This window comes from Glutamicibacter endophyticus (assembly GCF_048457885.1).
Classification (GTDB): domain Bacteria; phylum Actinomycetota; class Actinomycetes; order Actinomycetales; family Micrococcaceae; genus Glutamicibacter; species Glutamicibacter endophyticus.
Genome location: NZ_CP174200.1, coordinates 1,142,909 through 1,258,251 on the forward strand (window position 1 = coordinate 1,142,909; position 115,343 = coordinate 1,258,251).

The following is a 115,343-nucleotide window of genomic DNA, read 5'->3' on the forward strand; positions in this document are numbered from 1 at the left end:
CGGATTGCTGGAAGACGCCGGCCTGAGCCGCAAAGACGATGCGGATACCGAGGTGGCCGACGTCGTGGTGTTCAACACCTGCGCCGTACGTGAAAACGCAGACAACAAGCTCTACGGAAACCTAGGGCAGTTGGCGCCGCTGAAGCGTGAACGTCCGAACATGCAGATTGCTGTCGGCGGTTGCCTCGCGCAAAAGGACCGCGACACCATCTTGAAGAAGGCCCCATGGGTAGACGTGGTCTTTGGTACGCACAACATCGGCTCACTCCCGACGCTTCTGTCGCGCTCCCGGCACAACAAGCAGGCAGAGCTGGAGATTCTCGAGTCTCTTGACGTCTTTCCCTCCACGCTACCGACCCGACGCGAGTCCGTATACGCCGGGTGGGTGTCCATTTCTGTGGGCTGCAACAATACTTGTACTTTCTGCATCGTTCCCTCGCTGCGCGGTAAGGAACGAGACCGCCGCCCGGGCGAAATCCTCGCTGAAATTCAAGCGCTGGTCGAGGACGGCGCCATCGAGGTGACATTGCTGGGGCAGAACGTGAACTCCTATGGAGTCGAATTCGGTGATCGTCTCGCCTTCGGCAAGCTCCTGCGCGCATGCGGTGAAATCGAAGGGCTAGAACGTGTGCGCTTTACTAGTCCGCACCCGGCGGCCTTTACCGACGACGTCATCGAAGCCATGGCCGAAACCCCGAATGTCATGCCGCAGCTGCATATGCCCCTGCAGTCAGGCTCGGACAAGGTGCTCAAGGACATGCGCCGTTCGTACCGTTCGAAGAAATTCCTCGGCATTCTGGACAAGGTGCGCGAACGTATCCCACACGCGGCCATCACAACCGACATTATCGTCGGATTCCCCGGAGAAACCGAAGAAGACTTCCAAGCTACTCTCGACGTGGTCGAGGCGTCGCGTTTCTCGTCGGCATTTACCTTCCAGTACTCGCAGCGTCCGGGTACTCCGGCCGCAACCATGGACGATCAACTGCCGAAGGCCGTGGTACAGGAACGTTATGAACGACTCACTGCACTGCAGGACCGGATTGCAAAGGAAGAGAACGCTAAGCAGGTAGGACGCACCGTTGAAGTCATGGTCACGGAGCAAGCTGGCCGTAAGGCTGAGGAAACTCATCGGCTCTCCGGCCGTGCGCAAGACCAGCGCCTCGTGCACTTCTCGGTGCCAGAGGGGGCCGAGGTCCCACGCCCAGGTGATCTGGTGACCGTACCGATCACAGAGGCAGCGGCATTCCACCTGATCTCGGATCCGACTAAGGATCAGTATTCGGTGCGCCGATCCCGTGCGGGCGATGCTTGGGACCGTGCACAGGCCGATTCTTGTGGCGTTCCGACGACAGGGACCGGCGGCGGCAAGGGTAAAACTAGCCTAGGTATGCCGACCTTGATGGTGCGTAAATAACGCGATGACTTCCTCGCTTCCGATCCTTGCGATCGTGGGTCCTACCGGAACAGGGAAGTCGGATTTGGCGATCGCGCTTGCTCAGGAGCTGGGCGGCGAAATCGTCAATGCCGATGCATTGCAGTTCTATCGTGGCATGGACATTGGAACTGCCAAGCTGGCCCCGAACGAACGCGGTGGGATCGACCACCACCTGCTGGACATCATGGATATTCGAGAAGAAGCGTCTGTGGCCCAGTTTCAAGCGCAGGCCCGCGAACGATTCGAGGTCATCCGCGCCCACGGTAAGGTACCAATTCTGGTGGGTGGATCTGGATTGTACGTTCGTGCTGCATTGGACGTGATTGACTTTCCGCCGACGAACCCAGAGGTCCGCAACCAGATCGAGGCGCAAATGGCTGCTGCGGGGGAGAGCGACTTACGGCGCGAACTGACAGAGGTCGATCCAATATCCGCAGCGCGGAACTTGGATGTTCGACGTGTTATTCGAGCGCTAGAGGTCTACCGCATTTCGGGACGCGCCTTCAGCTCGTACATGCCAGACCGAGAGTACATGCAGCCGACCATACAATTGGGGCTGAACTTTGAGCGGGCGGCATTGCACGAACGTCTAGCCTCTCGCGTCAAGCGGATGGACGGTATGGGACTCGCCGAGGAAGTCGCTGGCCTGCTCGAACGAGGTCTACGTGAAGGTAAGACGGCGTCACGTGCTATCGGATATCAGCAGTACACTGATTATCTTGATGGCAAGATCGACAGGGCTCAAGCCATTGAGCAAACTGTCGTGGCCACCAGAAAGTTTGCGCGGCGACAAATCACCTGGTTCACCGCAGACCCACGAGTGACATGGTTTGATCCGACCCGGGCGGGAATGCTCGGCGATGTCCTCGCACATATCGACAACACCCACAGCCAACCTGAGGCGGAGTAATGACAATCAGTGCACTGAACGAATTGGAGGGCCTGTCCTTTGCCAAGGGGCATGCCACCGGCAACGACTTTGTGCTGATCTCTGACCCGCAGGGCAACCATGACCTTAATGCTCAGCAGGTGGCGGCATTGTGCCATCGCCGATTCGGCCTCGGCGGAGACGGGCTCATCCGCGCCGTGCCGACCTCGATGGTCTCTGGATACGAAAGCCAGGTGGCGGAGAATCCGGAGGCCCAGTGGTTCATGGACTACCGCAATTCCGACGGTTCGATAGCTGAAATGTGCGGCAACGGTGTGCGCGCCTTCGTTCATTTCCTCGTGGCCGAGGGGCTGGTGGATCTCGAGGTCGGTCAAACATTGAGCATCGGTAGCCGAGCCGGCGTCAAGAAGGTGCAACGTACAGCTAACGGCTACGCGGCAAATCTGGGGCCTTGGGGGCTGATTCATGAAGACAAGGCAACCGCTGAATCGGTAGATTCACTGGTTTTGGCTTCTGGATGGAATCAGCACCGTCCGGCTCTCAGCATTACGATGGGCAACCCCCACACCGTGGTTGCGCTCTCAGACCCGCAGGAGCTCGAGGCGCTGGATCTTTTTCATGTGCCGGAAGTGGAGCCTGTGCCCGTGAACGGGACGAACGTCGAGTTTGTCGTTCCCGCGGAACCATTGCTAAGCAACGGGGTGGCCACGGTGCGTATGCGCGTGCATGAGCGCGGCGTGGGTGAAACGCTGTCGTGCGGTACCGGAGCCTGCGCTGCCGCGGCTGCCATGCGGTATTGGGCGCGCAGCCAAGCCACCATTGACCATTGGATCGTGCAGATCCCCGGTGGGGAAGTGGGCGTCGACTTCGTGCCCGTTGCCTCCGGGCGTGAGGAAGTGGTGCTTTCTGGTCCGGCCATGTTGGTGGCCCGTGGGGTATTGGGCTCCGACTAACTGAGATCGGCTAGTCGTCTGACGGCCGATTCACTTGCAGGATGCGGAAGCCCTTGGAAGTTGCCGCACGTGTCACGCTCCAGTGATTTGGTAGCTGTTCGGCCAACCACTTTTGCAGCGAGTCACTTCCAAGGTTCTTCTGCACGACGAGTAGGGCCTCCCCACCCGGGGCAAGCCGCGGCAGCCAACGTAGGAGCAACTCATGTAGGGCTTCTTTACCGATACGAATCGGAGGGTTGGACCAGATAGTGTCGAATTCGAGGTCCTCGGCAATGTCATCCGGCGTACCTACCTGAACGCGGTCAAGGTTCAACGCCTTGGCATTGCGCCGCGCCAAATCAATAGAGCGCTCATTGACATCTACGGCAAAGACCTCGCTGTCGGGGGCGAGCAGTGCCGCAGTAAGCGTAATGGGTCCCCAGCCACAACCGATATCCAATACGCGTCCACGTGGTGGAGCCACATATTCCAGCAATACCGCAGTACCTTTGTCGAGACCACCGGGGGAAAAGATCCCTGGGGCAGTCATCACTTCGCGTTCGGCGCCGGCGAGGGTGACGCGTAGCGTCCGTCGTTCATCGTTTGAAGCCGGCGACGCGCTGAAATAGTGATCCGAGGTCATGATGGAAGATTATCGGTTGGCACGGTGGTGGCCAAACATAGTGAGCCACACAATATAGATCGACGGCGACTCAAGTGATAGAGTTTTCTCTATGACTCTGATCTACAGCTAATTAAGCCGCCGATAACGGTAGCCGCTCCGCCAGTTTTTGGTGCACCTCTCTTTGGTGCGCGCTGGTACTTGATGAGTGCGCGTGGACAGAGTCATTAGCTATAGGTCGTCACCGAACGTGGCACCTAGGCATCTTGTGTACTTGGACACTGCACCCCTTCCGGCAGCCGTTGGCATATCTCTGCAACTCCTCACCATTGTGCTGAACAACCGGAGGCTCATAACCATGACCGAACATCTCGATGCCACAACTGCCACCTCGCAAAATCAGGGGCAAGCACACTATTCTGTAAAGCGACAAACTTCTAAGGGGACCATGACTAACTCTCAGTCGCACGATCACGAATCCGCGCCGATGGATGACGCGCAGATTCAGGCGGCCATTGATCGTATTCTTGCCGCCGATAGCGCCGATGCGCCGCAGGTGCACCACTTCGGGCAAGACGAATCGAAAGATGTGCTCGGCGGTCGTGCCACTGCGCTGAACCGATTCTCGGTATCGCGCTCGACCTTCGACGGCGAACAGGACGACCTTGCCGATCGCCATGCTCTGCGACGCGTGGCCGGATTGTCCACCGAACTCGAAGACGTGACCGAGGTCGAATACCGCCAGCTACGCCTGGAACGGGTTGTTCTGGCGGGGATCTGGACCGAAGGGTCGGTTCAAGAAGCGGAAAATTCCCTACGCGAATTGGCCGCGCTGGCTGAGACCGCGGGCTCCGAGGTGCTCGACGGAATCGTGCAACGTCGAAGCAAGCCCGATCCCAGTACTTTCTTGGGCTCCGGCAAGGCTGCCGAACTGCGCGACATTGTCGCCTCTACCGGGGCAGATACCGTGATTGTCGACTCCGAGCTGGCACCCTCGCAGCGCCGCGCACTCGAAGACATCGTCAAGGTGAAGGTCATCGACCGGACCGGACTGATTCTTGATATCTTCGCGCAACATGCCAAGAGCCGCGAAGGTAAAGCGCAGGTCGAACTTGCGCAGCTTGAGTACCTTTTGCCGCGCCTGCGTGGTTGGGGCGATTCCATGTCTCGGCAGGCCGGTGGCCGTGTCGGTGCTGCGGGTGGCGGCATCGGTTCACGCGGTCCTGGTGAAACCAAGATTGAACTTGATCGTCGTCGCATTCGTGACCGCATGGCGAAGCTGCGGCGTGAAATCAAGGCGATGAAGCCCGCACGTGAAGCCAAGCGCGCAAGCCGTAAACGTAATGAAGTGCCGGCCGTCTCTATCGCCGGTTACACCAACGCGGGCAAATCTTCCTTGCTCAACCGCCTGACGAACGCTGGGGTCCTGGTTGAAAACGCGCTGTTTGCGACCCTGGATCCCACTGTGCGCCAGGCCCAAACCGCCGACGGGATGGGCTATACGCTCGCCGACACGGTGGGCTTCGTCTCCAACCTGCCGACTCAGTTGGTCGAAGCATTCCGTTCAACGCTCGAGGAAATCGGCGACTCGGATCTGATCCTGCACGTGGTGGATGCCTCGCACCCGGACCCCGAAGCGCAGATCCGTGCCGTACGCACCGTGCTTTCCGAGATTGACGCGTTGAATATCCCGGAAATCATCGTGCTGAACAAGGCTGACGTCGCCGATCCGTTTGTGATCGAACGGGTACGCAATCGCGAATCGAATTCGATTGCGGTTTCGGCCCACACTGGCGAAGGCATTGATGCGCTTCTCGAGTTGATTAGTGCCTCGATTCCGCGGCCCAGTGTGCAGCTTGAAGTCCTGATCCCCTATGACCGTGGTGATTTGGTCTCGAAACTGCACCGCGACCAGTCGGAAATTTTGGAAAGCGAGCATCGTGAAGACGGCACTCGCATGATCGTCAAGGTTCGCGAATCCCTCGCGGCGGAATTGGAGCCGTACAACCTTCATGGATAAGCAAGAGCAGGCCCTTGGGCTGCTGCAAGCCGCCGTGGAATCCATGGGTGGGCAGGTTCGCCCCGGTCAGCAGGAGATGGTCAAACACGTCGTTGAGGCGTTGGACGAAGAACGTCATCTGCTGGTGCAGGCGGGTACCGGAACGGGTAAGTCGATGGGCTACCTGATTCCGGCGCTGGCTTATGCACAAACCTCGCCAAAACCCGTGATCGTCTCCACCGCCACGTTGGCGTTGCAGTCTCAGATCGTCGGACGTGATGTGCCGCGTCTGCTCGAATCGCTCAAGGGCAAGCTCTCGCGCCCCATGGATGTGTCCTTGCTCAAGGGACGCTCGAACTATTTGTGCCAATATAAGCTCGGCGGCGGCTACCCGGATGAAGACGAGGGCGCGCTGTTTTCCATGGATGAGAAACCCGCGGCCTCTGGCACGGTGTACTCGCCGCTGGCTAATGAAGTCATGAAACTTCGTGAATGGGCCGAACGCACGGAAACCGGGGATCGCGATGAGTTGGTTCCCGGGGTCAGCGATAAGGCCTGGCGGCAGGTCTCCGTCTCCGCCATGGAGTGCCTAGGATCGCAAAAATGCCCGATGGCAGACGAATGTTTCTCGGAAATGGCGCGCGCCCGTGCTTCGGAAGCGGATGTGGTGATTACCAACCACGCCCTGCTCGCCGTCTCGGCCTTCGAGGGGCTGAACGTGCTTCCGGATTTCGACGTGGCCATCATTGATGAGGCACATGAGCTTCAGGACCGCGTGACTTCTTCGGTCGCTGGCGCGCTTTCTGCTCGCATGGTGCTGACCGCCGCTGGCGGGGCGAAGCGTCACTGCGCGGTGAACGTCGATGAACTCACCAAGGCGGCCCACAAACTTGAAAAGTCGTTGACTGGCATCCCCACCGGCCTGATGGATAAGGGATTGCCGGAGGAGATGGGCATCGCGCTGAACGACATCGTCGAGCAGTCCCGCTTGGTTCTCGCCTTGACTAAACCCGAGGCTAACGCCCCGGCCGACGGCGGGCGACAGACGGCTCGTTCCCAGCTGCAGGCCATTATGGATGATGCGATTCGCATGTTGGAGACCGAAGAGCGACGCGAAGTGCTCTATACGACCCGTCCCCGTGAGTTCGTGGATGGTCGCGGCTACGTAGAATCTGACCCGGGCACCCCGGCCACCCTCAATGTCGCGCCGTTGTCGGTGGCTGGCAAGCTCCGTGAAGGGTTGTTCGACGGACGCACCGTGGTTTTGACGAGCGCCACCCTAGCCATTGGTGCGCAGTTCGATTCCGTTGCCGGATCATTGGGGTTGATGGGTGCCGGTGCCCCGAGCTGGGAGGGCGTGGACGTCGGCAGTCCTTTCGATTATCCCAAACAGGGCATTCTCTACGTGGCGAAACACCTGCCCAAGCCTGGTCGCCAGCTCTCGGCCGAAACCCTCGACGAGATCGAGGACCTCATCGCCGCCTCGGGCGGTGGGGCATTGGTGCTCTTTACTTCTAAACGGTCCGCCGAGGAAGCAGCCGAGATCCTACGCCCTCGTTTGGACACTGAGATCCTCTGCCAGGGTGAAGGCAGCATGAAGTCGCTCGTGGAGCAATTTGCCGCCGACCGCGATAGTTGCCTGTTCGGCACGATGACTCTCTGGCAGGGCGTCGACGTCCCGGGCGACTCCTGTCGACTGGTGATTATCGACAAGATTCCTTTCCCACGCCCCGACGACCCCATCTCCAAGGCGCGTACCGAGGATATTGCCCGGCATGGCGGGAATGGGTTCATGCAAGTCTCGGCCACCCACGCGGCCATTCGTCTCGCACAGGGTGCCGGACGTTTGATCCGTTCGGTTAACGACAAGGGTGTTGTGGCAGTGCTCGACTCCCGTATGGCCACCGCACGCTACGGAACCTTCCTGAAGGGCTCGTTACCGCCGATGTGGCCTACCGTCGATAAGAAGACGATCCTCGGTGTGCTGAAGCGCCTCAAGCCCTAGAGAAACGGTGAGGTTCCAGTGGAGTCCTTTCGATCACTTGCCGCCGGCGCGGCCCGCGATACACACGCGCGCTTTGGACGTCACCTCGCCGGACTACCCGGTACATTCATTGGACGAAGCCACGATAGGCAAGACGATACCCGGCACATTCGCGACTTAGGGCCCTGGAACTACTGGTGGCAGGCGCACTATTTGGATGCGATCGTTGACGATGCCGAGCTGTGGCTTGCATCAGGGGAGCGGCTCCGGGCGATGCAGGAAATCCGGCGGGCTAAGGCGTTGCTACGCGGAATCTTCTTGCGTAATCTCGGCAAATTCCCGAATGCCTTCTACGACGACATGGCGTGGCTTGCGTTGGCGGCGCGTCGTCTGGAACGCCTCACCGCAGCTCTTCCGGGGCAACGGGCCCCGTTGGCTTCCCTGGCGGTCCATCAGCTGGGTCGGGTTCTAGCAGCGGCCGGAGATGACCGTTTGGGTGGCGGAATTTACTGGAATCGCTCAAGAGACTTCAAAAATACGCCGGCCAACGGCCCGGCCGCGCTTTTGTTTGTTCGTACCGGACGCTATACGGCGGCCCGCGCGCTGATGCAGTGGCTCAATGAGCATCTGTTCGACACGGCTCGCGGCCTCTACTTCGATGGTCTGCGTCTGAAGGATGACGCCGTAGATCTCGAACCGGCTATTTACACCTACAACCAGGGCACAACTCTGGCCACGCTGTGTGCCTTGGGTATGCCCGAGGATCTGACGCGTGCGGCCGACTTGATTCACGCGATTCGTCGTGAATTGGCTGACGAGCACGGCTCCTTGCCGATCTCGGCGGCCGGCGACGGTGCACTATTTACCGGCATCCTGTGCCGCTACTTGGCACTGTCCGCAGGTGACCGGCGACTTCCCTCCGAGGTGCGCGATAAGGCGGCGCAGATGGTGCGCAGCACCGCGCAAACGCTGGTGGAACGGCAGGAGATTGAACTATCTGCGGTCGTGCAGCGCTGGATGATTTTCAACGCCGCGTGCCGGTTGAGCCCGGCGACCTCGATACCGAACGCCTAGAGCGAGCGCATCACCGAAACAACGCGGCCCATAATGGCGGCACTGTCGCCCAGAATTGGCTCGTAACGGGAATTCTGCGGCAACAGCCACGTATGCCCATCGCGCTGCCGGAAGGTTTTGACCGTTGCTTCCTCGTCGAGCAACGCCGCCACAATGTCACCGTTTTCGGCGGTCTGCTGCCGACGCACGACAACCCAGTCGCCATCGCAGATGGCAGCATCAACCATTGAATCGCCCGAGACTCGCAACATAAAGAGTTCGCCATGACCGACCAACTGCCGAGGGAGCGAGAAGACGTCTTCTACGGTCTGCTCGGCCAGGATCGGGCCACCGGCGGCGATACGCCCTACTAGCGGAACCATCGTGGTATCAGCCGAGGTACTGAGCTCGATGACTTTGGACTCTTCTGCCGGGCTGGGTTCCTCGGCTGCCGGTGCAGGTGCCGATCCATCTTCGCTTAGCTGCAATGGAAGGAGGATCTCCATGGCTCGCGGACGACGCGGATCACGTCTGATGTAGCCCAACTTTTCCAACTGCCCCAGCTGATGCGTCACGCTTGAGAGGCTTGCCAGTCCGACCGAGTCGCCAATCTCACGCATTGATGGCGGGTAGCCATTCTTCCCGATAGCGCGCTGAATTGTTTCGAGAATCTTCTTCTGACGAATAGTCAGGGATCGAGCGTTGGATCGCGGAGTGCGTTGCGATGCTGACATGAGTTTCTGCCTTCCCTAAGCCTTCTGATCCCGCCGGTGAAAGACAAACTGTCGGGGCCGAATGCTGTGATGTTTCCATTGCTCGATTACTTCGAAATCTTAGTAGAAGATGACTCCTCTTTCAAAGATTTGTTCGAAGGTGTCTGGACAACGTCGATCGAGCGGTGTTAGAACAGATGTACTACTTCCGAATACATGTTCGAACTAGTTGTTCGAATTCGAACTCGGATCACTCGTAGCCACACATGAGGAGAAAACATCATGGGTACTCTTGCGTTGGACGCCACCACCAAGGCCGCTCCCTTGAAGATCAAGATCAATCGTCGCGGTTGGGCCGTGCTGGTAGGAATCCCCGTATTTGCGCTGACCGTCGCCGCGGCTTTCTCCGTGGCCATGTTCTTCAATTCCGCACAGGCCAGTTCCGCCGCGCCGCAAGGGCAAGAGTTCGTTGAAGTGACCGTGATTCCTGGAGACACGCTGTGGGATCTGGCTCGTGAACACGCCGGAGAGCACGATATCTACTCCGCTATGCAGTACATCAGTGAGATCAACTCCATCGAGTACGGCGCGATTCAGGCGGGCGACACCCTGCAGATCCCGGTTCTCGACTAGCCTGTTGAAGTGCGGTTTATTACCTAGTAGCGACCTCGATTGAAGCGGGAGGTCACTACGCGACTAGAATTAAACCGTGAATGACCGCAGTGAACTTTTGAGTCAGCTGCCCTTACGCGAGAATCTCCGAGGGCTTTCTCCCTATGGCGCGCCACAGATCGACGTGCCCATTCAGCTGAACGTCAACGAGAACACCCATCCATTGCCCGAGGCAGTAGTTCGGGCCATTAGCGATGAGGTAGTGGCAGCGGCAACCACACTGAACCGATATCCAGACCGGGAATTTACCGAACTCCGCGAACGTCTCGCCGACTATCTGGGTCACGAGTTAGCCGCCGACAATATCTGGGCGGCCAATGGGTCCAACGAGATCCTTCAGCAGATTCTGCAAGCATTCGGTGGTCCAGGACGTAGCGTAATGAGCTTCGTTCCGACCTATTCGATGTATCCGCTGCTTGCCAGTGGCACCGACACCACCTTCATCGCCGGGACCCGTGATGAAGATTTCGAACTAACCGCCGCATCGGCAGCAGCCCAGGTGCGCGAGCACCGACCCAATATTGTCATCCTTTGCTCGCCGAATAATCCAACCGGTACGGCGTTGGGGCTAGATGTCATCGAGGCCGTATATGAGGCGTGCTCCGAAACCAACGCCATCGTCGTTGTCGACGAAGCCTATGCCGAGTTCTCCTTGGCTGGAACGCGTTCGGCGCTGACCCTGCTTGCCGATCGCCAACGGCTGATCGTAACGCGTACCATGTCGAAGGCTTTCGCCCTTGCTGGTGCTCGACTGGGCTATCTTGCGGCCGCGCCCGAGGTCACCGATGCCATCCGTCTGGTACGTCTGCCGTACCACCTTTCCGCGGTCACCCAAGCTACTGCCATTGCTGCGCTGAAGAACGTGGATCTACTTTTGGCGGAAGTCGAAGCCATCAAGGTGCAGCGTGACCGGATCGTGGAACGACTCAAAGAACTTGGGCTCAAGCCATCGGTGAGCGATTCGAATTTTGTGTTTTTCGGCGGGCTCGACGATCCAGAGGCCATCTGGCAGGGACTTCTGGAAGCAGGCATTATCGTGCGAAACAACGGGATCCCCGGAACTTTGCGCGTGACGGCCGGTACCGAAGCCGAGACGACGGCCTTCCTCGACCGACTGGCCGAGCTGTTGGACGCAGCGAACTAGCGAGAACGAACTACCGCAAAGGAAATAATGACTGCCGAACTGATTGGCGCACGTCGGGCACGCATGGAACGCGTGACTAGTGAATCCTCCGTGTTTGTGGAACTGGACCTCGATGGGACCGGCACCAGCGAGATCTCCACCAGCGTTCCGTTCTATGACCATATGCTCACCGCGCTGTCCAAGCACTCGCTGATCGACCTGACAGTCCGCGCGACCGGGGACACGCATATCGACGTGCACCACACCGTCGAGGACGTTGCGATCACCATCGGCGAAGTTTTGCGCGTGGCCTTAGACAACAAGGCCGGTATCCGTCGCTTCGGTACCGCCTATGCGCCCTTGGACGAGGCGCTGGCACGTGCCGTTGTAGATGTCTCCGGGCGCCCTTACCTCGTCCACGGGGGCGAGCCGGCCGGTCAGGAGTACCACCTCATCGGCGGGCACTTCACTGGTTCCATGACGCGCCATGCCTTTGAAGCGATTACCTTCCACGCCCAGATTTGCGCGCATATCGAGGTACTTTCAGGTCGCGACCCGCACCATATTGTCGAGGCACAGTTCAAGGCCTTTGCCCGGGCGCTACGCGAGGCAACTGAACCCGATGCCCGCATGGGTGACCAAATCCCGTCGACGAAGGGTGCACTGTAAGCATGACTGCAAAGAAGGTCGTCGTACTCGAGTACGGTTCTGGCAACGTTCGCTCCGCGGTCCGTGCATTGGAGGCCGCCGGGGCCGACGTCGAACTAACCGCTGACCCGAAGGCGATTCAGGACGCCGACGGTGTGGTGGTGCCCGGGGTGGGAGCCTTTGCCGCCGTGATGGACGCACTGAAGGCCAGCGGGTCATGGCGTTGGATCGGTCGGCGCATTGCCGGCGGTAAGCCGGTACTTGGCATCTGCGTGGGACACCAGGTGTTCTTCGAACGGGGCGTCGAGCATGGGGTGAAAACCGAGGGCCTCGGTGAATGGCCTGGCGTGGTCGAGCGTCTGAAGGCCGATGTCATCCCGCACATGGGCTGGAACACCGTGAAGGCTGCCGAAGGGAGCAACCTTTTCAAGGGCATCGAAAACGAGCGTTTCTATTTCGTTCACTCCTATGCGGTGCTGGACTGGGCGTTTGACGTAACGCAGCCGGCGATGACTCCGCCGAAGGTGACCTGGTCAAACCACGGGAGCGATTTCGTGGCCGCGGTAGAAAACGGCCCGCTCTCGGCTGTGCAGTTTCACCCGGAGAAGTCCGGAGAGGCCGGCCAGAAGCTACTGCGCAACTGGTTGGCGAGCCTCTAATATGTGGTCCGTAGTACTTCTCGGACTCGCCGGATTCCTCGGCGGTGGAGCGCTATCGCTACGTAAGCAGAGCGCACATATTTCTTGGCAGATTGCCCTTTGGGTGCTGGCCGTGACCGCAGTTGTCGCCGCCTGGGCCCTGACGTACTAAGAACTTCAAGGAGAAGACAAGCAATGAGCGAGCTACCCATTCTTGAGCTGTTGCCCGCCGTAGACATCGCCGGGGGACAGGCGGTGCGTCTGGTGCAGGGTGAAGCCGGCTCCGAAACCGGCTACGGCGACCCACTCGAGGCCGCATTAGCTTGGCAGAACGACGGGGCACAGTGGCTGCATCTGGTGGACTTGGATGCCGCTTTCGACCGAGGGCATAACACCCAGATCGTGCAGCGTATTGCCGAAGAGCTGAAGATCAACGTCGAACTATCCGGCGGCATCCGCGACGATGCCTCGCTGGAGCGCGCCCTGGATTTTGGGGCTACCCGCGTCAATCTGGGTACCGCAGCGTTGGAAAACCCGGAATGGACCGCCCGCGCCATCGAGCGCTTCGGTGACAAGATCGCCGTGGGGATGGACGTGCGCGGCACGACCTTGGCCGGACGTGGCTGGACCAAAGAAGGCGGAGACCTCTGGGAGGTGCTGGCGCGTTTGGAGGATGCCGGATGCGCGCGGTACGTAGTCACCGACGTGACCAAGGACGGCACCCTGCGCGGACCGAACGTCGAGCTGTTGCGTGAACTCTGCGCCAAGACCGATAAGCCTATCGTCGCCTCCGGCGGTATTTCCTCGCTGGAAGATCTGCGCGTGCTACGCGAACTCGTTCCTGCCGGTGTTGAAGGCGCGATTATGGGTAAGGCCCTCTATTCGGGGCAGTTCACCTTGCCCCAGGCGCTCGACGTCGCCGGACGACCTTAGCCTCAGAGGGGAATTCCCCAGCATTTCGGCTCAGGCCGGCAGCGCATGACAGGTGCGCTGTCGGCCTGAGCCGTTCTTAGGACCGTGCGTGGCGCAGCGCACTATGAGTTCAGCCGCAAGGACAACCTCGCCGCTTGCCCCGACCGATAGCATGGAGCCATGAGCAGTCACAACCCAGAGCAAACCCCGCAGCGCCACCTGCCCGGACATATCGCGGCGGCCCTGGCCAGAGCCGGTGAACCGAGCGATTCTGCGGGACAAAGCTGGGAAGGTCGAGACCTCAGCGGCGAGGGAAACCCGCTGCACAATTTCGATCAGGATGACGGACTCGCGAACCCGGACGTGGTGGCCGCAATACAGGCGCTTCGTGCCGGAACCGGTGATGAAGCGGGCGTGCATGCGGCGCTGGCCAACGCACGCGTATTTGTTGCCGTGGTGGCTCAGCTCGGCGAGGAAGCGATGACCGAACACGGATTCGCGTCCGATAAGGAAGCCGATATGGCGCTGGTGAAAATCAAGGCGCCCGACGGACGTATGGCACTGCCGATCTTTACCACGGTGGACGATCTGCAGGCATGGCACCCGCAGGCGCGTCCGGTCGCAGTTTACGCACCTCGGGCGGCGCTCTCCGCGGTCAGCGAGGAAGCTCAGCTCTTGGTGATGAACCCCGGTAGTGAATTCACGTTCGTGCTGCGCCGTCCGGGTGTGTGGACGCTGGCGAAACAGGTGCCCTGGGTGCCAAGTTATCGCGACGAATCCCTGGCGGAGGTCATCGGCCAGGTGGTTGCCGAGCATCAGACGATTGATTCGGTACGCCTGGGCCCAGGCCGAGGTGTGGCCAGCCGCGACCGTGATGGCGCGGTTGTCGGCGGCGGGGGAGTTGGCCCCGAACTGAACGTACAACTGGTTTTCCGACATGGAACACCGAAGGAACTGGCCGAAGCTACGGCCCGCCAGATCCATACGGAACTTGCTCAAGATGTTCACTTCGCCGAAGCAGTGGACTCGATGGAACTGAGTTTGATGAGCACGGCACACTAAGAAAGGACAAAGATAGTGTGGGCATGAAACGGTACTGGCAGATCCTAAGCCAGCCTAAGATCGCGACCCTACTAGTTATCGGAATGGTCGCTCGCCTACCTCATTCCGCGCTCAGCATGCTGCTGTTGCTGCATCTGGTGCTCAACCTCGATCAAGACTGGACGACCGCAGGTCTCGCCACCGCGCTGATGACCATCGGTATTGCGATCGGTGCTCCGTGGCGTGGTAGCCGGGTAGATACCTGGGGCTTACGCAGAGCCCTCTTGCCCTCGGTCATTGTCGAAACCGCAGTGTGGTGCACCGTGCCACATGTGTCGCTGCCCTTCGTTTATCTCCTAGCCTTCATCGGCGGCCTGTTCGCGCTGCCGGTTTTCTCTGTGGTCCGTACCGCCTTGGGCATTATGACCACCGGTGAAACGCGCCGTTCGGCCTTTGCCCTAGATGCGATGGCTACCGAACTGGTATTCATCGTCGGACCAGCATCCGCCGGACTGATCGCCACCCAGATCAGTACGACCATCGGCCTGAGCGTGATCGGCATCAGCACCTCGCTGGCCGGGCTCGGTCTCATGTGGCTCAACCCGCCCACCCGGAGCGAGAGCACAGAAGGTGAAACTACGGCCAGTGCCCACGAGGAACGCCTCGGCGCCGAGGCGAGCCTGCTAGCCTCGGCTCCGGCCGGTGTGCACGAAGTGGAAGGCGAACTGATTTTCGCCGGTGCGAAGTCCACCAAGGCACGGATCAAGGCGCGCGGACGGGCCTTTAAGAGCCGCTTTAGCTGGATGAGTGCCACCGTGCTGGCCGTCTTTATTGCCGCCGGCGGGGCCGGGGCGTTGCTGACCGGAACCGAAGTGGGGATCGTGGCCGATCTGGAACACCGCGGTGTTCCCGCAGATCTCGGGATCGTCTTCTTCTTCTGGTGTGCTGCCTCGCTGGTCGGTGGGTTGTTCTACGGCATGATTGAACGGCAGATCTCCCCACTGTTCCTCCTTTTGGCCATGGGCGTGCTGACCATCCCGATGTACTTCGCCACCGATACCTGGTCACTGGCGCTGCTGTCGATTGCCCCCGGCTTGCTCTGTGCACCGACCCTTTCGGCAGCCTCCGAGTGGCTTACCGACCTTGTGGCCGAAAAGCGACGCGGTGAGGCGATGGGTTGGTACGGCACGGCGATGACCACCGGCACCGCCTTGGGTTCGCCGCTGACCGGTGCCATGGTCGATGGCTACGGGTCCGGACCGGCCTTCGCTGGCATCGGCATTCTCGCGGTGTTCGTCGTGCTCGTGGCCCTTGTCGCACAGCAGATTAGGCGGCGCATTCGGGGGCGTCGACGTTCGGCGTTGAATCAAGTCCACTAGGTTGCTTATGGCGCCATAACTTACCGGCTGGGTCGCTTTGGCGGCCCAGCCCTCCTACTTAAGTACAATGGCGCGGCCGGTCACCGGCTGATAGGTTCGACGTGATCGGCGATCATGACGACGACGGCGCCGATAGACGACTAGTAGGCGAACCGATGGAAGTGATATCCGCATGTTGATCGATCCAGTCCGCGGGTGGAGATTCGCTCTCCTTGCGGTGATCTATGCGGGCTTCTTGCTGGTGGTTGGTGAACTGGGCGTGCCCCTGATCTGGTGGGCCATAGCGGTCGTTGGCCTGCTAGGGGCCGCGACGGGTATTTGGGTGTATCGCCGAGAGCATTGGAACTTTAGAGCCCGTGGGAGCAGCCTGTATTGGGGCGGCATCCTGATCTATACAGCCCTGGTGTTCTACACCCGAACGTTGGGAGGAATCGCAGGACTCATTCCTGCAATCGCGGTAGTGTGCGGCGGATTCGTCTGGCTGTATCTGGCTAAGGTCTGCGTATCAGACGACGAGCTCGTCGACAGCCCGATCTGATGTCCGCAAGAACAAAGGGCCCGCATGCGTAGACGCATCCGGACCCCATGACTTTAATCTCTTAAATTTGTACCTAAATGCCGCTTAGTTCACCGGGCCGGTGAACTTTTCGCCCGGACCCTTCCCCGGCTCGTCCGGAATGATGGACGCTTCGCGGAAAGCTAGCTGGAGGCTGCGCAAACCGTCGCGCAGTGGAGCGGCGTGCTGTGAACCGATCTCCGGTGCACCGGCGGTGACTAGGCCTGCTAGTGCAGTGATGAGCTTACGGGCCTCGTCGAGATCCTTGAGCTCATTGGCGTCGTCGCCCTCGGCGAGACCGCATTTAACTGCGGCGGCGCTCATCAGGTGCACGGCGGCGGTGGTAATGATTTCAACGGCCGCGACCTCGGCGATGTCGCGAACCTCCTGGGCCACGTTGTGCTCGTGCGAGTTGGTGTCTTCGGTACTCATACTGCTAAGCTTGTCACAGACCGACTCGATGCAGGTACTTGAGAGTGTCCGGAATCCTCCGGATGTGATCAACGGACCAGCTTTGAGCCCAGCAAGTGGAGGCCATCTCCCACCCGCTGTCGCCGACTTCAGGCTTCCGGGTTTTTCGGCAGGATGTCAATGCATCCCTTAAGAGATCCTTTGGGTTCTCACGCCGATGTCGTTATGGCCTTCACCTGCGAACTCGCAGATGGAGGCCTTCTTTATTTGCGGGACACGGACTTTCGAACATCAGGAGTAACACATCAGCGATCCACGCATTAACGAGCGCATTCGCGTACCAGAGGTACGTCTCGTTGGCCCTAACGGTGAGCAGGTCGGCATCGTCCGCATCGAGGACGCATTGCGACTGGCTCATGAGTCCGATCTGGACTTGGTCGAGGTGGCGCCTAACGCCAAGCCTCCGGTGTGCAAACTGATGGACTTCGGCAAGTACAAGTACGAAGCCGCGGTCAAGGCTCGTGAAGCTCGTAAGAACCAGACCAATACGGTGCTGAAGGAAGTTCGCTTCCGTTTGAAGATCGACACCCACGACTACGAGACCAAGGTTGGCCACGCGCTACGCTTCCTGGCCGCTGGTGACAAGGTCAAGGCCATGATCCAGTTCCGTGGGCGTGAACAGCAGCGTCCGGAGATGGGCATTCGCCTGCTCGAGAAGTTTGCTGACGATGTCGCCGAAGTCGGTGCAGTGGAGTCCGCTCCGCGTATCGATGGCCGCAACATGGTCATGGTGGTTGGCCCATTGAAGAATAAGGCTGAGGCTCGTCGCGAGCAGCAGGCGAAGTCCGGTGGCCGTAGCCGCCGCGGTGCTAGCAAGGTGAACACCGAAGCGCCGCAGGAGACCGAAGGTCAGTCCGTTGCTTCCGCCATGGACGATGAGGCTCGAGCCAAGCTGGAGCAGGCCCGCGAAGCAGCCGAGGGCGACGCCTAGCCACGCCTGTTGGGTTCACAGCAGCCTGTCACCGTCCAACGGTGGGAGATCTTCTTCGCGAAGATCTAACTATAAGAGAACAACAGCGATCCTCTCCCATGGGAGGGCCGCTTCGGATGATCCCTCGGTGGTTTACCGACCGCCGAGAGCACGTAAGGAGAACGGCAGCTATGCCGAAGTTCAAGACTCACAGTGGCGCCAAGAAGCGCTTCAAGCTGACCGGTAGCGGCAAGCTCAAGCGCCAGCAGGCTAACCGCCGCCACTACCTGGAGCACAAGTCCTCGCGTCTGACCCGTCGCCTGGCTTCCGACCAGATCGTGGCCAAGGCCGATGTGAAGACCATCAAGCGGATGCTGGGTCTCTAAGCCTCCCTTTTGCAATTCGGGGAAGCATAACCCCAACAACCATAGTTTTCCCTTCACCCCACCGGGCGAAGGAAACCGACTTGAAGGAGTACACACGTGGCACGTGTGAAGCGGGCAGTCAACGCCCACAAGAAGCGTCGCGTCGTAATGGAACGCGCAAAGGGTTACCGCGGTCAGCGCTCGCGCCTGTACCGTAAGGCCAAGGAGCAGCTGCTCCACTCGTTCGTATACAGCTACAACGACCGCCGCAAGCGCAAGGGTGACTTCCGCCGCCTGTGGATCCAGCGCATCAACGCTGCATCCCGCGCCAACGGCATGACCTACAACCGCCTGATCCAGGGCCTGAAGGCCGCTGAGGTCGAGGTTGACCGTCGTATGCTGGCCGAACTGGCCGTCTCGGACGCCAACGCTTTCGCCGCGCTGGTCCAGGTTGCAAAGGGTGCCTTGCCGGCTGATGTCAACGCCCCAAAAGCGCCTGAGGCAGTAGCCGCCGCACCAAAGGCAGCAACCAAGAAGGTTGAAGCCAAGGCTACTGTCGCTGCTGAGTCGACCCCGGCTGAAAAGGCCGAGGCCGTCGGTGCATACAAGGCTGTTGACGGCGCCGATGTCCCGGAAGGGTTCATCATCAAGGGCAACGCCGGCTCCAACAAGTACCACGTACCGGGCTCGACCTGGTACGAGCAGACTGTTGCTGAGTACTGGTTCAACTCGGTTGAGTCCGCCAAGGCCGCAGGCTTCGAGCCTGCCGGTGGCGAAGCTCGCCAGAAGATGAAGTAGATCTGACCGTATAGGACAGATCACAGCTAACAGGCGGTGTTCACGAACGCGTGAACACCGCCTGTTTGCATGTCAGCTAGTATCCTCGAATCATGACCAGCTACGCCGATGAGCTCCTGAGCAACCCCAAAGCCGACCGGGTCAAGACCGTCGCACGACTCGCCAGCCGGCAGGGACGCAAGAGCACCGGCAACTTTCTGGTCGAGGGTCCGCAGGCGGTGCGCGAAGCCCTCAAGGCTTCCCAGCACAATCCTTCATTGGTCACTCAGGTCTATGCGGCCGAAGGATTCCTCGAGGCCAACCCCGAGTTCGTAGAGATGCTTTCCGGTACACGGGTATTCACCCGTACGGTCACCGGGCAAGTTCTGCTGGCCATGGCCGACACCATGACCCCGCAGGGCATCATCGCGGTTGCCAGAATCACCGAGCCCACGCTCGAGGAGATCTTTGCGCAGCAGCCAAAGCTCATCGCCGTTCTCTGCCAAGTGCAGGACCCTGGCAACGCCGGAACGATTCTTCGGGCGGCCGACGCCGCTGGGGCCGACGCTGTGGTGCTCTCCAAGGGAAGCGTCGATATTTACAACCCCAAGGCGGTGCGATCCACCGTCGGCTCGCTGTTCCATTTGCCGGTGCTCAGCGCGGTGGACTTTGCCGAGCTTGCCCAGTTGGCTCGTGCGAACGGGGTGCAACTGCTGGCCGCCGACGGCTACGGAGCCCATGACCTGGATGCACTACAGGATGCCAGCGTGCTGCGAAGGCATGACTCCGGCGCCGGTGCAACGCAGGACGAACCGGCTCTTGAACAGCCCAGCGCGTGGCTCTTCGGCAATGAGGGGCAGGGGCTAAGCGATGAGGAAAAGCACGCCAGTGACTATGGTGTCGCCGTTCCGCTCTATGGTGCCGCCGAGTCGCTGAACGTGGGCACCGCGGCCACGGTGTGCCTGTACGCTTCGGCTCGCGCCCAGAACCGGATGGGAGCTGGAGCGTGAAACAGATCGTAGCTGTCGCCATACTTGATTCGCTGACCGCTCCGACCCGCCTTTTGGCCGCACGCCGCACCTACCCGGAGCATCTGGCCGGACAGTGGGAATTTCCCGGCGGAAAAGTTGAGCCGGGGGAGGAGCTTGTCCAGGCGGTCCACCGTGAAGTGCGCGAAGAACTGGGGGTGAGCGTAAGCCTTGGCGAGGAGCTGGTCGGGCCGACCGCCATGGGCTGGCCACTGCATGAAACCGCCGCGATGCGCGTGTGGTTTGCCGTAGTCAACGACGGAGTCCCGGAACCTATCGAAGGACACGATGAGCTGCGTTGGTTGCCGCTCGACGCGGATCTGGCGGAGCAGGTACCGTGGATCCCAGCCGATGCGCCGATCGTGGCAGCCCTCCTGGAACGCGTCGCAGGCCGTCTGCCTGACTAAATACCCCGTGCAGGATAATCTCGCTCACCGAAATGTGAGGTGAAAGGCGAGTTACCAGCGCGTAAGATATAACGGTGCCCGCGGGCAGGGCACCTCGCAATGGCTTCGGCCGCCTCATAAGAACGTTGTTTGGGAGACTACTCCGTGAAGAAAATTCTCGGCACCATTATGCTTGCCGTGCTTGCAGCGCTAACGATGGTCGGCTGCGCAAATGTAGATGCGCAGATCAACATCAAGAATGCAGACTCGGCCAGCGCACAGGTCAAGGTGACCGCCGACAAGTCGTTGGTCGACGGGGCCAGCTTCGACGAGCTCACGACCCCCAGCGGCGTGCCGCTCTCGCAGATCCTCACCGTCGAAGACGATGAGTGGAGCATCGCCAAGGTCGACACCGCAGATGAGGTTGGTCTGGAATTCAGCACCATCGGCACGCTGAACCTGGTGCAGTTGCAGGACGCCCTGTCGAACCTGCTCGGCGTCGATGCCCAGTTGGTCAGTGAGGGCGAGGACATCAAGTTCTCGATGCCGGGTATTGCCGACGCTCTTGGTGGCGGCGTGCTCAGCTCCGGTCACCTGTCGGTTACCTACTCCGGGCACGTGGTGAGCCACTCCGCCACCGGTGTGCAGGAACATAACACCGTGACCTTCGACCTGCTGCAGCCCACGGCCGAGTATCAGGTCACCGGCACCGCCTCACACGCGCTGTTTTACTCGGTGGTCTTTGGCGGGGCCCTGCTGGTTCTGACCTTTATCTTTGCCCTGGCCTTCGCGCCCAAAGGTGTCAAGGAGCACACGCACTAAGCTGCTGCGGCAGCCGTGAGCACATCAGCACAGCTTTGGGGCCCGTCATCGTTCAAACGATGGCGGGCCTTAGCTAATAGAATGGGACTTAAGAATCCCGCGAGAGAAGAGAAGGATCGATCGATCCCATGTCTGATCAGACAATCCAGGAGGAACACACGTTGCAGCCTCCCGTGCCCCATCCCACCGATGAAGCGGCCGTAACCGCCGCCGTCGAGGCAGCCCTAGCGGCCATCGAAAGCGCCTCCGACCTAGCCCAGCTGAAGGAGGCCCGGCTGGCGCACACCGGCGAGAAGTCCCCACTCTCGTTGGCCAACCGCCAGATCGGCTCGCTGGACAAGTCCGAGAAGGCCGTGGCCGGCAAGCTCGTGGGTGCCGCCCGCGGCCGGGTCAACAAGGCTCTTGCCGCCCGCACCGTCGTGCTGGAAGAGGAAGAGGCCGCCCGCATCCTCGTCGAGGAGACCGTCGACGTCACCGCTGCACCACGCCGTCGTCGTGCCGGTGCCCGGCACCCGCTGTCGGTGCTGCAGGACCGAGTCTCGGACATCTTCGTCGGCATGGGGTGGGAAATTGCCGAGGGGCCCGAGGTGGAATCCGAGTGGTTCAACTTCGACGCGTTGAACTTCAAGCCGGATCACCCGGCCCGCGAAATGCAGGACACCTTCTTCATCGAGCCTGCCGACGCGCACCTGGTGCTGCGCACGCACACCTCCCCGGTACAGGTCCGTTCGATGCTCGAGCGCGAGGTGCCCGTCTATGTGCTCTGCCCGGGACGCACCTTCCGCACCGATGAACTGGACGCCACCCATACCCCGGTCTTCCATCAGTTCGAGGGCCTGGCCGTGGACAAGAACCTGACCATGGCCGACCTGCGCGGTACGCTGGAGCACTTCGCCCGGCAAATGTTCGGCGAGGAAGCGAAAATTCGTCTGCGTCCGGCCTACTTCCCGTTCACCGAACCCAGCGCGGAGCTGGATTTGTGGCACCCGACCTTCAAGGGCGGGGCACGCTGGATCGAATGGGGTGGCTGTGGCATGGTCAACCCGAATGTGCTGCGCGCCGCGGGCATCGACCCGGAGGTTTACTCCGGCTTTGCCTTCGGCATGGGCATTGAGCGCACGCTCATGTTCCGTAACGATGTCCCGGACATGCACGACATGATCGAGGGCGACATCCGTTTCAGCCAGCACTTCGGGATGGAGATCTAAGCAATGCGTATTCCACTGTCTTGGCTGCGCGAGTACGCGCAGGTACCGGCCGATGCCACGGCCGAAGACGTCATGGCCGACCTGGTCAAGGTTGGTCTCGAAGAAGAGGACGTGCACCGTCCCTCCGACGAGCTCTCCGGCCCGATCGTCGTCGGTCAGGTGCTCTCGCTCGTCAAGGAGGAAGCCTCCAACGGCAAAACCATTAACTGGTGCCAGGTGCGCGTGGTGCCCGAGGGTGCCGAGCAAACCCTGACCGGCAAGGGGATCGACCCCAGCGGTGTGCAGGGGATCGTGTGCGGTGCGCACAACTTCGTCGAGGGCGATAAGGTCGTGGTGACCCTGCCCGGCGCGGTGCTGCCCGGTAACTTCAAGATCAGCCCCCGCAAAACCTATGGTCACGTATCGGCCGGCATGATCGCCTCGAGCCGTGAGCTGGGTATTGGCGAGGACCACGACGGCATCATGGTGCTCTCCACGCTGGGCCTCGACCCGGAACTGGGCACCGACGTGATGGAACTGTTCGGACTGAACGACCAGGCCGCGGAAATCAACGTCACCCCGGATCGCGGCTACTGCTTCTCGATCCGTGGGGTGGCTCGCGAATACGCGCTGGCCACCGGCACCGAGTTCGTCGATCCGGCCTCGAAGGTCACCGTCGCCGAGGCGCAGGCCCTGGGCTTGGACATTACCCTGGCCGACGAGGCGCCGATCTATGGCGTGCCCGGTTGCGACCGTTTTGTCACCCGCGAGGTGACCGGCATCGACGCCACCGCGCCGACTCCGCGCTGGATGGCTTCGCGGCTGCAGCTGGCCGGCATGCGCTCGATTTCGTTGCCGGTGGACATCTCGAACTACGTGATGCTTGAACTCGGCCAGCCGCTGCACTTCTACGATGCCGATAAGCTCAGCGGCGGCATCACCGTGCGCCGCGCGACGGCGGGGGAGAAGCTGGTCACCCTCGACGAGAAGGAACGCGAGCTGTCTCTCGAGGACCTGCTGATTACCGATGACTCCGGGCCTATCGGTATCGCCGGTGTGATGGGCGGGGCCTCCACCGAGGTTTCGGACACCACTACCCGCGTGCTGATCGAAGCGGCACATTTCGATGCGGTGTCCATCGCCCGCTCGCGCCGTCGCCACAAGCTGCCTTCCGAAGCGTCGAAGCGTTTCGAACGTGGCGTCGACCCGCAGGTGACCGCCGTCGCCGCACAGCGCGCCGTCGACTTGCTCGTCGAGCTGGCCGGTGGCACCGAAACCCGCAACATCACCGATGTGCAGGATTTGGCCCCAGCGGCACAGGTACTGCTGCCCGAGGGCTTCGCCCAGCGTCTGATTGGCGTGGACTACAGCGACGCGCAGATCACCGAGGCGTTGACCGGTATCGGTGCCAGCGTGACGCGCACCGCCGAGGGCTTCGCCGTGCAGGTGCCAAGCTGGCGTCCGGATCTGGCGATTAAGGAAGACCTTGTCGAAGAGGTCGCTCGTATCGTGGGTTACGACCAGATTCCGGCGACCCTGCCGGTGGCCCCTCCCGGCCGCGGGCTGACCCGAAGCCAGTCGCAACGCCGCCGCGTGCTGCAGGCGCTGGCCGACGCCGGTTTGACCGAGGTGCTGTGCTACCCCTTCGTGTCCACCGCGCAGAACAACACCTTCGGTACCGCGAACGCGGGCACCGAGGTGCCCTCGGTGGCGCTGGCCAACCCGATCTCCAAGGAGTTCGGCTTCCTGCGCACCAGCCTGTTGCCGCAGCTGCTGGAAACCGCACGTCGCAATAACGGCCGCGGCTTCCGCGACCTGGCCCTCTACGAGGGTGGCCTGGTGTTCCTGCCCAAGGAACAGATGGGTTCGTCGGTACTGCCTCCGCTGGGTGCTAAGCCCAGCGAGGACGTGCTCGCGAACCTCTTCGACGGGGTACCGCACCAGCCATGGCATGTGGCCGCCGTGTTCACCGGACATGAAGCTGCTGCCGGGGTGGACTTCACCCCGCGCGCCTGGGACTGGGCCGACGCGATCGACGCGGCACGCACCGTGGCCGATGTGCTCGGCGCCCCGCTGCAGGTTGCCCAGGGCAGCCACCAGGCCTTCCACCCGGGCCGCGTGGCGGCACTGAGCGTGAACGGCACCGTGATCGGTTACGCCGGTGAACTGCACCCGCAGTTGCTCAAGGACGCCGATTTGCCGGCCCGCACCTGCGCCATGGAGCTGGACGCCGAGGCCCTGATGGCTGCGGCACCCGCCGTGGTTGTGGCCCAGGCGCTGTCCACCCAGCCGCTGGCTACCCAGGACGTTGCCTTGGTCGTGGATCAGGAAGTTGTGGCCGGTGACGTGCTGGCCGCACTGCGCGAAGGCGCCGGGGAGCTGCTCGAAGACATCGCGCTCTTCGATGTGTACACCGGGACCGGCATCCCCGAGGGGAAGAAGTCGCTGGCCTTCGGTCTGCGCTTCCGCGCCGCGGACCGCACGCTGACCGCCGATGAGGCCTCCGAGGCGCGCGCCGCTGCGGTCTCCCTGGCCGCGGAGCGCTTCGGGGCCACCCAGCGCTAGACCGCGTAAGCGCACCTAACTGCAACGGGTCGGTAGTTCAGCACGAACTACCGGCCCGTTGTGTGTATCCAGCGGTTCATCGCCCACAGCGTACGCCGTCAAAGCCGTGCAGGCCCAGCGTTATACGATGGGCTCTATGACCCGGAACCATGTACAGGTAACGCCGTGAGCCAGGAGCTGATCGACCTCAGCCATCCCATCCACACCGGCATGCAGGTCTACCCCGGTGACCCGCAGGTGACGCTGCGACGGGCCGCGGAACTGGAAACCGACGGCTTCGAGGTTGCCGAGCTACACCTCGGCTCACATAGCGGCACGCATATGGATGCACCGTTACATCTGATCGCCGACGGGTCGCCGATCGATCGGATCCCGCTGGAGCACTGCACCGGCCCGGCACGTATCGTGCACCTTGATACGCCACCCGCGCAGTCGGTAATCAGCCTTGCCACGGTGCGAAGTCAGCTCAGTGGGCTCCGTCCCGGAACCGTCGTCCTCTTTCACACCGGATACTCTCGCCACTTCGGCACCGACGAGTATTTACGCCACCCGAGCCTCGCGGTAGAGATCGCCGAGTTTCTGCTCGAACACGGCGTGCGTCTGCTCGGTGTCGATACGCTCAGCCCAGATCCGACATCGGATTCCGAACAGTCCGAACCGGTACAGCTGCCGGTGCATGAGGTTTTCCTCGGCGCCGGTGGGCTGATCGTCGAAAATCTTACCCAGTTGCATCGGGCCTCGGGAACAGGCTGGTGCTTCAGCGCGTTTCCCCTAAAGCTACGCGGGGTCGATGGGTCGCCCGTGCGCGCGGTATTAACGCGACAGGGTGCAGCGGCCGACAATTAAACGCGCGTCGCAGAGAGGAGCATCAGTGGGTACGGACGCTAAGACCCCACAGAATCCGGCAATCGCCGCGGTGCAGGCCGCGGGCATCGAGTATTCGGTGGCGCGCCATGGGCCGGTCGCCAGCTTGCAGGAAGCGGCGCAGGCTCGCGGCGTCAGCGCCGCAGATCTACTCAAAACCCTCGTGGTGCGTCGCGCCGCCGAGGACTACGTGTTGGTTCTGGTGCCGGGGGATCGCCGCTTCTCCTGGACCAAACTGCGGGCCTTGTTGGGCACCAACCGACTGTCTATGCCGGATGCGGCCGAAGCCCAACGAGTTACTGGCTATGAGCGTGGCACGATCACTCCCTTCGGCACCCGTACGGTCCTTCCGGTGATTGCCGATGCACATATTGTCGGGCGGCACATTTCGCTTGGAGGCGGTGAACACGGGGTGGGGTTGAACGTGGCGGCCGATGATGTGATCCGCCTCTTCGACGTCACCGTGGCCGATATTTCGGATCAGGCACCGGGCTCGGCTTCATAGTTCGCCTGCCGCTCATGGGAGCGCCGCTACGGGCATTAGCATTGACCGGTGGGTCGGCATAGCGGCGGCACATGACAGGTGGAAGGTAATTGTAGAATGAAACGACAAGGGCCCGGGGCGGGCGTGCATCCGAAGCGTGGACCGCGCCCGCGGGAGACCGGAGCCCTGGCCGCACTGCACAGTCGGCCCTTTCGCATCTATGCCGCCGGTCAACTGGCGGCGACGATTTCCTTGTGGATTCAGCGCATTGTGCAGGATTGGCTGGTGTTCGAACTGACCGGCAGCCCGGCGATGGTCGGGGCCCTGGTGCTGATCCAGTTCGGTCCCACCCTCCTGTTGGGCATGTGGGGTGGGGTGATCGCCGACCGTTATGCCACCGGACGGCTGCTGTTATTCACCCAATCCGGGGCCGCGGTGGTGGCCCTGCTTATGGCGGTACTCGGTTTGACCGGTGGGCTAGGGGTCGCCACCATCTTCATCGCTGTGGCGGTGCTGGGCGTACTCTCCGTGGTCGAACGTCCGGCCCAGCAGGTTTTCGTTGGCGAGCTGGTGGATGCCGCACGCTTGCCCAACGCGATCAGCATGAATTCCACGATCTTTCAGACCGGCAGCATGCTGGGGCCGGCGGTCGGCGGGCTGATGATTCCCCTCGGTCCGGGATGGGCCTTCGGGACGGCGGCCCTGCTCAGTGCCGGCAATGTGCTGGCGCTGAAGCAGATTGCCGCCCGTGCGGAGGCGCGGCACGCGGCGCCCAAGGCAAAGGGGCAGATTGCCGAGGCACTGCGATACTGTGTGCAGCGCCCGCCGATCTTTTGGACGCTGTTGCTGCTGTGCTTCGTATCGTTGATCGGGCTGAACTGGCCGGTGCTGCTGACCAGCATGGCCGAGGCGGCGGGGGCCGGCGGTGTGGGATACGGGCTTTATACCTCGGCCCTTGGAGCCGGTGCCCTGATCGGGGCCCTGCTTGCGCTACGCCGTAGTGTGGTTCGGCTACGCAGCGTCTACTTGGCGACCGTGGGATTCATGATCTTCAAACTGATCGCCGCCTTCGTGGGAAACCAATGGATCTTCGTGTCGCTGATCGCCGCGGCCGCCGCCTGCAGCATCCTGATGTGGACGGCAGCGAACACCACCTTGCAACAAAGTTCCGAACGCTATATTCGCGGGAGGGTGATGTCCCTTTACATTCTCATCGCGATCGGTGGCCAAGCCTTGGGTGGTCCGCTACTTGGCTGGGTGATTGAATTGACCGGCCCACAGGGGGCGATGGCTCTTTCCGCAGGTATTCCCTTGGCCGCGGCGCTGTCCATTGGTTCGCTGGCGCTACTGTGGCAGCGGCGCGCGCGGCACCAAGCAAGTGCCGAGGCCCAGGGTAAGGGTATTTAACGAGAGATGGTGGCGGTGCCCGCGGGCACCGCCACCATCTGCTGCGGGGCTAGAAACGATTAGGCTTCGGTGGCTGCGGTCACCGGCGGCAGTGCCGACCACGGGAAGGTGATCCACTTGTCGGTCCGACGCCACTCGAAATCCGGGGCCAGGATGGTCCGCGGCTTGGTGTAGAGGCAGACGGTCTTAACTTCGGCGCCCCAGTTGCCGATGAGGTCAACGACCTTGGCGAGGGTGCGACCCGAGTCGGAGACGTCGTCGACCAAAAGGACCTTCTTATCGCGCAGGTGTCCCTCGTCGAGCATCGGAGGCAAGACCACCGGCTCGGGCAACACGGTGCCGATGCCGGTGTAGAACTCGACGTTCAAGGCACCGCAGGCCTTGACGCCCAGTGCGTAGGAGATGGAACCGGCCAGCAGCAATCCACCACGGGCGATGGCCACCACGACGTCGGGTTCGAAGCCACTGTCAACAACGGTCTGCGCAAGTTCACGGGATGCTTCGCCGAAGGTGTCCCAGGTGAGCACCTCGCGCTCTGGCTCTGGAAGGACGTCGATACCGGAATCGTCAATGCTAGTCATTCTCCCAATAATACCGTGAGCCGCACAGGGCGGTGTATCGATGTTGTGCAGCTAACGGTGCTAGAGAACCTTCGTGGCGATCAGCTGTGCCAAGGCACGAACGTCCACCTTTCCCTTGAACTCGAAGCGCACCATTCCCAGCCCGCTAAACCACAGGTCGAGCTCCGAATCCAGGTCGAAGGTTCCGGCGGTTTCGACACTAAAGGACTGGATCTTGGAGTACGGCAGCGAGGTGTAGTCGCGTTTCTTGCCGGTCAAGCCCTGCACATTAATGGCGATAATGCGCTTGTCGGTGAACGCCACCGAGTCGCGCACGCCCTTGAAAGCGGCCAGTACTTCCTCGCCGGGCACGAGCAGGGACGCGACCTCTTCGGCTAGATCGGCTGGGTTAGTCGGACCGAGCTTCAGCAAAGACGCATTCGAAAAGTCAATCATTGACTCAGCATAGCCCGGCTGCCAGCGGCTAGGATGACAACTAAGCTAACGTCCGGATTTATTCGACGTGCTTCGGCACGCAGAAGGGGCCCCGATGAACCGTCTGTCAAAGATCGCCCGGCTTGGCTCGGCCGCTGCGCTCCTGGTGTTCAGCTCCTTGGCGGTGATACCTTCCGCCTCGGCTCAAGGCACCTCGGCGCAGTCGGGCGCCAATAACCTCGTTTCGGTCTCCATCGATGATGAGGCCCTGGTACTCAACGACGAGAAGCTGCGCGACGCGCTCGCCGAAATCAGCTTCTATGAACCGACCAAGGTCGCCATCTATACCCGTGAAGGGGAGTATTCCGACGACATCAACACCGAAACGCTTTCCTACGCCAAGAGTGCGCACCCGGAGTGGATTTCGGCCGACCCGGAGGACTACGGCGATTACTGGGCCGATGGGTATTTCATTATTACCCTCTCGGTCGAAGGCCCCGGTGATGGGCAGATTGGCACGTACTTCGGTGAGGACCGTAAGGTTGGCGATGGCCAAATGCAGTCGATTCACGAGGCGGGCTACGAGGATTTCAATCAGGCGTGGTGGACCGACGGGGTGATTGCGGTCGCCGACAAGGGGGCGGCGGTGATGAACCGCCCGTGGTATAAATCCCCGGCGTTGTGGATCACCACCGGTGTACTTGGCGGTGGCGCGGGCGTGACCGCCGGGGCGGTGCTCCTGGTGCGGGCACACCGACGGCAGAGCTTCGCCGCCGAACTGTCGGCTGGCAGTGAGCACCTAACGCGCGTCACGATGGATTTGGAAGTCACCGAATTATCGGCCCGGACGTTGCCTACTGGCTCGCGGCATGCAGCCGATTTGGAGCGTCGTTTCGCCGACTTCACCGAGAAGTACCGCACGAGTTTCGATGAGCAGCAAGACCTGCAAGCCATGGATAAGAAGGCTCGATCTTCTAGCGCCGCGGTGCAGCGCGCCAAGAAGTTCCGCGAGACAGCTGAAGAATTGGATGCCACGGATGATGCGATCACCGCCGCCGCGGCACTGTATACCCGCTCGGCTACTTGGGAAGACGCGTGGCGTGCCCAAACGGCGCCGATCCTGGAGGATCTTGACGAACTCGGCAACCTGTCTTCCGAGGGGGAAGAGAAATTGCAAAGCGCGTTCGCGGCCCTGCAATCCTTTGGTGAAGAAGCGCGTGCGGTCGTTGCACGGACCGGCACCGAACTGAAAGCCGAGCGTATCGACGTGGACACGGCGTTGGACCGGCTGCGGGAGTTGCGTGAGCGACTGACTGCGCGGCTCGACGAATACGCCAAGGTGCAGATCGAAAGCTATGCCGAAACGGAATCCGAGCGCGAGCAAATGCGCGACAAGCTACGTGAGGCACGCAGTGCAAATAACCGGTCACGAACGCGTGGCGGCGGATCCATTCTTGATGTCATTTCACCGGCCGATCTGTTCTGGCGGGTTCAGGCTTACAACGTTGGGTACAGTTCCGGAGTCAGTGCGGTGGAGAGCTCGCGGCAGTCGGCCAGTTCCTCCAGCGGGGGTATTTCCCATGGCTACTCCGGGGGAGGCAGCTTCTCGGGATCGGGCGGATCGTCGCGGTTCTAGGAGGCATTATCTCGTCGGCCATCGTGGATGAACGGTGAAATCTATTGATTAACGATAGGTTCATGCTGATAATCGATGTATGAGAAAGTTTCTTCATGCCCTGATGTGGCCGTTGATTGCTTCGCTGTGGATCCTACTGGGCGCCATGGAAGTACTGCTTCCGGGCTTGGCGCGGCAGATGTCCGCGGGGTTGTGGGAGGTCGAGCATCTCGCCGTGCCGTACAGCGTTGCAGGGGTGATCGCGCTGGCCGCGTTGCAGGTCATGATTTTGGCCCTAGGCGTACTAGCTAGGAAGCGGTTGCAGGGCCGGGTCGTGGTCCCCGCTGATCGACTCTGGGCGCGACTGGCCTTGACTTGCGCGGTCCTAGCCACCACTCTTCCAGTGGCCACCATCGGGCACCTGTTGTTCGTGGTGTCGGTTGGTGGCCCGGGATTCTTGTTGCTTGCCGCCGCAGATCTTGCCGTCGGAGGGGCGGTGTGTGGAATGTTGTGGCGGCTATGCGCGAGGTTGCGCCGCTCGGTGCAGGGTCATGATGCGTTGATCATCGGTGTGCCCACGCCGAAACCCGCGACGTTCGAGTAGCTTCAGTGAGGCGGTGTTCTGTTCGTGCACCCGCGCCAGCAAGTCCGTATCGGGGAAGCGGTCTGCGACGAGCGGCAGCCCGGCATCCAGCATGCGTCCGGCCACTCCTTGCCCCCAGTTCTCGGGGCGGACCCAATAGCCGACTTCCACTCCGCTACCGGTGTCACTTGCGACGAAAAGCCCAACAGGGATCCGATTGACGAGGGCCAGTAGCCAACAGATGTGCTCATCCTGAACCGCCTGGTTCAGGCGCTTCATCGTGAATTCTTCGCTCCACGGTTGCCCGTCGCCCACGAAGGCGGTCACCCGAGCATCGGAGGCTAGCGAGTAAATGAAGTCAGCATCCGAAGGCGTAATCTCGCGCAGGGTCAGTTCGCTCTGGGACATGTCACCTAGCCTACGGGGCTTCGTTGCGCTTTTCTCACGCTTGGCCCCATATGTCGATCAGCCATGGTGCGCGACGCTTCGCATAACACTGTTGAGCGCATCGGTTGTAGTTGAACCCGGCTGGAATGGCGAGCGGCGGATGCATGGACAACGCAAGGGTTCTTCTAGCGGGACTCTTTTGCCCAGACTTCCTTAGTCTCCTTCAACCTCGAAAACGGACACGGCGAGCTCAACGTGGCCCAGCGACCCTAGGGTGTCCGGCCATTCGGTCGGGCTCAATGCTCTGGTGGTGAACATTTCAACTGAGTTTTCTGTGCAAGCTTCCGACTGGATGCCTGAGCGCAAGGGTTCAGAATCGATGCTGAAGTCAACGCCCCAGGTGGTCCCCGGTTCACCTGACGAGCGGCATATGTACGAGACAAGCAGCGATTTTCCGTCCGCTCCCTGAGTCTTCGGGATGCTCAATGCTCTATCAGGCCCGAGCAAACCTTGGGCAACGAAGACCAAATTCGCGGCAGAAGATTCTTCGTTGCGTTTCTCGGTGAATTCGGTGAGTCGGGCGGGGTCAAAGGCTTCGTATACTGCTTGGGCCTCAGAAAAGCCATCAGAGCTTCCCGGTGTTCCGTTGCTGGTCGAACTGTTAACTGACGGATCGGCTGGGGTGGCCGTGCATGCGACGAGGAACAATGGTAGGGCGCACGCCAGCGCCGTATACACGGCCTTCGTGCCGACCAGTAGTGAAAGCCTTGATTCCATGACTCATCTCTGCCTCAAATTTACAAAATATGAGTAAGAGACTACACAAGAGCACTGCGCATTGACGTTAACTCAGGGGAGCGTCGCAGGATGCGGGGAGGGTCCCCACGGTACTTCAATGCCCGCGTGATCGAGTCTGCTAAATAGGTCTCCGATAGCTCGCCGACCGGGCATTCTCCCCCTGTCTGGAACACATCGGACTGCGTGGCCGGATAACCGCGTTGGATTGATCCGGCCAGCAGCCAGCTAGGGTGGCGTCCCGCGACGGCCAGCGGGTAGACCGTCAGCAGTATTAGCAGTATTAGGGGAGTAATAGTACCTTGCCGGTGGTGGCCCGGGATTCCAGAGCTGTATGTGCGGCGCCGACCTCGGCCAGATCAAAGCTGGCCCCGATGCGTACGTCGAGGGTGCCGCTGGCCGCCCAGCCGAAAATATCGCCGAAACGCCACGCGTGCTCGTGCGGGTCCTCAATGAAGTGGTTCAGCGAGGGGCGGGTGACCTTCAGCGAGCCGCCGGTGTTTAGGCGTTGCAGGTCGAAGGGCGGTACCTGACCGCTAGCTCCGCCGAAGAGCACCAGGGTGCCGCGGGTGCGCAGTGCCGCTAGGGAGGTTTCGAAGGTGTCCTTGCCGATGCCGTCATACACGGCATGCACTCCGCGCCCGTCGGTGACTTCGGCGACGGTGTCGGCGACCTGATCGTAATCCACCACGTAGTCGGCTCCGGCGGCCTTGGCCAGGTCCTTCTTCTCTTGCGTGGAGGCGGTGGTGATTACCGTGGCGCCCTTGAGTTTGAGCATCTGGGTGAGAAGCAGTCCCACGCCGCCGGCCCCGGCATAGCTCAGTATCACGTCGTCCTGACGCACCAAGTAGCTCGAGTGCACCAGGTAGTGTGCGGTCATTCCCTGCAGCGGTAGGGCGGCGGCCAACTGCAAGTCCATGCCTTGCGGGACCTTGCCAACATGTTCGGCCTTGACCACTGCATATTCGGCATAACCGGCCACAGCTCGCGAGGTGGCCACGGCCTCGCCGATGCTGAGTCCCTGCACGCCTTCGCCGAGGGCGGCGACGGTGCCGGAGATTTCCGATCCTGGGGTGAAGGGGTAGTCCACCGGGTAGACGCCGGAGCGCTGGTAGGTTTCGATGAAATTAACCCCGATAGCCGCGACCTTGACGAGAATCTCGCCGGGCCCCGGGGTCGGCGCCTGCTTGCGGGTTACCTTCAGCACCTCTGCTCCGCCGGGGACGCTGACGACAATGGCGTTTTGCTGCATGCTCACTCCTGAATCCATCTCGAGGCTGCCGGGCAGGCTTCCGACTCGAAGCCGGTGGCCCGTCACCGCTACAACGTTACTCTTCGGGGGCCCGCATCCGTGGTGCGCAAGGCACCGCCGTGTCATAGTGAATATTTATTAGGTTTCATGAATATGCAGCGGTAGAGTGAGGTCATGACGATTTCAGTAGCAGTCTCCGGCGCCAGTGGATACGCCGGTTCAGAGGTGTTGCGCCTGTTGGCCAACCACCCAGAGGTCAGCATCGGCACCATCACCGCGCATTCGCAGGCCGGGCAGCGACTCGGGGCCGTGGCCCCGCACCTGCATTCACTGGCCGACCGCGAACTGGTCGAAACCACGGCGGAGAATCTGGCCGGGCACGATGTCGTCTTCCTGGCGTTGCCGCACGGAGCCAGCGCTCAGCTGGCCGCCGAACTGCCTGCCGAAACCCTGATTATCGACGCGGGCGCCGATCATCGGCTAGAGTCCGCGGCCGCGTGGGAAAAGTTCTACGGCAGCGCGCACGCCGGGCACTGGCCCTATGGCCTGCCCGAATTGCCCGGCGGACGCCAGGCGCTGCGCGGCACCACCCGTGTGGCGGTTCCCGGCTGCTATCCCACGGGAGCCCAGCTCGCGTTGGTGCCCGGCTTTGCCGCGGGCCTGCTGGCCCCCGAAGATGTTGTGATCGTCTCGGCCTCCGGCACCTCCGGCGCCGGTAAGGCGGCCAAGGCTCACTTGCTTGGCGCCGAGGTGATGGGTTCGATGAGCCCCTACGGCGTAGGCGGCGTGCACCGGCACATCCCCGAAATGGAACAGGGCTTCTCCAAGGCCGCCGGCGAGGCAGTGACCGTCTCCTTCACCCCGACGCTGGCCCCCATGCCGCGCGGCATCCTCACCACCGCGACCGCCCGGGTGCGCCCCGGGGTCAGCGCCTCGCAGCTACGCGAGGCGTGGGCCGCCGCCTACGCCGAGGAACCCTTCATTCATTTGCTTCCCGAGGGCCAGTGGCCCACGACCGGCGCGGTGCTGGGCAGCAACCATGTGCAGTTGCAGTTGGCGCTGGATGAACACGCCGGACGCGTGATCGTCAGCGCGGCACTGGACAACCTGACCAAGGGCACCGCCGGTGCCGCCGTGCAATCGATGAATATCGCCCTCGGGTTGCCCGAAACCCTAGGCCTGAGCCAGCAAGGAGTGGCCCCGTGAGCCAGCCGACCGAGAATTCCCCCGCCCCCGAAGGCATCACCACTCCGGCCGGATTCAGTGCCGCTGGTGTTGCCGCGGGACTGAAGTCCACCGGTGCCAACGATGTGGTGGTGGTGCGTAACCAGGGCCCACAGTTCGCCGCCGCCGCGGTGTTCACCTCGAACCGCGTGGCCGCCGCCCCGGTGCACTGGTCGCGTCAGGTGATCGCCGACGGGCGCGCCGATGCGGTGGTGCTCAACTCCGGTGGAGCCAACGCATGCACCGGCCCGGAAGGTTTCGCCAACACCCACCGCACCGCCGAACATGCCGCCGAAGCGCTGGGCGTTTCGGCCGGCGACGTGCTGGTCTGCTCCACCGGCCTGATCGGCGAGCAGCTCCCCATGGACAAGCTGCTGCCCGGGGTGAGCGCCGCCGTGGAGGCGCTGGCCGCAACCCCCGAGGCGGGTATGGCTGCCGCCACCGGCATCATGACCACCGACACCGTCCCGAAGCACGGGGCACGTCACGGATCCGGCTACGCCATCGGCGGGATCGCCAAGGGCGCGGGCATGCTGGCCCCGGCGCTAGCCACCATGCTCGTGGTGCTCACCACCGACGCGGAACTAGACGCCGCGGAACTGGACGGTGCCCTACGCGCCGCCACCGCGTTGAGCTTTGACCGCGCCGACTCCGATGGATGCATGTCCACCAACGACACCGTGGTGCTGCTGGCCTCCGGGGCCAGCGGCGTGCGCCCGGATCTTCAGGAGTTCACCGCGGAACTGACCGGGCTGTGCCAGGAGCTGGCCAAGGGGCTGATCGACGACGCCGAGGGCGCGCAACACACCATCACGGTGCGCACCTTCAACGCGGCCAGCGAGGCCGACGCACTTGAGGTCTCCCGTGCGGTCTCCCGCTCCAACCTGGTGAAAACCGCCATCTTCGGACGCGACCCGAACTGGGGCCGCGTGCTGTCCGAGGTGGGCACCACCGCCGCAGCCTTCGAACCCGAGCAGCTGAACGTGTCCATCAACGGGGTGCAGGTTTGCCGCAACGGCGGGGTCGGCGAGGACCGCTCGCTGGTCCAGTTCAGTGGCCGCGAGGTCGCCATCGACATCGACCTGAACGCCGGGTCGGCCGAGGCAAGCATCCTCACCAACGACCTGACCCACGATTACGTGCATGAAAATTCCGCCTACTCCAGTTAGGTCGGCCAGAGCAGAACAGGCAGAGACGATGAGCGAGAGAAACCCCACCGACACCGCACTGGCCCAACGCAAGGCCGAGGCACTAATCGAGGCGCTGCCCTGGATCCAACGCTTCACCGGAACCACCATGGTGATCAAATACGGCGGCAATGCCATGGTGAACGACGATCTGCGTCGCGCCTTCGCCGAAGACATCGTCTTCCTGCGCCACGCCGGAATCAAACCGGTCGTCGTGCACGGCGGGGGACCGCAGATCAATAAGATGCTGCAGACCCTGGGCATCGAATCCGAGTTCCGTGGCGGCCTGCGGGTAACCACCCCCGAGGCCATGGATGTGGTGCGCATGGTGCTCACCGGTCAGGTGCAACGCGACCTGATCGGGCTGATCAACTCGCACGGCCCCTACGCGGTGGGCCTCTCCGGGGAGGACGGGGCCACGTTGCAGGCAGTCCGCACCGGAACCATCGTCGACGGATTGCCGGTGGACCTGGGACTGGTCGGCGAGGTCACGCGGGTACGCACCGATCAGGTCGATTCGCTCGTGGCGGCCGGAATGATCCCGGTGATCTCCACCGTCGCCCCGGAGTTCGACGAACGCGGCGAACCCACCGGCGCGGTGCTGAACGTCAACGCCGACACCGCCGCGGCCGAACTGGCCGTGGCCCTGGGCGCCTCCAAACTCGTCATCCTCACCGACGTCGAGGGTCTCTACGCCGCGTGGCCGGATAAGTCCTCGCTGATCACCTCGCTGAGCAACGAGGAGCTGCGCGCGCTGCTACCGTCGCTGGAATCTGGCATGATCCCGAAGATGGGCGCCTGCCTGAAGGCCGTGGATGCCGGGGTGCCGCGCGCCCACATCGTCGACGGACGCCAACCACATTCGATGCTGCTCGAGGTGTTCACCACCGCCGGTGTGGGCACCCAGGTGCGGCCCGAGGGGGAGAACCAATGAACCAGCCAGCACCACAGCCTTCCGATGCGCTCGCCGCGCTCGGGGCACTGCCGTCCACCGCGCTGACCGAACGCTACACCGGTAGCCTGCTGGGAGTGTTCGGTACCCCGCAGCGGGTGCTCGTGCGCGGTTCCGGCGCCCACGTGTGGGACGCGGATGGCAAACAGTACCTGGATCTGCTCGGCGGGATCGCGGTCAACACCCTGGGCCACGGCCACCCGCTGCATACCAGCGTGATCTCTTCGCAGCTGGCCACCTTGGGACATGTGTCGAACTTCTTCACCTCGCCCGGGCAGATCGCCCTGGCCGAGTCGCTGCTGAAGATCGCTAGCGCCCCGGGCGGTTCGAAGGTGTTCTTCACCAACTCCGGCACCGAGGCCAATGAGGCGGCGCTGAAGCTCGCCCGGCGCAACAGCGGTAGTGCCGAGAGCCCGCGCACCAAGGTGATCGCCCTAGAGAACGCCTTCCACGGCAGGTCCCTAGGGGCCCTGTCGCTGACCTGGAAGAAGGCCTACCGCGAGCCCTTCGAACCGCTGCCCGGTGAGGTGCAGTGGGTGCCGGCCGGTGATGTCGAGGCCCTGCGCGAGGCCGTCGATGAGCACACCCAGGCGGTCTTTATCGAACCGATTCAGGGTGAGGCCGGGGTGCATGAGCTGAGCACGGAGTACCTGCGTGCGGCCCGCGCCATCACCCACGAAGCCGGAGCACTACTGATTTTCGACGAGGTGCAAACCGGTATGGGACGCACCGGAAGCTACCTGGCTAGCGCCCCGGTGCTACCCGATGCCATCACCTTGGCCAAGGGGCTGGGCGCCGGGTTCCCCATTGGCGCGTTGATCACCCTGGGCCACGAGATCTCGGACCTGTTGAAGCCGGGGGATCACGGCACCACCTTCGGCGGGAACCCGGTGGCCACCGCCGCCGGCTTGGCCACCTTGCACGTGCTGGAAAAGGAGAACCTACTCGAGCACGCCGCGAGTACCGGTAGCTGGCTGCGCGAGCAGTTGGCCGAACTATCGGGGGTCACCGAGGTGCGCGGCCGCGGTCTGCTCATCGGCTTCGACCTGGCCGGCGACTACGCCCCCGAGGTGGTCAAGGCCGCGCTCGAGGTCGGCTTCATCATCAATACCACCGGCCCACGCACACTGCGTTTGGCCCCTCCGTTGATCATCACCCGCGAGCAACTGAGTACATTTATCGACGCCCTGCCCGGCCTCATCGGCCAGGCGATGGCACACCGCAAGGAGCATTAAATGGCCACCACCCGTCACTTTTTGACCGACCTCGACCTGAGCCCCGGCGAACAGCGCGAGGTGCTAGACCTGGCCCTTGCCATGAAGGCCGACCGCTTCGGCTACCGTCCCTACGCGGGCCCGCAAACGGTTGCGGTGTTCTTCGATAAGACCTCAACCCGCACCCGGGTGTCCTTCCACGCCGGCATCGCCGAACTGGGAGGCAGCCCGCTGATCGTGAACTCCGCCGAATCCCAGCTCGGACATAAGGAGTCCATCGCCGACTCGGCCCGCGTGCTCGAGCGCATGGTCTCCACCATCGTGTGGCGCACCTACGCCCAGTCGGGCTTGGAAGAAATGGCACAGCATTCAAAGGTGCCGGTGATCAATGCGCTCTCCGATGACTACCATCCCTGCCAACTACTGGCCGACCTGCTCACCATCCGTGAACACAAGGGCGAGCTAAAGGGGCTGAAGCTGGCCTACCTGGGCGATGCGGCGAACAATATGGCCAACTCCTACCTGCTGGCCGCGGTCAACGCAGGAATGCACGTGGCCATCGCCGGACCGGAGGGCTACCACCCCGAGCAACGCATCATTGCCGCCGCCCAGCTGCGCGCCAATGAGACCGGCGCGAAAATCACCATCACCTCCAACCCCGCCGAGGCGCTGGCCGACGCCGACGTGGTGGCCACCGACACCTGGGTGTCGATGGGACAGGAGGAGGAAAAGGCCGAGCGGCTCAAGCTCTTCACCGACTACCAGGTCAACGCGCAGGCCATGGCGGCGGCCAAGTCCGACGCCATCGTGTTGCATTGCCTGCCGGCCTACCGCGACTATGAGATCACCGCCGAGGTGATCGATGGGCCACAGTCGGTCGTGCTCGACGAGGCGGAAAACCGTGTGCACGCGCAGAAGGCCCTGATGGCCTGGCTGATGGCGGCCTCGGGGTTGAGCGCCGGCCCGGCCGGTGCTCACCGAGAAAGCGGGGACTAAATGGTCGGCCAGCCCAGCACCAAAACCGCCCGTCAGGCACGCATCCGTAGCTTCCTTGCCGCGCATTCGGTTCGGTCACAGGCGGAGTTGCTCGCGTTGCTGAAGGACGATGGGCTCGAGGTCACCCAGGCCACGCTCTCCCGGGATCTGGTGGAGATCGGTGCGGTGCGGGTCCGCGACACCACCGGTCAACTGATCTACGCGATTCGCTCCGAGGGTGGGGACCGCAGCCCGCAAACCGTGCTCACCCAAGAGGTGCTCGACGCGCGACTGGCGAAGATCTGCCAAGATCACTTGGTCACCGCCGAAGCCTCGGCCAACATTGTGGTGTTGCGGACCCCGCCCGGGGCGGCCAACCTGCTGGCGCTGTCCATCGACCACTCTCAGTTGCCCTCGGTGCTGGGTTGTATCGCCGGCGACGACACCGTCATGGTGATCACCCGCGATCCGGCCGGTGGCGCCGAGGTGGCCTCCCGCTTCCTGCGGTTGGCCGAAAGCAGCTAACCGGAGGTCCGGCGGCACCGGGTCACCGAACGCGCACCGAGCGTTCGCGGCCTCGCGTGTTCGGGGGAGTCTTAACAGTACGGCGGGCCGATGCTTGAGCATCGGCCCGCCGTTGTCATCTATCGTCTCCTAGGCGGCAACCTCCTGCGTTGAGGGGAGCCCGAATGCCTGCTCAAAGGCCCGTTGCACCTGATCGGTGTGCGAAACCATGATGATTTTGTGAATCGGCGAAATATGCAGGTTTGTCTGCACCCAGCCCCCAATGGCTTCGGTGGCGATTTCGGCCACCTGCTGCGGATCCCATCCGAAGGCGCCCGCGCCGATGGCGGGGAACGCGATGGAATGCGCGTCATGGCGCGCGGCCACGTAGAGCGAATTGCTGAAGCAGTCGGCCAGAATCTTCGGGTTCGGCTTCGCGCCGGGCAGGCTCAGGTTGGGTGCCGCGGTGTGCACAACCCACTTCGCATGCAGATTCCCGGCCTTGGTGGCCACGGCAATGCCGGAGGAGATTCCGTCGGGATAGTTCCCGGCTCGTAGTTCGCGACAGGCGGCCAGGAGCTCGGGTCCCGCTGCGGCGTGAATGGCGCCATCTACACCACCGCCACCAAGCAGTGAGGGGTTGGCTGCGTTGACAATTGCGTCGACGTGCAGCGTGGTGATATCGCCACGGTATAACTGGATTTCCATGGGTGAACCTCCAATGAAGCATCCGCTTTCTACTGTTGCCCTTTACCTTACGACTACGTGCGACGTGGGGGAAGAGCTTCATCATTGTATATTTATGAGTAACAATGAATATTCCTCTGTTACAGTGGAGGCAACGCAAAAGCGCGACGACTACCGATCAAATATCAAGCCACGCACACGCGGGTTCGAAAGGATGAAGCCATGTCCTCAGTAGAGCAGGGATCGACCAACCAGGGTTCGCTGTGGGGCGGTCGCTTCTCCGGCGGACCGGCCGATGCCATGGCGGCACTGAGCAAATCAACGCATTTCGACTGGCGACTGGCCAGCTACGATATCGCCGGTTCGCGGGCTCACGCCAAGGTGCTGCACCGCGCCTCGCTGCTGAGCGACGAAGAACTCGACGGCATGCTCGCGGCCCTCGACCAGCTCGATGCCGACGTGGCAAACCAGGTGTACGTCGCCGCCGACTCCGACGAGGACGTGCACGGCTCCCTCGAGCGGGGACTGCTTGAACGCGCCGGAGCGCAACTCGGCGGCAAGCTTCGCGCCGGCCGCTCCCGCAACGACCAGATCGCCACCATGGGACGCATGTTCCTGCGCGATCACGCGCGGATCATTTGCGCCGGTGTGCTCGACGTGGCCGAGGCCCTGCTCGCCCAGGCCAAGGCCCACCCCTATGCGCCGATGCCCGGCCGCACCCACCTGCAGCACGCGCAGCCGATCCTGCTCTCACACCTGCTTCTGGCCTACGCCTGGCCGCTGGTCCGCAACGTGCAACGCTTCATGGACTGGGATAAGCGCGCGGCCATCTCGCCCTACGGCTCCGGGGCGCTCGCCGGGCAGACGCTGGGCCTGGACCCTAACTTCGTCGCCGCCGAACTAGGCTTCGAATCGGCCGTGCACAACTCCATCGATGGCACAGCGGCCCGCGATGTGTTCGCCGAGTTCGGCTGGGTGGCCGCCATGACCGGTGTAGACCTCTCGCGCATCAGCGAGGAAGTGATCCTCTGGGCCACCAAGGAGTTCTCCTTCGTGACTCTGCACGACGCCTACTCCACCGGTTCCTCGATCATGCCGCAGAAGAAGAACCCGGATATCGCCGAACTGGCTCGCGGTAAGGCCGGCCGCCTCATCGGCGACCTGACCGGCCTGCTCGCCACACTCAAGGCGCTGCCGCTGGCCTACAACCGCGACCTGCAAGAGGATAAGGAGCCGGTCTTCGACGCGGCCGACACCCTGGAACTGCTGCTTCCGGCCGTGGCCGGCATGATCGCCACGCTGAGCTTCAACACCGAGCGGATGGCCGAGCTGGCCCCACAGGGGTTCGCCTTGGCCACCGACATCGCCGAATGGCTGGTCCGTCAGGGGGTGCCGTTCCGCGAGGCGCACGAGCTGTCGGGTGCGGCGGTGAAACTTGCCGAGTCCCGTGGCGTCGAACTGTGGGATTTGAGCGACGAAGACTACGCCGGGATCTCCGAGCACCTGACCCCCGGGGTGCGCGAGGTGCTCTCCACCGAGGGTTCGCTCAACGCCCGCAACGGCCAGGGCGGTACGGCCCCAAGCGCCGTGGCCGCGCAGATCGAGGCCTTCGAAGAGCAGCTGAACGCCGCACGTCAGTGGCTTAGCTAAACCGGCGCGCGCACCGCGCCACGGCAACCCGTGGCGCGGTGCAGCAATGGCCCATCCGCGGTATTAGAGTATGAGGCATGACACGTCTACTGCCGCCAAGTGAGCTACTGGCCCTGGTCGAAACCTCGATCGACGAGCTGGTTTCGCAACTGCGCGCCACCGACCTTGCCCGCTATCCGCAGCCCAGCTCGCTGCCCGGATGGAGCACCGCCCAGCTGGTGGCCCACCTGCATTCCCTGGCACGGGCCGCCGTGCGCCAATTTGAGCACGCCGGTAGCGAGAACCCGCCGGAAATGTACGACGGTGGCATGGCCGGCCGCGTTGAGGCGATCAACATGACGGCGCTGATGCGTCCCGAAAAACTTGCCGAGTTGACCATTGAGTCCCTTGGCGCACTCCGGGAGAGCCTGCCCGGCCTCGAAGAGCGGTGGGAGCAGCCCGTGGGCTACCGGCCGTCAGCCACCGTGGCCGACATGGTGTATGCGGTATGGCGCGAAATGCTGATTCACGCCACCGATCTCGATGCGTCGGTACGCCCGGCCGCCAGCTGGCCGCAAGCCTTCACCGATCACCTGTTGCGGGCCCTGAAGGCTCGCGTTGCCCCCGGTGATCGGATCGTGTTGCAGCCTCACGGAAAGCAGCCGATCGTACTCGGTGGTGGCGATCGCTCGTGGGTGCTGACCGGCACCGACTACGATTTAGCCGCGTGGCTGGCCGGTCGCCCCAGCACCGGAGTGGTGCAGGCCACCGCCGCGGCAGACTCTGCGGACTTCCCGAACCTCGACCCGTGGCCGTCCACGGTACTGATGGATCGCTAGGAGCAGGTCCGCGCGTAGGTTACGGCCGTAGTAAACGGTAGACTTGAGCCTCGTGGCTGAGAATGAAAGCATCATCGACCTGTTAGATCGTCTCTGTGCAGTTGTGCCGGACTACCCGTCGCCGGGCATCTCCTTTAAGGACCTGACGCCGGTTTTTGCCGACCCAACCGGGCTACGGCGGATCGTCGACGAACTGATCGCCCCCTTCGCCGGCACCTTTGACCTGGTGGCCGGGCTCGAAGCTCGGGGCTTTGTCTTGGCCGCCGCCGCGGCCTACGCATCAGGTACCGGAATGCTCACCATCCGCAAGGCCGGTAAATTGCCACGCGAAACCTTCCGCGACGACTACAGCCTGGAATATGGCTCCGGGTCTCTGGAGATCCATCGCGATGAGTTCAAACCGGGCACCCGGGTGCTGGTGCTCGATGATGTCTTGGCCACCGGTGGCACGGTTGGCTCGGCGCTGCGTCTGCTGGAACTGGCCGGCGCGCAGGTGGCCGGCATTGGCGTGGTCCTCGAGCTGGAAGAGCTCAACGGACGGGCGCAACTGCCGGAAACTAAGTTGGTGTCCTTGCAAAAGGTCTAGTGAGTACGTCGTTCGCTAGGGGCGATTACCCACCGGTACCGCAGAGGGCGTAGGATGATCTGTCCGGAATTAACGGCAGGTCAGTGCGGGAGGGAGCCTAGATGGCGGGGTCGATCGAGAAGGATTTGCGGTCCGAATCGGAATATGTCGGCAAGTTATACGCGCGGTTAGATGAGCTGCGTGCCGAGAAAGTTGAACAGCTCGAACGCACACGCGCCACCGGCGCCGTTGGTAGCTTCCAGAACCAATCAGAGCGTGACTCCTTTGCCACGCTCTACGAGGATCGCATTGCCCAGCTCGACGCCGTGGAAGATCGTTTGGTTTTCGGCCGCTTGGACCTCGACGCAAAGGCCGCGCAGAACGGTGGCACCCCACGGTATATCGGTCGTATCGGCCTGACCGATGAGGAGCTGAACCGGTTGCTGGTCGACTGGCGCGCCGCCGAAGCAGCCCCGTTTTATCAGGCCACCGCGCTCAACCCGCGCGGGGTACGCCGGCGCCGTCACCTCATCTTGAAATCGCGCGCCGTGGCCGGGATCGAAGATGACGTTCTGGACGCCACCTGGCTGGATGAGGGTCACACCTTCCACGGCGAGGGTGCCCTGCTCTCGGCGCTGCGCGAGAAGCGCACCGGGCGCATGGGAGATATTGTCGGCACGATTCAGGCCGAACAGGATGCCATCATCCGCCGTGAGCTCGCCGGAGCGGTCGTCGTTCAAGGCGGGCCGGGTACCGGCAAAACCGCCGTGGCGCTGCACCGTGCGGCCTATCTGCTCTATGAATACCGCGAGCGTCTGCGCAATGCCGGCGTGCTCATCGTCGGCCCCTCGCATTCGTTTATGCGCTACATCGAACGCGTGCTGCCCTCGCTGGGTGAAACCGGCGTGGTAATGTCCTCGCTCGCGGATCTGTTCCCCGGCGTTCAGGCGATCCCGGAAACCGACCGGAACGTCGCCCGCATCAAGGGCCGCCTCGAGATGCGTAAGGTGATCGCCGCCGCGGTGCGCAATCGACAGCGTCTACTGCACGAAGATCGACTGCTCAACGTCGAAGGCACGCTCTTGACCCTCACCCCGCGGATGGTGCGGCACGCCCGCGAGCGGGCACGGCATAGCCGCAAGCCACATAACCAGGCCCGTGAGATCTTCGTGAAAACCCTGGTGGGGGAGCTGGTCGAGCAACTGCAAACGAAACTCGAGGAGTCCTCGGGCAACGGCAACACCGCCGACCGTTCCTACCTGCCACAGGAGGTGCGCGAGTCCGCCGACGTGCGGGTGGCGCTGAACCTCTGCTGGATGCCGCTGAGCCCGCAACGACTGGTCTCCGAGCTGTGGGCGCAACCGCATCTGTTGGCTGCCGCCGCACCGCATTTGACCGAAGCCGAACGCGACGCGCTGTTCCGCCCGGTCGGTGAACCCTTTACCGAAGCCGACGTGCCCTTGCTCGACGAGGCCGCCGAGCTGTTGGGCGACTACATCGATCCCAGCAGTCTGCCGGACGAAGAGCAGTACGGTCGCGACGTCGAGAACGCCAAGGCGGCACTGCAGAATATGGACACGATGCTGGCCAATGCCGGTATTGATGGAATCGTCGATGCCGAGATGCTCGCCGGGATTAATCAGGAGACGGCGGCTCACCTTTCGGCCGCCGACCGGGCGCTCTCGGACCGGACGTGGGCCTACGGCCATATTGTGGTGGACGAAGCGCAGGAGCTCTCGCCGATGCAGTGGCATCTGCTGATGCGTCGTTGCCCCATGAAATCGCTGACCATTGTGGGGGATATTGCGCAGACCTCGGCCGCCTCTGGTGCGCAATCGTGGGCGCAGGCCCTTGAGCCATTCCTGCAGGACCGGTTCCACCTCGAAGAGCTCACGGTCAACTACCGCACACCGGCGCAGATCGCGCGGGCCGCGGAGTCGATGGCGCGTGCCGCTGGCCTGCAAATCACCAAAACCAGTTCCGTGCGTGAAGGCGACTTCAGCCCGGTGTTCACCAGCGTGGACAGCGAAGATGAGATCGCGCCGACCAAGACCCTTGCCGACGCGGTCCTAGGTGCTCTGCCCGGCGAACTTGAGCACACGGCGGGCGGGTTGCAGGCGGTTATTGTCCCGGCGCATCGATTGGTCGAGTTCCGTCAACGGATCGCCCAGGAGTATGGCTCGCGCGTAGGCACCGGCTCTGGTGGGCTCACGCAGGATCTTGTGGTGATTTCGGCCCGTGAATCCAAGGGCTTGGAATTCGATGGCGTGCTGGTGGTCGAACCGTCCGAACTGGTAGCCGAGGTGGATGGGACCGTCGGTGACCTGTATGTGGCGATGACTCGAGCCACCACCCGGCTGCACGTGCTGCACTCGCAACCATTGCCTGCCGGGCTGCAGCCGGTGCGTAGTTAGCATCCCGCCACCGCTTGTTGTCCCACCGTCGTCATGCTGCCTAGTGGTGGCGTTGGCGTCGGTGGGATTTTGCTACTCTTGAAGGGTGTCTGAGCTGAAGCAGAATCCCGTTCTTGCGGGACAAAGTAATGATCCGTCGTTCGAGAATATCTGGCAGGAATTGAAATGGCGTGGACTGGTCCACGTTTCCACCGATGAAACCGCGCTGGAGAAAACCCTTGCCGAGGATTCGATCACTTACTATTGCGGCTTTGACCCCACTGCGCCGTCGTTGCACCTGGGCAACCTCGTACAGCTTTTGAATATGCGCCGACTGCAGCTGGCCGGTCACAAGCCATTGGCCCTCGTCGGCGGTTCGACCGGTCTGATCGGCGACCCGCGGCAGACTGCTGAGCGTACCCTGAATACCAAGGAGACCGTCGCCGAATGGGTGGCGAAGCTTCAGGATCAGGTCTCGCGCTTCCTGTCGGCCGAGGGGGATAACGCCGTACGTCTGGTCAATAACCTCGACTGGACCGCAAACGTGAGCGCCCTGGACTTCCTGCGCGATATTGGAAAGTACTTCCGTGTTGGCACGATGATCAAGAAAGAGATCGTCGCCGCGCGCCTGAACTCCGAAGAGGGAATTAGCTACACCGAGTTCAGCTACCAGGTGCTGCAGGGCTACGACTACTTGCAGCTAAACCGACTCTACGACTGCACCTTGCAGACCGGTGGTTCGGATCAGTGGGGCAACCTCACCAGCGGCACCGAGCTGATTCGCAAGGTGGACGCCAAGCATGTGCATGCCTACGGCACACCGCTGATTACCAACTCGGATGGCACCAAGTTTGGTAAGTCCGAAGGTAACGCGATCTGGCTGGACGCGGAGATGTGCAGCCCGTACACCTTCTACCAGTTCTGGCTGAACACCGCCGACGCCGATGTGATCGATCGTCTGAAGGTCTTTACCTTCATGACGCGCGAAGAGATCGAGACCTTGGCCGTTGAGGTTGCCGAGCGTCCGCACCAGCGCAAGGCGCAGCGCGAATTGGCGTGGGCTGTTACTTCGCTGGTACATGGCGAGGAAGCAACGCAGAAGGTTATTGATGCTTCGGCAGCTGTTTTTGGCAATGGCGAATTGCAGAGTATTGATCTGGAAACCTTGCAGTCGGTAATTGCTGAATTGCCACGGGCCACCGTGGAAGCCGAAAGCCTGAATATTCTTTCGGTGCTCACGACCTCGGGTTTGAGCAAGTCGCAGTCCGAGGCACGGCGAACCGTGTCCGAAGGCGGTGCCTACGTTAACAACCAGAAGGTTGAGGGCATTGACAGTGAACTGTCGGCCGATGATTTCTTGCACGGTCGGTATGCACTGGTTCGGCGCGGTAAGAAGAACATGGCCGTCGTTGAACTGGCCGGCTAGAGCGCCCGAGTAGCAACAAAAACCCGCTAGATTTTGTGAAGCAGCACACAAAATCTAGCGGGTTTTATGTCTCATCGGATAAACGCCTAGTCAGATCGGATTTATCTAGCTCATCGGCGGGAGTTGCCCGGTTTTGCGTTGCTCTGGAATCCGTGTATAGTTTTTCTCTGTCGCCGGAACGGCCACCACGGATTTCACGAGGTGTTCACCGGTTGATGAGCTTCCAGTCAGGAACTGCTCACCGGTTCGGATTTGCGTCCGACTCGGGGTGGTGGTAGGCTGGGGAAGTTGCTCCGAAGCGAAGCAGTCACCCGTGATAGTGGGTGGGTGTGGTGTCGAGAGTGTTTGTTGTTTGAGAACTCAATAGTGTGCCAAGTTTGTTGATACCGAATGTTTATTTATTTGGTGAATACATAACATTTTGCTTGGAATGATGCACCCCCGTGTGTTGTTCCGAGTGTTTTTTATTCGCCAGGATGTACGCTGGTTCGCCTTTATTTTCCGAAGGGTTCTAGCGGCTTTTTATTTTTTTATGGAGAGTTTGATCCTGGCTCAGGATGAACGCTGGCGGCGTGCTTAACACATGCAAGTCGAACGATGAACCAGGTGCTTGCACTTGGGGATTAGTGGCGAACGGGTGAGTAACACGTGAGTAACCTGCCCCTGACTCTGGGATAAGCCCGGGAAACTGGGTCTAATACCGGATATGACTGTTCACCGCATGGTGGGTGGTTGAAAGATTTATCGGTGAGGGATGGACTCGCGGCCTATCAGCTTGTTGGTGAGGTAATGGCTCACCAAGGCGACGACGGGTAGCCGGCCTGAGAGGGTGACCGGCCACACTGGGACTGAGACACGGCCCAGACTCCTACGGGAGGCAGCAGTGGGGAATATTGCACAATGGGCGAAAGCCTGATGCAGCGACGCCGCGTGAGGGATGACGGCCTTCGGGTTGTAAACCTCTTTCAGTAGGGAAGAAGCGAAAGTGACGGTACCTGCAGAAGAAGCGCCGGCTAACTACGTGCCAGCAGCCGCGGTAATACGTAGGGCGCAAGCGTTATCCGGATTTATTGGGCGTAAAGAGCTCGTAGGCGGTTTGTCGCGTCTGCCGTGAAAGTCCAAGGCTCAACCTTGGATCTGCGGTGGGTACGGGCAGACTAGAGTGATGTAGGGGAGACTGGAATTCCTGGTGTAGCGGTGAAATGCGCAGATATCAGGAGGAACACCGATGGCGAAGGCAGGTCTCTGGGCATTTACTGACGCTGAGGAGCGAAAGCATGGGGAGCGAACAGGATTAGATACCCTGGTAGTCCATGCCGTAAACGTTGGGCACTAGGTGTGGGGGACATTCCACGTTTTCCGCGCCGTAGCTAACGCATTAAGTGCCCCGCCTGGGGAGTACGGCCGCAAGGCTAAAACTCAAAGGAATTGACGGGGGCCCGCACAAGCGGCGGAGCATGCGGATTAATTCGATGCAACGCGAAGAACCTTACCAAGGCTTGACATGTGCCAGACCGCCTCAGAGATGGGGTTTCCCTTCGGGGCTGGTTCACAGGTGGTGCATGGTTGTCGTCAGCTCGTGTCGTGAGATGTTGGGTTAAGTCCCGCAACGAGCGCAACCCTCGTTCCATGTTGCCAGCACGTAATGGTGGGGACTCATGGGAGACTGCCGGGGTCAACTCGGAGGAAGGTGGGGATGACGTCAAATCATCATGCCCCTTATGTCTTGGGCTTCACGCATGCTACAATGGCCGGTACAATGGGTTGCGATACTGTGAGGTGGAGCTAATCCCTAAAAGCCGGTCTCAGTTCGGATTGGGGTCTGCAACTCGACCCCATGAAGTCGGAGTCGCTAGTAATCGCAGATCAGCAACGCTGCGGTGAATACGTTCCCGGGCCTTGTACACACCGCCCGTCAAGTCACGAAAGTTGGTAACACCCGAAGCCGATGGCCTAACCACCTTGTGTGGGGGGAGTCGTCGAAGGTGGGACTGGCGATTGGGACTAAGTCGTAACAAGGTAGCCGTACCGGAAGGTGCGGCTGGATCACCTCCTTTCTAAGGAGCTAAACCATTATGGTTGCCTGTTTCTGTCACGAGTGTTGGCAGGCGGGTTGCTCATGGGTGGAATATCAATGAATCGCGGCATCCTGTGGCGCCCCGTTGGTGGGGTGGTGTGGGGTGTTGGCTGTGCTTGGTGCTGTTGGTTGATGCGTGCGTAGTACGCCGTGCCGTTGCTTCGCTCCACTGTGGTGGGGTGTGGTGTTGGTGTGGTTGGAATCGTGGTGTTGGCCGGTGGTGCTGGTGTGGTTTGGCATGCTGTTGGGTTTTGAAGCAACAAGCCTTTGGGTTTGGTGTTTCGGTGTTTCCTGTGTCTGTTGGACGCGTACCCCTTGGTGGGTGTGTGGTCGGTGGGTGTGGGGTTGTTGTTTGGGAACTGTATAGTGAACGCGAGCATCTTATAAGATGACCCTTTTTCCTGCCCCCTTTGTGTGGGTGGGTTGCTGATGGCACTGTTGTCCTGATGGTGTTGTTGGTGGGTTGTTTTGTGATTTTGTTGATTGTTTTTGTTGCTCATTTTTGAGGACTTTGATTTGTGTTGAAGTTTTTAAGGGCGCACGGTGGATGCCTTGGCATCAGGAGCCGATGAAGGACGTGGGAATCTGCGATAAGCCTGGTGGAGTCGATAACCGGACGTTGAGACCAGGATTTCCGAATGGGGAAACCCCGCACCATGTTATGTGGTGTGACCTGCAGCTGAATGTATAGGCTGTGTGGAGGGAACGCGGGGAAGTGAAACATCTCAGTACCCGCAGGAAGAGAAAACAATAGTGATTCCGTTAGTAGTGGCGAGCGAACGCGGATGGGGCTAAACCGGTTGGTGTGTGATAGCGGATAGGCGTTGCATCATCGGTGTTGTGGGGTCCGCACGTTACCAGTTCTATCTACGCTGGTGGGATGAGGTGCAGGCGTATAGGTGAATCGGTTGGAATGCCGGACCATAGAGGGTGATAGTCCCGTAGGTGTAATGCGTGCTGCCGTTCTTGTGTGGATGCCCGAGTAGCACGGGGCCCGTGAAACCTTGTGTGAATCTGCCAGGACCACCTGGTAAGCCTGAATACTACCTGATGACCGATAGTGAATCAGTACCGTGAGGGAATGGTGAAAAGTACCCCGGGAGGGGAGTGAAATAGTACCTGAAACCGTGTGCTTACAATCCGTTAGAGCAAACTTGTTTTGTGATGGCGTGCCTTTTGAAGAATGAGCCTGCGAGTTAGTGCTGTGTCGCGAGGTTAACCCGTGTGGGGTAGCCGTAGCGAAAGCGAGTCTGAATAGGGCGTTTGAGTGGCACGGTCTAGACCCGAAGCGAAGTGATCTACCCATGGCCAGGTTGAAGCGCGTGTAAGAGCGTGTGGAGGACCGAACCCACTTCAGTTGAAAATGGAGGGGATGAGCTGTGGGTAGGGGTGAAAGGCCAATCAAACTTCGTGATAGCTGGTTCTCCCCGAAATGCATTTAGGTGCAGCGTTACGTGTTTCTTGCCGGAGGTAGAGCTACTGGATAGGCGATGGGCCCTACAAGGTTACTGACCTTAGCCAAACTCCGAATGCCGGTAAGTGAGAGCGTAGCAGTGAGACTGTGGGGGATAAGCTTCATAGTCGAGAGGGAAACAGCCCAGAACGCCAACTAAGGCCCCTAAGCGTGTGCTAAGTGGGAAAGGATGTGGAGTTGCTGTGACAACCAGGAGGTTGGCTTAGAAGCAGCCACCCTTGAAAGAGTGCGTAATAGCTCACTGGTCAAGTGATTCCGCGCCGATAATGTAGCGGGGCTCAAGCACACCGCCGAAGTTGCGTCATTCAAATATTTGCTTGGTTTCGATCGAGCGTTTGGATGGGTAGGGGAGCGTCGTATAGCGGGTGAAGTCGCGGTGTAAACCAGCGGTGGACGCTATACGAGTGAGAATGCAGGCATGAGTAGCGAATGACGGGTGAGAAACCCGTCCGCCGAATGATCAAGGGTTCCAGGGTCAAGCTAATCTGCCCTGGGTTAGTCGGGACCTAAGGCGAGGCCGACAGGCGTAGTCGATGGACAACGGGTTGATATTCCCGTACCGGCGAAGAACCGCCCATACCGTAGCGACGGATGCTAACCACCTCTGAGACCGTGCTCAGTGCCTTTCGAGGTGCTGGTGTGGTGGATGGGCTGGGAACCGATGTTGTGAGGTCAGCGTATTAACAGGTGTGACGCAGGAAGGTAGCCGAGCCAGGCAATGGAATTGACCTGGTCCAAGGGTGTAGGAAGAGTGGTAGGCAAATCCGCCGCTCATGTTTCTGAGACCTGATAGGCGCCCCTTTGGTGGGGTGATTCGGTGATCCTATGCTGCCTAGAAAAGCATCGGCGCGAGGTTCAAGTCCGCCCGTACCCTAAACCGACACAGGTGATCAGGTAGAGAATACTAAGGCGATCGAGAGAATCATGGTTAAGGAACTCGGCAAAATGCCCCCGTAACTTCGGAAGAAGGGGGGCCTGCCTCGTGACGGAGATTTACTCTCTTGAGCGGGTGTGGGCCGCAGAGACCAGGGGGAAGCGACTGTTTACTAAAAACACAGGTCCGTGCGAAGTCGCAAGACGATGTATACGGACTGACTCCTGCCCGGTGCTGGAAGGTTAAGAGGACTCGTTAGTGCTTTGGCGCGAAGCGGAGAATTTAAGCCCCAGTAAACGGCGGTGGTAACTATAACCATCCTAAGGTAGCGAAATTCCTTGTCGGGTAAGTTCCGACCTGCACGAATGGAGTAACGACTTCCCCGCTGTCTCAACCATGAACTCGGCGAAATTGCAGTACGAGTAAAGATGCTCGTTACGCGCAGCAGGACGGAAAGACCCCGAGACCTTTACTATAGTTTGGTATTGGTGTTCGGTGCAGCTTGTGTAGGATAGGTGGGAGACTGTGAAGCTCAGACGCTAGTTTGGGTGGAGTCATCGTTGAAATACCACTCTGGCTGTATCGGTCACCTAACTTCGGACCATGATCTGGTTCAGGGACAGTGCCTGATGGGTAGTTTAACTGGGGCGGTTGCCTCCCAAAATGTAACGGAGGCGCCCAAAGGTTCCCTCAGCCTGGTTGGCAATCAGGTGTTGAGTGTAAGTGCACAAGGGAGCTTGACTGTGAGAGTGACAGCTCGAGCAGGGACGAAAGTCGGGACTAGTGATCCGGCGGCACCTCGTGGAAGGGCCGTCGCTCAACGGATAAAAGGTACCTCGGGGATAACAGGCTGATCTTGCCCAAGAGTCCATATCGACGGCATGGTTTGGCACCTCGATGTCGGCTCGTCGCATCCTGGGGCTGGAGTAGGTCCCAAGGGTTGGGCTGTTCGCCCATTAAAGCGGTACGCGAGCTGGGTTTAGAACGTCGTGAGACAGTTCGGTCCCTATCCGCTGCGCGCGTTGGAAATTTGAGAAGGGCTGTCCTTAGTACGAGAGGACCGGGACGGACAAACCTCTGGTGTGTCAGTTGTACTGCCAAGTGCACCGCTGATTAGCTACGTTTGGAAGGGATAACCGCTGAAAGCATCTAAGCGGGAAGCCTGCTTCGAGATGAGATTTCCATGCACCTTGAGTGTGTGAGGCCCCCAGCTAGACCACTGGGTTGATAGGCAGGATGTGGAAGCAAGGACTAAAGACTTGTGTAGCTGACCTGTACTAATAGGCCGATGACTTACAACACACAACATAACGATCCTTTGAAAAACAAGGTTTTGTTCGCGTTCACTATACGGTTACGAGACAACAACCCCCCAAACACACGCGTGTGCGTGTGTGGGGCAGGTTGTATCGGTAACACTTTTGTGCTTCGAGACTGTTACGGCGGTCATAGCGTGGGGGAAACGCCCGGTCCCATACCGAACCCGGAAGCTAAGGCCCACTGCGCCGATGGTACTGCACTCGTGAGGGTGTGGGAGAGTAGGACGCCGCCGGACTAAACTTATGATGTGGTTTGAGGCCCTAACACACAGTGTGTGTTAGGGCCTCACCCGTTTAACCAACAGAAATAACGAGCAGCTAGGTCTATTGCCAGTTGTTTTTAGAGCGTGATCGCTTGCGGGTATGTTGGCTCGCGGAACCGTGGGTTGTTTATTCGGCATACTGAACGTATGAAGATTCACGTGCTGTACACCCCCGATTGCCCGAACTACCAACTGGCGATTGCGAACGTACGTGCCGCGCTGGCGCAGCTGAACCGCTCTGATGACGTAGCTGTTATTGAAGAAGTGCAAACAGGAAAAACGTCGGTACACTCAACGCCGCGAGTGGCGTCTCCCACCATTCTTCTTAACGGAATCGATCTGTTCGACAAGGATACGTCCGTTGAAAGCCTGGCCTGCCGTCTGTATCAATCAGACTCTGGTCTAAAGGGGGAACCTTCAGTAGCGGAAATAGTAAGCGCCCTTCTGGCCAAGGGTATTGACGAGTTATGATGATGCACTTGCACTCGCTCGAAGAGTCTTTCATCTCGGCGTTGAGAGTCTAAGGTTCTGAGTGTCTGCACACACTTTAGCCAGATCTGTTTTTCAACTGGGCTGGCCCCCGTAGACTGGAATGAGTGCTTGGCGCAATGCGCCATCAGAGATTTATGAATAGGGAAGCGACCGGCCCAAGCCGGAAGCGAACGTTTGCGGGATCGTCTTTTACCCGCTGAGAGGAATTCAAAGGGTATGGCTAACGATTATCGCGACAGCTCAGGTAAGGGACGAGGGGAGGCCGGCAAGTCCGGTTTCCGCCGCAACGATAATGGCGGAGACTTCCGCCGTAATGACCGCCGTGATGGTGACTTCAAGCGTCGCGATGATCGCGGTGAACGCCGTGAGGGCGGATTCAACCGCGACCGCCGTGACGACAACCGTGGCGGGGACTTCCGTCGCAATGACCGCCGTGATGGTGACTTCAAGCGTCGCGATGATCGCGGTGAACGTCGCGAAGGTGGCTTCAACCGCGACCGCCGTGACGACAACCGTGGCGGAGATTTCCGTCGCAACGATCGCCGCGACGACAACCGCGGTGGTGACTTCAAGCGTCGGGATGACCGAGGTGAGCGCCGCGAGGGCGGCTTCAACCGCGACCGCCGCGACGACAACCGTGGTGGCGATTTCCGTCGGAACGACCGTCGCGACGGTGACTTCAAGCGTCGCGACGACCGAGGTGAGCGCCGCGAAGGTGGCTTCAACCGCGACCGCCGCGACGACAACCGCGGCGGAGACTTCCGCCGTAACGACCGTCGCGACGACAACCGTGGTGGCGATTTCCGTCGCAACGACCGCCGCGACGGTGACTTCAAGCGTCGTGACGACCGGGGTGAGCGCCGTGAGGGTGGATTCAACCGCGACCGCCGCGACGACAACCGTGGTGGCGATTTCCGTCGGAACGACCGTCGCGACGGTGACTTCAAGCGTCGTGACGACCGGGGTGAGCGCCGTGAGGGTGGATTCAACCGCGACCGCCGCGACGACAACCGCGGCGGAGACTTCCGTCGCAACGACCGCCGAGACGGCGACTTCAAGCGTCGTGACGACCGGGGTGAGCGCCGTGAGGGTGGATTCAACCGCGACCGTCGTGAGGACAACCGCGGCGGAGACTTCAAGCGTCGCGATGACCGCCGTGATGGCGGGTTCAAGAAGCGCGATGGCCAGCGCGGCAAGGACGGCTTCAAGCGCTCGGCAGGACGCCGCGACGATGAGACTCCGGCCACCGAGCAGTACCGTGCCCACAACCCAGGCGACCTGCGCATTTCCAACCGCGCAGACCGCGATGCATCCCCGGATATCGATGAGGATGTCACCGGCAAGGAACTAGACAAGGTGACCCTGGCGCAGTTGCGTTACCTCGATGACCGCAACCGCGGTTGGGTGGCCAAGCACCTGGTGATGGCCGGCCGTCTCCTCGACGTCGACCCTGAGCTTGCCTACCAGCACACGATGGCTGCATCCCGTCGCGGCGGTCGCGTGGCAGTAGTTCGTGAAGCAGTGGGCATTGCCGCGTACCACGCCGAGCGATTTGCCGACGCTGTGCGCGAATTGCGCACCCACCGCCGCATCAGCGGTTCGAATGAGAACGTAGCGTTGATCGCCGATGCATTGCGCGGCATGGGTCGTCCGCAGAAGGCCATTGAAATGGCCCGCGAGGAAGACCTCAGCGAATTGCCGGTGGCGATGCGCGTCGAGATGCATATGGTGGTCGCCGGTGCCTACGCCGACCTCGGACAGCTGGATAAGGCCGTGGCCGAGCTTGAAGCACTGCCGCAGCTGGACTTCAACCGCGCCTACAGCTACAGCCCGCGCCTGTTCACCGCCTACGCCGACCTGCTTTCGACCGTCGGTCGTGCCGAGGAAGCAAAGCGCTGGAACGCTCAGGTCGCCGTGGCCGAAGAAGCACTCGGCGTGGATAACTCGATGGACTCCTTCATCATCGACCTTGCTCCGGAAATGGACGAGGAAGAGCAGACTCCGCGCGCCAAGGATCTGGTGGAAGCTGAGGAGTCTGCTAACGACGCCGATGCAGCGGCGGAGCAGTCCGCCGACGAAGATGATTTGGTAGCCTCGGACAAGACTGGCGAGCAGGGGATTGACGAGGAAGACGGGCTGAACGAAGTTCCGTCAACCGACGAGCAGTCCGAGACGAACTAAGAGGTATGAGCACGCATGCTGATTTCGGGGTATGACGCGGTCCTGGCCGACCTAGATGGTGTGGTGTATGCCGGCCCGCAGGCCATTGATGGCGCAGTGGAGGCGTTGAATACGCTCGCGGAGATCGAAGTTTCGTTGGCCTTCGTGACGAATAACGCGGGACGTTCGCCGATGTCGGTAGCGGTTCACCTGCGCCAGCTCGGGGTGAATACGACCGCCGAGCAAGTGTTTGGTTCGGCCGATGCCGGCGCCGAGATGCTCGCTCGCGAGCTCAACCCGGAAGCCAAGGTGCTGGTTGTCGGCTCGCCCTACCTGCGCGAATGCGTATCCATTCGTGGCATGGAGGTTGTCGAGTCGCACACCGATGAGCCGGACGCGGTCATCCAGGGTTTCGACCCCGACGTGTCTTGGCGGCACCTTTCCGAAGCCAGTTTTGCGATCGCGCGCGGTGCCCGTTGGGTGGCGACGAATACCGACCTGACCATTCCGCGTGCCGAGGGCATTGCCCCGGGCAACGGTTCGCTGGTGGCGTGCGTGCACCGCGCCACCGGGGTGAACCCGCTCGTGGCCGGCAAGCCGGAGCCGTACCTGTTCCGGCGAGCAGCCGAACGCACCGACTCGCGTCGTCCCCTGGTGGTTGGCGACCGGTTGGACACCGATATTTTAGGTGCCAACCGGGCCGGTTTTTCCTCGGCACTCGTGCTGACCGGGGTCGATTCGCCGCGTGAAGCGCTCGGCGCCCCGGCCGAGGAACGTCCAAAGTATCTGATTCGCTCCTTGTCTGAGCTTTATCAGCCATACCCCACCATCCAGGTGCTGGGTCATGGCGTACAGGTGGGCGAGGCAGTGGCCCGCGTGCAGGATGACCGCGTCTTGGTCACCGGAAACGACAGCGACCTCGACTCCTGGCGCGCGGCGTGCAACGCCTGGTGGTTGGCTCATCCGCATAGCGATGAGGCGAATGACCCGACCGTGGAATTCACCAGCCAGTCGCTGTCCACTCTGCGGGCGGGCGCCCGATGACTAGCGTGCCCCCGGTGCCCGGCCCACCCGGGTCGGGTGCCGAGCCGCCAAGCGATGCCTCGATTGAGCAACGCCTTCAGGAACTTGCGGGATTGGATGTGACCGAGCATCCCGCCCGCTACGAGCAACTTCTCACCGGATTGCAGCAGGCACTGAAAAGCACGGAGCGTGGGGCATGAATCGGCTCGATATGGAGTTGGTGGCGCGCGGTCTGGCACGCTCCCGGACCGAGGCCGCCAAACTCATTGAGGCGGGTCTCGTGCAGGTCGACGGGCACCCGTCCACCAAGGCGTCCAAAAAGATTGCCGCGCAGATCCCGATCAGCGTCGCGCAGGATAGCTCCACCCAGTACGTTTCACGAGCCGGTCATAAACTCGCCGGTGCACTGGACCATTTCGGCTCATTGAATCCCGCCGGGGTTCGCGCGCTGGACGCAGGGGCCTCCACGGGTGGATTTACCGATGTACTGCTTCGTCGCGGAGCCGCCCACGTGGTGGCGGTCGATGTCGGACATGGACAACTTGTCGACGAAATTCGTTTTGACGAGCGCGTGAGCGTGCACGAGGGGCTGAACGTGCGCTACCTGGACCCCGCGGATATCGGCGGTGAAGTCGATTTGGTGGTTGCAGACCTATCCTTTATTTCCCTCCGGCTCGTGCTCGAGGCGTTAGCCGGGGCCACCCGGGCGGGCGGTGACCTGCTGTTGATGGTCAAACCGCAGTTTGAGGTCGGCAGGGAACATGTGGGTAAAACCGGCGTGGTGAGCTCGCCGGAGTTGCGCCGTAGTGCCGTGGAGCAGGTGGTACAGGCAGCGTTGCAGGTTGGGCTCGGCTTGGCCGGGCTGGGACGCAGCCAGCTACCCGGGCAGGACGGCAATGTTGAATTCTTCGTCTGGTTCCAAAAATCCACGGCACCAGGTCCACAGACGGGCTTAATGGAACAAATGTTCGGTTCCGTTGACTATTCTTAGTGATGAACTGCTTGGCGATGGCTGGCCACGGACGCTCCGCGGCCTGGCTATCTGCCGGGCGTAACCAGACTGAGAGGGGCCCCGCGCCGTGCGCCGCATTCTAATCTTCACCCACACGGGACGAAAAGACGCGATTGCCGCCGCCATCGAGACCAGCGCCCTGCTCTATGAAGCCGGGGTTGTCCCGGTGATGCGCAAGGCCGACCAAGAGGCCGTGATGGCCGCCGCGGCAGACCACGATGCCGAACATATCCCGGTGCATATCCTCGATGAGGATTGCACCCTGGACGATGTTGACCTCGGCGTGGTGCTCGGTGGCGATGGTTCGGTGCTGCGCGCCGCTGAAATGGTGCGTTCCGCAGACTTGCCCCTCGTGGGCGTCAACCTGGGGCACGTGGGATTCTTGGCCGAGGCCGAATCCAGCGAATTAGCCAGTACGGTCCGCCAACTGGTGGCAGGGGACTACACCGTCGAGGAACGCATGGCCATCGAGGTCAGCGTGTGGCGCGAGAATGTCTGCCTCGGACAGACCTGGGCGCTGAACGAGGCAGCGGTGGAAAAGGCCAACCGCGAGCGCATGATCGAAGTGGTGATCGAGGTCGATGGCCGTCCGATTTCCACCTTCGGCTGCGATGGCGTGGTGATGGCGACCCCGACCGGATCGACGGCCTACGCCTTTTCCGCCGGCGGCCCGGTGGTCTGGCCGGAGGTCTCGGCTTTGATCATGATGCCGATTAGCGCGCACGCACTCTTTGCCAAGCCGATGGTTATCGCCCCGACCTCGATCATGGCCGTGGAAATTCTTACCCGCACCGACGCCGAAGCCGTGCTCTGGTGCGACGGCCGCCGTACCGTGGACCTGCCGCCCGGAGCTCGTGTCGAGGCAACCCGCAGCGACACTCCGGTGAAACTGGCCCGCTTGAGCACCATCCCGTTCTCCGAGCGACTGGTCAACAAGTTTGAGCTACCCATCCAGGGGTGGCGCGGCCCAGCTCGCGGAGATCTGCGCCGTCAGGCCACGCAGTCCTTGCCGTTCCTGTCCCCGGCGGTCCACGTGGTGGAACCGCAGCATAAGGACGAGCCCGGCCCACCTTTGATCGGGCACGACGATTCGACGCGCACCAGCAACTAGGAGCACGCCTTGATTCAGGAAATTTCGATCTCGAACCTGGGCGTGATTTCCCAGGCGACCTTGCCGCTTGGACCCGGGCTGACCGTTGTCACCGGTGAAACCGGCGCGGGTAAGACCATGGTCATCACCGCACTTGCCTTGCTCTTGGGGCGCCGCGCTGACGCCGGCGCCGTGCGCACCGGGGCCAAGCACGCCTTGGCCGAAGCTGTCATACACCTAGAGCACGATCACCCGGTGCTCGAAGCGGCCAGCCATGCCGGAGCATTTATCGACCAAGACGAAGCCCACAGCGAACTGCTGTTAACCCGTTCGTTGTCCGCCGCGGGACGTTCCAAAGCCACCATCGGTGGACGTAGCGCCCCGGTCGGCCTGCTCGCGGAGCTTGGCCAAGAGTTGGTGGCGGTCCATGGCCAGTCGGATCAGATCCGACTCAAGGAGCCCGCCGCGCAACGTGACGCCCTGGATCGCTTCGCCGGAACCGGCTTCGGACGTACCCTGAGTCGTTACCAGCGCGCCTACCGGCAGTGGCGTTCCTCCAGCAAGGAACTGACCACCCTGAAACAGGAGTCCCGTGACCGGGTGCGCGAGGCCGAGAATCTGCGGTTGGCGCTGGCCGAAATTGAGGCGGTCGACCCACAGCCGGGGGAGGACGAATCGCTACGCGAGATGTCCATCAAACTGGGCAATGTGGAATCGTTGCGAACCGCCGCCACACAGGCTCGATCGCTTATCGACTCGGAAGACTTCGAGAACCCAGGAATTTCCACTCTGATTGAGTCGGCGCGCGGCGTTCTGGCGCAGGCCAGTGGCGATGACGCGGCCTTGGCCGGATTTGCCGAGCGGGCCGCCGAGCTAGGGATTCTCGCCTCGGAGCTTTCCAGCGATATGTCTGGCTATCTCGCCGATCTGGACGAGGAAGGGCCCGAACGCTTGGCCCAGATCGAATCGCGGCGTGCCGAATTGAGCAAACTGGTCCGCAAATACGCACCGAGTGTTGATGAGGTGCTCGCCTGGGCCGAATCCTCGGCTCGCCGTCTCGAGGAGCTTGGCGACGACTCGAACCGGATCGAGGAGTTGGAACTCCAAGTGACCGAGCTGGAGCAGACCGTAGGCTCGCTGGCCGCGGAACTCAGCGCGGCTCGCGCCAAGGCTGCGGCAACGCTGTCACGTCGAGTCAGCGACGAACTGACCGCGTTGGCGATGCCCGATGCCAAGCTGGTCATCGAGCTCACCGAACTCGAAGAGCCCGGTGCCTTCGGGCAGGACGCGGTGAATATGATGTTGGCGCCGCATCCCGGGGCCGCCCCACGCGCCCTCGGCAAGGGAGCCAGCGGCGGCGAGCTGTCCCGTGTCATGCTGGCCATCGAGGTGGTGTTGGCCGCCGTGGATCCGGTGCCTACCTTCGTCTTCGATGAGGTGGATTCCGGAGTCGGCGGCAAGGCCGCGGTGAGCATCGGGGAACGACTGGCGATGCTGGCTAAGCACGTGCAGGTCATCGTGGTCACGCACCTGCCTCAGGTGGCGGCCTACGCCAACAATCACATTCGGGTGATCAAGAGTTCCGGCAAGGGTGGCGCCGGGGAAGCGGGCTTCACCGCTAGCGATGTGGTGCAGTTGGCCGACGACGAACGGGTCCAAGAGCTCGCGCGCATGCTCGCCGGCCAGGAGGACTCCGACACGGCCCGCGCCCACGCCGAAGAGCTCCTCGAATCGGCCCGCCAGCTGGTGGCCGCGCTGTAATATCCGGCACCTTCTGGGCTGCCACCCGGAGCGGAATCCATGCTCACTGCCGGAGGGCACATGCGTTGCTCCCCGGCAGTCGGTGCCATCACCCATGGCGAGACACCCCAGTGTTTCCGCGCCAAATGCGAGGAACGGGACCGTGTTCCGCCGTCGCTGAGCGATCCCGTGTCCGCCGCGTCGGGTGCCGGAATGTGAAGTTTGTTCTCCGCCATGGCCGAGGTGCCGTAGAGTTTCTCGTAGTGTTCGAATCCAAGTTGGTGATAGGATGAAATCCCGTGGTGCAGCGTAATACTTCTCGTGATTCCCGGTCGTCTGAAACGACAAAGCATATCTTCGTCACCGGTGGTGTGGCCTCTTCCCTGGGTAAGGGATTGACGGCATCCAGCCTTGGACATCTACTTCGAGCCCGTGGTCTTTCCGTGACCATGCAGAAGCTCGACCCCTACTTGAACGTGGACCCGGGGACCATGAACCCCTTCCAGCACGGCGAGGTCTTCGTGACCGACGACGGTGCGGAAACCGACCTCGACATCGGACACTACGAACGCTTCTTGGATGAGAACCTCCCCGGTAGCGCCAACGTAACCACCGGTCAGGTGTACTCCACCGTTCTCGAACGTGAGCGCCGCGGCGAATACCTGGGCGACACCGTTCAGGTCATCCCGCATATCACCGACGAAATTAAGCGTCGTATGCGCTTGGCAGCCACCGAACCAGGGGCCGGCAAAACCGCCCCGGATGTGATCATCACCGAAATTGGTGGCACCGTCGGCGACATCGAATCGCAGCCATTCCTCGAAGCCGCCCGCCAGGTCCGTCAGGACATTGGGCGCAAGAACGCATTCTTTGTGCACGTTTCGTTGGTGCCGTTCATTGGCCCGAGCCACGAGCTGAAGACCAAGCCGACGCAGCACTCCGTTGCCGCGCTGCGTTCCATCGGTATCCAGCCCGAGGCGCTAGTGATCCGCTCGGATCGTCCGATCCCGGACGAGATGCGTGCCAAGCTCGGCCGCACCTGCGATGTGGACGCAGAGGCAGTCATTAACTGCCCCGACGCCCCGAGCATCTACGACATCCCGAAGGTTATTCACGCCCAGGGCCTCGACGCCTACATCGTGCAGACCCTCGACATGAAGTTCCGCGACGTGGACTGGGACGATTGGGACCGCCTGCTCGATGTGGTGCACAACCCGAAGCACCATGTCACCGTGGGGCTGGTCGGCAAATACATCGACCTGCCCGATGCCTACCTATCGGTGACCGAGGCACTGAAGGCCGGCGGCTTCGCCAATGACGCGAAGGTGGAGATCCGTTGGATCCCATCGGATAATTGCGCGACCGAGTCCGGCGCACGTACCGAGCTCTCCGACGTCGACGCAATCTGCGTGCCCGGCGGCTTCGGCATCCGCGGCCTCGAAGGTAAGCTCGGCGCTCTCAAGTTTGCCCGTGAGAACAAGATCCCGACCCTGGGCCTGTGCCTTGGCCTGCAGTCCATGGTGATCGAGTACGCCCGCAATGTGGCCGGACTCGAAGGGGCCTCGTCCACGGAGTTCGATCCCCAGAGCCCGGTTCCGGTGATCGCGACCATGGAAGAGCAGCTGGCCATCGTCGATGGTCAGGGCGATTTGGGTGGCACCATGCGTCTGGGTCTCTACGACGCAAAGCTTGCCGAAGGGTCGGTGATCGCCACTACCTACGGTCGCACCGAGGTGGCCGAACGTCACCGTCACCGTTATGAGGTCAACAACGCCTACCGTGAGCAGCTGGAAGAAGCCGGTCTGGTCTTCGCCGGTACCTCTCCGGACGGTAGCTTGGTCGAGTTCGTTGAACTGCCCGCCGAGACGCACCCGTACTACGTCTCGACGCAGGCTCACCCCGAGCTGTCCAGCCGCCCGACGCGTCCGCACCCGCTGTTCGCCGGTTTGGTGAACGCGGCGCTGGAAGTACGCGGCGCGAAGTAGCAAATGTCTAGCGGCCCGTCGAAGTTCTCTTCGGCGGGCCGCCGTGCTTTCTAGGCCCATTGAATGTGCCCTCACCCCGCGAAAAGGAACATGATGCAGTCACAGCAAAACTCGGAGGCAACCGAGAACGTCTTCGGTGACGAGATCTCGGAACGTCAGGTACTGGCGCGTGAAACCGTCTATGAGGGACGTATCTGGAACGTGCTCCACGACTCCGTGGAGCTTTCCGAAGACGGCCCGGTTATCGAGCGAGACTACATCGAGCATCCCGGGGCCGTGTGCGTGGTCGTACTCGATGACCAGGACCGGGTCTTGCTCATCAACCAGTACCGCCATCCGGTGGGCATGCGGTTATGGGAGCTTCCCGCCGGACTGCTTGACGTGGCCGGAGAACCACCGTTGGCTGCGGCGCAGCGTGAACTTTGGGAAGAGGCCGACCGCACCGCCGGACAGTGGTCGGTGTTGACCGACCTGTTCCTTTCTCCGGGGTCTTCCTCCGAAGCGATACGCATCTTCTTGGCCCGCGAACCGCAGTTGGTGGCCGAAGATCAGCGTCATGAGCGCACCGACGAGGAAGCAGAAATGCAATTCGCGTGGGTGCCCCTGGAGCAGGCCGTCAAGGCGATACTCGACGGGCGCATCCACAACCCGGCCGCCATCGCCGGAGTACTGGCTGCCAGTGCCGCACGCGATGCAGGCTACGCATCCCTGCGCCCGGCCAACGCAGAGTTCACCGCACACCCAAACTACCGTTAAGCGTTTTCGTGACCCCCATGCCGTCCGAACCTGCCTCCGAGGGTTCCGCCTTCGCCGCGAGAACTAGCTGGCGCCTGGAAGACCTGCCGGCTGATCATGCCTCCGCGCTACGTGAGTACCTGCAACATGTGGGCATTGAACGCGGTCTGGCCGCGAACACCTTGGCCTCCTACCGCAGGGACCTGGTTCGTTATCTCGGGGCATTGACCGAGCGCGGCATTCGCAGCCCCGGCGGCATCACGCCGGAGGCGGTCACCGGTTATTTGCAGCAGCTGGCCCGTGGCACCGCGGAGCAGCCGGCCCTCTCGGCGCGCTCTGTTGCTCGTCATACCGTGGCCTTGCGCCAGCTTCACAAGTTCTGGGAACTCGAGGGTACCTGCCTGCCGAATCCGGCCCGCGAGGTCCAGCCCCCGGCCTACCCCCAGGCCCTGCCCAAAGCTATCGACATCGATCAGGTCACCGCGCTGCTCGAAGCAGTGACCGGCGATACGCCGGCGGCTCTTCGGGACCGGGCCATTGTCGAACTGCTGTATTCCACCGGGGCTCGCATCACCGAGCTGATCGAGCTGGACGTCGACGATCTGCATTTGGCCGAACGCGACGTGGTGCGCCTGACCGGTAAGGGATCGAAACAGCGGCTGGTGCCGGTGGGCAGCTACGCGCGCACCGCCCTTGACGAGTATCTGGTCCGGGCCCGACCCGGGCTGGTGGCCAAGGGCAAAGGCACCCCGGCGCTCTTCGTGAATCAGCGCGGTGGACGGCTCTCGCGCCAGTCGGTGTGGTTGCTGCTGAACAAGGCCGCGAAGCAGGCCGAACTCGGGGTGGAAATCTCTCCGCATACCCTGCGTCATTCATTTGCCACCCACCTCTTGCAGGGTGGGGCCGACGTGCGTGTGGTTCAAGAACTGTTGGGGCATGCTTCGGTCACCACGACCCAGCTTTACACTAAGGTCACCATTGCCACGCTGCGCGACGCTTACCTACAGGCACATCCCCGTGCCCGCTAAGGTAACACCGCAGATCAACCCGAGCATCGAGGGGGAGTACCGCCGATGACCCGGCCGCCGCAGCCTGTCGCGCTGACCCTGTTGACCCGCGATACCACTCCGGGGCGCCAAGAAGTGCTCCTTGGCCTCAAGCTCCGTGGGTTCGGAGCCGGGAATATGGTGGCCCCAGGCGGGAAGCTGGAACCCGGCGAACTGCCGGTACAGGCCGCGGCCCGCGAGCTACAGGAAGAAACCGGCTACCAGGTTTCCACCGAGGACCTGACTCATGTGGCCACCATTCGTTTCCGGTTCCCCGCTCAACCGCTTGCCGACATGGACTGCCAGGTCTTTGCCGCCAGCCGCTTCCGCGGCGAGCTGACCTCCACTGTGGAATTGCGCCCCCAGTGGTTCGGCACCGATGAGTTGCCGGTGCAGCGCATGTGGCAGGACGCCGCCCGATGGCTGCCACGGATCCTGGCGGGGGAGCGCTTCACCGCCACCGTGCAGATGGCCACCGATAACGTGCAGGTCGACGGGGTCGACTTCGAACTCTGGTAGTTCCGCGGCGGGCGGCCCCTAGCCAAGCCATCTCCGCCGGTGCATGATGGACGGAGCACACAGCACTGCGTCGAGGGAGAGAAGATGGCACGCGTCGGCGACCCAGTATGGATCGATCTCGCATATCGTGACCCCAAGGAATTTGCCGAGTTTTACGCGGGGCTTTTCGGCTGGCGTAGCGAGGACATGGGCGAGGATTTCGGCCACTACCAGATGCTGTCCACGCCCGATGGCACGATGATCGGCGGTGCCGCGGGACCGCAACCCGGCGCCCCGCAGGAACCCGTGGGCTGGAATGTGTATTTGGCCGCGGAGCACCTCGAGGAGCTTCTTGCGCAGGTCCCGGCCGCCGGCGGCATGGTGCTCGACGAGGCCATGCCGGTTGGCGAATTAGGCACCATGGCACGGGTAGCGACCCCTTCGGGGGCCAGCGTGGGATTGTGGCAGCGGGACGAATTCGCCGGTTTCGGTGCCGAAGCAACCCAGGGCACCCCGGTCTGGTTCGAACAGATGAGTCAGGGGTACGCGGCCGATGTGGAGTTCTACCGGCAGACCCTGGGCTGGGAGCCTGCCGAAATCGAAGGCGGCTTAAACTATGTGACGAATCGACCGGAACGCGAAGCCACCGCCGGGCTCTGCGACGCCGCCGGTTTCCTGCCCGCCTCGGCCGGTTCCTACTGGCGGGTCTATTTCCAGTGCGACGATGTCGACGCCGGGGTGGAACGGGTGATCGAACTCGGCGGCGCGTTGTTGGATGGCCCCATGGATTCCCCCTTTGGGCGGCTGGCCACGGTGGCCGACCGTGAGGGCGGTTCCTTCCAAATCATCGCCTCCGCCGCGCGTTAAACAGATGTGGCCCGCACCCCGAAGCAGGGGCGCGGACCGCATCTGTCGGAGCGGTTAGAACGAGCGCTGCTCCGGACCGTTATAGGCCGAGAGCGGACGAATGAGCGCATTTGACGCCCGCTGCTCCATGATGTGGCTGGTCCAGCCGGTGATGCGCGCGGCGATGAACAGCGGAGTGAACATCTCGGTGTCGAAACCCATCAGGTGGTAGGTCGGACCGGCCGGGTAATCCAGGTTCGGCTGGATTCCCTTGGCCTCGTCCATGGCCACCTGCAGCCCGTCGTAGAGACCGAGGATTTCGTCGCGCGAGTAGTACTCGATCATGCGGTCGAGGGCGGCCTTCATGGTCGGCACCCGGGAATCGCCGTGCTTGTAGACGCGGTGGCCGAAGCCCATCACCTTCTTCTTTTCACTCAGCGCCTTCTCCATCCACGCCTTGGCGCGGGCGGCCGCCTCTTCACGGGATTCGTTCTTATCGATACCGATCTCGTCGAAGGTGTGCATCACCGCTTCGTTGGCCCCGCCATGCAGCGGGCCCTTCAAGGCACCGATGGCGCCGGTGACGGCCGAATGCAGATCCGCCAGCGTCGAGGTGATGACACGGGCCGCGAAGGTGGAGGCGTTAAAGGAGTGCTCCGCGTAGAGCACCATCGAGACGCGGAAGGCGTCGACAACCTCTTCGGCGGCCTCCTCCCCGAAGGTCATCCACAGGAAGTTCTGGGCATAATTCAGATCCTCGCGCGGTTCGACGAGCTCGAGCCCGCGCCGCCGGCGCTGATCATAGGCGACCACGGCCGGGAAGGCCGCGAACAGTTCCTTGGCCTTGCGCAGTTCGGCTTCCGGGGAAGAATCCGAGGCCAGCGGGTGGTTCGCCCCGATGACCGACACCGCGGTGCGCGCGGTATCCATGGGGTGGCAGTCTACCGGCAAGAGGTCGATCGCCGCCTTGACGCGCGAGTCCAGGGCCCGGTTGGCGCGCTCGAAGGCGCAAAATTCCGAGCATTCCACTTCGCTGGGCAATTCACCGTTCCACAGCAGTAGCGCCACTTCTTCGAAGGACTTAGCCGCGGCCAGATCCTGTACCGGGTAGCCACGGTAGAGCAACGAGTTGGTCTCCGGGTTGACCTTGGAAATCGCGGTGTAGTCCACCACGACGCCGGCCAGTCCCTTTTTGATGTCCTCGGTCATTGTGCGTGCCCCTCCTACAGGTTGGCGTTGTTGGTGTCGATGTCCAGCCCGGGTACCTGAAAGTTGAAGATGCCCGTGTCGAACCGGTTGTAGGCTTCGTAGTCGACCAGCTCGTATAAGCGTGACCTAGTTAACATGCTATCCACTTCGCGTTGCTGTGTGCCCTCGGCACTGATCGCGTCGAGCACTCGTTCGGCGGCACCCATGGCGCTGCGCAAAAGGGTCACGGGATAAATGATCATCGCTACCCCGGCTTCGGCGAGCTGCTCACGGGTGAACAGCTCGGATTTGCCGAACTCGGTCATATTCGCCAGCACGGGGACGTCGACGGCCTTGCAGACCGCTTCAAACTCCGCGAGGTCCTTCATGGCCTCCGGGAAGATCGCGTCGGCACCGGCGTCGACCATGGCCTTGGCCCGGTCGATCGCAGCCTCAAGCCCGGCGACGGCCCGAAGGTCGGTGCGCGCCATGATGAGGAAGTTTTCGTCGATACGGGCATCGGCGGCCGCGGCGATGCGTTTGAGCATGGTGTCGGTGTCCACCACGTTCTTCCCGTCGAGATGCCCGCAGCGTTTCGGATTGAACTGATCCTCGATGTGGCAACCGGCCAGACCCGCGTACTCCAGCTCCTGCACGGTGCGGGCCACGTTCATCGGTTCACCGAATCCTGTGTCGGCATCCACGATGGCCGGCAGATCACTCATTCGTGCGATCTGCCCGGCCCTGGTGGCCACCTCCGTCAGCGAGGTCAGCCCGATGTCGGGTAGCCCCAGCTCGTTGGCCAGCACCGCGCCCGAAATGTAGATCCCGTCGAAGTTTTTCTCGGCAATCAGTTTGGCCGAGAGGGGGTTGAACGCGCCGGGGAACTGCCGGGCCGCACCCGGGGTGAGCATCTCGCGCAGCGCCCGCCGCTTGGCGGCCGGGGTGGTGGTCGTATACAACATTTAGAACAGTCCCTTGGGGGCGTTGTTCACGTCGACGACGCCGGGAGCGGCGAGGATGTTCAGCGCGTCCAGTTCGCCGGCGCCCAAGTTCTCCAGGTTCTCGACCGCGGCGAGGAAGCGCTCGATTTCGGCCTCTTCGACCAGACCGGCGGCGAGGGTGCGGAACTTGTTGATGTATTGTTCGCGGGCGAACGGCCGTGCCCCCAGCGGGTGGGCGTCGGCGACCGCAATTTCATCGGTAATCACGCGCCCGTCGGACAGAGTGATCTCCACGCTGCCGCCGAAGGCCTTCTCGGAAATATCCAGCGAGTGGTAGCGCCGGGTCCACTCGGGGTCTTCCTCGGTGGTGACCTTGTGCCAGAGTTCCACGGTATCCGGCCGGGCGGCGCGCTCCGGGGCATAGGAATCGACGTGGTGCCAGGCGCCGTCCTGCAGGGCGACGGTGAAAATGTAGGGAATCGAGTGATCCAGGGTCTCGCGCGAGGCCCGCGGATCGTATTTCTGCGGGTCGTTCGCCCCGGAGCCAATCACATAGTGGGTGTGGTGGCTGGTCTTGATGAGGATCGAGGTGACATTGGCCGGGTCGGTCAGCTCAGGGTGCTGCCCGTGCAGCTTGCGGGCCAGATCGATCCAGGCTTGGGCTTGGTACTCCGCGGAATGCTCCTTGGTGTAGGTGTCCAATATGGCACGCTTGGCCTCGCCGGGCTCCGGCAGGGGTACCTCGTAGGCGGCGTCGGGTCCGTCGAGCATCCATGCGATCACCCCGTCTTCGCCTTCATAGATCGGCACCGGGGAGGTCTGTCCGCGTAGCGCGCGATCGGCGGCCTCGACGGCCATCTTTCCGGCGAAGGCCGGCGCATGCGCCTTCCAGGTGGAGATTTCGCCCTTTCGCGACTGACGGGTGGCGGTGGTGGTGTGCAGGCCCTGGCCGACAGCTTGGAAGATGGTTTCGACGTCCATCCCCAGCAGCGTGCCGATGCCGGCCGCCGCCGAAGGGCCCAGGTGCGCGACGTGGTCGATCTTGTGCTTGTGCAGGCAGATGGCCTTGACCAGGTTGACCTGGATTTCGTAGCCGGTGGCGATGGCGCGCAGCAGCTGCTCCCCGGAGGCGCCGGTGTGCTGGGCGACCGCCAGAATCGGCGGGATGTTATCGCCCGGGTGCGAGTAGTCGGCCGCGAGGAAGGTGTCGTGGTAGTCCAGTTCGCGTACCGCTACACCGTTGGCCCAGGCCGCCCATTCGGGGGAGACCTTCTGTTCGATGCCAAAGACGCTGGCCCCGGCCCCGCCAGTGGACGGAGCGTGGGTCAGCGCCTGCGCGCGGGCCGCAACAATCGGGGCACGGTTCAGCGAGGCGATAGCCACCGAGGCGTTGTCGATGATGCGGTTGATGATCATCTCCTTGACCTCCTCGGTGAGCGCGACCGGATCGGCGGCGACCCGGGCGATCTTATGGGCCAGTTGTTCTTCGCGAGGCAGGTTCTCTTCCGAGCGGTAAACGCGGACGGGGTGCTTGATCATTGGCTTCCTTCCATGACGGTGGCGTGGCTAGAAATATGGGTCAGTGAGCGGTGTAGATGCACCGTGGTACTCGCCGCGGCTAGGGTGTCATCTCCGCTGGCGATGGCACGAGCGATGGCTTCATGTTCGCGGGCCGATTCGGTCAGCCGCGGTAGGTGGTCCTTGGCCATGCGGCGCACGCGTTGCAGGTGTACGCGCAGGGAGCGGAGGGCCCCGGTGAGGTAGTGGTTCGCGGCGGCCGCGTCGATGTGCGCATCGAGGTCGGCAACGAGCTTGTAGTAGGTTTCGCGGCCCACCCCATCGGGCAGTTCTTCGGCGGCGCGGGCGAAGAGTTCGGCCAATTCGCCGAAGTGGGGCCGGTGCTCGTCGTTGCGTGCCGCGAGCCGGGCGGCTTCGCATTCGAGCAGTCGGCGTAGCGCGAATAGGTCGTGCAGGTGTTCGGCGGAGACCTCCGAGACCACGATGCCGCGGCCGCGCTGGGGTGCGGCCAGTCCGTCGGCCACGAGTTTGGCCAGTGCCTCACGGACCGGAGTGCGCGAGACGTTGAAGCGTTCGGAGATATCCACCTCGGCGAGCATGGTGCCTGGTTCGAGCGCCCAGTTCACGATGTCTTCGCGTAGTGCGGTGTAAACCTTCTCGCTGGCTCTCATAGGGCCAGTGTATACACAATATGGCAGCTTGCGAGGATTTTCCCGGATTTTCTCGCCGAACGATCCGGTTTTGTATACACCGTGGGCGGGGCGTCAGTTTTTCCGGGCGCGATATTGGTACTCCGGGCGCCCCCGTGAACCGTGCCGTGGCTCCTTCAGAGCCTGGCCGGTATCGGTGAGATACTCCAAATAGCGGCGCGCGGTCACCCGACTTTGCCCCAGCTCTTCGGCCAGTTCGGCCGCCGAGTATGCCTCGGTGCTCGCACTGAGGCGCCCGAGCACCTGGGCGAGGGTTTCGGGGATGAGTCCCTTGGGCAAGGTGCTGGCGACCGGCGTGCTGCGCAGGGCCGAGAACGCCGAATCCACCATCCGCTGATCGGTGTCCGACCGCGGAGTGCCCAGCGCGGCGCTAAAGCTGCGATGGTTCTCCAGCTTTTCTGCAAAGGCCGCAAAGCTAAAGGGCTTGATCAGGTATTGCGTGATCCCGGTGGCCACCGCGGAACGAACGACCGCTACATCGCGTACCGCCGTGATCGCGATGATGTCGATGGTCAACCCCAGACCCCGGATGCGCCGGGCCACGTCGATGCCATGCAGATCCGGCAAGGTCATATCCAGTAGGACCAGGTCGAAGTCGGCGCCCGAATCCGCTAGTAGCGTCAGGGCCTGTTGCCCGCTGGTGGCAACGGCCGCCACGGTAAATCCGGGGACCCGTTCGACGTAGTCCCGGTGGGCGGCGGCGGTCTGCGCGTCGTCGTCGACCACAAGCACCCTGATCGCAGGGGTATCGCTAGCGGAGGGGTGTTTATCGGGGTTCATGGGTTCCTGCGCTCGGTGGGCTCGGTGGGCTCGGCGGGGTGGTGGGGAAGTGGCAAGGTGACCGTGAAGATCGCCCCGGCATCGTTGTCGATATGTAAGCTGCCGCCCAGCCGGGCGACCGCTTGCTGCACGAGCGCCAAGCCGAAACCCCGTGGGCGCTCGCCGGGTTTCGAACTAACACCCAGACGCAAGATGCGGTCGATGAAGGCCGGGTCGATTCCGGCACCGGAATCCGCGACCTCGATCATAACCTCCGTGGCCAGCGTGGTGACTTCGAGGTAGACGGTTGCTTCGGCGGTCCCTACCGAGGCGTCGAGCGCGTTATCGAGCAGGTTGCCCACGATGGTAATCAGGTCGCTGGCGTCGAGCAGGTCCGGCGCCAGGGTGCCACTGGTGGTGATGCGCAGCGACACTCCTCGCTCATGGGCCTCGGCGGTTTTGGCCACCAGCAGACTGGAGAGATAGGAATCGTCGATTCCGCCCACGAGCCGGTCGGTGAGTGCCTGAGCGTTACTCTGATCGAGCAGGGCAAAGTCGCGGGCCTTTTCGGCCTGGCCGTTCTCGATCATCGTGACAATAGTGTGCAGGCGGTTCGCATGCTCATGGGTTTGGGCGCGCAGCGCCAAGGTGAGGGTCTGCAGGGACTGGACCTGACCGGTGAGTTCCTGGACTTGGCTCAGATCGCGCATGCTCACCACGTACCCGATGCGCAGCGGATCGTGCCGGGTCACTAGTGCTCGACGGCGCCGCCTGCGTTTGCTGAGCAGTTCGGCCTCGACGGTCGCCGCCGCCTGCGAGGTGGCAATCGCTCCGGTGTCGGTGAGCAGGAGTTCGTCGGTGGCGGCACGGCCGGTGAGCATCAGGTCGAGCAGCGGTTCGGGTACCGATAGGGTTCGCGGATCAAGTCCTTGTGGTGGTAGCGGCTGTGGCAGATTGAGAATGCGCGCGGCCTCGTCGTTGTTCAGCACAATCCGATGGCGGTTATCCAACAGGACTAGTCCTTCGCGGACCGAATGCAGCGCGGAAAAGTAGAAGGCGTAGAGCCGCTTCAAGCCACCGGGGCCAAAGCCCAGGGTTGCCCGTTGGACATACCGCGAATAGGCCCAGGCTAAGAGTGCGGCCAGTGTGAACACCGCCAGACTGACCACGATCAATTGCGGCACCGTGTCGTAGTACAGGTCGCGCAGTGACTGTAGCGTCACTCCCACTGCCACCATGCCCACAATCTCGCCACTGGCACTATGCACCGGGGTGATCGCCCGCACCGAAGGGCCAAGCGTGCCGGTGTATTGCTCAACCTGAGTTTCCCCGCGCAGTGCCTGCTCGATGGACCCAATGTAGGGTTCACCGATCCGCCGTGGATCGGGGTGGGTCACGCGTAGCCCTTCCGGGGTCATCACGGTAATGAAATCCACCGTGCCGGCGCGCAGACGTAGCCGTTCCACATAGGGCTCGAGGCGTCGGGACGGGTCGGGCTCTTCCAACGTTTCTCGGATGAATGGATCGTTGGCCAAACTTAGCGCCACGGTGGCAACCAGCGCCTTACGATCCTCGGTGACCGTATGGCGTTGCCGGTCGAAGGAGAGCACACCCAAGACGCCGACGGTGAGAATCGCAATGATCAATTGCAGGGCAAAGATACGTGCGGCGAAATTCCACGATTCGCGAGTCAGGCCGGCGTGACGTTGCAGATGGGCCATCGGTGCCCGGGAGTTACGGATTTTCACCTGTCCGCCGCCTTCCTGATCGCTAACCGCGTGCTCAGACGCCGCCATATTCAATATGAACGCAAATGAGACCCTGATCACCTTAGCGCGCAGGATAGGTGACGAACTACTTGAGTCCGCCGTGACGACCACCGCGTCGACATCGGCGCCTCACATCATTGTGTAGCACCAAGGAGCACGCTATGGCCCAGACCATGACTCGGAACCCCGAGCCGCAACAACCCACCAAGCGCCGCAAGGATCGCACCCACTGGCTGTATATCGCGGTGATTGCCGCAGTGGTCCTCGGGGCCACGCTTGGCCTCGTGGCTCCGGACGTCGGTAAGGCGCTCAAACCGCTGGGTACCGGCTTCGTGGCCTTGATCAAGATGATTATTGCCCCGGTCATTTTCTGCACGATTGTGCTGGGCATTGGCTCTATCGCCAAAGCAGCCACCGTGGGGAAAGTCGGCGGTCTGGCGATGCTGTACTTCTTGGCCATGTCCACCCTTGCACTGGGGATCGGCCTGCTCGTGGGTAACGTGATCCACCCGGGCGAGGGTCTGGAGCTTTCTCCGTACCAGTCCGGAGGTGGCCAGGAAAATGCGACCGTTGCCTTCCTGCTGGAAATGATCCCCGGTGACATTCCGGTGCTACCCACTTTGGTTCTGGCGATCCTCGTGGGCTTCGCCTTGCAGTCCATGGGCGAAGCCGGCAAGCCCGTGATCACCGCGGTGAAGAACATTCAGCTGGTTGTTTTCAAGATCATGATGATGATCATGTGGATCGCTCCGATCGGTGCCTTTGGTGCGATCGCCGCCGTGGTGGGTGCCACCGGGTGGGCCGCAATCGGTTCGATGGCCATTCTGATGGGCGCGTTCTACCTCACCTGCGCCCTGTTCATCACCGTCATCCTCGGATCCCTGCTGCGCCTGGTGACGGGCCTGAACATTTTCGCCTTGCTGAAGTACCTGGCCCGGGAATACCTGCTGATCTTCTCGACGTCCTCCTCCGAGTCCGCCCTGCCGCGGCTCATCGCCAAGATGGAACACGTCGGTGTCTCCAAGCCGGTGGTAGGTATCACCGTGCCCACCGGCTACTCCTTCAACCTCGACGGCACCGCGATCTACCTGACCATGGCCGCATTGTTCGTCTCGACCGCGATGAACATGCCGATGAACCTCGGCGAACAGATCGGTCTGCTGGTGTTCATGATCATCGCCTCCAAGGGAGCGGCCGGTGTCACCGGCGCGGGACTGGCGACCCTTGCCGCAGGCCTGCAAGCGCACCGTCCGGAGCTGCTCGGCGGGATGGGTGTCATCGTGGGTATCGACAAGTTCATGTCCGAGGCTCGTGCGCTGACCAACTTCACCGGCAACGCGGTGGCCACCTTGCTCATCGGCAAATGGACCGGCGAGCTGGATATTGCTCAGGCTCGTGCCGTGCTGGGCGGCCAGCGGCCCTTCGATGAAACCAGCATGGACGTGACGGCCCACTAGAAGGGAAGAACGTCTAAACAACACTGCTGCACGGTGCCTCGCACCGTGCAGCAGTGTTGTGGTGGGGCGCCATCGGTCCACTACTGGACGCCGTGCACGGTTCTGCACGGCGTAGCGGAGGTCTAGGATCCTGTCATGAACGAAAACTTGCCGGCCTCGGCCCGCGAACTGACCGACGATGACTGGGCCCTGCTCGCGCTCGCCGAACACACCATCGAGAGCAACACCGATGCTGGTCCCGGGCAAGACGGGCGGCACACCATGGCCGCGGCCTTGGTGGCCGGCGATGGATCGCGACATAGCGCGGTAAACCTGTATCACTTCACCGGGGGACCCTGCGCGGAGCTTGTCGTGCTCGCCGCCGCGCGGGCCGCTGGGGCTCGCGATCCGCAAGTGATCGTGGCAGTGGGCAATCACGGTCGCGGCGTCAAAAGTCCCTGCGGCCGGTGCAGGCAGGTACTCGCCGATGCCTACCCGACGATCCGGGTGATTGTGCCGACTTCCTCGGGCCCACGCAGCGTGGCGGCTGAGGACCTGTTGCCGTTGGCTTTCGATCACGCGGCCGAGCAAATTTCCGCCGCCGCACCACATTCAGCTGACCCCCAAGCTTTGAGTTAAGGTTCAAGGTAAAGGCTCGCCGTGACGGGCAAAAACGACGAATCTTGTCGTACCCACGCCATAAACTTGAGGGTAAGTACGTACCAACCGAGCCGGAAGTGTGGTCTTCGATCGTGAGTGAGCAACAAGCTGGGAAAATCCGCGGCGCCGGGCTGCTGAAAGAGCCCAAGCCCGTTGGTCCCACCGGCAAACCCCTGACCATTTTCCCGGAGCCGGCACCGTTGCCCTCGCATGGCCCGGCCCGCGTCATCGCCATGGTGAATCAAAAGGGCGGGGTGGGTAAAACCACCTCGACCATCAACCTGGCCGCGGCGCTAGCCGAGTACGGACGCAAGGTGCTACTGGTCGATTTCGACCCGCAGGGCGCACTCTCGGCTGGTTATGGGATGAACCCCCACGAACTCGAGCTGACCGTCTACAACGTGCTGATGGATCGCAACACCGGAATTCGCGATGTGATTCGCAATACCGAGACCGAGAACATCGATCTGGTGCCGGCCAACATCGACCTGTCGGCCGCCGAAGTCCAGCTGGTCAACGAGGTCGCTCGTGAGCAGGCACTGGAACGTGCGTTGCGCGATGTCATCGATGATTACGACGTGGTGCTGATCGACTGCCAGCCTTCCTTGGGGCTCTTGACCATCAACGCGCTGACCGCCGCACACGGGGTCATCATCCCCTTGACGGCCGAGTTCTTTGCCCTGCGCGCGGTCGCCTTGCTGATGGAAACCATCGACAAGGTCAAGGACCGCCTCAATCAGGTGCTCGAGGTCGACGGTGTGCTGGCGACGATGTATGACGCACGCACCCTGCACAGCCGCGAGGTCATCACCCGACTCGACGAGGCCTTCGGGGAGAAGCTTTTCGAGACGGTCATCAAGCGCACCATTAAGTTCGCCGACGCGAACGTCGCCGCCGAGCCCATTACCTCGTATGCGGCGAACCACCCGGGGGCCGAGGCCTACCGCAACCTGGCGCGTGAACTGATCTACCGTGGTGGCGCCCCCTAATGAGTACGATGCTCGCCGAACCGGTCAGCGTGCCTCCGGAAGTTCCCGGGCCGCAGACCGCGTCGCCCGAGCAGTCCGCGGGCTTTCGCCTCGCGCTGGAGAATTTCTCCGGCCCCTTCGACCTGCTGCTACACCTGATTACCAAGCGCGAATTGGAAATCACCGAAGTGGCGCTGGCGGAGGTCACCGACGAGTTCATTGGTTATATCAAGCAGTTGCAGGCCGCCGCGGATGACAGCAGCCTGCGCGTGCTGGATGAAACCACCGAATTCCTTGTGGTCGCCTCGACCCTGCTGGATCTCAAGGCCGCTCGGTTGCTACCGCGCGGCGAGATGGCCAGTGAGGAAGACTTCGAACTACTCGAGGAGCGCGACCTGCTCTTCGCCCGCCTACTGCAGTACAAGGCCTTCAAGGAGGCGGCCGGGTGGATCGCCGATCGCTACGATGCCTTGTCCTCGCGGCACCCACGCGATGTGGCCCTCGAGGAGCAGTACGCCCAGCTTTTGCCCCCGCTGGTCTTTGACCTGTCACCGGACGCGTTAGCGGCCTTAGCCCAGGCGGCGCTGGCTCCGAAACCCGAACCGGCCACCGAGGTGGGGGTCGGGCACTTGCACGGGGCGGCGGTCACCATTGCCCAGGAAGCGCAGGCTATTGAGGCAATGCTGGTTGAGCGCGGAAGGGCCACCTTCGTCGAGCTGGTCGCCGACGCCGATACCCATCTGGTGCGGGTGGTTCGTTTCCTGGCGCTACTGGAAATGTTTCGCCAGTGCAGCGTGAGTTTCTCGCAGGAGCATGCGCTGGGGGAGTTAACCGTCGAACTGCACCGTGAGGTGAGCTTCGATGCGCAGGCGCTGGAGGATGAGTACGAGGCGAAAGGTGAGCAGGATCATGAGTGAGGTTCCCCGCATCGACGAGCTGCCAGGGGGCCTGTCGGCCGGGCTCGAAGCGGTGCTGATGGTGGCCGACTCGCCGGTGTCGGTAGGGCGTTTGGCGCAACTCTTTCAGGTCCCGGAAGCCCGCGTCAGCCAGACCCTAGAGGCGCTGGCTAGCGAGTATGATAGTACCGATCGCTTGCGCGGATTTGAATTGCGACGCGTTGCCTCCGGGTGGCGTTTCTATTCGCGGCGCGATTACGCCGAATTCGTCTCCAGTTATGTGCTCGACGGGCAAACAGCACGCCTTTCGCAGGCGGCCCTAGAAACCCTGGCTGTCATCGCCTACCGACAGCCGGTCTCGCGTGGACGTATTTCGGCGATTCGAGGTGTCAACGTCGATTCCGTGGTGCGCACTTTGCAGACCCGCGGGCTCATCGCCGCCTATGGCGAGGTGGGCGAAGGCGGGGCCACCCTGTATGTGACCACCGAGTACTTCCTGGAACGGCTCGGGCTGGATTCGCTTGACGAACTTCCGGCATTGGCTCCCTACCTGCCCGGTGTGCAGGACCTCGAATCGCTGGACTCGGCAACCGACCTGGCCTAAGCGCCAAGGCGAGACAATAGGTACGCTCAACGACTGACCAAGGGGATACCCACAGCATGAATAACCGTTCCTCCTCCGGCCGTCCGGCCCGCGGCGGCAAAAATTTCGGGGCCAAGAACAGCGGCGCAAAGAACTTCGGCGCCAAGGGCGGCCCGCGCGGCGGCAAGCCCACCGGCGGTAAGCCCTCCGGCTCCGCCGCTGGCAAGGGATACGCCAAGGGGGCGGCCTCCGGGTCGAAGCCCGGTGCCCAGCAGGGGCGCAAAAAGTCCGAGAGCGCGGCCCCGGCCCGCAAGTCCGAGCGCGCCTTTGCCAAGGAGCGTTTCGGGAAGTCGGTGCCCAGTAACTACGCTCGTCCGACGCAGCGCGCCCGGGCTCAGGCCCGTGCCGCCAGCCAGGCCGCGGCGAACAGCGAGCAGGACGGCGTACGCCTGCAAAAGGTGATGGCCAACGCCGGGGTCGCCTCGCGCCGCGTCTGCGAACAGATGATCACCGAGGGGCGTGTGGAAGTCAACGGCCAGCTCGTGGTCGAACTTGGCGCCCGGGTGGACCCGGAACGCGACTCCATCCATGTGGACGGGATGCGTCTGCAGCTGAACACCGCGTTGAAGTACTTCGTCTTCAACAAGCCAAAGCACGTGATGTGCACGATGGATGACCCCGAGGGTCGCCGCACCATCTCCGACTACTTCAAGAACCAGCACCAGTCGCTGCGCCTGTTCCACGTCGGCCGCTTGGATTACAAAACCGAGGGCCTGCTGATCCTGACCAACGACGGTGAACTGGCCAACCGGCTGCAGCACCCCAAGTACGAGGTGCCCAAAACCTATCTGGTGCAGGTGCCCGGACCGTTGCCGCGCTCGGTGGGAAACACCCTGCGCCAGGGCGTGAAGCTCGAGGACGGCTGGGCGAATGTGGACGATTTCCGCATCATTGACACCACCCCGAAATCCGTGATGGTCGAGGTCACCTTGCATTCGGGACGAAACCGCATTGTGCGCCGCATGTTCGACGCCGTCGGTCACCCGGTTCAGCGTCTGGTACGCGTCGCCATCGGACCGGTTCAGCTCGGCGATCAGAAGCAGGGCACCATCCGTCAGCTGGGTAACCAGGAGGTCGGACACCTGATGGCACTGGTGGGGATGTAAGCATGGGATCGTCGCATCTGGCCGGGCCGGTGCTGGTGATCGGCACCGGCCTGCTGGGAACCTCGGTGGGACTTGGCCTGCGCCAGAAGGGCGTGGATGTCTACCTGAGCGATATTTCCCCTACCGCACAGGGGATCGCCGTGGACATCGGGGCCGGGTATGCACTGGATACGGAGCAGCCCATCGCCCCGGAGCTCGTCGTTATCGGTGCGCCACCGGATGTCACCGCGGGACTTGTGGTGCAGGCGCTCGAGGACTACCCGAGCGCCGTAGTGGTGGATATCGCCAGCGTCAAGGGCTCGATTCTCGACGCGGTCCGCGCCGATGAGCGCGTGGAACCCGAAGCTCTGGCCCGCTACGTGGGCACCCACCCGATGGCCGGGCGTGAAAAGTCCGGCCCCTCGGCCGCGCGTGGGGCGCTGTTCACCGCCATGCCGTGGGTGCTGTGCGCCCATGAGCAGGCGGCTCCCTCGGCGGTCAAAACCGCCGAGGCGCTGGCCATCGACCTAGGGGCCACGGTGCACCGGATGAGCCCGCGCGAGCACGACGAATCGGTGGCGCTGATCAGCCACTTCCCACAGGCGGCCAGCTCGATGATCGCCTCCCGGCTGCTCAACGCCCCGGCGCATCAACTGGCGCTGGCTGGCAACGGGTTGCGGGATACCACGCGCATCGCGGCCAGCGACGAAAAGCTGTGGATTCAGATTTTCGCGCATAACGCCGAGGCACTGATTCCGATTCTCAGCGGGATGAAGCAGGATCTCGACCGGCTCATTGCCACGTTGAAGGATCCGAAGGGCCCTGGAGCCCTGCTGGATCTCTCCGAGCTAATGACCGAAGGCAACGCCGGTCACGCCCGTATCCCGGGCAAACACGGTGCACCGCCGCAGGCCTTCGCGCAGGTCACCGTCCTGGTCGACGACAAGCCGGGACAGATCGCGCGGCTGCTTGCCGAAATCGGTGAGGCCGGGATCAACCTCGAAGATCTGCGCATGGAACACTCGGCCGGTTATCAGGTCGGCTTGGTGGACATTTCGGTGCTTCCAGGCCGCCGGGAGGAACTGATCAGCGTGCTCAGCAGCAACGGATGGAAGGTAGCGCAATGAGCGAAAACACATTGGTAGTGGCCATCGACGGTCCCAGCGGGTCGGGAAAGTCCTCGGTCTCCAAGGCCGTCGCCCGACGCCTAGGCGCCGCCTACCTGGATACCGGGGCGATGTACCGCGCGGTGACCTTCGCGGTGCTTGCCGAGGGGACCGACCTGAATGACGCGCAGGCCGTCGCCGAGGCCGTCCAGCAGGCGGACCTGAAGATTTCGACCGACCCCGATCACGAACAGGTGCTGATCGCCGGGCAGAACGTGACCGAGCAGATTCGTGAACCGCGCATCTCCGAGCAGGTTTCTGCGGTGGCCACCAACCTGCAGGCACGCGCCGAACTGGTGCGCCGCCAGCAGCAGATCATTGCCGAACACGAGCGGATCGTTGCCGAAGGCCGCGACATCACCACGGTGGTCGCCCCCGACGCTCAGGCCCGCATCCTGCTCACCGCCTCGGAGGAGGCCCGACTGCGCCGCCGTGGCCTGCAGCTGGGCGGACAGCAGAGCCAGGAACAACTGGCCACGCAGGTGATTGAACGAGACAAGAAAGACTCGACCGTGGTGAACTTTACCGCCGCGGCCGACGGGGTCATCACGGTGGACTCCTCGGAGCTGGACTTCGAGCAGACCGTGCAGGCTGTGCTTGACGCCATCGGCGCGGCACAACAAAGCTAGAACTAAACCACCTAGGTGCCCATCCTCGGCGAGAGCCGACGAAGATCAACGCCGCTGGCCGAAACCGGCCACGGTCCGAAAGGGAAAATATGAGCGAGAACAATCCCGCCTACGACGAGGACTACATCCCCGCCGCCAGCGACGATATCGCCGAGCGCCTGGCCGAGCTGAGCGACGACGACGCGGCGATCCGTGCCCAGGCGCTGCTAAGCGGACTGGAAGACTACGAGCTGGACGAGGAGGACGCGGCCCTGCTGGCCGGGCTGGATGACACCTCCGCCGATGACGCAGACGTCGTCATCCCGCCGGTACTGGCCGTTATCGGCCGCCCCAACGTCGGTAAGTCCACGCTGGTCAACCGCATCCTCGGCCGCCGCGAAGCCGTGGTGGAGGACGTGCCGGGCGTGACCCGTGACCGCGTTTCCTATCAGGCCGAGTGGATGGGCCGTCCCTTTACCATCGTGGACACCGGTGGCTGGGAGCACGACGCCAAGGGCATTCACGCCTCGGTCGCCGAGCAGGCAGAAATTGCCGCCGATGTGGCTGACGCGATCGTCTTCGTGGTCGACTCCCACGTGGGGGCCACGGCCACCGATGAAGCCGTGGTGAAGATGCTGCGCCGCAAGAAGAAGCCGGTGTTCCTGGTGGCCAACAAGGTCGACGACTTCAACCAGGAAGCCGAGGCCGCGGTGCTGTGGGGCCTAGGCTTTGGTCAGCCGTGGCCGGTTTCGGCCCTGCACGGCCGTGGTACCGCCGACTTGCTCGACGCTGTCATGGAGAAGCTACCGGAGCACTCGGCCTACGGGGGAGTGATCCCGCGCGGTGGCCCGCGCCGTATCGCCTTGATCGGCCGCCCGAATGTGGGCAAGTCCTCGTTGCTGAACAAGCTCGCCGGTGCCGAGCGTGTGGTCGTTGATAACTACGCCGGTACCACCCGTGACCCGGTGGATGAGCTCGTTGAGCTCGGCGGCCAGGTCTGGCGATTCGTGGACACCGCCGGTATCCGCCGTCGCCAGCACATGGCGGTAGGTTCGGATTACTACGCCTCGCTGCGTACCCAGGCGGCCCTGGAGAAGGCCGAGGTGGCCGTGGTGCTGCTGGCCGCCGATGAGGTCGTCTCCGAACAGGACGTGCGCATCATCCAGATGACCATCGAAGCCGGGCGCGCCCTGGTGTTGGCCATCAATAAGTGGGACACCATGGACGAGGATCGTCGCGTCTACCTGGAGCAGGAAATCGATCGTGACCTTTCGCACATCGAGTGGGCGCCGCGCGTAAACATTTCGGCGCGTACCGGTTGGCACAAGGACAAGCTTGTCCCGGCGTTGGAGACGGCGCTGGAGTCCTGGGATAAGCGCATTCCGACCTCGAAGCTCAACGCCTTCCTTGGCGAGCTTGTTGCCGCCCATCCGCACCCAGTGCGCGGTGGTAAGCAGCCACGTATTCTCTTCGGCACCCAGGCTTCGGCGCGCCCGCCGCGCTTCGTCTTGTTCACCACCGGTTTCCTTGATCCGGGCTACCGTCGCTACATCACGCGCCGCCTGCGCGAGACTTTTGGCTTCGAAGGAACCCCGATTGAGGTCTCCATGCGCATCCGCGAGAAGCGTGGGCGTACAAGGTAGTCCGAATTATGGTGTAGGCTTGTCTAGGAGCTTTTCGCAGGCGGTACCCTTGATCTCACGTTAGGGGAGAACGGTTGCGAAGGCATCGGGCTATGGCGCAGCTTGGTAGCGCGCCTGACTGGGGGTCAGGAGGTCGCAGGTTCAAATCCTGTTAGCCCGACCACGAGGATCGTGTGAAAGCACGACCGGAAGAAGTAAATATTGGACCGTAAGGTCATCGAAAATCCCGTCAGCAATGGCGGGATTTTCTGTATACAGTGGACTCGTGAGACGTTGGCTACCGGTTGACCTTGCTGAGCGTTCTACGCATACGCGGTAGGTCGAAGAGTGCCGTGCGGGCGCTGCACGCATTTCAACGAAAGCCATAGTCCTGAGCTCCGCGAAGCAATGGCTACCGGGAACGTATGCCCAACTTCGATGCGGTTACGTGCCTCCTGGCAATGAATCCTTGGGCTCATCATGAGAAATGCCCACCGTACAACGTACGGTGGGCATCGAGTGCTAGTGGACTACTCTTCCTCGTCGTTCTCAGACTCGTCATCGTCGTGAGCGAAAGGAATCGGTGCGGACTGATCCTGCTCCCGATCCGGAACGCTGGGTTTGTTCTCGCTGGATTCGGGCGTCTTATCTGGTCCGACGCCTTGGTGTGCGTTCTTCTCTGCGTCACTCATGTCTTTTCCTTTCTAGGAAGAGCTTTGTACTGGGTGGCGATCCTTACGCTAACCGACGCGTCTCGCCGGTGCACCCATCTTCACCGACTACACAGAATCCATTCAGGGGACTTTCGTACAGCTAGCTCGAGTTGATGACGCCAAACCGTAGCGACCTGCTCTCCGGCGCCACCGACCCTCCGTGGCTCAACTTCCCGAGACTGGCGCGAATAGGCCTTTCATTTGTCACGGTGCGCCAGCGTCCAACAGATCAGGGCAGTGCACCCACGGACCGTTAGCGGCCAACGTCAGGCGCTGTTCCTAGAGATGGGGGTAGACGGACCGTCCCGACTGACCTAGCCTTGGTTCATGGGAACGTTGTACTACAGCTAGTGATGTGCGTTGCGTTGAGCCAAGGCTCCGCTGTTACCGCCGCCGCGTGTGCGGCGCACTAGCTTCTGTTCCTAGCGCTACGGCGCCCTACTTTCTTCCGGCACTCGACGACTGGTGTCCTCGTTTGCCGGACGAGGAGATCCTCGTGACTACTTCCTCCCTTACAACCCCAAACCAACCCGCGGTGAGTCTGGCTGGCGTCCACAAATCCTTCGCCGAGCATGATGTGTTGCGTGGCGTCGATCTGACTGTGCAGCAACATAGCCGGATTGCTCTCGTGGGCGATAACGGCAGTGGAAAATCCACCCTGCTCGGCATCATCGCCGGGGTGCTGAGCGCCGAGGTCGGTACGCGTCAGATCGTCGCGCCCGGCGGCATTGCTTACGCCGCGCAGGACCCCGACTTTGCGACGCTCGACACCGTGGGCGCCGTCATCACATCTTTCCATCGAGAGGCACTCGAACTTGAAGAGCTCCGTCGCCAGATCGAACAGCGGCTGAGTCAGGCTACCGGGGCCCAGGCTCAGGGGCTCCTTGCCCAGTGGAACACCGTGAACGAGCTCTATCACAGTCATGGTGCCGATGGCTGGCGCCGCCGCACCCAGCGAGCCTTGGCTCAGCTGGGATTGGGGGAGTTCCGTTGGGAGTACTCCACCGCCGCCCTCTCGGGCGGTCAGCGCGCCCGGCTGGCGTTGGGCTGTGCGCTGAGTGCCGAGGCGGATCTCCTGCTGCTCGACGAGCCAACCAACGATCTTGACGAATCGGCCTTGCGGTGGCTCGTTGCTCGCATGCAGCAGTTTCGCGGAACCCTGCTGGTGGCCAGCCACGACCGCCACTTTCTGCGTGCGTTCACCGATGAAGTGCTCGAACTCGATGACGGTACGTTGCTTCATTACGGTGCTGGCTACGATGCCTACCTGAAGAGCAAACGCCGGGAACGACAAGTCGCAGCGGAGCGCTTTGAGCGATGGCAAGCTGAAGTTCAGGATGCACGCCGTCTGGTGGAGAAGAATGCGGCCAGGACGGCCGCCATCCCGCGTAAAGCGCCCAAGGCCGGATTCGGGCATGGGGAGTTCCGGCAACGAAACCGTGCCCATGGTTCGGGCAGCAAAGTGCGCCAGGCCAAGGCCCGAATCGCCATGTTGCAGGGGGACCCGGTGCAAGCACCGGCCCCAGCGCTCGCCTTCGCGCTCCCCGAGCACGCACCAGAATCATCCGTCACCGACGGCGGGGCTCTGGTTGAATTGCGTGATGCCGTGGTCGCGGCGCCGGATCTAATCATCGGAGACCTGCGTATTGAGTACGGGCAGCGATGGCTGGTGTCGGGAGCGAATGGGGCCGGAAAAACCACCCTCCTTCGTGCGCTCGCCGGCGAAGCGCCGCTGAGCTCCGGAGGCTATGTCCGTCGAGCATCGGTGGATCCCGCGTGGCTACGGCAAAGCAACCAAGGCTACGAGGGGCGTACGGTGCTCAGCACCTTCGCCCGGGCGCTGCAGCTTTATGCCGAAGATGCCGCGCGGGAACTCCTGCGCGTGGGGTTATTGGCTGGAGAACTGTTGCTGGAACCCGTGGCCAGTCTGTCGGTGGGGCAGCGGCGGCGCCTCGAGCTATCGATTGCGCTGTGTGCCCGGTCGCCGTTGTTATTACTCGATGAGCCAACCAATCATTTGGCGCCGGACGTGGTTGAACAACTTGAGCAGGCGTTGGTGCACTATCCGGGTGCCATCTGTAGTGTTTCGCATGATCCGCGGTGGCGTCAGCGATTCCTTGAGCATCCGGGAGGAGCAGGGGAGTTGCTTGTCGCCGATGGGATTGTGCGACGCGTGAGGTGATGAGTTTTCGCGGCATCTTGTGCGCCGGTTCACACCTGACCTATAGTGATTGTGCGATAAACGAATTAGTTGTTCGATTATAGAACTCGATGGTCGCCGACGTCGTCGGCCCGCTCATAGACTAAGGACATCACCGTGCAGTTTCACCACAATGGGTACGTCTCCGGAGACCCGCGCATTCAGCCGGCCGCCGGCGTGGGCATTGATCGCCCCGCCGACCTGCCCGACACGATGGACGTGCTGATCGTTGGTTCCGGGCCCGCGGGCATGATCACCGCCGCCCAGCTGGCACAGTTCCCCAGCGTGAATACCCGCATCATTGAGCGCCGACCGGGTCGGTTGGCCATCGGTCAGGCCGACGGTATTCAGGCGCGCAGCGTCGAAACGTTCCAGGCCTTCGGGTTCGCCGAGCGTATTACGGCCGAGGCCTATCGGATCACCGAAATGATCTTCTGGAAGCCCGACCCGCAGGACCCCTCGAAGATCGTGCGCACGGCACGAGCCATGGACGACGAGCACGGTATTAGCGAGTTTCCGCACCTGATCGTCAATCAGGCCCGCGTGCTGGACTACTTTGCCGAATTCGCGCAGCACTCGCCGGCGCGCATCACCCCCGACTACGGTTGGGAGTTCAAGACCTTGAGCGTTGTTGAAGGCGATGAATATCCGGTCAAGGCCACCTTGGTACGCACCGACGGCCCCGACACCGGTACCGAACGCACGGTAGCGGCCAAGTATGTCGTAGGCTCCGACGGAGCACGCAGCGGTGTGCGCCAGTCCATTGGATGCACCCTGTCTGGCGATCAGGCTAACCACGCGTGGGGCGTGATGGACACCCTGGCCGTGACCGATTTCCCCGATATTCGCACCAAGTGCGCAATTCAGTCCGAGGCGGGCAGTATCCTCCTCATTCCTCGCGAGGGTGGCAACCTCTTCCGCCTCTACGTCGACCTCGGCGAAGTACCCGAGGGAGATCACGGCAAGGTGCGGCAGACCTCGCTGGAGGAAATCATCGACCACGCGCAAAAGATCCTGCACCCCTACACGCTCGATGTGCGCGACGTGCCGTGGCACAGTGTCTACGAGGTCGGCCACCGGCTGACCGACCGATTCGACGATGTGCTCACCGAGGAAGCCGGCCAGCGTCACCCACGCGTCTTTATCACCGGCGACGCCTGCCACACCCACTCCGCCAAGGCCGGGCAGGGGATGAACGTCTCCATGCAGGATGGCTTCAACCTCGCCTGGAAGCTCGGTTACGTCCTCTCGGGCCGCGCCCAACCGGAGCTGCTTGGCACCTACTCGTCCGAACGCCAGGTGATCGCGCAAAACCTGATCGACTTCGACAAGCAGTGGTCCTCGCTGATGGCCGCTAAGCCCGAAGACTTCGAGGATCCAAGTTACCTGGAAGATTTCTACGTCCGAACCGCCGAATTCCCGGCGGGGTTCATGACCGAGTACCAGCCCTCGATCCTGACCGGCGACCGCAACTACCAAGAGCTGGCTGGCGGTTACCCGGTCGGCAAGCGCTTCAAATCCGCGCCGGTAACTCGGCTGGGGGATAACAACCCGGTCGAGTTGGGCCATCACCACCGCGCCGACGGACGCTACCGTATCTATGTCTTCGCCGACGCACCGGCCCCGGGCCACGATTCGAAGGTTGAGGCACTGGCGCAGTGGTTGGCCGAATCCGAGCAATCCCCGGTCAAACGCTTCACTCCGCGGGACTCCGACATTGACTCGGTCTTCGACATCAAGGTCATCTACCAACAGCCGTACACCGAATTTAACTTCACCGATGCGCCCAAGATCTTCCGGCCCAGCACCGGAAAATTTGGCCTCACGGACTATGAGAAGGTTTACGCGGCGCTCGAAGGCAACGACATCTTTGAGGCCCGCCAGGTAAGCCGTGATGGTGCGGTGGTTATCGTCCGTCCGGATCAGTATGTCGCGCATATTCTGCCGCTCGAGGCGACCGAGCAGTTGGCCACGGTCTTCGACGGGCTGCTGGTCGAACAGACCGCATAGGCGGCGCGGTGCAAAAACACCCGGCCTGACCAGAGCCATTGAGCGCTGATCGGGCCGGGTGTTGTACTTCGCGGCCGTCGCCGGGAATTTTTCGTCCGTCATCTCGTGTTGACCTAGATGCAGAACCGCGTGCTTACGAGAGGACCGCCATGAGCGATGGCTTTACCTTTAACCTACTGAGCGTCAGTGACTCGGCCGAGGGGTGCACGGCCGAGGGATGCGTCATTCCGGGTGGGAGCATGTCTGCCCCAGAGATTACTGAGCCAGCTGCTCACGCAGAAAGTCTCGAAGCACCATCGCGTGATTAGCTTGCTCATTGCGCGCCGCATAGAGCAACGTTACGCGCTCTTGCGTCTCCAATAGCTCAAGAAAGTCATCCAACGCGGCATTCTCGGCAAGCTCGTGGCGATACATTTGCGCGAACTCTTCAAAATGCGCCGCGTCGTGATTCCAGGATTTACGCAAGGCCGTGGAGGGGGCAATGCCCTTGGCCCACCGGTCGATGGCGACTTCGGCACGCGTCTTGCCGCGCGGCCACAGGCGGTCCACGAGGATTCGGTACCCATCGTCGGGGTCAACCGGAGCGTAGACGCGCTTAATCTTCAGCTCTGGTTTCATGGGAGCGTTGCTCTGCCTTCAGTTCCTTGATCTTCGTGCCGCGACGATGCCAAAGTGCCCAACCGGCTATACCGATGAGGAAGAGCACTGCGCCCAGTGCGGCCCCGAAGAGCGAGGCACCACCAAACCAGGTCGCTCCCATGGTCAGAATCTGCTGGGCCTTATCTGCCGAACCGGTTGGATTCACGAAGATTCCGAGCGTGAGCCAGTTGGGTGTTGCCGCAATGAGGGCAAGGATCAATATGACAATGCGCCACTTCCACGTCAATCGTTTGTAGTGCGCTTGGAAGGCAATGATCAGCGGCACCAACGTGAAGATAAGGCCAAGACTGAAACCGGCCATCCAGCCGCCGGTGGCCGAACCCGCATTTTGCGAAGCAATACGCTGTGCCCACCACACGGGGAGGAATACCGCGGCCACGAAGTAGAGCAGGGCGGCCACGAGGATGAGGGTAATCGTAAGGATTACCGTGCGCTTGCCCGAGCGGCGCGGCTGGTCATTATTCGGTTGGTCGATAGGACGGGAGTCATCGGTACGATCGCTCATAGCCGCATCATGCCATGAATCAGCCCAAGAGACAGCAAAAAATGTATTGAATTGTTATCAACTTCTGTTGAGTAGGATAATCTGGAGATAGCTTGGTGGTTTGCACCAAGTCCAGTTGAACCACCGGTTGCCAAGCGACTGCTTGTACGTACTTATTGGAGGACCCACATGTCTGCGCATGAACCCGCAAACGGACCCTTTGAATCGGCCTCCGAAACGACGAATATTGCTTTGCCCAGCCAGCAAGCGGTATCCGAGCCGTCGGTGACCTACAACCTCTCTGACGACGAACGCAAGGCCGTTGCCGCGTTGCCGGAGGGCTCCGCTCTGCTGATTGCCCACACTGGCCCGAATAAGGGAGCTCGCTTCCTGCTGGACACGGAGGAAAGCCTCGCCGGCCGTCACCCAGACGCGGATATCTTCCTTGACGACGTCACCGTCTCACGACGCCACGCCCGCTTCGAGCGTCAGGGAACGACCTACACCCTGCGCGACATTGGCTCGCTGAACGGCACCTACATCAACGGTGACCGCATCGATTCGGTGACCCTGTCTAACGGCATGCAGGTACAAATTGGCAAGTTCCGCCTGAATTTCTACCAGCGTGTACCTAACGCTTAAACTAGTGAAGTCCTAAAACTTCCGCTACCGGGCCTAGCCCGGTGCAAGACCTAAGCAGACCGAGGTGTTTGACCGTTGCCGATCTTTGATGCCGCACGCAGCCCACGATTCGAGGAGATTCGCCCTCAATCTGCTAGGGCTGCGGCACTCAATATCGGTGAGGTGCTCAGTGAGCTCAAAACCGAATTTCCACGGGTTACCGCCTCGAAGATTCGCTTCCTAGAGGACAAGGGGCTCATCAGCCCGCAGCGGACCTCGGCGGGTTATCGGAAGTACTCGCCGGCCGATGTCACGCGCCTGCGGTTTATCCTGGCCGTGCAGCGGGACCAGTACCTACCACTGAAGGTCATCAAGGACCATCTGGACTCGGTGGATCGCGGCGAAACGCCGGCGGCCCTTCCAGGTGGGACGCCCAAGGCCGTCACGCAGGACATGCTTGAGGAGCTGGACGGTCATGCCCGTCCGCTGACCCGGGCCCAGTTGCAGGGGATCACCGGCGCCAGTGAGTCCCTGATTCAAGATTTGATCGACTATGGGCTTATCTCCGCCGATAACGGACTCTTTGATGCGCACTGTGTCAAGGTGACCAAGGCGGCGGTCGAGCTGGCCCAGCATGGCGTCGAAGCCCGGCATCTGCGCCAGTTCAAAACCGCCGCAGATCGCGAGTATGCACTGCTCGAAACCATCGTCGGTGCCGAATTACGTCGGGAGGACGTAGCCGCGCGTGCACGGGCCGCCGAAGAGGCGCAGGAGATCTCCCGTCGCTGCCTCGAAATCCACGAGGCCCTTTTGCAGCGTGCTATTTCGCATATCGATCGCTAGGGTGGAAGCATAAACGTCCATCGGAGCAGGAGGGCATGATGCTGGAACTAGAGTTTGCCGGTATTCGCATCCAATTGCCATCCAACCAGCCGCTGCTATTGCTAAAGCGTTCCGGGACCGATATCTACCTTCCGGTGTGGATCGGTGCCCCCGAAGCGTCGGCAATCGCAATGACCGAGCAAGGCTTAACCCCGCCACGACCGATGACCCATGACTTGATCATGAGCATTCTCGAAACTCTCTCTGCCCGCTTGGAGCGTATTGAGATCGTTTCGGTCAACAACGCGGTCTTCACGGCCGACTTGGTGCTTAGTAACGGCTCCCGAGTTGACGCGCGCTCTTCCGACGCCGTGGCGCTGGCCTTACGGGCCGAGTGCCCGATTCTATGCACCGAAGAAGTACTCCAGAGCGCCGGGGTGGAGATCGACACGGAAGCTCAGAATGCCGAGAACCCAGAGGATGAGCTCAAGGAATTTCGTGACTTCCTCGAGCATATTGACCCCGAAGATTTCTCCTCCTAATTCTTGCTGACCTCGCCACGGGCGACACGGCTTAAACTAATACTTGAAGGTCTTTGACCCGGGGCCCTGTTGGCCGTACCGTCAACATATAGGGATTCCAGTCCGCATGCGGACCGTGGGTCATCATCACTCGCACTTTGTGCAACCCGCTGTCATCCCTGGACGAATGTTAGAGCACTCTATGCAAGGAGCAGTCGGATGGAGACGAACCAGAACGGTCCCCAGCCAGGGGCTATGGCTGGCGAGCGTAGTTCCGTCGGCCAAGGATTGCTTTTCACGGACGACCTTCCGCAGCTAGATGAGCATGCCGGGTACCGTGGGCCGATCGTATGTCGTGCCGCCGGCATCACCTACCGTCAATTGGATTACTGGGCCCGCACCGGCCTGGTAGAGCCGGCGGTCCGGGGTGCTCAAGGGTCCGGCAGCCAACGGCTCTATTCTTTCCGAGATATTTTGGTGCTCAAGGTCGTCAAGCGTTTGCTCGACACCGGCGTATCTTTACAGCAAATCCGCTCGGCCGTAATGCACCTGCGCGAACGTGGTGTGGATGATCTGGCCCAGATTACCCTCATGAGCGACGGGGCCTCGGTCTATGAGTGCACAAGCGCCGATGAAGTGATCGATCTGGTGCAGGGTGGACAGGGCGTCTTTGGCATCGCTGTGGGACGCGTATGGCGTGAAGTCGAAGGCTCCTTGGCACAACTGCCGAGCGAATCATCGGAACAGCCAGCGGTCGACGAACTCGCCGCGCGGCGAGCGGCTAAGGCCGCCAAGCGTAACGTCGGCTAGCACCTGTACTTATCAATAGCTAAAACCGTGGCCCTCGAATCATCAGATTCGAGGGCCACGGTTTTACTCTTGCTCGGCGGGCGATGAGCTATGAGTTTTTCGGCTTCTCCGCCGACGCCATAATTTCCTTGAGGAGCTCGTCGAACTGGCTGAGCATCTGTCCGGTGCTCTTCGATGGCCACTGGTGGACGGAGTAGGCAGCACCCTGGATCTGCTGCCACTCGGGGTGTTCGGGAATTTCCGGCTTCACCATAGAGGTGCCGAACATCTGGCGCATTTCATTCAGTCGGAAGGTGTGCTCGGCCGAATCCTTGCGTACTCGGTTAGCCACCACGGTGACCGGTCCAAGGCTTGGGGCGAATTCGCGGCGGAACAGCTCGAGGGCTCGCTGCGTGCGTTCGGTGCCGGCCACCGAAAACAGGCTTGGCTCGGCAACGAGCAGCAGCTGATCCGAAGCGCTCCATGCCATACGAGTCAGGCCGTTCAGTGACGGCGGGCAATCGATGAGCACCAGCTGGTAGCCGCTAGTCCGCGAGAGCAATTGGCTCAGGCGGCGCAGATCACGGGTGCGCAGATCTGGGCGGTCGTAAATGCCGGTGAAGGCGTCGCCCACGGCAACGTCGAGCACGGGGATACGCGTGCGAGACTTCTTCTCGGCCGCCTTGGTCTGCCATGAGCTGGCCGCGACATTGTCTTGGATCCGGGCGCGCCGCGCATTTTTGAGCATCTGACCGATCGTCTGCACGCCGTTTGCGCGAACACCCAAGCCGGTGCTGGCATCTGCATGAGGATCGAGGTCGATAACAAGTGTTGGGATGCCGGCGGCCAGTGCTGCTGAGGCCAAGCCGAGTGTTACGGAGGTTTTACCCACGCCACCCTTGAGGCTGCTGATGCTCACTACGTGCACGGGCCAGACCACGCCTTTCGAAAATTGCCGGGAAACGGTATTACCGCTAACTAGTCTCTCCTTATCATAGTGCGCCGAAGCAATTAATCCCGACTCCGCAACATGGGATTTCCCGCACGAATCATCCTAGGCTCGCACCCACCGGGAATACCCTACATTCCAATGTGGTCAGACCATACGTGTAAATATTTGTACATGGTGGCAGGGGTCACTGTAGGGTATGGAAATAACGCGGTGCCGCGCACCGCAACCAGGGACCGAGCACCACTGGTTCAGCCCACTCTGGCCATCGCCGGCACGCCCGGTAGATGCACCGACTCGATCTAGGAACACAATGTTTGAAAAAATCTTGGTCGCCAATCGCGGTGAAATTGCGATTCGCGCATTCCGTGCAGGTTATGAACTCGGCGCGAAAACCGTCGCGGTCTATCCTCATGAGGATCGTAATTCTATTCACCGTCAGAAGGCCGCAGAGGCGTATCAGATTGGCGAAGAAGGCCATCCGGTACGCGCCTACCTCGATATCGATGAAATTATCCGAGTGGCCAAAGAGGCCGGGGCCGACGCTATTTACCCCGGTTATGGTTTCCTTTCCGAGAACCCGGAGCTGGCACGTGCCGCGGCGCGCGAAGGGATCAAGTTTATTGGCCCGAAGGCCGAAGTGCTTGAGCTGGCCGGTAATAAGGTCGCTGCGCTCAAGGCGGCCAAGGCAGCTGGTATTCCGGTACTTGCCTCCTCGGAGCCGAGTGACGATGTCGATACTCTGCTTGCCGAGGCCGACAAGATTGGTTTCCCGATCTTCGTCAAGGCCGTCGCCGGCGGTGGCGGTCGCGGTATGCGCCGTGTAGATAAGCGCGAAGATCTTCCCGAGGCCTTGGGTGCGGCGATGCGCGAAGCGGGCACCGCCTTCGGTGATCCGACCGTCTTCCTGGAGCAGGCCGTTCTGCGCCCGCGCCACATTGAAGTACAGATCCTGGCCGACGAGCACGGCAATATCGTTCACCTCTTTGAACGCGATTGCTCCCTGCAGCGCCGTCACCAGAAAGTCGTCGAAATTGCCCCGGCACCGAACTTGGACGACGAGATCCGTCAGGCGCTGTTCCGCGACGCGGTGAAGTTCGCTAAGGAGCTGGGCTACCAGAACGCCGGAACCGTGGAGTTCCTCGTCGACACCGTCGGCGAACGCGCCGGCCAGCACGTGTTCATCGAGATGAACCCGCGTATCCAGGTCGAGCACACCGTGACCGAAGAGATCACCGACGTGGACCTAGTGCAGGCGCAGATGCGTATCGCGGCCGGTGAGTCGCTCGAGGATCTGGGCATTAAGCAGGAGAACCTCGCGGTACGCGGTTGGGCCCTGCAGTCACGTATCACCACCGAGGATCCGGCCAACGGCTTCCGTCCGGACGTCGGAACCATCACCGTCTACCGTTCCGCCGGTGGCTCCGGTGTCCGCCTGGACGGCGGCACGATCTACACCGGTGCCGAGGTTTCGCCGCACTTCGACTCGATGCTGGTGAAGTTGACCTGTCGTGGCCGCGACTACGCCACGGCCGTGGCGCGAGCCCGCCGTGCGCTGGCCGAGTTCCGTGTCCGCGGTGTGGCAACGAACATCCCGTTCATCCAGAACGTGCTTTCCGACCCGCAGTTCTTGGCCGGAGATGTCGCCACCGACTTCATCGATTCGCGTCCCGACCTGCTGACCGGAAACGAATCCCAGGACCGTGGTACCAAGGCACTGACCTACCTGGCGCACGTCACCGTCAATCAGCCCCACGGCGAACGTGTGGAAGGGATTGACCCGCGCGCCAAGCTGCCACAGTTCCCGGGCGACAAGCATGACGAGCCGGAGCGTTCACCGTTCGATGGACCCTCGCCTCGCCGCGTCGTAGCCGATGGCTGGCGTCAGAAGCTGCTCGAGCTGGGGCCCGAAGGTTTCGCACGTGCCCTGCGCGAGCAGCAGGCGGTGGGTATCACCGATACCACCTTCCGCGATGCGCATCAGTCGTTGCTGGCTACCCGCGTACGTACCCGTGACCTGCTGGCCGCAGCGCCGGCCTACGCACACAACGTGCCGCAGCTGTTCTCCATGGAAGTTTGGGGCGGTGCAACCTACGACGTGTCCCTGCGCTTCCTGGGCGAGGACCCGTGGCGTCGCCTCGAGCTGCTCCGTGCCGAGCTGCCGAACATTCCGCTGCAAATGCTGCTGCGTGGCCGCAACACCGTGGGGTACACCCCGTACCCGACCGAGGTGACCGACGCCTTCGTGCAGGAAGCCGCGGACGCGGGCATCGACATCTTCCGTATTTTCGATGCGCTGAACGATGTCTCGCAGATGACCCCGGCCATCAAGGCCGTTCGAGCCACCGGCACCGCCGTGGCCGAGGTGGCCCTGTGCTACACCGGTAACCTGCTCGACAGCAACGAGAAGCTGTACACGCTGGACTACTACCTGGATCTTGCCCAGCAGATCGTCGACGCCGGTGCGCACATCCTAGCCATTAAGGACATGGCAGGTCTGCTCCGTCCCGAGGCGGCTCGCCGTCTGGTGACCGCGCTGCGCGAACGCTTCGATTTGCCGGTTCACCTGCATACGCACGACACCTCGGGCGGTCAGCTGGCCACCTTGATGGCAGCGATCGATGCCGGTGTCGACGCCGTGGACGTGGCAAGCGCCGCCATGGCCGGTACCACCTCGCAGCCATCGGCCTCGGCTCTGGTCGCGGCACTGGAGAACACCGAGCGCGATTCGGGGCTGTCGCTGGATGCGGTGGCGTCGCTGGAACCGTACTGGGAAGCGGTCCGCGCCATGTACAAGCCGTTCGAGTCCGGCCTGCCGGCTCCCACCGGCCGCGTCTACCAGCACGAGATCCCGGGCGGCCAGCTATCCAACCTGCGTCAGCAGGCCATTGCCTTGGGGCTGGGGGACCGCTTCGAGGACATCGAAGGCATGTATGCGTCGGTGAACGCGATGCTCGGTAACGTCGTGAAGGTGACTCCCTCGTCGAAGGTCGTGGGTGACTTGGCCCTGCAGTTGGTCGGCTCGGGCGTATCCGCTGCCGACTTCGAAGCCAATCCGCAGAATTACGATATTCCTGATTCGGTGATCCAGTTCCTCTCCGGCGAACTGGGCAACCCTCCAGGCGGTTGGCCCGAGCCGTTCCGCAGCAAGGCACTGCAAGGGCGTAACGTCCGTCCGCGTGTCGAAGACCTTGAGCCCGAGGATGCTGCGGCCCTGCAGGCCGATTCGCAGACGCGCCGCTCCACGTTGAACCGCCTGCTGTTCGCCGGTCCGACCCGTGACTTCGAGAAGTCCGTGGAAACCTACGGTGACCTGTCGGTGTTGCATACCCGCGACTACCTCTTCGGATTGTCCGCTGGCAACGAGCATGTCATCTCGTTGGGTACCGGTGTGCGCCTGCTGGTGAAGCTGATTTCGATCTCGGAGCCCGACGAAAAGGGTCAGCGCACCGTCGTGGTCAGCCTCAACGGCCAGCAGCGTCAGGTGCAGGTACGCGATGAGTCGGTCGAATCCACGGTGAAGACCGCGCCGAAGGCCGACCCGAACAACGCCGGCCATGTGGCCGCGCCGTTCGCCGGGGCCGTGACCGTCAACGTTCAGGTCGGCGACCTTGTCGAAGCCGGCCAGTCGGTGGCAACTATCGAGGCGATGAAGATGGAAGCTGGAATTACCGCCGGAATTTCCGGTGTGGTCACCCAGGTGACCTTGGATGACACCAGCCAGGTTCAGGGCGGTGACTTGCTCGTGGTGATTGCTCCACAGTAAGTGACGCGATAGTTTAGGCTGCGGGCCCATTGCCGAGGCGATGGGCCCGCGGCTTTCGCATGTATTTCGACAATTGGCCGGCGGGTCGACGACGCCCGGCCATACTCCAGGAGGACCCTCGTGACCCGCAGCGCGAAATTTCGGTTCGTGCCCCAAGCACTAGCCCGTCGCTTCCGCCGGGGGCCCGCGGCCGAGCCAGACCTGCCGACGGCACAGGTTGAGATCGCCGAGAGCCTTCGGGCGCGCGGTCAGCGGGTGTCCGTGGTGTTCTTCGCGCTGGATGCCGAGGCCGACTACAGCGCATTGGGCGAGGCACTCGAGCACCGCGCCGAGCGGCTTGCCGTGCCGGTGGCGATCACCTATGCCGGGCCGGCACGCGCCGAAGCGGTGCTGGCCGGGGCGCTGCCAAGCGATGGAATTCTCGTGGTGCTCGCCGGAGCGGTTGAGGATCCCGAAGACCGGCTGATGGACTTGGTGACGTGGCTGTTGGCCAACGGCCGCGAGTCGCTGGCCACGCATCTTATCTACGTCTCCTCACACGCCGGCGACGATTCGCAATCGCTGACCGCCTTCCGTCGGGTGCGCCTCGACGCCGATTTCGGCGTGCCGGTTAACGCTGAAGGCTCCGCTGCCGCCGGCAGTAACCGGTCGGCAACGGAGCCCCTACTTGAAGCAATCTTTGATCAGGCGACGGGCTTGCCCGAGGAGTAGATCTCGTCAATTACCTCTGCGAAGTCCTTGACGACGACGGCTCGCTTGATCTTCATCGATGGCGTGAGGTGCCCGGATTCTTCGGTGAAGTCGTTGGCGACCACACGGAACTGCTTGATAGCCTCGGCGCGGCTAACACTCTCATTGGCCTTGTTGATCACTCGCTGAATCTCCTGCTTTACCTCATCCAGTTCGATGACCTGCTCCATGCTCAGCGAGGTGTCCAAGTGATGCCGGGAGAGCCAACCGGGCACAGCCTCTGCATCGAGCGTCACTAGCGCGGAGATGAAGGGCCGTCCATCGCCGATCACCACGCACTGGGAGACCAGTGCATCGGCACGGATCTGATCTTCGAGCTGTGCCGGGATCACATTCTTGCCCCCGGCGGTCACGATGATCTCCTTCTTGCGTCCGGTAATCGTCAGGAAGCCATCCTCATCCAATTCGCCGATATCCCCGGTGTGGAACCAGCCGTCGGTGAAGGCCTGTTCGGTGAGGTCTTCGCGGTTGTGGTATCCGCGCATCACGCAGACGCCCTTGCCCAGCACCTCGCCATCCTCGGCGATGCGGACGGAGTTACCGGGTAGTGGGCGTCCCACGGTACCGATCTTGATCCGTTCAAGAGTGTTCACGGTCAGCGGCGCGGTGGTCTCGGTCAACCCGTAACCTTCGAGAATGGTCACCGAAATGCCGTTGAAAAAGTGCCCCAGCCGTTCTCCCAGCGGGGCGCCGCCGGAGACGGCGTAGCGGATGTTGCCGCCCATGGCTTCGCGTAGCTTCGAGTACAACACCGCGTCGAACAGCTTGTGCTTGAGTTTGAGCCCCAGCGGGATCTTGCCCTGCTGCTGTGCCTTGGAATAGGCCACCGCAACATCGACGCCCGCATGGAAAATCTTGCCCTTGCCGCCGTCCTCGGCCTTGAGCATGGCCGAGTTATAGACCTTCTCAAAAACGCGGGGCACGGCCAAGATGAAGGTGGGCTTGAAGGATTGCAGGTCACCGAGGAGGTTCTTCACATCCGGGGTGTGCGCCACACGGCATGCGGCCGCCACCGCGAGGACGGAGATGAACCGAGCGAAAACGTGAGCCAGCGGCAAGAACATGATCGTCGAGGCGCCGGGGTAGACCGCCTGCGGCAGAGCTAGCGCCGCGTTTTCGGAGAGCTCGACGAAATTCCCGTGGGTCAGTTCGCAACCCTTGGGCCGCCCGGTGGTGCCGGAGGTGTAGATAACCGTGGCGACATCGCTCAATGAGGCGCTTCGGCGACGCTGTTCAAGAACCTCGTCCGAGATATCGCGTCCTGCGGCCCGCAACTCATCGAGTCCACCTTCAAACTGCCAGACGTGTGACAGACCATCGAGACGTTCCTGATGGGCCGCCTGCCGCACAACATTCTCATGCTGTCCGCTTTCCACGATGACCGCACCGGCCGCCGAATCGCTGATAATCCACGCCACCTGGCTGGGGGAGGAGGTCTCGTAGATCGGTACCGTGACACACCCGGCGAACCAGATGGAGAAATCCACCAGCGACCATTCGTAGCGTGTGCGGGCCATCAGGCCCACCCGGTCACCGACCTCTAGTCCTTTGGCGATCAGCCCCTTGGCGATCGCCGACACGTCGGCGGCAAACTGGCTGGCCGTGACGTCTTTCCACCCGTTTTCCGACGGAGTTGAGAAGAGCGCCGGGTTGGCTGCCGATCGGGCGTGACGCACCAGCAAGTCGGTGACATTCGATTCCTGCGGGACCTGGATGCGAGGGGGCGAAGTGAATTCGCGCATCGGTGGCTCAACTCCTGACGTAATTCTCTAAACCGTGGAAGCTGTGGCGTTAGGCGCGTCACAGTTTGTTACTCAAGAGTAACCCTCTGGTTGTGATCCAGCCAACTCGACTAGACCCTAGCTCCATCATCGCCCGGATCTCGATGTTTCGGAAGCCTATAGAGCAGATATCCGATCCCAAGCACGGTGATCAGCGCCAAAAGAATGAAGATGAGCCCCGGGGCCGAACGGAAAAACAGAACGCACAATAACAGCCCCAGTGGACCGCCGGCGGCGCCGGTCCACGCGAGGTTGATCTTCGGGTCGCCCGAACCAAGGGCGCTGGGTTCCTGAGGCACGAAGTCCTCGGCCTCTTCATCCTCGGCCGGCGAATAGTCGCGCGGGCCCGCTCCGGGACCGGTGCTAAAGAGCTCACGGAGCCGGCGGTCGTTCGCCTCCTTGGCGGCGGCCGCATCCCGCGGGCCTTCGGTGTGGTGCTCCGTTTCGGCGGCAGCCGAGTCACCGGTAGTGGTGCGGAAATTGCGCACCAGTTCATCCCACTGCGGGTCCGGGGTGCTCGACGGTTGGTTCTCGCCTGGGTTCATCGAGGACTACTCCTAGTCTTGCTGCTGGTCGCTGACGAGCCCCTCGCCGTCTGCAACCAGCTCCGTGAAAAACTGCGCCGAACGCTCAAAGATCAGCGAGGCATCATAATCAAGCGTGGCCACATGCCGTGAATCAGGCAACGACACCTGCTCACGCAAAATTCCCGGTCGTAATCCGGCCGTCAACGCTCGCACCGACTCGTCGGAAACCACATGGTCCACACTGGAACGGAAGAGCTGTACTGGAGCGTCCACCAGCGGCAGCCGCGCGCGAACCTGAGCGAAGAGCGCATATAACTGCGCTACGGCGGCCACGGGCGTGCGCGGATAAGCCCGTTCATCGGCGCCCGGGCGAGCAATATCATTGGCAATGGGTTTGACGCTGCGCACGGCCAAGCGCAGCCACTTGGTATACGGCGCCACTCGATTGTCGACGACGAGCCCAGGGTTGACCAGACTTACCCCGGCGACATTTCGACGGGTCGCCAAATGCAGGGCGAGCGCCCCACCCATCGACAAACCCGCGACAAACACCCGCGCATGGCGAGCCTGTAAGTCATCGAAAGCCTTCTCGGTGGCAGCGATCCACTCACCGAAGGGTACCGAGAGCATGTCCTGCCAACGGGTCTCATGTCCAGGCAGCACCGGGGTCGCGGTGGCGAATCCTTGCTGTTCAAAATGCTCAGCCCACGGCTTCATGGCAGCGGTGGAACCGGTAAATCCATGAATCAGCAACACCGCATCACGCCCCGCGGGGGCTGCCTGTTCAAAACTGTTCATCTTGTTCCCGTCGTTTCGTTCGTCACCTGATTCGAGCGTAGTGCACAATGTAAGGGCGCGCAGGCCCTCAGCTAGCGCGTCGTTGAGACCACCGGTCGACCCCAAGGAGTAGTGGTGCTGTACGACTTCCTCAAGCGCTTCGCGGTGCGACCGTTACTGCGGATCTTCTTCCGCGTGAAAATCAGCGGGGTTGAAAATATCCCGGTCGATTCCGCCGCGATTCTGGCCTCAAACCATCTCTCGGTCTGCGACTCGGTATTCCTACCCGCCAAACTCGACCGTACCGTGATCTTTCTGGCCAAGGAAGAGTACTTCACCGGCACCGGACTCAAGGGGCGAATCACCGCGTGGTTCTTTCGCAGCATTAACCAGATCCCGATGGACCGTTCCGGCGGGGAGGGCTCGGCCAAGTCACTGAAGAGCGCGCTGGATGCGTTGGCCAAAGGACAGCTACTGGGCATCTATCCCGAAGGTACCCGCTCGCCCGACGGCAGGCTCTACCGTGCCAAACTCGGGGTCGCCAAGCTGGCGCTCGAAGCGGGCGTCCCGGTGATCCCCGTGGGCATGATCGGAACCAACAAGGTGCAACCCATTGGTCAGCGACTGCCGCATCCCGGGAAAGTCGAAATCCGTATCGGTCAGCCCCTGCGTTTCGACCCGGAGCGCTACCCCCACCCTTCGGACGACCCGAAGGTCCTGCGTGAGGTAGCCGACAGTATCCGTCGGGCGATCAACGAGCTCTCCGGACAGAGCTACGTCGATGTCTACGCCCCACGTAAAGCACCGGCCGGTTCAAAGCCCTAGCCCCAACGCCAGCGCGGGCTGTGTTACGCCACCGCGTTACATTCGGGGCAGACCTTTTCACCCGGTGGTCGTAGAATTTTCAGGGTGAGCGAAGCAAAACGAACCCCACTGGCCGGCTCCTCGGTAGCCGGACCCGCCACCGACCCGGAACTGGACGCGTGGCGCTCCCTGCCCATTGCCCAGCAGCCGACTTGGCGTGAACACCCCGACTATGCCGGGGCCATCCAGGAGCTAGGCTCGCGCCCGCCGCTGGTCTTTGCCGGCGAAGTCGACATCCTGCGCGAGCGCCTAGCTGCCGCGGCACAGGGCAAGGCCTTCCTACTTCAGGGCGGCGACTGCGCCGAAACCTTCGACGGCGCCACCGCCGACAAGATCTCGGCCCGCGTGCGCACCATCTTGCAGATGGCCGTCGTGCTGACCTATGGCGCGTCCATGCCCGTCATCAAGATGGGCCGCATGGCCGGGCAGTTCGCTAAGCCACGCTCATCGAACGACGAAACCCGCGACGGCGTCACCCTGCCGGCCTTCCGCGGCGATATCGTCAACGGCTACGAATTCACCGAGGAGTCGCGGGCCCACGATCCAAAGCGCATGGTGACCGCCTACAACACCTCCTCGGCCACCTTGAACTTGATCCGCGCCTTCACCCAGGGCGGCTTTGCCGATCTGCGTAGCGTGCACTCCTGGAATCAGGGCTTCATGGCGAACCCGGCCCACTCGGCCTACGAGCAGCTCGCCAGCGAAATTGACTCCGCCATCCGCTTTATGGATGCCTGCGGCGCAGATTTCGAGGCCCTGAAGCGCACCGAGTTCTTCGCCTCCCACGAAGCCCTGCTGCTGGACTACGAGCGGGCGCTGACCCGTACCGACTCGCGCACCGGCGACCCATACGACACCTCGGGCCACTTCCTGTGGATCGGTGAACGCACCCGCCAGTTGGACCACGCCCACGTGGACTTCCTCTCCAAGGTCCGCAACCCGATCGGTGTGAAGCTTGGCCCGAACACCAGCCCTGAAGATGCGTTGGCTCTAGTCGAGAAGCTCGACCCGAACCGCGAACCGGGACGCCTGACCTTCATCACCCGCATGGGTGCAAAGAACATTCGGGAGAAACTGCCGAATCTGGTCGAAAAGGTCACCGCTTCCGGTGCCCAGGTGCTCTGGGTTACCGACCCGATGCACGGCAACACCGTCACCAGTGCCAATGGCTACAAGACCCGCAACTTCGACGACGTCATGGACGAAGTACGCGGCTTCTTCGAGGTGCACGACTCGCTGGGCACCTTCCCGGGCGGCCTGCACGTCGAGATGACCGGCGACGACGTGGCCGAATGCCTCGGCGGTGCCGACCCGATCCGCGAGGAAGACTTCGACAGCCTCTACGAGTCGCTCTGCGATCCGCGCCTGAACCACCGGCAGTCGCTGGAGATGGCCTTCTTGGTCTCCACCGCGTTGCAAAAGCGCGGACGCCGCTAAGGTAGGTGCGCAAAAGGTCCGGGTGGACTGGCCAAATGGCCGGTCCACCCGGACTTTTGCTATACGTACTGTAGTTTGTTCCGCGCCTTACAGGGTGTACAGCGTAATTTCACTACCCTTGATCGCGGTGGAACCCATCGGGGTTTGCATATGTACCTGGTGGCTCATGCCGCCAAGGACACTGCGCGTCTTGACCGTAAACCCGGCGTCTTCCAGAGTGCGTACCGCCTCGTCGACCTCCATGCCGGTCACTCGGGGCACCTGCACATACTCGGGTCCCTTAGATAAGTGCAGCGTCACGCTCTGTCCGCGATCCAGTTCACCGGTGGCGGGGCTTTGCTCGGCCACCTGACCGGCAGGCACCTCCGAGGAATAGCGGTCCTCTCCACGCGTGGGTTCGAGGCCCTGCGCGGTGAGCTTCTCGCGGGCTTCCTGTTCACTGAGCCCGACCACCTCGGGAACCGGCACCGGTGGGGGACCGTCGGAGATCACGAGGGTGATTTCACGCTTGCGCGGGACCTGGGTCCCGGCTTCCGGCTGCGTGGAAATAATCTGCCCTGCCGGCACGGTCTCGGAATGCTCGCTACGTTCGGATAGCTGAGTCATGCCAAGCTCCTTGAGCTTGTCGCGGCCCGCATCCTGGGTCATGCCCTGTAGTTCGGGCACGGCGAAGAGCTCCGGACCCCGGGAGATCTCTAACGCCACACCCTGAAAGCGCATAATATTCTCGCCTCCGTCGGGGGAGGTGGCGACCACGCGTCCTACCGCCACGGAGTCGTCGTACACCTCCTGCACGCGCACCGGAATGCCGGCCTCGTCGAGCTGGGCGACGGCCTGCGTTTGCAGCATTCCGGTCAACGACGGAATGCGCAGCACGGTACCCGGACCACGACCGAAGAACCACGCCGCACCGGCCACCAGCGCGAGGCTCAGCACCAGCAACAGGCTGATCCACACCTTTCGGCCGGCCGAGGCCGGAGCCTGCAGTCGGTGCGTTGGAACCTGCGCGGACTTCTTCCAGGCTTTCGCTTCGCGCTTGGCAGCCGCCTTGCTTTGCCGCGCCGGGGATTCCGGCGTAGCCGACGAGGAGTTCGACTGTCCGTGTGCCTCGCGTGGCATCACGGTCGTGGACTCTGACGCGTTGGGTTCCTCGGAGGATGGGATCACCGTGGTGTGCTGTTGGTCGACGCCGATGACCTCGGTGGCCGCGTCGTGGCTCCCATCCGAAAGCACGGTGGTGAGCGCGTCGGAGGAATCAGAATCCTCAGCCCCGGCGTCATCGGACTCGTTACTCGAGGTAGGATGCGGCTGCAACCACCACGGGTCACGCTGCTCCTCACGGTAACGCTGCCACTCGTCCAGACGTTGCTGCACCGAGGTCGGCATTGAGGTCGCGTAGGGCGTCAGATCGGCAACGCTACCTAATTCATCGGCCCCGAGATCCAACTGCTCGTCGCTAAGCGTCGCGTTGATCTGCGCGATGTCATCGAGCAGGAACCCGGCATGCTGCGGACGGTTTTCCGGGTCCTTTTCGGTGCAGTAGCGCACCAGCTCATCGAGATCCGGCGCCAACTCCGGGACCAGCTCCGAAGGGAGCGGCATTGGTGAATCTAGGTGGTGCTTCATGAGTGCGGCGGCCGAGGTATTCGCGTAGGGCAGGGCACCGGTAAGCATCTGGTAAATCATGATGCCGACGGCGTAGATGTCGCTACGCGCATCGGCGGGGGAGCCGGCGACCAGCTCGGGGGAGACATGCGACAAGGTCGCCACCAGAGTTGCCGACTGGGTGTGCGCACTGGCCTCGCGGGCCAGGCCGAAGTCGATGAGCTTGACCTCGCCGGTATCGGCCAGCAAGACGTTGGCCGGCTTCATGTCGCGGTGCACGATGCCCTGCTCATGTGCGGCGGCTAGCCCGCGGCAGACCTTCTCGAGCACGCTCAGCGTCTGACGGGGAGTGAAGCGCCCGCGCTCGGCAATGACTTCGGCCAGATTCCGCCCTCGTACGTACTCCATCACCAGATACACCATGGAGCCGGAAACCGCGTGGTCACGGATGGAGACCACGTTCGGATGCACAATATTGGCGGCAATGATCGCTTCGGATTCGAACCGCTGGCGCACGGTGGATTCGCTGGCGTAGTTGGTGTGCAGGACTTTAACCGCTACGGAGCGATGCAACCGCAGATCGATGCCGCGGTAAATGGACGACATGCCACCGGAGGCGATCTGCGTGTCGATGCGATAGCGCTCATCGAGGACGCGGCCAACGAGCGGGTCGGGGCGGGACTGACTCATCGGTGGCGCGCACCGGCGCCAAGGGCAGGATGGGGAGCGGCCAACGTCACCAATGGCTCCTTTCGAACAGGGGTACTAGTTAATACGATACCCAGCCGCGGACCGAAACTTCGGCTTTAAAGCACTATCCGCCAGAGATCACGCTCTGGCGGATAGTGAAAAGCGGCCGATGAGGCGCGATGCTGGCGACTAGGACGCGCGACGAGCGCGTGCGGCGCGACGCTTAAGTGCGCGACGCTCGTCCTCGCTCATGCCACCCCATACACCGGCATCCTGACCGGACTCAATGGCCCACTGCAGGCAGGTCTCGGTAACTTCGCATCGACGGCAAACGCTCTTGGCTTCCTCGATCTGCAGCAATGCCGGACCGGTGTTGCCCACCGGGAAGAACAGTTCAGGGTCCTTGTCCAGACACGCTGCGCGGCTACGCCAATCCATGCTTAATGATGCTCCTTGAAATTCTGTACATTCTGGGCCGTCTGATCCGTTCCCACCCAGCACCCGGGGCATATCAACGGCCGAGCGCAGTGCGAAAAATGGGGGTATACGGGAAGGCCTCCGTAATGGCTGGCCGCCGACGGTGAACGCCCGGCTGAACCAACCTCATAAGGTTTTCATGTTACGTGGAAGTAAACAAGGGTGAATACGGCGAAAAATAGCCCATGGGCTGAGTGCTTTGTCACATCGGATACGGCGTACCAGCTCCCGCGACATTTGCCTAGTCCCCATCTAGTTTGAGTTTGTCACAGGGCCAAAAGTACTGTGAATCCCGTGACGAACACACAGACACCTGCCACCCGTCCCGCCACCGTAATGGTGGTGGCCGCACTGGTGCTCATCGAAGCTCTCGCCGTGCTTGGCTACGCCGTGTACTACCTTATGCATCTTGGCGATGCAGGACAGCTGAACTTTGGCGGCCGCATTTTCATGCTCGTCCTGTGCGTCGGTGCTGCCGCGTGGCAGTTGAGCGTAGCCGTGAACTTTTTCCGCGGCAGAGCGTGGACGCGGGCGGCCATTATTGTTTGGCAACTTTTCCAGGTCATTATGGCCGTCACCTACTTGCAGACCTCGATGTTCGTCATTGCGTTGGTGGCATTGTTGATCGCCGGTGGCGCCCTGATCCTGCTTTTTGCTCCGGCGACGACGGCCTATCTGGGGGACCGTCCACAGCGTTAGGCCCGTCGGTCAGCGGGAGCCGAACCAGGCGCGGTTCCCTCTCGACGAGGGCCAGCGCGCGCACGGGGGTTCGGTCTGTGTGACGATCGGTTGCAGACCGGGGCGAGAGCGGTGCCCAACTCAGTGGCTGGACATCCATGGAGTGCAACGGTTCGACCGCCGCCACGGTCCGGTCGTCGAATCCGGCGCCGAGGCCAAGCTCGTAGGGTAGGCGCACCCCCGGAGGCACAAAGAGAATCAGTCGAAGACCACATGCCAGCGCCTGTTGTATCGATGTAGCCACCGCAGCCGGAGCCGTCGAATCGAAGAGCACACCGTAGACCGGAGAGTTTTGCATGTCGGTCTCGGGCGTACACCGGGACGACAGTTCCGCTGCCCCGGTGAGCAAGTCGATACCCCATAGTCGGCACAACTTCTGGGCCACCCGAGCCCGCAGCATTGAACGGGCAACCAGCACCACCGACAACGGTTCGGGTACCAAGGCGGCTGTGCGCGGTTGAAATCCACTGACCCCGAGTTCGAAGGCGCCACCGCCGAACACCGGCACGGGGTCCTGCCTATGCGCAACGTCCGAGAGCTGATCGGCACGGCGTGGTTCGGGCGCGCAGAGTTGAAATTCTTCCTGCAGGCCGGCGCGTACCCGTATCCCGCGCCCTTCGCTCTCTCCGACCGGTGGTAGTTGTGGCCAGAGCATTCGGAGTGACTGTGGTGCATCGAGCGGGAAATACCACTGTTCGGCACACATTGAACTGGCTTTGAGGCACGATTGGTCACGATCGGCCATGATCACGACTTGCTTCTGGGTTCCCTGACTCGTGCGCAACAGCATGCACAGGGTCTCGTCGAGCCGTTCGAACCGGCGTGGAGGCATGCGCTGCTGCAGGTCGGCGGGGTAGCGCACCAGCACGATGCTCTCCTGCTGATCCGGCGCATCGCGCACCATTTCTAGAACGTCCTCGAAATGATACGGATCATCGCCGTCGGCATGGATCAGACCGGGGGACGTCGGGAAGCCGGAGGGTAGCGCTCCGAACAGCGCCACGTGGCGCCCCGAGGTGAGGAGCAATTGGCTGAGCATCGCGCCGCCGGCCTGGGGCAGGCCGCTGACCAGCAAGCTTGGCGTTCGTTGCCGGTCCAAGATCAATGCCCGGAGCGTGCCACCGGGAATGTCATCAACCAGACCGAGCATGTCGGGGTGGGCCAGGCCCATGCGTTGGGCGACCTGATGAACTTGTTCTGCTGCCGGTAGGGGCGCGGCGAAGGGGTTCGTGGGGAGGGTCGTGGCGTGTTGCGCGAGCTCGGCTACGCGTTCGGCGAGCGCCTTTTGCAGGGTGCGTTCGTCATCGGGGTGGCCCACCGGCCGTGCCGGTGCTAGGGCGAAACCCATGACCTGCCGCTCGGCCAGCCAGCCGTGGTCCGCACCGGGCACTGCTCGATGGAAGCAGAACTCGGTGACCGCCCCCGAGCCCCGTTTGATCACCGCTTGTCCCGGTTCGGTGAGTTCGGCGGCGCGCGCACTGCCAAGCAGCTCCATGGACTCGGCCGCCTGGGTGACACGCAGTGCGATGACCGTGGCGATATTCGCGCGGGCCTGACCGGTGAGCGTACCTCCGGGGCGCTGGGTGCTCAGCAGTAGCTGTACGCCCAACGCGCGACCCACGGTCGCGAGCCGTTCGACGCGAGCCGTGGCAGCTGGCAGCGACTCGATGAAAACGCGGAACTCGTCGATCACAACTAGCAGCCGCGGCACCGCTGGCGTCGCGCCCACACGTTGATAGTCGGCGATATCGCTATACCCGGCTGCCGCGAAAAGCCGTTCGCGGCGCAGAACCTCCGCTTCAAGCTGCCCGAGTAGGCGCTGCGCCGCCGCTTCATCCAAATCCGAGCATGCCAATTGCACCTGCGGTAGCCCGGCCAGCGGACCCAGTCCGGCGCCGCCTTTGAAATCTACGAGGATGAGCGCCAACTCTTCGGGCGCATGAGTAGAACAGAGAGCTACTACGATCCGGCGTAGGGCCTCGGACTTACCGGATCCCGTCGTGCCGCAGAGCAAGAAATGTGGGCCATCGGCCAGCAGATCCAATGTCACTTCGGCACCCTGCGGTGCGCTGCCAATCACACACTCCGCCGCGGAGGGCACGGGATGCACCGACGAGCCGGGCCGAGCAAGCGACCGCGGGGCATCGCGCAACTCAAGTCGAAGGTATTCGTCGACAAGGCGCGAGAGCCGGGTAGGGCAAAGTCGTGCCAGAGTCTGCAAGTGGGCCCCGGCCTCGGCGAGGTTGGCGCCCGCCCCATGCACATCGACCCAGCACTCGGTGCGCACAGTTGGATCTCCCACATACAGCACGAGCGATGCCTCCGGGGCCGGCTGCAATCGCGTGCCCACATAGACTGTGCGCACGGTATCCCCGGGTTGAGGCTTCTGAGCCGAAGCTGCGGGAATATAACCGGTGCTCACCGCTGGCAGCAGTAGGAGGCTCGAGGGCAGCATGCCCAGCGCCGGTTCGAGGACCAACCGTAACCGGCCTCCGGTGAGTTCTGGCAGCATTCCGGCGATGAGGGCGCCGAGCAATTCGGCGCAGGACTCATCGCGCTCGCCGACCAGTTGCCAAGTTCCCGCTCGCATCACCGTAAAGATGGGTGAGTCAATATCTAGCCGGTGGGCCCGTGCCTTCTCGCGACCTCGCCGGGCCGACGACGAGCTCTCATCGGCGGGTTCGGCCTGGTAGGGCGCAAAACGGCCGGTGCCCCAACGTAATACCGGGGCAGTACCACATGAGAGACCGAGCCTGCGCCGTGCCAGCCCGGCTCGGGCCACCACGCCCACCGGCTCCGCTTGATGCTGCCGATGTACTTGCAAGGCGGTCAGGTAATGGCGTAGTTCGCGACGGAATTTTCGGCGCGCTCGTAGGAGCCCGAGTGCCGGGACGATCCCCATCAGCGCCGAGACACCGCAGAGCGCCAGAAAAATCAGCGATCCGGTGAGCGTGGCAAGCAGTAGACCACTGATCAGCGGAACTATTGCGGCCGCTAAATACGACAATGCCCGTTTGCTGTCGGGTTTCGCCGGGGCCGCGCCCACCCGCGAACGCGCCGTGACCGCCGGGTCAGACAGCGCGATGGGATCGTCGACATGCAAGATGGTGTGGCCCAGTTTGAGCCGCATGCCGCGCCGCAACACCGCCTGCGTGACAGGATGAAAGTCCCCGTCAGGCTCGGCGACCTGTAGTTCACAACCGGGCCGGGCGCTCACCCGGAGCTCCAGATGAGTGACGACGAGTTCCGCATGCTGCCGGGCCACCGTTGAGTCGCGTAGCCCCAGCGCGCCCGCGCGACCCAGAATATAGCGCCCGGGCCGCAAGGTGAGCGCCGCGCCGGCATCGATTCCGTCGGCCACAAAGAGCTCCAAGGTGCTTAACGGTTGAGAATCTGCCACCGGTTCGAGGCTAGGCACGTCGCTAAGGAGCAGCGGCCGTTGCGGGTCAAGGCGTTCCAATTGAGCTAAACGATGCGCGCCGAGGTACCAGCGCACCGGCCCGTAGTGGCTTTCTAGCAGTCGTGCCAGTCCCGGCCCATCGAGCGCCTCGGTCACCGTGAGACTGAATTGGCGCACGCTGACCGAGCCCTTACTGTGGGCCAAAAGCAGTTCGTAACTAATCACCGTCGGCAGTCCTCCACGTCATATTTGCATGCGTCTTCCACCCCAGACTGAAGGGTATTCGTGCAGGTCAAGAGGCGCTCGGCGCCGTCTGTGGATAGCACTACGGGGTTATGCACAATCGCTTTTTCGCTCTTGTTTCCACCGGGGCGCCCCATTAGCATTCCGTTCAAGAACGAACCCGTCGCCCAACGCAGGGGCGAAAATGTTGGCCTTGGCCTGGCGGCCTTGGTAGATCCCGCCGAAGTCGGGAAACGCCGTAGTGTCCGGCTCAAGGACGAGATCATGGACCCACTGGGATCAATAGAAAGCGACGTACGCGAAATGGTGCGTCGGCGGGGGATCGACCCCGCGCAAGACACCACCGCGTTGTCGAAGCTGATCGACGAAGCGGTTGCCGATTACGACGAGCGGGCCGTGTTGGGTGCGGTGCCACCGTTGCCGTCGTTAGCCGCGGCGCGTAGACAAATTCACGACAATATTGCCGGATTCGGCCCGCTGCAGCCCTTGTTGAACGATCCATCCGTGGAGGAAATCTGGATCAACGCCCCGTCGCGATCTGGAAAACTACTCCCAAAGCAAATTTCAATTCGATTTGCGATGATAACTAGTCATTGCAGTAATGCATTTGGAGTAACCACGCCTGGGCCAGTGCTGAAAAGTTGCTAGGTAAGTGTTTCGAACGGGCCTCATAGCTGTTCGGCGGGGATCCTATCTGAAACCTACTCCATACTGGTTTTGCGACGAATCATTGTCGACGATTTCCGTCGCGGTTAACCTCTCAACACCTACCTGGAACATAAGTACCGACCACCCTTCAAGATGTAGAGTTCGTCGCAGTCCTAGTTGGGCTATGCAGTTCGCGGGGATTCATTGTGCGAGTCATGAGGGGTGGCAATCCGCGAGGCGATATGCGCCTGCGAAGGCTAGGGACGTCTACGTCAGTCGTGCGCTGGGCATCAACTGCGACGCATCGCGATGCGCTCGTATGCCCTGCGCAACCGCTTGAGGCACATGCCGATCACGAGGAGAAAGTGCACAGTTGCGGCCACGGCCATGCCCGTCAGGACGGGTCCTATCTGGTAGTCCCCGATCCACTTCCCGGCATCACAGACGATGAGGAAGAGCGCCAAGGCGAGACCCCAGAGGATGGCCCACAGAGTGTTCGCCATGCACTCGTCGACGAGCACGTAATCGTCGTCTCCGAGCCTCTTGTCCGTGCCCAGGGTGACGCGCAGCTGGAACAGGAATACGGCCATGGCGAAGAGTAGCCCGGCCACGATCGAGATGCCCGAAACGGCAGCACCGACCTCGGCCATCTTCGCCCCGAGCTTCCAGACGGCCACACCAGCACCGAGGGGAAGGAGTGCTTGCCAGGTGATGGCCCACCAGTCGGGACGCCCCGTGCGGTTGTCGTAGAGCGTGCGGAAGTGATCGGCAGGCACGTTCCACAGGGACGCTTTGCCCATCTCGTCAACTCCCTCGCTGTGGCGGCCGGCTCCATGCTGCGTCCCATTCGCCGCCAGTCCGTGCAAGCAGGTCGCGTACCTTCTCGGTGCACGTCTCCATCAGCTGGTCGACGTCAAGAGCCGCCTCGTTGGAGTCGTTGAGCACTTCGCGGATTGCGGGTGCTCCCTCTGAGCCCAGCTGGAACTTCTTTGCCCGTCCGTCCCGCACCATCGTAACGAAAACGTCGTGATCCTCGGGCAACTCTTCGACTGCGACTACCTCGGCCGCCACGCTTGCATGGTGCAGTTCTCCTAGGAGCTTGCCTGGGAAGAACCCGCGTCTCTCCGGCCGCGCGACGTGCGACACCCGCCCAACCTTGACCGTCAGGCCGTCCGCCACGTCCGCGCTCTTGCCGGTAACGCGCACCTCGACCTCTGTGAGTTTGGCTGCCTCTCGCCATGCTTCACCCTCGGTGACCGGGGCAGTGACCATGGTAATCTGATCGGTGTATTGGCTAAAATACTTCTTGAACAGACTCAAGATTCTGCCGCCTGCCGAACCCCGCGAAGACTCCTCGGAGAGAAAGTGCGCTCGTTCCCCAAGCTCCGGCACGAACAGCATCGCCCGGTTCTCTCCGGTGGGTGCCTGGTGATCTTCGATCTGGCCGACAGGGTCGCCGGTACTGATATCAACGAGATCCCCGGGCTCTCCGTAGGCTCCCACCCGCAAGTCGAGCATGATCACGCGAGGTGCGTAACGCACCACTTCCGCAACGCTCACCCAGGTTTGCCGCTTCTCATTGTGTGTGTCAGCGGTTGTCAACCCCTCAGCCCACGACGCGAAGACATCCAGAAGGTCTTCACCGTCGAGGTCGGCGGGCGCGAAGCTAGCAGCGTTCCGCTTGAACTTCTGGTGGAACGTCAGCTCCGACACGGTTAGGACGCGACGGCCCATAGATTCCTCCTCGATGACGTGAGTGAGGGACGAACGCAAAGCACGCCCCCAGCACGACCATTGCGCGCTGAATAGCCCAGCATTACTTTGATCGACATCCACACACCTCCTACCCTGACACTCCGCCAGCGAACATTTCCGCTTGCTCCAGCACTAGCTCGATTGCCTTAGCCTCCGCATCAGGTGGGTAGTCGTACTTGGCGAGGATGCGACGGACCTTGGAGCGCATCGCAGCCAGCACAGATTCCTTCAGGTTCCAGTCGATCGTTGCTGATTGCCTGACAGACTTCACGAGCTCTTGAGCGATCGCCTTGAGTGTCTCGTCGCCCAGCTCCATCACCGCAGAGTCGTTCTGCACGACCGCGTCATAGAAAGCGACCTCGTCTTCGCGCAGTCCGAGCTCCTCGTGCCGCCTCTGAGCGTCGCGCATCTGCTTCGCGAGCTTCACCAGCTCGGCGATGATTTCAGCGGTCGTCAACGACCGGTTCGTGTAGCGATTCACGGCCTCATCGAGCATCTCCGAGTACTTGCGCCCCTGGACGACGTTCGTTCGCTGCACCGTACGGATCTGGTCGTTCAGGAGACGCCGCAGCAGCCCCATCTGAAGGTTTGGCTTGTCCTTCTCTGCAAGCGAATCGAGGAACTCATCGCTGAGGATCGAGATCTCAGGCGTCTCGATCCCGGCGAGCTTGTACACGTCCACGACCTGATCTGCAGTGACCGCCTCGTTGAGAAGCTGACCGAGCGCTGTATCGATCTCGACCGCGCCCGAACCGCCTCGGCCAGAGTCGGGGTTCTGGATCTTCAGGATCGCTGCTCGGACGTCCGTGAACAGCCGGACATCGTTCCGGATCGCGGCTGCCTCATCGCGCGCGCCCGCCAGCGCGAACGCCTTCGCCAGAGCCAGCACCTGGTCATTGAACCGCGAGGTCCGGTCTGGGTCCGCCATGACAAAGTCGAGGACCTTCGCGTACTCGTTCAACCGCTGGGAGGCTGTCAGCTCCGGGGACGAGTCGAACTGGACTCCGTGGAGGAGCCCGCGCACGATGTCGTGCTTCTCCAGCATCACCTGGACCATCTCGTCGATGGGCACGCCAGCCTGGGCTCGGTCGGACGGCGAGTATTCGCTCAACGCGTTCTGGAGGTTCGCGAACACTCCGATGTAGTCGACGATCAGCCCGCCAGGCTTGTCGCGGAACGTCCTGTTGACCCGAGCGATGGCCTGCATGAGCCCCGCACCCTGCATGGTCTTGTCGACGTACATCGTGTGCATCGACGGGGCATCGAACCCGGTCAGCCACATGTCCCGGACGATCACTAGTTCCAGCGGGTCATCCGCGTTCTTCGCCCGCAGCTTGAGGTCCTTGCGCACGTCCTTCGAGTGGATGTGCGGCTGGAACTCAGCAGGATCAGACGCTGACCCGGTCATGACGACCTTGATCTTGCCCTGCGCCGGGTCATCCGAGTGCCAATCGGGCCGCAGCGCGACGACCTTCTCGTACAGCCGCACGGCGATCCGGCGACTCATGGTCACGATCATGCCCTTGCCGAACAAGGACTCCCGGCGCTTCTCCCAGTGCTCCACGATGTCACGGGCTACAAGGTCAAGTCGTGCCTCCGCTCCGACGACCGCCTCCAGCCGCGACCAACGTGACTTCGCGGCTGTTGCGGTGCCTTCCTCGACGGACTCAGTGATCTCATCGGCGAGGTCGTCCAGGGCAGCGAGGTCAGCTTCCGACAGCTCAATCTTTGCCAGCCTGGACTCGTAGAAGATCCGGACAGTCGCGCCATCCTCCACGGCTCTTGTGAGGTCGTACACGTCGACATAGTCGCCGAACACGGCTCGTGTGGATTTGTCGTTCGACTCGATCGGAGTGCCGGTGAAACCGAGGTACGTGGCACCAGGGAGCGCGTCGCGCATGTGCTTGGCCAGCCCGGACTTGAGTCGACCGTGCCGGTCGAGCGTCTCGCTGAAGCCGTATTGACTCCTGTGCGCCTCGTCGGCGATCACGATGACATTCCGACGGTCAGTGAGCACGGGATTGGCGTCCCCGTCCTCGCCCGGCGCGAACTTCTGCAAGGTGGTGAACACAATCCCGCCCGAAGCGCGCTTCAGCTTCGCTCGCAGATCCGAGCGCGTTGCCGCCTGTACTGGCGTCTCCGGCAGGATGCGCGCGGGGGCGAAAGTCTCGCCGAAAAGCTGATCGTCAAGATCGTTGCGATCAGTGATGAACACCAGCGTCGGGTTAGCCATGCGCGGGTCTCGCATGATCTTCGCGGCGTAGAACACCATCTCGAAGCTTTTTCCGGAGCCCTGGGTGTGCCACACCACGCCGCCGCGACGGTCCCCGTCAGGACTTGACGCTTGCACCGTCGACTCGACTGCAGCGTTGACCGCCCAGTATTGGTGGTACTTCGCCACACGCTTCACTAGCGCCCGGGTCGGCTGCCCCGTCGACTTGTCGGTGACCGTCTCGTCACTGAACACGACAAAGTTCTTCAGCAGGTCCAGGAACCGCTTCGGCTCGAACACACCCTTGATGAGGACCTCAAGTGCTGGCCGATTGCCGACGACCTCACGACCCTCGATGGTCTTCCACGGCGCGTAGTGCTCGAATGCGCCCGAGTAGCTGCTCATCGCCGCCGAGGTTCCGTCGGAGATCACCGTCACCGCGTTCGGTACGAACACCGACGGAATGTCATGTCGGTACGTCTGCACCTGGTTCCACGCCGACTTCAGCGTTGCGTGCTCCGCAGCGGGGTTCTTCAGCTCCAGCAGAGCCAACGGGAGCCCATTGACCATCACGAGTACGTCGGGGCGGCGGTTCTTACCGTTCTCGACGATCGTGAACTGGTTGACAGCCACCCAGTCGTTGTTCTCCGGCTCGTCGAAGTCCACGAGCCACAAGCGCGTTGTGCGCAGCAGACCATCGTCGCCGCGATGCTCGACCGGCACACCCTCCGTGATGAGCTTGTGCAGGCGAGCGTTCTCGTCGATAGGGCTCTGTGACTCGGCACGCTGAACCGTCTTCACAGCCTCTGCGACAAGCGCGGCGTCCGCACCAGGATTAATCCGCCGAAGCGCGTCATGCAGCCGACCCCACAACATGACGTCCTCGTACGACTCCCGCTCAGCGCCAGACTCTCCCGGAGCGATCTCAGGGCCGTGCACACGTCGGTAGCCCAGCTCGGCGAAGTACTCCAGAGCGGCCAGTTCGACGACGTTCTCGTTGAAGGTGCTCATCCGGCACTCCTCACTGTGGCAGGCGACGTTGGTCCAGTGCGCTTCGCCAGATAGACTTCGACGAGGAAACTCGCGACAGTCTTCGCCGAGTTCACCGCCACTCGGGCATGTCGATCCTGTGGCTGCACATGACGCGCATGCCCGTCACTCGCCATGTTTCGGATCGCTGCCAGACCGTTGACGATCTGGACCAGGCCTCGTGCGATCTGCTTGAACCCTTCGTCGACCTGGTCGTCCTTGTCATCGATCCGAAGAATCTTCGCGACCGCCTTGTACTGACGTTGAAGGTCTCCGGCATAGTTCCCGCTCTGGCCCGTCAAACGAATCTCCAGCTGCTCCAGTACCGCCTCAACCAAGGTGCGCGACACCGTGATCGCCCCTTCGAGATCTGCGGCTGCGAGCCGGCGTTCCGCCTTATCGGACAGCTCACGGACATATGCCAGGGTGAGGATATTCGGGGCGACTGGCGCGGCGTTCAGTGGAACGGCTACGCCTTCCAGTCGCGAGACGATCCCGCGATACTTGTCGATCGAGGCACGTTGATCGTCTCCGTCTTGCTCGCCTCTGTATTCGAGAAGTGCATGGAGAACACGCGCACATTCTGCCGTTGACGCAGAACGGAGGAAAGCCCGTAAGCGCTTGGCTTTCGAGAGACCTGTCTCTTCCGGCTCAATCTCAACATCGAGATCAGCAAAGAACTCCGCGAAAGTACGGTTACTGAAGTCGAGTACGTAGCCACTACCCATATCGAGGACTTGCTCAACGATACGAAGATCCGTGGAACTCAAGATTGATCTACTCATGACGCCTCAGCTGGTGTACGTAGGCGACCGGAGAGCAATTCTGGCAACAGGGCGTCGCGCAGTCGCGAGAGCCGCTGGTTCTCTCGTTCGGCTAGGAGCAGGCGTTCCCAGAGCGGTGCGATTTCCTCGTCGAGGCGGGCGATCGCGGCGGTAGTCGGCAGTGAAGCCGTCGTTGATGTGAGATGCCCTCTCTGGATGTGTCCCATCGTCGTCGCCTTATCGGCGGCGAGCGCCCGGAACACCGGCATGACCGCCTCGAGTCGATCGAACACCAACCATGCTGGATACCCGTCAGGATCGACTTTGAAGATGTGCTGGTTGATGATCGCCTCATCCCTATACCAGCGGTACACCCCCAACGACCCGGACCATGCCATCAAAATATCGCCAGCCCGCG

At 62.1% G+C, this 115,343-nt stretch carries 103 protein-coding genes, 1 tRNA gene and 3 rRNA genes (2 of these 107 running past the window's edge); 76 read left to right on the forward strand and 31 right to left on the reverse strand.

What is annotated here, in order from left to right; genetic code table 11:
* The 3 genes in view from miaB to dapF are tightly spaced (at most 4 nt apart) and all read left to right on the forward strand, a layout consistent with a single transcriptional unit that may run on beyond the window.
* On the forward strand, window positions 1–1,417 hold the 3' portion of the coding sequence (miaB, locus tag ACJD00_RS05425) for a tRNA (N6-isopentenyl adenosine(37)-C2)-methylthiotransferase MiaB (protein ID WP_418909313.1). Its footprint begins 92 nt before the window's first position; only the last 1,417 of its 1,509 coding nucleotides appear in the window; its start codon lies beyond the left edge, outside the window; the stop codon is at window positions 1,415–1,417.
* A gap of 4 nt (window positions 1,418–1,421) precedes the next feature.
* The gene (gene miaA / locus ACJD00_RS05430) at window positions 1,422–2,348 is read left to right on the forward strand and encodes a tRNA (adenosine(37)-N6)-dimethylallyltransferase MiaA (protein WP_418908822.1); all 927 of its coding nucleotides are present in this window, start codon (window positions 1,422–1,424) and stop codon (window positions 2,346–2,348) included.
* Window positions 2,348–3,280 (forward strand): diaminopimelate epimerase, encoded by a 933-nt coding sequence (gene dapF / locus ACJD00_RS05435; protein WP_418908823.1) that lies wholly within the window; start codon window positions 2,348–2,350, stop codon window positions 3,278–3,280. Before miaA ends, dapF begins: the two co-directional genes overlap by 1 nt.
* A gap of 10 nt (window positions 3,281–3,290) precedes the next feature.
* On the opposite strand, the gene ACJD00_RS05440 is transcribed toward dapF, so the two are convergent.
* Window positions 3,291–3,902 (reverse strand): class I SAM-dependent methyltransferase, encoded by a 612-nt coding sequence (locus tag ACJD00_RS05440; RefSeq protein ID WP_418908824.1) that lies wholly within the window; start codon window positions 3,900–3,902, stop codon window positions 3,291–3,293.
* 427 nt (window positions 3,903–4,329) lie between these two features.
* On the opposite strand from ACJD00_RS05440, the gene hflX reads away from it, so the two are divergent.
* The 3 genes from hflX to ACJD00_RS05455 are packed head-to-tail and all read left to right on the forward strand — an operon-like array spanning window position 4,330 to window position 8,938.
* Window positions 4,330–5,901 carry a GTPase HflX gene (hflX, locus tag ACJD00_RS05445; protein WP_309408041.1) on the forward strand — a complete coding sequence of 524 codons (1,572 nt, stop codon included), beginning with the start codon at window positions 4,330–4,332 and terminating at the stop codon, window positions 5,899–5,901.
* Window positions 5,894–7,885: an ATP-dependent DNA helicase gene (locus ACJD00_RS05450; protein WP_418908825.1), complete on the forward strand. Its 1,992-nt coding sequence runs from the start codon at window positions 5,894–5,896 to the stop codon at window positions 7,883–7,885. Before hflX ends, ACJD00_RS05450 begins: the two co-directional genes overlap by 8 nt.
* 18 nt (window positions 7,886–7,903) lie before the next feature.
* Window positions 7,904–8,938, forward strand: a complete 1,035-nt coding sequence (locus ACJD00_RS05455) for a glycoside hydrolase family 76 protein (RefSeq protein ID WP_418908826.1) — start codon at window positions 7,904–7,906, stop codon at window positions 8,936–8,938.
* Here the strand turns inward: ACJD00_RS05455 and lexA are convergent.
* Window positions 8,935–9,651, reverse strand: a complete 717-nt coding sequence (gene lexA, locus ACJD00_RS05460) for a transcriptional repressor LexA (RefSeq protein WP_418908827.1) — start codon at window positions 9,649–9,651, stop codon at window positions 8,935–8,937. The genes ACJD00_RS05455 and lexA overlap by 4 nt on opposite strands.
* A 261-nt stretch (window positions 9,652–9,912) precedes the next feature.
* Here lexA and ACJD00_RS05465 point away from each other — a divergent pair, with 261 nt between their 5' ends.
* From ACJD00_RS05465 to ACJD00_RS05505, 9 genes are all read left to right on the forward strand, one after another.
* On the forward strand, window positions 9,913–10,263 hold the full coding sequence (locus tag ACJD00_RS05465; protein ID WP_418908828.1) for a LysM peptidoglycan-binding domain-containing protein: 351 nt from the start codon (window positions 9,913–9,915) through the stop codon (window positions 10,261–10,263).
* A 76-nt stretch (window positions 10,264–10,339) separates the two neighbouring features.
* Window positions 10,340–11,446 carry a histidinol-phosphate transaminase gene (locus ACJD00_RS05470; RefSeq protein WP_418908829.1) on the forward strand — a complete coding sequence of 369 codons (1,107 nt, stop codon included), beginning with the start codon at window positions 10,340–10,342 and terminating at the stop codon, window positions 11,444–11,446.
* Between the two features lie 27 nt (window positions 11,447–11,473).
* Entirely contained in the window at window positions 11,474–12,094 is a 621-nt protein-coding gene (gene hisB / locus ACJD00_RS05475) for an imidazoleglycerol-phosphate dehydratase HisB (protein ID WP_418908830.1), read from the forward strand.
* 2 nt (window positions 12,095–12,096) lie between these two features.
* Window positions 12,097–12,732 carry an imidazole glycerol phosphate synthase subunit HisH gene (gene hisH, locus ACJD00_RS05480; RefSeq protein ID WP_418908831.1) on the forward strand — a complete coding sequence of 212 codons (636 nt, stop codon included), beginning with the start codon at window positions 12,097–12,099 and terminating at the stop codon, window positions 12,730–12,732.
* 1 nt (window position 12,733) lies between these two features.
* Window positions 12,734–12,883 carry a hypothetical protein gene (locus tag ACJD00_RS05485; protein ID WP_309408025.1) on the forward strand — a complete coding sequence of 50 codons (150 nt, stop codon included), beginning with the start codon at window positions 12,734–12,736 and terminating at the stop codon, window positions 12,881–12,883.
* Between the two features lie 23 nt (window positions 12,884–12,906).
* The gene (gene priA / locus ACJD00_RS05490; RefSeq protein WP_418908832.1) at window positions 12,907–13,644 is read left to right on the forward strand and encodes a bifunctional 1-(5-phosphoribosyl)-5-((5-phosphoribosylamino)methylideneamino)imidazole-4-carboxamide isomerase/phosphoribosylanthranilate isomerase PriA; all 738 of its coding nucleotides are present in this window, start codon (window positions 12,907–12,909) and stop codon (window positions 13,642–13,644) included.
* A gap of 159 nt (window positions 13,645–13,803) precedes the next feature.
* Complete coding sequence (locus ACJD00_RS05495; protein WP_418908833.1) at window positions 13,804–14,685, forward strand: SseB family protein; 882 nt, start codon at window positions 13,804–13,806, stop codon at window positions 14,683–14,685.
* A 23-nt stretch (window positions 14,686–14,708) separates the two neighbouring features.
* Window positions 14,709–16,043, forward strand: coding sequence for an MFS transporter (locus ACJD00_RS05500; protein WP_418908834.1), 1,335 nt, complete (start codon window positions 14,709–14,711; stop codon window positions 16,041–16,043).
* 172 nt (window positions 16,044–16,215) lie between these two features.
* A complete protein-coding gene (locus tag ACJD00_RS05505) occupies window positions 16,216–16,581 on the forward strand; it encodes a hypothetical protein (RefSeq protein ID WP_309408019.1) in 366 nt (121 codons plus the stop codon).
* An 84-nt stretch (window positions 16,582–16,665) separates the two neighbouring features.
* Here the strand turns inward: ACJD00_RS05505 and ACJD00_RS05510 are convergent, their stop codons facing one another.
* Window positions 16,666–17,031 carry a DUF1844 domain-containing protein gene (locus ACJD00_RS05510; RefSeq protein WP_309408018.1) on the reverse strand — a complete coding sequence of 122 codons (366 nt, stop codon included), beginning with the start codon at window positions 17,029–17,031 and terminating at the stop codon, window positions 16,666–16,668.
* A 310-nt stretch (window positions 17,032–17,341) separates the two neighbouring features.
* On the opposite strand from ACJD00_RS05510, the gene infC reads away from it, so the two are divergent.
* The 11 genes from infC to ACJD00_RS05565 all read left to right on the forward strand — a co-directional run bounded on the left by infC (window position 17,342) and on the right by ACJD00_RS05565 (window position 27,865).
* Window positions 17,342–18,001: a translation initiation factor IF-3 gene (gene infC, locus ACJD00_RS05515; RefSeq protein ID WP_418909314.1), complete on the forward strand. Its 660-nt coding sequence runs from the start codon at window positions 17,342–17,344 to the stop codon at window positions 17,999–18,001.
* A 170-nt stretch (window positions 18,002–18,171) separates the two neighbouring features.
* Window positions 18,172–18,366, forward strand: a complete 195-nt coding sequence (gene rpmI / locus ACJD00_RS05520) for a 50S ribosomal protein L35 (protein ID WP_309408017.1) — start codon at window positions 18,172–18,174, stop codon at window positions 18,364–18,366.
* Window positions 18,367–18,462: 96 nt separating this feature from the next.
* The gene (gene rplT / locus ACJD00_RS05525; RefSeq protein WP_309408016.1) at window positions 18,463–19,143 is read left to right on the forward strand and encodes a 50S ribosomal protein L20; all 681 of its coding nucleotides are present in this window, start codon (window positions 18,463–18,465) and stop codon (window positions 19,141–19,143) included.
* A 92-nt stretch (window positions 19,144–19,235) separates the two neighbouring features.
* On the forward strand, window positions 19,236–20,132 hold the full coding sequence (locus tag ACJD00_RS05530; protein WP_418908835.1) for a TrmH family RNA methyltransferase: 897 nt from the start codon (window positions 19,236–19,238) through the stop codon (window positions 20,130–20,132).
* A complete protein-coding gene (locus ACJD00_RS05535; protein ID WP_418908836.1) occupies window positions 20,129–20,557 on the forward strand; it encodes a (deoxy)nucleoside triphosphate pyrophosphohydrolase in 429 nt (142 codons plus the stop codon). Before ACJD00_RS05530 ends, ACJD00_RS05535 begins: the two co-directional genes overlap by 4 nt.
* Before the next feature lie 144 nt (window positions 20,558–20,701).
* Entirely contained in the window at window positions 20,702–21,358 is a 657-nt protein-coding gene (locus ACJD00_RS05540) for a hypothetical protein (protein WP_418908837.1), read from the forward strand.
* 128 nt (window positions 21,359–21,486) lie between these two features.
* Entirely contained in the window at window positions 21,487–22,566 is a 1,080-nt protein-coding gene (pheS, locus tag ACJD00_RS05545; RefSeq protein ID WP_309408006.1) for a phenylalanine--tRNA ligase subunit alpha, read from the forward strand.
* 3 nt (window positions 22,567–22,569) lie between these two features.
* A complete protein-coding gene (gene pheT, locus ACJD00_RS05550; protein WP_418908838.1) occupies window positions 22,570–25,110 on the forward strand; it encodes a phenylalanine--tRNA ligase subunit beta in 2,541 nt (846 codons plus the stop codon).
* A gap of 165 nt (window positions 25,111–25,275) precedes the next feature.
* Complete coding sequence (locus tag ACJD00_RS05555; RefSeq protein ID WP_418908839.1) at window positions 25,276–25,956, forward strand: cyclase family protein; 681 nt, start codon at window positions 25,276–25,278, stop codon at window positions 25,954–25,956.
* A 25-nt stretch (window positions 25,957–25,981) separates the two neighbouring features.
* A complete protein-coding gene (locus ACJD00_RS05560; protein ID WP_418908840.1) occupies window positions 25,982–26,479 on the forward strand; it encodes an aminoacyl-tRNA deacylase in 498 nt (165 codons plus the stop codon).
* A gap of 96 nt (window positions 26,480–26,575) precedes the next feature.
* Window positions 26,576–27,865: an MFS transporter gene (locus tag ACJD00_RS05565; protein WP_418908841.1), complete on the forward strand. Its 1,290-nt coding sequence runs from the start codon at window positions 26,576–26,578 to the stop codon at window positions 27,863–27,865.
* A 59-nt stretch (window positions 27,866–27,924) separates the two neighbouring features.
* Here ACJD00_RS05565 and ACJD00_RS05570 read toward each other — a convergent pair whose 3' ends face one another.
* Window positions 27,925–28,446, reverse strand: coding sequence for a phosphoribosyltransferase (locus ACJD00_RS05570; RefSeq protein WP_418908842.1), 522 nt, complete (start codon window positions 28,444–28,446; stop codon window positions 27,925–27,927).
* Window positions 28,447–28,506: 60 nt separating this feature from the next.
* Window positions 28,507–28,881 carry a PH domain-containing protein gene (locus ACJD00_RS05575; RefSeq protein ID WP_418908843.1) on the reverse strand — a complete coding sequence of 125 codons (375 nt, stop codon included), beginning with the start codon at window positions 28,879–28,881 and terminating at the stop codon, window positions 28,507–28,509.
* A gap of 94 nt (window positions 28,882–28,975) precedes the next feature.
* Between ACJD00_RS05575 and ACJD00_RS05580 the strand changes: the two genes are divergently transcribed.
* A complete protein-coding gene (locus ACJD00_RS05580; protein ID WP_418908844.1) occupies window positions 28,976–30,496 on the forward strand; it encodes a DUF5129 domain-containing protein in 1,521 nt (506 codons plus the stop codon).
* A 79-nt stretch (window positions 30,497–30,575) separates the two neighbouring features.
* The gene (locus ACJD00_RS05585) at window positions 30,576–31,079 is read left to right on the forward strand and encodes a hypothetical protein (RefSeq protein WP_418908845.1); all 504 of its coding nucleotides are present in this window, start codon (window positions 30,576–30,578) and stop codon (window positions 31,077–31,079) included.
* Here the strand turns inward: ACJD00_RS05585 and ACJD00_RS05590 are convergent.
* From ACJD00_RS05590 to ACJD00_RS05600, 3 genes are all read right to left on the reverse strand, one after another.
* The gene (locus ACJD00_RS05590; RefSeq protein ID WP_418908846.1) at window positions 30,993–31,466 is read right to left on the reverse strand and encodes a GNAT family N-acetyltransferase; all 474 of its coding nucleotides are present in this window, start codon (window positions 31,464–31,466) and stop codon (window positions 30,993–30,995) included. The two genes, ACJD00_RS05585 and ACJD00_RS05590, sit on opposite strands and share 87 nt — an antisense overlap.
* A 192-nt stretch (window positions 31,467–31,658) precedes the next feature.
* A complete protein-coding gene (locus ACJD00_RS05595; RefSeq protein ID WP_418908847.1) occupies window positions 31,659–32,222 on the reverse strand; it encodes a hypothetical protein in 564 nt (187 codons plus the stop codon).
* 301 nt (window positions 32,223–32,523) lie between these two features.
* Window positions 32,524–33,492: a quinone oxidoreductase family protein gene (locus ACJD00_RS05600; RefSeq protein ID WP_418908848.1), complete on the reverse strand. Its 969-nt coding sequence runs from the start codon at window positions 33,490–33,492 to the stop codon at window positions 32,524–32,526.
* Window positions 33,493–33,666: 174 nt separating this feature from the next.
* Between ACJD00_RS05600 and argC the strand changes: the two genes are divergently transcribed.
* Genes argC through ACJD00_RS05630 form a run of 6 tightly spaced genes read left to right on the forward strand, consistent with a single transcriptional unit; the run spans window position 33,667 to window position 39,569 of the window.
* Complete coding sequence (gene argC / locus ACJD00_RS05605) at window positions 33,667–34,698, forward strand: N-acetyl-gamma-glutamyl-phosphate reductase (protein ID WP_418908849.1); 1,032 nt, start codon at window positions 33,667–33,669, stop codon at window positions 34,696–34,698.
* Window positions 34,695–35,885: a bifunctional glutamate N-acetyltransferase/amino-acid acetyltransferase ArgJ gene (argJ, locus tag ACJD00_RS05610; RefSeq protein ID WP_418908850.1), complete on the forward strand. Its 1,191-nt coding sequence runs from the start codon at window positions 34,695–34,697 to the stop codon at window positions 35,883–35,885. The genes argC and argJ overlap by 4 nt, the downstream gene beginning before the upstream one ends.
* A gap of 28 nt (window positions 35,886–35,913) precedes the next feature.
* Entirely contained in the window at window positions 35,914–36,837 is a 924-nt protein-coding gene (argB, locus tag ACJD00_RS05615) for an acetylglutamate kinase (protein ID WP_418908851.1), read from the forward strand.
* A complete protein-coding gene (locus ACJD00_RS05620; protein ID WP_418908852.1) occupies window positions 36,834–38,090 on the forward strand; it encodes an acetylornithine transaminase in 1,257 nt (418 codons plus the stop codon). Before argB ends, ACJD00_RS05620 begins: the two co-directional genes overlap by 4 nt.
* The gene (gene argF, locus ACJD00_RS05625) at window positions 38,091–39,065 is read left to right on the forward strand and encodes an ornithine carbamoyltransferase (RefSeq protein ID WP_418908853.1); all 975 of its coding nucleotides are present in this window, start codon (window positions 38,091–38,093) and stop codon (window positions 39,063–39,065) included.
* Entirely contained in the window at window positions 39,066–39,569 is a 504-nt protein-coding gene (locus ACJD00_RS05630; RefSeq protein WP_418908854.1) for an arginine repressor, read from the forward strand.
* A 129-nt stretch (window positions 39,570–39,698) separates the two neighbouring features.
* Here ACJD00_RS05630 and ACJD00_RS05635 read toward each other — a convergent pair whose 3' ends face one another.
* Window positions 39,699–40,256, reverse strand: a complete 558-nt coding sequence (locus tag ACJD00_RS05635; RefSeq protein ID WP_418908855.1) for a macro domain-containing protein — start codon at window positions 40,254–40,256, stop codon at window positions 39,699–39,701.
* Window positions 40,257–40,457: 201 nt separating this feature from the next.
* Here ACJD00_RS05635 and argH point away from each other — a divergent pair, with 201 nt between their 5' ends.
* The 9 genes from argH to ACJD00_RS05680 all read left to right on the forward strand — a co-directional run bounded on the left by argH (window position 40,458) and on the right by ACJD00_RS05680 (window position 53,565).
* Entirely contained in the window at window positions 40,458–41,885 is a 1,428-nt protein-coding gene (gene argH, locus ACJD00_RS05640) for an argininosuccinate lyase (RefSeq protein ID WP_418908856.1), read from the forward strand.
* A 77-nt stretch (window positions 41,886–41,962) separates the two neighbouring features.
* Entirely contained in the window at window positions 41,963–42,703 is a 741-nt protein-coding gene (locus ACJD00_RS05645) for a maleylpyruvate isomerase family mycothiol-dependent enzyme (RefSeq protein WP_418908857.1), read from the forward strand.
* Between the two features lie 43 nt (window positions 42,704–42,746).
* Window positions 42,747–43,289 (forward strand): adenine phosphoribosyltransferase, encoded by a 543-nt coding sequence (locus tag ACJD00_RS05650; RefSeq protein WP_418908858.1) that lies wholly within the window; start codon window positions 42,747–42,749, stop codon window positions 43,287–43,289.
* Between the two features lie 101 nt (window positions 43,290–43,390).
* The gene (locus tag ACJD00_RS05655; protein ID WP_418908859.1) at window positions 43,391–45,682 is read left to right on the forward strand and encodes a HelD family protein; all 2,292 of its coding nucleotides are present in this window, start codon (window positions 43,391–43,393) and stop codon (window positions 45,680–45,682) included.
* 85 nt (window positions 45,683–45,767) lie between these two features.
* Window positions 45,768–47,087: a tyrosine--tRNA ligase gene (tyrS, locus tag ACJD00_RS05660; RefSeq protein ID WP_418908860.1), complete on the forward strand. Its 1,320-nt coding sequence runs from the start codon at window positions 45,768–45,770 to the stop codon at window positions 47,085–47,087.
* Between the two features lie 529 nt (window positions 47,088–47,616).
* A 16S ribosomal RNA gene (locus tag ACJD00_RS05665) occupies window positions 47,617–49,144 on the forward strand.
* Between the two features lie 540 nt (window positions 49,145–49,684).
* Window positions 49,685–52,814 (forward strand): 23S ribosomal RNA (locus ACJD00_RS05670).
* A gap of 136 nt (window positions 52,815–52,950) precedes the next feature.
* Window positions 52,951–53,067 (forward strand): 5S ribosomal RNA (gene rrf / locus ACJD00_RS05675).
* Together the 16S, 23S and 5S rRNA genes form the textbook arrangement of a ribosomal RNA operon.
* 174 nt (window positions 53,068–53,241) lie before the next feature.
* A complete protein-coding gene (locus ACJD00_RS05680; protein WP_418908861.1) occupies window positions 53,242–53,565 on the forward strand; it encodes a hypothetical protein in 324 nt (107 codons plus the stop codon).
* A 261-nt stretch (window positions 53,566–53,826) separates the two neighbouring features.
* Here the strand turns inward: ACJD00_RS05680 and ACJD00_RS05685 are convergent, their stop codons facing one another.
* Entirely contained in the window at window positions 53,827–54,852 is a 1,026-nt protein-coding gene (locus tag ACJD00_RS05685; protein WP_418908862.1) for a hypothetical protein, read from the reverse strand.
* 90 nt (window positions 54,853–54,942) lie between these two features.
* Between ACJD00_RS05685 and ACJD00_RS05690 the strand changes: the two genes are divergently transcribed.
* From ACJD00_RS05690 to ACJD00_RS05740, 11 genes are all read left to right on the forward strand, one after another.
* Complete coding sequence (locus tag ACJD00_RS05690; protein ID WP_418908863.1) at window positions 54,943–55,767, forward strand: hypothetical protein; 825 nt, start codon at window positions 54,943–54,945, stop codon at window positions 55,765–55,767.
* Between the two features lie 15 nt (window positions 55,768–55,782).
* The gene (locus ACJD00_RS05695) at window positions 55,783–56,790 is read left to right on the forward strand and encodes an HAD-IIA family hydrolase (RefSeq protein WP_418908864.1); all 1,008 of its coding nucleotides are present in this window, start codon (window positions 55,783–55,785) and stop codon (window positions 56,788–56,790) included.
* Window positions 56,787–56,969, forward strand: a complete 183-nt coding sequence (locus ACJD00_RS05700) for a hypothetical protein (RefSeq protein WP_309407951.1) — start codon at window positions 56,787–56,789, stop codon at window positions 56,967–56,969. Before ACJD00_RS05695 ends, ACJD00_RS05700 begins: the two co-directional genes overlap by 4 nt.
* Entirely contained in the window at window positions 56,966–57,760 is a 795-nt protein-coding gene (locus ACJD00_RS05705; protein ID WP_418908865.1) for a TlyA family RNA methyltransferase, read from the forward strand. Before ACJD00_RS05700 ends, ACJD00_RS05705 begins: the two co-directional genes overlap by 4 nt.
* Before the next feature lie 88 nt (window positions 57,761–57,848).
* Window positions 57,849–58,892 carry an NAD kinase gene (locus ACJD00_RS05710; RefSeq protein ID WP_309407949.1) on the forward strand — a complete coding sequence of 348 codons (1,044 nt, stop codon included), beginning with the start codon at window positions 57,849–57,851 and terminating at the stop codon, window positions 58,890–58,892.
* A gap of 9 nt (window positions 58,893–58,901) precedes the next feature.
* Window positions 58,902–60,632 (forward strand): DNA repair protein RecN, encoded by a 1,731-nt coding sequence (gene recN / locus ACJD00_RS05715; RefSeq protein WP_418908866.1) that lies wholly within the window; start codon window positions 58,902–58,904, stop codon window positions 60,630–60,632.
* A gap of 278 nt (window positions 60,633–60,910) precedes the next feature.
* On the forward strand, window positions 60,911–62,596 hold the full coding sequence (locus ACJD00_RS05720; protein ID WP_418908867.1) for a CTP synthase: 1,686 nt from the start codon (window positions 60,911–60,913) through the stop codon (window positions 62,594–62,596).
* A 90-nt stretch (window positions 62,597–62,686) separates the two neighbouring features.
* Window positions 62,687–63,352 (forward strand): NUDIX domain-containing protein, encoded by a 666-nt coding sequence (locus ACJD00_RS05725; RefSeq protein WP_418908868.1) that lies wholly within the window; start codon window positions 62,687–62,689, stop codon window positions 63,350–63,352.
* Window positions 63,353–63,369: 17 nt separating this feature from the next.
* Complete coding sequence (locus ACJD00_RS05730) at window positions 63,370–64,359, forward strand: site-specific tyrosine recombinase XerD (RefSeq protein WP_418908869.1); 990 nt, start codon at window positions 63,370–63,372, stop codon at window positions 64,357–64,359.
* Between the two features lie 45 nt (window positions 64,360–64,404).
* Window positions 64,405–64,896: an 8-oxo-dGTP diphosphatase gene (locus ACJD00_RS05735; RefSeq protein WP_418908870.1), complete on the forward strand. Its 492-nt coding sequence runs from the start codon at window positions 64,405–64,407 to the stop codon at window positions 64,894–64,896.
* 84 nt (window positions 64,897–64,980) lie between these two features.
* Complete coding sequence (locus ACJD00_RS05740) at window positions 64,981–65,742, forward strand: VOC family protein (RefSeq protein WP_418908871.1); 762 nt, start codon at window positions 64,981–64,983, stop codon at window positions 65,740–65,742.
* 54 nt (window positions 65,743–65,796) lie between these two features.
* Here ACJD00_RS05740 and ACJD00_RS05745 read toward each other — a convergent pair whose 3' ends face one another.
* The 6 genes from ACJD00_RS05745 to ACJD00_RS05770 form a co-directional block, all read right to left on the reverse strand.
* Window positions 65,797–66,930 (reverse strand): bifunctional 2-methylcitrate synthase/citrate synthase, encoded by a 1,134-nt coding sequence (locus ACJD00_RS05745; protein WP_418908872.1) that lies wholly within the window; start codon window positions 66,928–66,930, stop codon window positions 65,797–65,799.
* A 14-nt stretch (window positions 66,931–66,944) separates the two neighbouring features.
* The gene (gene prpB, locus ACJD00_RS05750) at window positions 66,945–67,874 is read right to left on the reverse strand and encodes a methylisocitrate lyase (protein ID WP_418908873.1); all 930 of its coding nucleotides are present in this window, start codon (window positions 67,872–67,874) and stop codon (window positions 66,945–66,947) included.
* Window positions 67,875–69,392 carry an MmgE/PrpD family protein gene (locus ACJD00_RS05755; RefSeq protein WP_418908874.1) on the reverse strand — a complete coding sequence of 506 codons (1,518 nt, stop codon included), beginning with the start codon at window positions 69,390–69,392 and terminating at the stop codon, window positions 67,875–67,877.
* Window positions 69,389–70,042, reverse strand: a complete 654-nt coding sequence (locus ACJD00_RS05760) for a GntR family transcriptional regulator (RefSeq protein WP_418908875.1) — start codon at window positions 70,040–70,042, stop codon at window positions 69,389–69,391. Before ACJD00_RS05760 ends, ACJD00_RS05755 begins: the two co-directional genes overlap by 4 nt.
* A 93-nt stretch (window positions 70,043–70,135) precedes the next feature.
* A complete protein-coding gene (locus ACJD00_RS05765) occupies window positions 70,136–70,861 on the reverse strand; it encodes a response regulator (protein WP_418908876.1) in 726 nt (241 codons plus the stop codon).
* Entirely contained in the window at window positions 70,858–72,588 is a 1,731-nt protein-coding gene (locus ACJD00_RS05770; protein WP_418908877.1) for an ATP-binding protein, read from the reverse strand. Before ACJD00_RS05770 ends, ACJD00_RS05765 begins: the two co-directional genes overlap by 4 nt.
* A 182-nt stretch (window positions 72,589–72,770) precedes the next feature.
* On the opposite strand from ACJD00_RS05770, the gene ACJD00_RS05775 reads away from it, so the two are divergent.
* The 10 genes from ACJD00_RS05775 to ACJD00_RS05820 all read left to right on the forward strand — a co-directional run bounded on the left by ACJD00_RS05775 (window position 72,771) and on the right by ACJD00_RS05820 (window position 81,877).
* On the forward strand, window positions 72,771–74,066 hold the full coding sequence (locus ACJD00_RS05775; protein ID WP_418908878.1) for a cation:dicarboxylate symporter family transporter: 1,296 nt from the start codon (window positions 72,771–72,773) through the stop codon (window positions 74,064–74,066).
* A 135-nt stretch (window positions 74,067–74,201) separates the two neighbouring features.
* The gene (locus ACJD00_RS05780) at window positions 74,202–74,684 is read left to right on the forward strand and encodes a cytidine deaminase (protein WP_418908879.1); all 483 of its coding nucleotides are present in this window, start codon (window positions 74,202–74,204) and stop codon (window positions 74,682–74,684) included.
* Window positions 74,685–74,797: 113 nt separating this feature from the next.
* The gene (locus ACJD00_RS05785; RefSeq protein ID WP_309407925.1) at window positions 74,798–75,694 is read left to right on the forward strand and encodes a ParA family protein; all 897 of its coding nucleotides are present in this window, start codon (window positions 74,798–74,800) and stop codon (window positions 75,692–75,694) included.
* Complete coding sequence (locus tag ACJD00_RS05790) at window positions 75,694–76,590, forward strand: segregation and condensation protein A (protein ID WP_418908880.1); 897 nt, start codon at window positions 75,694–75,696, stop codon at window positions 76,588–76,590. The genes ACJD00_RS05785 and ACJD00_RS05790 overlap by 1 nt, the downstream gene beginning before the upstream one ends.
* Window positions 76,583–77,173, forward strand: a complete 591-nt coding sequence (gene scpB / locus ACJD00_RS05795) for an SMC-Scp complex subunit ScpB (RefSeq protein WP_418908881.1) — start codon at window positions 76,583–76,585, stop codon at window positions 77,171–77,173. The genes ACJD00_RS05790 and scpB overlap by 8 nt, the downstream gene beginning before the upstream one ends.
* A gap of 56 nt (window positions 77,174–77,229) precedes the next feature.
* Window positions 77,230–78,318: a pseudouridine synthase gene (locus ACJD00_RS05800; protein WP_418908882.1), complete on the forward strand. Its 1,089-nt coding sequence runs from the start codon at window positions 77,230–77,232 to the stop codon at window positions 78,316–78,318.
* 2 nt (window positions 78,319–78,320) lie between these two features.
* On the forward strand, window positions 78,321–79,424 hold the full coding sequence (locus ACJD00_RS05805; RefSeq protein WP_418908883.1) for a prephenate dehydrogenase: 1,104 nt from the start codon (window positions 78,321–78,323) through the stop codon (window positions 79,422–79,424).
* A complete protein-coding gene (gene cmk / locus ACJD00_RS05810; RefSeq protein WP_418908884.1) occupies window positions 79,421–80,092 on the forward strand; it encodes a (d)CMP kinase in 672 nt (223 codons plus the stop codon). The genes ACJD00_RS05805 and cmk overlap by 4 nt, the downstream gene beginning before the upstream one ends.
* An 89-nt stretch (window positions 80,093–80,181) precedes the next feature.
* Window positions 80,182–81,714, forward strand: a complete 1,533-nt coding sequence (gene der / locus ACJD00_RS05815; RefSeq protein WP_418908885.1) for a ribosome biogenesis GTPase Der — start codon at window positions 80,182–80,184, stop codon at window positions 81,712–81,714.
* A gap of 86 nt (window positions 81,715–81,800) precedes the next feature.
* Window positions 81,801–81,877, forward strand: a tRNA-Pro gene (locus ACJD00_RS05820).
* Between the two features lie 346 nt (window positions 81,878–82,223).
* Here ACJD00_RS05820 and ACJD00_RS05825 read toward each other — a convergent pair.
* Window positions 82,224–82,385: a hypothetical protein gene (locus ACJD00_RS05825; RefSeq protein WP_418908886.1), complete on the reverse strand. Its 162-nt coding sequence runs from the start codon at window positions 82,383–82,385 to the stop codon at window positions 82,224–82,226.
* Window positions 82,386–82,902: 517 nt separating this feature from the next.
* On the opposite strand from ACJD00_RS05825, the gene ACJD00_RS05830 reads away from it, so the two are divergent.
* Together ACJD00_RS05830 and ACJD00_RS05835 are read left to right on the forward strand one after the other, a co-directional pair.
* Complete coding sequence (locus ACJD00_RS05830; protein ID WP_418908887.1) at window positions 82,903–84,588, forward strand: ABC-F family ATP-binding cassette domain-containing protein; 1,686 nt, start codon at window positions 82,903–82,905, stop codon at window positions 84,586–84,588.
* Between the two features lie 135 nt (window positions 84,589–84,723).
* Window positions 84,724–86,616 carry an FAD-binding monooxygenase gene (locus tag ACJD00_RS05835; RefSeq protein WP_418908888.1) on the forward strand — a complete coding sequence of 631 codons (1,893 nt, stop codon included), beginning with the start codon at window positions 84,724–84,726 and terminating at the stop codon, window positions 86,614–86,616.
* Window positions 86,617–86,871: 255 nt separating this feature from the next.
* On the opposite strand, the gene ACJD00_RS05840 is transcribed toward ACJD00_RS05835, so the two are convergent.
* Window positions 86,872–87,234 carry a DUF488 domain-containing protein gene (locus tag ACJD00_RS05840; RefSeq protein ID WP_418908889.1) on the reverse strand — a complete coding sequence of 121 codons (363 nt, stop codon included), beginning with the start codon at window positions 87,232–87,234 and terminating at the stop codon, window positions 86,872–86,874.
* A complete protein-coding gene (locus ACJD00_RS05845) occupies window positions 87,212–87,781 on the reverse strand; it encodes a hypothetical protein (protein ID WP_418908890.1) in 570 nt (189 codons plus the stop codon). The genes ACJD00_RS05840 and ACJD00_RS05845 overlap by 23 nt, the downstream gene beginning before the upstream one ends.
* A gap of 168 nt (window positions 87,782–87,949) precedes the next feature.
* Between ACJD00_RS05845 and ACJD00_RS05850 the strand changes: the two genes are divergently transcribed.
* The 4 genes from ACJD00_RS05850 (at window position 87,950) to ACJD00_RS05865 (ending at window position 90,534) form a co-directional block, all read left to right on the forward strand.
* A complete protein-coding gene (locus ACJD00_RS05850; RefSeq protein WP_309407910.1) occupies window positions 87,950–88,402 on the forward strand; it encodes an FHA domain-containing protein in 453 nt (150 codons plus the stop codon).
* A 75-nt stretch (window positions 88,403–88,477) separates the two neighbouring features.
* Window positions 88,478–89,224 carry a MerR family transcriptional regulator gene (locus ACJD00_RS05855; RefSeq protein ID WP_396275238.1) on the forward strand — a complete coding sequence of 249 codons (747 nt, stop codon included), beginning with the start codon at window positions 88,478–88,480 and terminating at the stop codon, window positions 89,222–89,224.
* A 35-nt stretch (window positions 89,225–89,259) separates the two neighbouring features.
* Window positions 89,260–89,745 carry a bifunctional nuclease family protein gene (locus ACJD00_RS05860; RefSeq protein WP_309407909.1) on the forward strand — a complete coding sequence of 162 codons (486 nt, stop codon included), beginning with the start codon at window positions 89,260–89,262 and terminating at the stop codon, window positions 89,743–89,745.
* Between the two features lie 234 nt (window positions 89,746–89,979).
* Window positions 89,980–90,534: a MerR family transcriptional regulator gene (locus ACJD00_RS05865; RefSeq protein ID WP_309410453.1), complete on the forward strand. Its 555-nt coding sequence runs from the start codon at window positions 89,980–89,982 to the stop codon at window positions 90,532–90,534.
* 88 nt (window positions 90,535–90,622) lie between these two features.
* On the opposite strand, the gene ACJD00_RS05870 is transcribed toward ACJD00_RS05865, so the two are convergent.
* On the reverse strand, window positions 90,623–91,441 hold the full coding sequence (locus ACJD00_RS05870; RefSeq protein WP_309407907.1) for a ParA family protein: 819 nt from the start codon (window positions 91,439–91,441) through the stop codon (window positions 90,623–90,625).
* Window positions 91,442–91,775: 334 nt separating this feature from the next.
* On the opposite strand from ACJD00_RS05870, the gene ACJD00_RS05875 reads away from it, so the two are divergent.
* Window positions 91,776–95,228, forward strand: coding sequence for a pyruvate carboxylase (locus ACJD00_RS05875; RefSeq protein ID WP_418908891.1), 3,453 nt, complete (start codon window positions 91,776–91,778; stop codon window positions 95,226–95,228).
* A 120-nt stretch (window positions 95,229–95,348) separates the two neighbouring features.
* On the forward strand, window positions 95,349–95,939 hold the full coding sequence (locus tag ACJD00_RS05880) for a hypothetical protein (RefSeq protein ID WP_418908892.1): 591 nt from the start codon (window positions 95,349–95,351) through the stop codon (window positions 95,937–95,939).
* Here the strand turns inward: ACJD00_RS05880 and ACJD00_RS05885 are convergent.
* The 3 genes from ACJD00_RS05885 to ACJD00_RS05895 form a co-directional block, all read right to left on the reverse strand.
* Window positions 95,912–97,720 carry an AMP-dependent synthetase/ligase gene (locus tag ACJD00_RS05885; RefSeq protein ID WP_418908893.1) on the reverse strand — a complete coding sequence of 603 codons (1,809 nt, stop codon included), beginning with the start codon at window positions 97,718–97,720 and terminating at the stop codon, window positions 95,912–95,914. The genes ACJD00_RS05880 and ACJD00_RS05885 overlap by 28 nt on opposite strands.
* Before the next feature lie 110 nt (window positions 97,721–97,830).
* Complete coding sequence (locus ACJD00_RS05890; protein WP_418908894.1) at window positions 97,831–98,304, reverse strand: hypothetical protein; 474 nt, start codon at window positions 98,302–98,304, stop codon at window positions 97,831–97,833.
* 12 nt (window positions 98,305–98,316) lie between these two features.
* The gene (locus ACJD00_RS05895; protein WP_418908895.1) at window positions 98,317–99,084 is read right to left on the reverse strand and encodes an alpha/beta hydrolase; all 768 of its coding nucleotides are present in this window, start codon (window positions 99,082–99,084) and stop codon (window positions 98,317–98,319) included.
* Window positions 99,085–99,198: 114 nt separating this feature from the next.
* On the opposite strand from ACJD00_RS05895, the gene ACJD00_RS05900 reads away from it, so the two are divergent.
* Window positions 99,199–99,888 carry a lysophospholipid acyltransferase family protein gene (locus tag ACJD00_RS05900; RefSeq protein ID WP_418908896.1) on the forward strand — a complete coding sequence of 230 codons (690 nt, stop codon included), beginning with the start codon at window positions 99,199–99,201 and terminating at the stop codon, window positions 99,886–99,888.
* Between the two features lie 84 nt (window positions 99,889–99,972).
* Window positions 99,973–101,364: a class II 3-deoxy-7-phosphoheptulonate synthase gene (locus ACJD00_RS05905; protein WP_418908897.1), complete on the forward strand. Its 1,392-nt coding sequence runs from the start codon at window positions 99,973–99,975 to the stop codon at window positions 101,362–101,364.
* Window positions 101,365–101,451: 87 nt separating this feature from the next.
* On the opposite strand, the gene ACJD00_RS05910 is transcribed toward ACJD00_RS05905, so the two are convergent.
* On the reverse strand, window positions 101,452–103,659 hold the full coding sequence (locus ACJD00_RS05910) for a protein kinase domain-containing protein (protein ID WP_418908898.1): 2,208 nt from the start codon (window positions 103,657–103,659) through the stop codon (window positions 101,452–101,454).
* Between the two features lie 189 nt (window positions 103,660–103,848).
* Window positions 103,849–104,097: a WhiB family transcriptional regulator gene (locus ACJD00_RS05915; RefSeq protein WP_047118688.1), complete on the reverse strand. Its 249-nt coding sequence runs from the start codon at window positions 104,095–104,097 to the stop codon at window positions 103,849–103,851.
* Between the two features lie 333 nt (window positions 104,098–104,430).
* On the opposite strand from ACJD00_RS05915, the gene ACJD00_RS05920 reads away from it, so the two are divergent.
* A complete protein-coding gene (locus ACJD00_RS05920) occupies window positions 104,431–104,835 on the forward strand; it encodes a hypothetical protein (RefSeq protein ID WP_418908899.1) in 405 nt (134 codons plus the stop codon).
* Here the strand turns inward: ACJD00_RS05920 and ACJD00_RS05925 are convergent.
* Entirely contained in the window at window positions 104,738–108,499 is a 3,762-nt protein-coding gene (locus ACJD00_RS05925) for an FtsK/SpoIIIE domain-containing protein (RefSeq protein WP_418908900.1), read from the reverse strand. The two genes, ACJD00_RS05920 and ACJD00_RS05925, sit on opposite strands and share 98 nt — an antisense overlap.
* 282 nt (window positions 108,500–108,781) lie before the next feature.
* On the opposite strand from ACJD00_RS05925, the gene ACJD00_RS05930 reads away from it, so the two are divergent.
* The gene (locus ACJD00_RS05930; RefSeq protein WP_418908901.1) at window positions 108,782–109,165 is read left to right on the forward strand and encodes a hypothetical protein; all 384 of its coding nucleotides are present in this window, start codon (window positions 108,782–108,784) and stop codon (window positions 109,163–109,165) included.
* 290 nt (window positions 109,166–109,455) lie between these two features.
* On the opposite strand, the gene ACJD00_RS05935 is transcribed toward ACJD00_RS05930, so the two are convergent.
* From ACJD00_RS05935 to ACJD00_RS05955, 5 genes are all read right to left on the reverse strand, one after another.
* Window positions 109,456–109,965, reverse strand: coding sequence for a hypothetical protein (locus ACJD00_RS05935; RefSeq protein WP_418908902.1), 510 nt, complete (start codon window positions 109,963–109,965; stop codon window positions 109,456–109,458).
* A 4-nt stretch (window positions 109,966–109,969) separates the two neighbouring features.
* Window positions 109,970–110,899, reverse strand: a complete 930-nt coding sequence (locus ACJD00_RS05940; RefSeq protein ID WP_418908903.1) for a hypothetical protein — start codon at window positions 110,897–110,899, stop codon at window positions 109,970–109,972.
* Between the two features lie 109 nt (window positions 110,900–111,008).
* On the reverse strand, window positions 111,009–114,143 hold the full coding sequence (locus tag ACJD00_RS05945) for a type I restriction endonuclease subunit R (RefSeq protein WP_418908904.1): 3,135 nt from the start codon (window positions 114,141–114,143) through the stop codon (window positions 111,009–111,011).
* Window positions 114,140–114,931 carry an abortive infection family protein gene (locus tag ACJD00_RS05950; RefSeq protein ID WP_418908905.1) on the reverse strand — a complete coding sequence of 264 codons (792 nt, stop codon included), beginning with the start codon at window positions 114,929–114,931 and terminating at the stop codon, window positions 114,140–114,142. Before ACJD00_RS05950 ends, ACJD00_RS05945 begins: the two co-directional genes overlap by 4 nt.
* 11 nt (window positions 114,932–114,942) lie before the next feature.
* Window positions 114,943–115,343, reverse strand: partial view of a restriction endonuclease subunit S gene (locus tag ACJD00_RS05955; protein ID WP_400290662.1) — the 3' portion only. The gene runs 751 nt beyond the window's last position; 401 of the gene's 1,152 nt are visible here — the last part of the coding sequence; its start codon lies off the right edge, out of view; its stop codon occupies window positions 114,943–114,945.

What these genes read in the sequence shown, in the direction of transcription:
- miaA (WP_418908822.1), top strand. Translation starts at nt 1,422, where the DNA reads ATGACTTCCTCGCTTCCGATCCTTGCGATCGTGGGTCCTACCGGAACA.
- ACJD00_RS05935 (WP_418908902.1), bottom strand. Translation starts at nt 109,965, where the DNA reads ATGGGCAAAGCGTCCCTGTGGAACGTGCCTGCCGATCACTTCCGCACG.
- ACJD00_RS05695 (WP_418908864.1), top strand. Translation starts at nt 55,783, where the DNA reads ATGCTGATTTCGGGGTATGACGCGGTCCTGGCCGACCTAGATGGTGTG.
- der (WP_418908885.1), top strand. Translation starts at nt 80,182, where the DNA reads ATGAGCGAGAACAATCCCGCCTACGACGAGGACTACATCCCCGCCGCC.
- ACJD00_RS05890 (WP_418908894.1), bottom strand. Translation starts at nt 98,304, where the DNA reads ATGAACCCAGGCGAGAACCAACCGTCGAGCACCCCGGACCCGCAGTGG.
- ACJD00_RS05865 (WP_309410453.1), top strand. Translation starts at nt 89,980, where the DNA reads ATGGCTGGCGAGCGTAGTTCCGTCGGCCAAGGATTGCTTTTCACGGAC.
- hisB (WP_418908830.1), top strand. Translation starts at nt 11,474, where the DNA reads ATGACTGCCGAACTGATTGGCGCACGTCGGGCACGCATGGAACGCGTG.
- ACJD00_RS05860 (WP_309407909.1), top strand. Translation starts at nt 89,260, where the DNA reads ATGATGCTGGAACTAGAGTTTGCCGGTATTCGCATCCAATTGCCATCC.
- argC (WP_418908849.1), top strand. Translation starts at nt 33,667, where the DNA reads ATGACGATTTCAGTAGCAGTCTCCGGCGCCAGTGGATACGCCGGTTCA.
- pheS (WP_309408006.1), top strand. Translation starts at nt 21,487, where the DNA reads ATGTCTGATCAGACAATCCAGGAGGAACACACGTTGCAGCCTCCCGTG.
- ACJD00_RS05635 (WP_418908855.1), bottom strand. Translation starts at nt 40,256, where the DNA reads ATGGAAATCCAGTTATACCGTGGCGATATCACCACGCTGCACGTCGAC.
- ACJD00_RS05910 (WP_418908898.1), bottom strand. Translation starts at nt 103,659, where the DNA reads ATGAGTCAGTCCCGCCCCGACCCGCTCGTTGGCCGCGTCCTCGATGAG.
- ACJD00_RS05840 (WP_418908889.1), bottom strand. Translation starts at nt 87,234, where the DNA reads ATGAAACCAGAGCTGAAGATTAAGCGCGTCTACGCTCCGGTTGACCCC.
- ACJD00_RS05705 (WP_418908865.1), top strand. Translation starts at nt 56,966, where the DNA reads ATGAATCGGCTCGATATGGAGTTGGTGGCGCGCGGTCTGGCACGCTCC.
- ACJD00_RS05530 (WP_418908835.1), top strand. Translation starts at nt 19,236, where the DNA reads ATGACCAGCTACGCCGATGAGCTCCTGAGCAACCCCAAAGCCGACCGG.
- ACJD00_RS05730 (WP_418908869.1), top strand. Translation starts at nt 63,370, where the DNA reads ATGCCGTCCGAACCTGCCTCCGAGGGTTCCGCCTTCGCCGCGAGAACT.
- ACJD00_RS05575 (WP_418908843.1), bottom strand. Translation starts at nt 28,881, where the DNA reads ATGATTGACTTTTCGAATGCGTCTTTGCTGAAGCTCGGTCCGACTAAC.
- prpB (WP_418908873.1), bottom strand. Translation starts at nt 67,874, where the DNA reads ATGTTGTATACGACCACCACCCCGGCCGCCAAGCGGCGGGCGCTGCGC.
- ACJD00_RS05585 (WP_418908845.1), top strand. Translation starts at nt 30,576, where the DNA reads ATGAGAAAGTTTCTTCATGCCCTGATGTGGCCGTTGATTGCTTCGCTG.
- ACJD00_RS05845 (WP_418908890.1), bottom strand. Translation starts at nt 87,781, where the DNA reads ATGAGCGATCGTACCGATGACTCCCGTCCTATCGACCAACCGAATAAT.
- ACJD00_RS05655 (WP_418908859.1), top strand. Translation starts at nt 43,391, where the DNA reads ATGGCGGGGTCGATCGAGAAGGATTTGCGGTCCGAATCGGAATATGTC.
- argH (WP_418908856.1), top strand. Translation starts at nt 40,458, where the DNA reads ATGTCCTCAGTAGAGCAGGGATCGACCAACCAGGGTTCGCTGTGGGGC.
- ACJD00_RS05465 (WP_418908828.1), top strand. Translation starts at nt 9,913, where the DNA reads ATGGGTACTCTTGCGTTGGACGCCACCACCAAGGCCGCTCCCTTGAAG.
- ACJD00_RS05595 (WP_418908847.1), bottom strand. Translation starts at nt 32,222, where the DNA reads ATGGAATCAAGGCTTTCACTACTGGTCGGCACGAAGGCCGTGTATACG.
- ACJD00_RS05700 (WP_309407951.1), top strand. Translation starts at nt 56,787, where the DNA reads ATGACTAGCGTGCCCCCGGTGCCCGGCCCACCCGGGTCGGGTGCCGAG.
- hisH (WP_418908831.1), top strand. Translation starts at nt 12,097, where the DNA reads ATGACTGCAAAGAAGGTCGTCGTACTCGAGTACGGTTCTGGCAACGTT.
- pheT (WP_418908838.1), top strand. Translation starts at nt 22,570, where the DNA reads ATGCGTATTCCACTGTCTTGGCTGCGCGAGTACGCGCAGGTACCGGCC.
- argB (WP_418908851.1), top strand. Translation starts at nt 35,914, where the DNA reads ATGAGCGAGAGAAACCCCACCGACACCGCACTGGCCCAACGCAAGGCC.
- ACJD00_RS05565 (WP_418908841.1), top strand. Translation starts at nt 26,576, where the DNA reads ATGAAACGACAAGGGCCCGGGGCGGGCGTGCATCCGAAGCGTGGACCG.
- ACJD00_RS05780 (WP_418908879.1), top strand. Translation starts at nt 74,202, where the DNA reads ATGAACGAAAACTTGCCGGCCTCGGCCCGCGAACTGACCGACGATGAC.
- ACJD00_RS05725 (WP_418908868.1), top strand. Translation starts at nt 62,687, where the DNA reads ATGATGCAGTCACAGCAAAACTCGGAGGCAACCGAGAACGTCTTCGGT.
- ACJD00_RS05800 (WP_418908882.1), top strand. Translation starts at nt 77,230, where the DNA reads ATGAATAACCGTTCCTCCTCCGGCCGTCCGGCCCGCGGCGGCAAAAAT.
- dapF (WP_418908823.1), top strand. Translation starts at nt 2,348, where the DNA reads ATGACAATCAGTGCACTGAACGAATTGGAGGGCCTGTCCTTTGCCAAG.
- ACJD00_RS05495 (WP_418908833.1), top strand. Translation starts at nt 13,804, where the DNA reads ATGAGCAGTCACAACCCAGAGCAAACCCCGCAGCGCCACCTGCCCGGA.
- ACJD00_RS05735 (WP_418908870.1), top strand. Translation starts at nt 64,405, where the DNA reads ATGACCCGGCCGCCGCAGCCTGTCGCGCTGACCCTGTTGACCCGCGAT.
- ACJD00_RS05940 (WP_418908903.1), bottom strand. Translation starts at nt 110,899, where the DNA reads ATGGGCCGTCGCGTCCTAACCGTGTCGGAGCTGACGTTCCACCAGAAG.
- ACJD00_RS05450 (WP_418908825.1), top strand. Translation starts at nt 5,894, where the DNA reads ATGGATAAGCAAGAGCAGGCCCTTGGGCTGCTGCAAGCCGCCGTGGAA.
- priA (WP_418908832.1), top strand. Translation starts at nt 12,907, where the DNA reads ATGAGCGAGCTACCCATTCTTGAGCTGTTGCCCGCCGTAGACATCGCC.
- ACJD00_RS05630 (WP_418908854.1), top strand. Translation starts at nt 39,066, where the DNA reads ATGGTCGGCCAGCCCAGCACCAAAACCGCCCGTCAGGCACGCATCCGT.
- ACJD00_RS05825 (WP_418908886.1), bottom strand. Translation starts at nt 82,385, where the DNA reads ATGAGTGACGCAGAGAAGAACGCACACCAAGGCGTCGGACCAGATAAG.
- ACJD00_RS05895 (WP_418908895.1), bottom strand. Translation starts at nt 99,084, where the DNA reads ATGAACAGTTTTGAACAGGCAGCCCCCGCGGGGCGTGATGCGGTGTTG.
- ACJD00_RS05760 (WP_418908875.1), bottom strand. Translation starts at nt 70,042, where the DNA reads ATGAGAGCCAGCGAGAAGGTTTACACCGCACTACGCGAAGACATCGTG.
- ACJD00_RS05570 (WP_418908842.1), bottom strand. Translation starts at nt 28,446, where the DNA reads ATGACTAGCATTGACGATTCCGGTATCGACGTCCTTCCAGAGCCAGAG.
- hflX (WP_309408041.1), top strand. Translation starts at nt 4,330, where the DNA reads ATGACTAACTCTCAGTCGCACGATCACGAATCCGCGCCGATGGATGAC.
- ACJD00_RS05510 (WP_309408018.1), bottom strand. Translation starts at nt 17,031, where the DNA reads ATGAGTACCGAAGACACCAACTCGCACGAGCACAACGTGGCCCAGGAG.
- rpmI (WP_309408017.1), top strand. Translation starts at nt 18,172, where the DNA reads ATGCCGAAGTTCAAGACTCACAGTGGCGCCAAGAAGCGCTTCAAGCTG.
- ACJD00_RS05680 (WP_418908861.1), top strand. Translation starts at nt 53,242, where the DNA reads ATGAAGATTCACGTGCTGTACACCCCCGATTGCCCGAACTACCAACTG.
- ACJD00_RS05580 (WP_418908844.1), top strand. Translation starts at nt 28,976, where the DNA reads ATGAACCGTCTGTCAAAGATCGCCCGGCTTGGCTCGGCCGCTGCGCTC.
- ACJD00_RS05600 (WP_418908848.1), bottom strand. Translation starts at nt 33,492, where the DNA reads ATGCAGCAAAACGCCATTGTCGTCAGCGTCCCCGGCGGAGCAGAGGTG.
- ACJD00_RS05875 (WP_418908891.1), top strand. Translation starts at nt 91,776, where the DNA reads ATGTTTGAAAAAATCTTGGTCGCCAATCGCGGTGAAATTGCGATTCGC.
- ACJD00_RS05930 (WP_418908901.1), top strand. Translation starts at nt 108,782, where the DNA reads ATGGACCCACTGGGATCAATAGAAAGCGACGTACGCGAAATGGTGCGT.
- ACJD00_RS05740 (WP_418908871.1), top strand. Translation starts at nt 64,981, where the DNA reads ATGGCACGCGTCGGCGACCCAGTATGGATCGATCTCGCATATCGTGAC.
- ACJD00_RS05645 (WP_418908857.1), top strand. Translation starts at nt 41,963, where the DNA reads ATGACACGTCTACTGCCGCCAAGTGAGCTACTGGCCCTGGTCGAAACC.
- lexA (WP_418908827.1), bottom strand. Translation starts at nt 9,651, where the DNA reads ATGTCAGCATCGCAACGCACTCCGCGATCCAACGCTCGATCCCTGACT.
- ACJD00_RS05850 (WP_309407910.1), top strand. Translation starts at nt 87,950, where the DNA reads ATGTCTGCGCATGAACCCGCAAACGGACCCTTTGAATCGGCCTCCGAA.
- ACJD00_RS05505 (WP_309408019.1), top strand. Translation starts at nt 16,216, where the DNA reads ATGTTGATCGATCCAGTCCGCGGGTGGAGATTCGCTCTCCTTGCGGTG.
- ACJD00_RS05765 (WP_418908876.1), bottom strand. Translation starts at nt 70,861, where the DNA reads ATGAACCCCGATAAACACCCCTCCGCTAGCGATACCCCTGCGATCAGG.
- ACJD00_RS05500 (WP_418908834.1), top strand. Translation starts at nt 14,709, where the DNA reads ATGAAACGGTACTGGCAGATCCTAAGCCAGCCTAAGATCGCGACCCTA.
- ACJD00_RS05805 (WP_418908883.1), top strand. Translation starts at nt 78,321, where the DNA reads ATGGGATCGTCGCATCTGGCCGGGCCGGTGCTGGTGATCGGCACCGGC.
- ACJD00_RS05775 (WP_418908878.1), top strand. Translation starts at nt 72,771, where the DNA reads ATGGCCCAGACCATGACTCGGAACCCCGAGCCGCAACAACCCACCAAG.
- ACJD00_RS05620 (WP_418908852.1), top strand. Translation starts at nt 36,834, where the DNA reads ATGAACCAGCCAGCACCACAGCCTTCCGATGCGCTCGCCGCGCTCGGG.
- ACJD00_RS05485 (WP_309408025.1), top strand. Translation starts at nt 12,734, where the DNA reads ATGTGGTCCGTAGTACTTCTCGGACTCGCCGGATTCCTCGGCGGTGGA.
- ACJD00_RS05945 (WP_418908904.1), bottom strand. Translation starts at nt 114,143, where the DNA reads ATGAGCACCTTCAACGAGAACGTCGTCGAACTGGCCGCTCTGGAGTAC.
- ACJD00_RS05885 (WP_418908893.1), bottom strand. Translation starts at nt 97,720, where the DNA reads ATGCGCGAATTCACTTCGCCCCCTCGCATCCAGGTCCCGCAGGAATCG.
- ACJD00_RS05790 (WP_418908880.1), top strand. Translation starts at nt 75,694, where the DNA reads ATGAGTACGATGCTCGCCGAACCGGTCAGCGTGCCTCCGGAAGTTCCC.
- cmk (WP_418908884.1), top strand. Translation starts at nt 79,421, where the DNA reads ATGAGCGAAAACACATTGGTAGTGGCCATCGACGGTCCCAGCGGGTCG.
- ACJD00_RS05745 (WP_418908872.1), bottom strand. Translation starts at nt 66,930, where the DNA reads ATGACCGAGGACATCAAAAAGGGACTGGCCGGCGTCGTGGTGGACTAC.
- ACJD00_RS05915 (WP_047118688.1), bottom strand. Translation starts at nt 104,097, where the DNA reads ATGGATTGGCGTAGCCGCGCAGCGTGTCTGGACAAGGACCCTGAACTG.
- argF (WP_418908853.1), top strand. Translation starts at nt 38,091, where the DNA reads ATGGCCACCACCCGTCACTTTTTGACCGACCTCGACCTGAGCCCCGGC.
- ACJD00_RS05590 (WP_418908846.1), bottom strand. Translation starts at nt 31,466, where the DNA reads ATGTCCCAGAGCGAACTGACCCTGCGCGAGATTACGCCTTCGGATGCT.
- scpB (WP_418908881.1), top strand. Translation starts at nt 76,583, where the DNA reads ATGAGTGAGGTTCCCCGCATCGACGAGCTGCCAGGGGGCCTGTCGGCC.
- ACJD00_RS05440 (WP_418908824.1), bottom strand. Translation starts at nt 3,902, where the DNA reads ATGACCTCGGATCACTATTTCAGCGCGTCGCCGGCTTCAAACGATGAA.
- ACJD00_RS05755 (WP_418908874.1), bottom strand. Translation starts at nt 69,392, where the DNA reads ATGATCAAGCACCCCGTCCGCGTTTACCGCTCGGAAGAGAACCTGCCT.